Genomic DNA, 115343 nt, shown 5'->3' with positions numbered 1-115343 from the left:
CCACGGCGTTCTTCGGTCAGATTGCCGAATTCGTCGTATTCGTAGTGGCAGTCGCCGTGCATGGTGAGGCGGTTGCCGCGTACATTGGCGGTATTTCCTCTGGCCGGGCTCTGGCTTTGTTCCAGCAGGTTGCCGGCCGGGTCGTGGATCAGCTGTTCGTACAGGTCGCCGCGCACGCCAACCAGCCGGTCCATCGGATCATAGACGTATTCCCGCAGGCCTTTGCGGCTATCCTGGATAGCTTTGAGGTTGCCGTTGGGATCGTACTGGTAATCCCGCTGGGCGGCGATGCCCTTGATGCGGCCCTGATGAATGCGGTGCTGGGTCAGGCGGCCTTCTTCGTCGTAAACGTAGGCGCTCAACAAGTCGCCCTGTTGCCGCTCCATTTCCTCGCCGGTGGCTGCCATACGATGGCGGGTCAGCGGCTGGCCGTTCAGGTCGATGCCAGACAGCAGGCCGGATTTGTCGTGCTGGTAGGCCAGTGCCTGGCCATCGGGCAACACCATACCGCTCAGGCGGTCCATGTCATCGTAGCGATATTGAAGGGTGGCCCAGCCTTGGTGCTCCGTTTTCAACAGCCCAAACTCGTCGTACTTAAAGGCCAGCGGCCAGTGGCCATCGTCCACACCAGTCAGCTTGCCGTCGGCGTTGTAGCCGTACTGGATTTCACGACCGTCTGGCAGCACTTTTTTCAGTAGCTGCCCGAGTTCGTCCCGCTCATAAGCCGTGGTTTGCAGGACATCGCTGGAGGTGCCGTACTCGGCTTTCTCAATCAAATGGCCGTTCAGGTCGTACTGGTAGGCGGTACGATGACCGTCAAAAGCCCTTTCCTGTTTGACCAGGCCATTCGGGTAATAGTCGATGCGGTACTCTTCACCCCGTTCGTTCTCGATATGGGTGAGCAGGAAGCGGTGATGATCATAGCGGTAGCGCAGCTCGCTGCCGTCCGGGTTGATGCGCCGGGTCAGCAGGTGGAGGTTGTTGCCGTATTCGTAACGGGTTTCCCGTCCCTTCTCGTCAACAAAGCGCGTCACCTTGTTGTAGTGGTTGTAGTGATACTGTCGGCGCCGGTTGCCGGAGAGAATCTCCTCGGTCACCCGCCCCAGGCCATCGTACTGGTAACGGGTGATGGCACCCCGGGCGTCTTTCTTGGCCAATAGCTGGCCGAACTCATCGTACCGGTATTGGTAGAAAGCGCCGGTGGGCGTGGTTTCCTCGATCAGTTGGCCGTGGCTGTTCCAGCCCCATTTGTGGGTTCGGCCATCGGGCAGGTTTACCTGGGTCAGCTGTCCCTGCGGGTTGTAGCTGTAGCGGGTTACCCGCCCCTTAGGATCAGTTTCACGTTCAAGGTCGCCCTGGCGGGTGTAATCAAACGCCCAGGTCTGGCCGTTGCGGTGGATTTCCGCGATGCGGCCCTTGCGATAGGTGAACAGAATGGGCTGACCGTCCGGCCCGATTTTGCCCTGGAGGCGGCCATTCTTATCGTACTGATATTCCGTGCGCGCCCCCACGGGATCAACGGTGGCTTGCAGGCGGCCATTATCATCGTATTCGCTGACGTGTTTGGCGCCGTCCGGGTCGATCTTCTCCTGCAGCTGGGCACTACCATCGTAATGCCAGATTTCCTTGCTGCCGTCGACGTAGCTAACGGTGCAGTTGTGATTGTCGTCGTCCCACTCAAACCGGGTATCGACCTGCGCGCTGTCACCCCATTGGTGAACACAACGCCCCTTGGGCGAAGCTTCGTCCCAGGCCAGATAGAAGCTGTAACCGCCTGCCAGTTGGCGACTGGTCAGCATGTGGTTGTCGTAACCGTAACGCTCGGTGCCACCAACCGCATCTTCAGCGGCGATCAGGTCATCGTTGCTATCGTATTCGTAACGGCGCTCGGTTCGCAGTTGTTGCCACTGATAGCCCGTGTCTGTGAGCTTGCGGCGCAACAGGTTGACGACCTTGAGATAGCTCCCATCAAATTCGAATGCCAGGGCGTCGCCAGCGTCACTGACCAGTCGCTCAAGCTGGCCGTGGAGGTCGTATTCAACCTGGAGCTTGTTGCCATACCTATCCGATATCTTCGCCAGCACGCCATGATCACCCTCACGGCGGAAGTGGTAGCGTGGTGCTTTTTCCCCGGCGCAGGCAACGATGTGCTCACCCTCTTTCCAGGCAGCCATGCCGGTCTGGGAGTTGGTGCCAAAGGGGGCGCTGTCGAGTTCCGGCAAGCGGGTGTTCTTGCCCTCGTGGTCGTGCCAGGTAATGCTGTCGCCATCAAAGCTCAGGCTGTGGTTCAGGCTGTGGCGCCAGCCGTATCCCATATCCAGGCGGCGGTCACTGCTGCCTGAGCGATACACCCGCTTGAATTCGAAGGGCAACGGGCCGCTGAGGCGTGCATCGGTGAGCTCAAGCACCTCTTCACCGGTAACCGTGCTTATCGGGTCCTCCACGTTTGCCGTGGATTCGTTGTCCTGGGTAACCCGGCCCTGATCGGTTTGGGAGGGGGACGGTTCATCTCGAACCGCGGCGGTACTGGCTTCACTGGTTGCACCATGATCACGGCCGCCGGCCTGTAGATTCGCCACCTCATCGTTGTCAGCCATTTCCTGGTACACGGCATTGCGGTTACGTACATCCGTCCCGGGCTGGGTGCTGGACGGATTCAGGCGACTGCCCCCTGCAACCTGGATGGCACGGTGATTGGTGCCAATGTCTTCCATGAAATCCTGGAATTCTCTGGCGAACTGCCCGAGGAATTCACCCAGAATGTTTTTGCTGGCACGCGCACTGTCTGCCACATTCATCGCACTGGCAGCAGCTTTACTGCCAATGCGGGCGCCATATTTGGCTGCCAGGCCAGCACCGCCGGTAATGATCAGCCCGACGACGACATCGAACAGGATCTGCCCTACCAACTCACCAGACACTTCAGCAACCTGTGTCGGTGACAGCAAGCGGAAGTACTGGCGAACGGTGTACATCACAAGAAACAGGAAAATCTCATCATTCGCTACCAGACATGCCTTCAGATAGGCATCGTCGGCTTGTTTCAGGGTTTCCATCTGCTCCTGGAGCTCTTCCGGCAGGTTGCTAAAGTCATAATCCAGCAACCCGCAAATCACGTCATAAATACGACGGATATCGTCCAGCACCGCAGTAAATCCATCCGCGATACCTTCCTGAAGGCGCCCGTAGACGGCCAGCGACTGCTCCGTGGAACTCATTGACAGATAACTGTCCCACTCCTGGCGGGCTCCGTTGTTCCAAGTGGTCTCCAGCAGGGAGCAGCACCGGTCTATGAACCCTTCGTAGGTCGCGTAGAGGGCATCCATATCGGCCTGTGAGACGTCGGGAGACATCACCACCCGGTACTCTTTCCCGGGGGTTACCGGCACTTCCGCTATTCCATTTTCATCCGTGGTGCCACTGTGGATGGTGTCCCAACTATCGAACAGCCACCCTGTGTTCTCCTGGATTTCAAAAGGCGTGGAAGGGATCGGGGTCTTGCTCACGTTCTCGTGGAAATGAGCAATCTTGATCTTGCGCGTTTCCTCGCAGGGAGCCACCGTGGAGGAAACCACTTCGTCTTCACCGACGTCCTCACGGTTGGCCTCGCCATTAACCTCCAGGATCTGCTCATGCCCCATGAAGATTGATGAGAACCAACCCTCACGCCAGTCTTCATAGGAATTGGCAAGGGATTCCCGCAGTTCACGGGTAATGGCGTTGATATCCGGAAGGGCGCCAGAAACCTGATCAGAAGTCTGTTCTGAAGCCTGAAGAGCCGTCCTTGACTCGATCATTGATCCATCCTCACTCAGTATGCGCCCTGCGATGCCTCACGCATCAGGGCTTCATGTATGGTTTGCACGTGTTCCGGGGAGAGTTCCGTCACCACCTCTGCGCTGGTCAGCCGCCGTAAATGGCGCTCAACTTTCTGGCGGGCGATGGGCTCCGGATAGCGGCTTAGGGGAGATTGCTTTTTTTTGCCGAGGGCTGAGACGGTGTTGTCCACCAGTTGCCCCCAACAAAGGACTGCGATTTTTTTCAGGGTTTCCGCCGGCAGCGAAAACCACGGGAATTCCGGCTCCGGTTTTGGACCTGCCGGCGTTCCCGGGTGGTTGATAACCTCACCATCGGGCAACACGACAGATGCAACCGGTCCCATCAACTGGGCGAGGTGAGCCTCATCGACACTGCCGAGGATCGGACCAAAAAATCTGGCATCCCAATAGCGAAAAAACACCTCCTGCCCGTCCGGCAGGATAATCTTGGTCAGGCTGCGGATGTGGCCGAACACCTCTTCCAGCGAGGCGTCACTCACCAGTCCCCAGCCCCAATCGGTACTGTCGGTTTCGTCAATCCAGTTCAGGAACGCACTTGTGTCCATCACCTGCGCAAGAAACGGCATCACTTCCTGCCAACTGGCATATTGCGTGCCCTGGAACAGCGGGCGGGCTGTCAGCCCATCGGTCGCGTAGAAGTGGCGCACGGGTTTAGCTGCACTGGTACCGCTGAGCACAAGATAAACAGAACCTTTGTGGTCACGCTGTTCACAGAGGCTGTGAAGTTGGGTACGAAAATCCGACGGTTCAGACACTGCACACCCCATCACGACATTTAACACACTCTTCACAGAATGGTGTATCGGACATCAGGTTCTTAAACTGCGGCGCCGTAAGTGGCACCTCTGGCAGCATGGCTGGTTCAATAACCTGTTGCACCAGTCCCTCGAGGTCCTGCGGCATTCCCGGCATCACCACACCCTGCCCCGACCCACTACCCGGCGCACCACCGGAATTGATCTTGATGCCAGCACCCGCCAGCGTCACACCACTCGGATCCAGCTTCAGCAGACTGCCACCGGCGGATATAGTGAGTTCCGCACCCGCGTCCAGCACCACTTTGGCGCCGGCCTTATGGTGAACTTCGGTGCCGGCTTCGCTGAGGGTGCCCTTGCCGGATTTCTGGTGGAAGGTGCCGCCGATGTTCTGGCTGCAGTCGCCGCCGATGGCCTGGCGCTTTTCGCCATCTACGGTGCAGTGATCGTTGCCCTTGATGTGGGTGAAATCGTTATTCTCGACCGTTCGATGGCTGTCGTTCCTGACAACTTCGGTGCGGTTGTTTTCCGTCAGCAGGTCCAGGTCTTTCTGGGCGTGGGCGTAGATCTGTTGCTGGTCGGCTTCGTCCTCAAATCGCAACTCATTGCTGCCTTCGCCCTTGTGGGTCTGGGTTTTGAGGGTGGTTCTTGTCTTGTGCTCCGGCAGCGCATAGGGCGGTGTGTTGGTGGCATGGTAGGTGCGACCGGTAATGATCGGCTGGTCCGGGTCCCCGTCCAGGAAGGAGACGATGACTTCGTTGCCGATTCTTGGCAGTGCCATGAAGCCGTATTGTCCACCGGCCCAGTCCTGGCTGATTCGCAGCCAGGCGCTGCTGTGTTCGTCATTCTTGCTGTATCTGTCCCATGGGAAGCGGACTTTCACTCGGCCGTGTTCGTCGCAGTGGATCTCTTCGCCTTTCGGGCCGGTGACGATGGCGATCTGGGGGCCGTCCATCCGCGGGCGGTGTTGGATCTGTGGGCGCCAGGTGCGGTCCGCCGGGATGGCATTGAAGGCGTTGTGGTAGGTGGTGGCACCACTACCACCCTCTTCTTCCAGGGCCTGGGGCTGCTCGCCGGTATGGCTGATGCTGGTGAACAGCCATTCCCGGTTCAGAGCCTGGTTGTCGTGTTCGGTGAGTTCGACTTTGGCGCCCACGGTAAAGTCGGGGCGGTTGCTCTGGCCGTTGGCGGTGGCAGCGTCGTTTCTCAGGGCATCCAGGCGGCTTTCGGTGAACGGCTGGCCGCTGGCGTCGGCCTTGAAGCGGCCAGGGTAATCGTAGTGCTGGTAGTCTTCCCGGTGCTGGACATCGCCAGCCGCACTGTCGTGCATCAAGGCATAGGCGGGATTCCTGAAGGTGTAGTCCTTCATGGCCACAGAGGCGGCCTTGACCCTTTCCCGGTAACTGAATTGGAAGATGGCGCTCTGGCGGGTACTGCCACCGGCTTTGCCGTTGTATTCGGCGGACTCGAGCCTGGGGGCGTCGCCGTGGTGATCGGCGATGATCAGGGCCGGCTGTTCTTCGCCGTCTACTGAGCCGTGGTGGTAGCGGTAATGCCAGCCTTCCTCAGCGGCCAGCCGCTCCACAAACCCCAGGTCGCTTTCCCGGTGCTGGACGCAGTATTCCCGTTCTTCCGGGCGGCGTTTGAGGTCGAACACGGTATCGACGATGCCCCGCTCTTCCAGCAGGGTGCGCACGATGGCGTCGGTGGTCTGGGTCTGGAAGATGCGGCTGTTGTGCATCAGGCCCAGACGCCACAGCGGGGGCTGGATGATGAGTTCGTAGCGGGTGCGGCGGTGGCCGGAATCACCGCGGGCGAATTCGTTGACCACACCGGTGAAACGTCGCAAGGGCGCGCCGTCCTGCCAGACCACCAGGTCCACGGCCTGTTCCAGTACATCGACTGCCGCTACCGACGGGTCGGTGCTGGCCAGCTCAAGCTTGCCGTAAAACAGCTCGGAAAGGTTCTCGGTCAGCTCAAAGCCGACAACGGAAAAGTGATCAGAGGAAAATCCGCCAATGGTGGCGGTGAACTGCAGTCCGCTTGCCTGGGGCATGTCTTCGGTCCCTGAAGATAAAGTCGTATGTTCATTACTCGTCCTGAGCCTGCCCGATTATAACGATCAGGCCGAGGAATGTAACCCCGGGGATCCCGAGTTGAGAGGTTGACCTCAAACCCATTCTGCTGCACCCTCATCTGGTTTCATTATGCAACCGGAGGAAGTCAGTGAACGACTACAAGAACCATGCAATCGTGCTCAAACAGCGCCCCCAGGGCGAAATCCAGGATGGCGACCTTGTTATGGAAGAGCGCCCTGTTCGGCCACCCAACGAGGGAGAGGTGGTCGCCCAAGTCCTGTGGCTGTCGCTGGATCCTTACATGCGCCCGCGCATGAACGATGCCAAGGGGTACATGGACCCCATTGCCATTGATGAGGTGATCGTGGGTGAAAGCGTCGCGCGGATCGTGGAGTCCAACTCCGACAAGCTCAAGGTCGGCGACCTGGTCACCTGCTACTCCGGCTGGCAGGAATACGTGACCTTCCCGGCGGATGCGCCGATGGTTTACAAGATCAACCAGAAAGACAATGTGCCCCTGCAGACTTATCTGGGCGTAGCGGGTATGCCCGGTCGTACCGGCTACTGCGGCCTGATGTACGTGGGAAAGCCCAAGGCGGGTGAAACCGTGGTGGTGTCTGCCGCTTCCGGCCCTGTTGGCACCGTGGTTGGACAAACCGCCAAAAAAGAAGGCTGTCGCGTTGTCGGTGTGGCCGGCGGGCCGGACAAATGCGGTTTTGTGGTTGAGGAACTGGGTTTCGATGCCTGTGTCGATTACAAGGCAGGGAACCTTGATGAGGATCTGAAAGCTGCCTGCCCTGACGGCATCGATATCTATTTCGAGAACGTTGGCGGCGCGGTGACCCGCGCGGTCGCACCGTTACTGAACCCGGGGGCTCGCGTGCCTATCTGTGGTTATGTGTCGGCTTACAACGCCAGTGACATGGCGTCGGTCGAGACGCCTTTCCACGTCCTGAAAGCATTGGATCCGGTACCAGAGCACCGCTTTTTCCTGGTCACGGAGTGGCAGGACAAGCATCAGGAGATTACTGGAATTCTCGCTGACCGGATTGCCTCCGGTGAGCTGAAGTATCGGGAGACCATTGCCGAAGGGCTGGATAATGCCGTTGGCGCGTTCAAGGGGATGCTGAAAGGGCAGAACTTTGGAAAGCAGCTGGTTCATGTTTCGGACTGACCTGACGTGCCTGTGTCGGGTTACGCTTCGCTAACCCGACCTACTTTTCATCAGGCGCTGACTCTTAACAGCACTTTGCCGGTATTCCTGTTCTCGGCCACGTAGGCCATGGCTTCGGCGGTCTCTTCAATCGGCCAGTCCCGATCAATAATCGGCACAATCTGCTTCGAGCTCAGCAACGGCCAGACATGACGATAAAGGGCCTGCATGACCGCCCCTTTGACCGCCACTGGGCGTGACCGCAGGGTTGACCCAATCAGGCGATGACGTTTCACCAGCATCAGGCCAAGATCCACTTCGGCGGTCCGGCCACCCATCAGGCCAATCAATACGATTCGACCATCTGCGTTCAGGACTTTCTGGTTATCGCCGATGTAACTGCCGCCCACCGGGTCCAGCACCATGTCGATGCCACCCCATTTACGGACCGCATCCACGAACGAGCCGTTCGTTCGGTTCCAGATACCGGTCGCACCAAGCTTCTGACAGGCGGCCAGCTTTTCATCATCTCCGGCGGTGGCAAACACCGGATTCCCAAACGCGGTGGCCAGCTGTATAACCGCCGTACCCAGACCACTGGCGGCTGCGTGGAGCAAGACTTTTTCGCCGGGTTCCAGTCCCGCCTCCCGGTACAGATTCAACCAGGCCGTTGCGAACACCTCAGGCACCGCCGCAGCCTGCCTGAGTGACAGCCCATCCGGAATCGGCAACACCTGCACTGCCGGCACAATCACCTTGGTGGCGTAGCCGCCGCCGGTCAGCAGGGCACAGACTTCGTCCCCCGGACTAAAGCCGGTCACGCCCTCACCAACGTCAGCAATGGTCCCGCTCACTTCCAGCCCCAGGATGTCCGAGGCGCCGGGAGGCGGCGGATAAACGCCGGCCCTCTGCATCAGGTCAGCACGATTGATAGCGGTCCATGCCACGTCAATGCTGACATGGCCTTCTGGCAGTTCCGTGGGAGCGTCGCAGGCCTCCCAGTTCAGAGCATCGCCGACAACCTTGATCGCCTTCATCATATTCGCCCGCTCCGGTGGTTCATTCTTGATTGGTTGAGCATACCGCGTCACCGCCTATGGTGACATACATGGCATTGCGATAGCTGCGTTTCAATTCGGTAAGGCGCCATTCATGTGGAGGCGCCACATCCGGCTTCTTCTCCAGCAGCGACATCAGGGTGTCGGCCGCACAAACGGCTTCCCGCTGCGGATCATCGACCAGGCTGGTATAACGCTGGGAGGCAGGAACATACTCCGGATACGCCAGACGATCCGGCGCCAGGGCCAGGCAGCCAGAGGCCATGGCTTCCAGCATTGATAGCCCCTGAAAATCGTGCAGTGCCGTGGACACCACTACGTCGGCCTCATGCAACAGTTTGTCGTACGCTTCACGACTTTCCATATATCCCCAGCGCACAAGCCGGCTGCCATGGCGGTTCTGTATCTCGTCAAACACCCGGGGCTGGTTCCTGAACTGCTCTCCCACCACGCTGATGCGAAAATCCTGGCCCAGCTCCACCAGCCGGTCAAGCAGCAGTAACAGCCGGTCCGGCGATTTGTCGTACTCCCAGCGGTGATTCCACAACAAATGTGGGCAGGCGACGTTATGGGGAACGGCGCGTTCCCGGAACAGAGAGTCCTCTATCGGCACGGGAATCACGCTGGACTTGTGCCGTATCTGACGAATCACGCCATCGGGCAGGCCGTCAGGCAGCTTGTCGAGAAAGCCATAGGCTTCGTCCAGAAAGCTGTCCCGGTTCCACTCGCTGTTGAACACCACGCGATCCGCCGCAACCGCGCTGTACAGGTTGACCATCTTGGGCTCGGCACTGGAGTGCTGCCTGCCGGAATCCGGGTAGGCAAACTGGTTCTCATGCATGTAGAGCAAAGCCGGGGTACGGGCGAGATGGGGATGGAAGCCGCGAATGGACGCCAGATCCACCATGGAGGTGACCACCAACAGATCCCAGCTCTCCTGAAGGGATGGCTCCTGCAGCCAGGTCAGTGCGTTTCCGCGAATCCGCCAGCGAAAGAAGCGGGGCGGCAAGGCAAGCACGTGCCAGTCGAATGCCGGCTGGCTGGCGACCAGTTGTTCCCGCCAACGTTTGTGGCTGCCGGCATCGTAGGCGGACAGCAAAAGTACTCTTGGTGTTGACGATGGTAGTGGTTGCTCGGGCATGAGCGCATTCTGCCCTACTCCCGGTTCGACAGCCAGACGCTCTGGTAAGGCTTCAGCGTAAGAGAGCCGCTCAGGTCATCCACCCGCAGCCCGGAAATCAGGTCCACCCACTGGTCGGTGCCAATCAGGTTGATATCACTCAAAGCCACTTCCTGGACTTCATCGCTGATATTGTGGATGCAGAAAATGGACTGATCCCGCCGCATGCTCTGGCGCCAGAACCCAAACAACTGCAGCCCGAGATGGAGCGTGAACTGGGTGGCGTTGGGGTGGAACGCCGGCTGCCGGCGACGAATGGCAATCAGGCGTTTCAGCTCTTTGAATACCTCGCTGTGATGACTTCGCGGATTGGCCAGCTCACTTTCAATCGATTCGAGCTTCCACTGACCCCGATTGATGGAACGCAGGCGGCCCGTGTGCTCAGCCCGCTCGTAATCATTTTCGGTGGCCAGCAAACTGTGAATGTAGAAAGCCGGAATGCCCTCCAGCGCCAACATCACCGTATGGGCGCAGATGAAGCGCTGCAATTGCCAGTGATCGGCCCCACCTTTGACCGTGCCCTTGAGCGCATCGTACAACGCAATGTTGATCTCGTAGGGCTGGTCACGACCATCCTCCGTGCGGCGGTATGAGACCTTGCCGCCGAAGGACTCCATGGCATTGATCAGCCCCTGCTTCTCGTCTTCAGTCAGTAGGCCATCGGTGGGACGCAAACCCACACCGTCATGGGAAGCAATGAAATTCAGGTAGGTAGTGCCCATCTGCGCCGGCGGCATGCTCATCAGCCAGGTTTTCAGGTGCCTGCAATTCCCGGTCACCAGGGTATGGATCAGCAGCGGCGGCAGGGAAAAGTTGTAAATCGCGTGTGCTTCATTGGCGTTACCGAAGTACGTCAGGTTTTCCCGGTTGGGCACGTTGGTTTCGGTGATCACCACCGCCTTCGGACTATGATGCTCAATCAGCAGTCTGAGGATCTTGATCAGTTCGTGGGTCTGCTGGAGGTGGATAGAGGGAGTTCCCGGTTCTTTCCACAGGAATGCCACGGCGTCGAGCCGGAACATGACCACGCCGCGCTCCAGGTATTTGCGGATGATTGATACAAATTCGCTCAACACCCGCGGGTTGGCAAAGTTCAGGTCCACCTGATCCTCACTGAACGTGCACCACACGTAGCGTTCGCCGTCCTCCGTCATCACCGGGTTCAGCAGTGGCGATGTCCGAGGGCGCACCACCGCACTCAGATCGTCACTCAGGCTGGCTTCGAAAAAGTAATCCTTGCCCGGGTCCACGCGCTTGCGGAAATTCTCAAACCAACGGCTGCGGGCGGACATGTGGTTGATCACCAGATCCGCCATCAGCTTGAAATCTCCGGCGATACGCTCGATATCATCCCAGTTGCCATGGGATTCGTTCACCGCCAGGTAATCCATCACCGAAAAACCATCGTCGGAGCTGTACGGGAAAAACGGCAGGATATGGACCGCTGAAACCGTATCCGCCAGGCAATCGTTCAGAAACCCACGGAGCGTCACCAGCGGTTTCTCATCCGCCCTGCGCACCGTGTCTGCATAGGTAATCAGGACGATGTCCGATGCATCCCAGTTGTTCTGGTGCGCCAGCGGGGGCCCCTGGTTCGGCGCCAGCCCCATGGTTTTGAGCAGCTTTTCCGCAAGAAACCCACTGTCGAGATCGGGATAAACGACCTCCAGCATCCCCGCCAGCTTGGATTTCAGTGGTTCTTTCATGGGCGGAACTCCTCGTTATCCAGATCCACCGCCTCCATCAGTTGCTCCTTGATGTCCGGAATCGCACTTGCCACCCGGTTCCAACTGGGAATGAACGGTGTATCCATAGGATTATCGAGGAAATAGGCCCCGGCGCGCATCACATTCTGCGCAAACAGCTCCACGGCCTTTTCTTCCTTATGCCGATCAAAGGTCAGGCCATTGATGATGGCGTCATTCTGATAGGTCTCAACAAAATCCAGCGCGATCCGGAAATAGGTGGCCTTGATGGTGCGGAACTTCTCATTGGAGAAGATCTCGCCATTGGTGGCCAGCTTACGGAACAGCGCCTTGGAGATGTCCGTGCTCATCTTGGACAATCCACGGTTGGCATCTTCCGGCGACAGCTCCTGGTGTTTGTGATCGTAGGTATCGGCAATGTCCACCTGGCACAATCGGTTGGTGGCGTAGTTGCGCTTCATTTCAGACAGCACCCCCACTTCCAGCCCCCAGTCACTGGGAATGCGCAAATCGTTGATCACATCGGTGCGGAAAGAGAATTCGCCCGCCAGCGGGTAGCGGTAGCTGTCCAGGTAGTCCAGAAAATCATTGGGGCCACAGACTTTTTTCAGCGCCCGGATCAGCGGTGTTACCAGTAATCGGCTGACGCGACCGTTCATCTTGCTGTCCGCCACACGGGCGTAATAGCCTTTACAGAACATATAGTTGAACGCAGGATTGGCGACCGGGTAGATCAGGCGCGCCACCAGATCCCGGGAATAGGTCAGAATATCGCAGTCGTGCAGGGCCACGGATTTGCTGAGACCGGAGGCCAGCACATAACCAAAGCAGTACCAGACATTGCGCCCCTTCCCCATTTCCGTCGGCGCCAGATTCTGCTCACGGAGCTTGAGATCAATGGCACGCAGCCTGGGGCCATCGTTCCAGAGCACCTTGAAATTCTGAGGCAGCTCTGAAAAATACTCCATCGCGTAGCGATACTGAGCTTCGGTTGCCTGGTCCAGCCCGATCACAATCTGCTCCAGATAAGGCACCCTGGCCAGCTCGCTGACGATGTTTTTCAGGGCAGGACCTTCCAGTTCCGAAAACAGTGAGGGCAGCACCAGTGACATGGGGCGCTCCTTGCGAAAGTTCATCAGTTCCTGTTCCAGATCCTCCACCGGGCGGCGGGTCAGGTTATGAAGGGTGGTGACGATGCCGTTCTGGTAGAAATCGCCCATGGCTGAGTTCCTCTTGCTCAGTAACCGTACTCAAAAAGGATATTGAGTACGCATTCATTCCAGCCTTCAGGGCCGGGCTTGAGGGAGCGCATGGCGTGGCGATCCGAGGTCAGCTGCACCTGATCAGACAGAGCGCCGCGGATAATGACCGGAAGATTGACCGACTCCAGCATCCTCTGATCGTTGGGGCTGTCCCCCAGCGCGACAGTCAACAGGGATTCCCGACCATAGTGCTCCCGATATTTACTCAGCAAGAAACGGACCCCATCCGCTTTATCGAAGTTTCCCATGGCATGAAAAAAGCGCCCTCCCCGTACCAGGCGCAGGTTTTCCGCGGCCAGCTGTTCAGTAAAACACTCTCGCTCCTCTTCTGTGCCTTCCCATAGCAAAGGCTCTGTTCCCAGCCGGTCCTGGGCCTGCCCGGCGGAAGCCAGAGACAGTCCGGTGCAACGGGCCAGCTCCTCCGCCGACATGTCCGCGAAGCCCCGGAACCTGAAACCCTGTGAGCGCATATGCTGCAAGACCGCCAACACCTGATCCCGCGGTGCTCCAAAATGCACCAACTGCTCGGCCCCTGATCCAAAACAGTTCGCCGGAAGCACCACCGCTGCCCCATTTTCGACAATGAACGGGTCATGGATGTCCAGCGCGGCCCGGATATCGCGAATTTCCGGGGCTGTCTTGCTGGAATTGAGAATCACCGGGATATTTGCCCGCCGCAGCCGCTCCAAAGCGGGCTCCGCGGCCTGCCAACGGTAGGTGTCGTGGTCTAGCAGCGTGCCGTCCAGATCGGTGAATACCAGCAGGCGGGGCTTGGTCATGTCGTATCTCCGTCAGGCTGTTCGTAATCGAGGCAAGCCCAGGTTCTGGTCATCGGTCATGATTCCGAGGGCGCCGGGCATTCGCCCCTTTTTGGTGCATCGCCCAGACGCCGGGCCAGCGACTGAACATGCCTGGCCAGCGGTACAATGGCCTGTTCCCCTGTCCTCACGTAGGATGGTGGTAGGGATTCCCGATCCATCAGGGGCTGCAGTTTTGTCAGACGTTGTTGATCAGGCACGGTCCGGTGTCCCGAGAAAATTGTGTTTACATCATGATTTAGCATGTTTTGTACCAGTTGAGAGTATAAGCGTCCTATGAGCAACAACCGTTTTCGGGTGGAACATCGCTATCTGGAGCTGCCGGACAGCTTCTACACCCGGGTACAGCCCACACCGCTGAAAGACGCTCGCATGGCGTGCTTTAACCATGCGCTGGCGAAACAGATGGGCTTTCACAGCAACCAGCCGGAAGATTGGACCGGCGTGGGCGCCGGTACTGAATTACTGGAAGGCATGGACCCGGTAGCCATGAAATACACCGGCCACCAGTTCGGCATGTACAACCCGGACCTGGGGGATGGCCGCGGCCTGCTGCTATGGGAAACCATCGGTCCGGACGGACGGCGCTGGGACTGGCACCTGAAAGGCTCCGGCATGACCCCCTATTCCCGCTTTGGTGATGGCCGCGCGGTGCTACGCTCCACCATTCGCGAATACCTCTGCAGCGAGGCCATGCATGGCCTGGGCATTCCCACCACACGCGCGCTGTTCATGGTCAGCGCCCGGGACCCGGTCCGCCGCGAATCCATTGAGACCGCTGCCGCCCTGGTTCGCGTGGCCGAAACCCACATACGTTTCGGGCATTTCGAGTTCGCCGCTCACCACGAAGGCAAGGACACCCTGAAAACCCTGATGGACCATGTCATTGCCCTGCACTTTCCCCATTTGATCGGGCTGGCAGACAGCGAGCGCTACGCAAGGTGGTTCGAGGAAGTGGTCGAACGCACCGCGCGGCTGGTCGCCGACTGGCAGGCGGTTGGCTTCTGCCACGGCGTCATGAACAGCGACAACATGTCCATCATCGGCGACACTTTCGATTACGGCCCCTACGCGTTCCTGGATGATTTTGACGCCGGCTACATCGCCAACCACACCGACCAGGGCGGCCGCTACGCCTACAACCGCCAGCCGGAAATCGGCTTTGTAAACTGCCAGTACCTGGCCAATGCCCTGCTGCCCGTCATGGATGAGGACGGTGTCCGCCGAGGGCTGAAGCGATACGAAATCGCCTACAACGAACGCTTCCTGCAGAACATGCGGGACAAGCTCGGGCTGGCGCACGAGGACAGGTCAGACCTGCCGCTGATCATGGACACGTTCAGCATGCTCCACGAACATCACGTGGACTTCACCCGGTTCTTCCGTGGGCTGTCCAGCCTGACCACCAAAGGCACCGCGCCCATCCGCGACTTGTTTGTGGATCGAAGCGTGGCGGATCAATGGCTTGAGCGCTATCAACAACGCCTGGAAATGGAAAGCCGCGCCCACGACGCCCGTGAATACGCCATGCGCCAGGTGAACCCCAAATACATCCTGCGGAACTACCTGGCCCAGCAGGTGATTCAGGAAGCGCAGAACGGCGACTATGAGCCGATGAAGGAATTGCTGAAGGTATTGGAAAAGCCGTTCGACGAACAGCCGGAATTCGAAGGGTATGCGTCGCTTCCCCCGGACTGGGGGAAGCACCTCAACATCAGTTGCTCGTCCTGATCCCGGCCGGGATCAGGAACACGCGATCAGCGATCAGACTGCTTTGGCAGAAATGATCTTGTCGTGCCACTCCGCCGGACCGGTCTGGTGGACGGAGGACCCTGTGGAATCCACTGCCACGGTGACGGGCATGTCTTCCACCTCAAACTCATAGATGGCTTCCATACCCAGCTCTTCAAAGGCCACCACTTCCGCCTTCTTGATGGCTTTCGATACCAGGTAAGCAGAACCGCCCACGGCCATCAGGTACACCGCGCCGAACTCGCGAATGGCGTCAATCGCTACCTGACCACGCTCAGCCTTGCCGATCATGCCGGTGAGGCCGGTTTTCTCCAGCATGGTGCGGGTGAACTTGTCCATACGGGTGGCGGTGGTGGGGCCAGCCGGACCAACCACTTCTTCACGCACCGGATCGACCGGGCCCACGTAATAGATGAAGCGACCTTTCAGATCCACCGGCAGCTCTTCGCCGCGCTCGATCATGTCCACCATCTTCTTGTGGGCAGCGTCACGGCCGGTCAACATCTTGCCGGAGAGCAGCACGGTTTCACCCGGTTTCCAGTCTTTCACGTCGTCCGGAGTGACCGTATCCAGGTTCACGCGGCGAACGCTGTCACCCACTTCCCAAGTGATTTCCGGCCAGTCTTCCAGGCTCGGCGGAGTTTGCAGTGAGGGGCCGGAGCCATCCAGCACAAAGTGCGCGTGGCGGGTGGCGGCGCAGTTCGGAATGATCGCCACCGGCTTGTTGGCCGCGTGGGTGGGATAATCCTTCACCTTTACGTCCAGAACCGTGGTCAGACCGCCAAGCCCCTGGGCGCCAATACCCAGTTCATTAACCTTGTCGAACAGTTCCAGGCGCAGCTCCTCGGAGCGGTTGGACGCACCACGGGCCTGCAGATCATGAATATCGATCGGGTCCAGCAGGGACTCTTTTGCCAGCTCCATCGCCTTCTCGGCGGTGCCGCCAATACCAATACCCAGCATACCCGGCGGACACCAGCCGGCGCCCATCTGCGGCACCATCTTCAGGACCCAGTCCACCACCGAGTCGGACGGGTTGAGCATGGCAAACTTGGACTTGGCCTCGGAACCACCGCCCTTGGCCGCCACGTGGACATCCACGGTATTGCCCGGAACCATCTTGTAGTGGATCACCGCCGGGGTGTTGTCCTTGGTGTTGGCGCGCTTACCGTCCGGATCGGCGAGTACGGAAGCCCGCAGCACGTTATCCGAGTGAGTGTAAGCGCGGCGAACGCCTTCATTAATAATGTCGTCCAGTGGCATGTCGGCATCCCACTGCACATCCATACCGATGGTGACGAACACCGTCACAATGCCCGTATCCTGACAGATCGGCCGCTTGCCCTGGGCGCACATGCGGGAGTTGATCAGGATTTGCGCCATGGCATCCTTCGCCGCCTGGGACTCTTCTCTCTGATAGGCCTCATACACAGCCTGAATAAAATCTTTCGGGTGGTAGTAGGAAATGAACTGCAGCGCGTCCGCTACGCTCTCGATCAGGTCGTCCTGGCGAATTACGGTGGTCATAGGCGTCTCATCAGTTTTGGTTTATCGATGAAAAAATCGGAAGCGGGAGTTTACCAGAAAATGACCAGAGCGCGGCATCGGGCAGTTGATGAAAAACCGTGAAAAAAACCATGGAAAGAAGGTACCATCCTAACGAATAGATCAAGCAAGACAGCAGGAGACACCGTGACCGACCTCGTCCTCACTGAAAAAAACAAACAGGTACTGGTGGTCCGCATCAATCGCCTGGACCGGAAAAACGCACTCACCCACGCCATGTATACAGCCCTGGGTGATGCCCTTGAACAGGCCCACGCCGATGCGGATATCCGCTGCGTGCTGTTTACCGGCAGCGACGACTGTTTTACCGCCGGGAACGACCTGAGCGATTTCGCCCAGGGCCTGCCAGGCTCCTTCGAGGAAACCCCGGTCGGTCGCTTCCTGTTCCTGCTGGCGACGGCCACCAAGCCCGTTGTAGCCGCTGTTAATGGCCCCGCAGTCGGCATCGGCACCACCATGCTGTTGCACTGCGACCTGGTATTCGCTGGTAACAACACCCGTTTCCAGATGCCCTTTGCCAACCTGGGCCTGTGCCCGGAAGGCGGTTCCAGCCTGCTGCTGCCTTCGTGGATTGGCCGCGTCCGCGCAGCGGAATTGCTGATGCTGGGCGGCGCCTTCACTGCTGAGGACGCTGACCGCCTGGGTATCATCAACCGGGTATGCGAGCCGGAAGCCACTGAAGCCACCGCCCTGGAAACCTGCCACCAACTGGCCGCCCAGGCGCCGGCAGCTATCCGCGCCACCAAGGAACTGCTGAACCGCCCCACTCTGGAACAGCTGAAAGACACCATGATTGCAGAGGGAGCGCTGTTCGGCGAACGCCTCAAATCCGGAGAAGCCGCCGAAGCCTTCAAAGCCTTTATGGAGAAGCGGAAGCCGGACTTCACAAAGTTCGACTGACCCCCCTGAGCAAACTCGACAAACGCCTCCCCGCCAACTATTTTTCAAACAGGCCAAACTCCTTCCGTGCGGGGAGGCTCCAAAACGCCAGAATCACACTTTTGGCTGATCAACTGTTGCCATACTGTCGCTATAGTCAAAGTTACAGAAATTGGCACAGAGCGCTGGCTACAATTTCAAATAACCGTATTAGCAACACAGGCCTCTGACACAGGGTTTACCGGAGCAGACCGGCCCCGTCACCGGCCGACAATAACGACACAACAACAGGAAAAGGTTCCACACCCATGTTCAAGAAAACACTAATAAGTCTTGCCGTGGCGTCTTCCCTTGGTCTGACAGGGTGCTTCGATAGCGCCGGCTCCGGGAAGAATGCGAATCCGGATTATAAGATCAATAATCCCGCCATTGACGGGAAAACCTGGCCAGTTTTTAATCCGCTGCTGAGCCAGCTTCCTATTCCGAACGATCTGATTTTTGACTCTGAACAGGGTGACGGCACCTTTGGCGTTGCAGATAGCTCTCCGCCCGTTACGACCGCACTGAACGAACTGAGCGGCGCGTCTACCGTTGCTCCGGCGGTAATCCAGTTTAATGGACAGATTGATCCAGGCACCGTGGTTTACGGTGAGACCGTGTTCCTTCTTGAACTGGATTATGCCAGTGGCGATCCGGTACAAGGCCTGAGCATTGGCGAGCCACCGACCGTGGCTGGCCCAGCTCCCGCTCGTGCCGATGTTGAAACACTGGACGGCACATCAGCCATCCGCATCCTGCCGCTGCAACCGCTGAACCCGCGCAAGCGTTACATAGCAGTTGTGACCAAGGACATCACCGACATCAATGGCGAAGCCATTATTGCTTCACCCAGCTACAGCAACCTGACCGATGAAGAGCAGCCGCTGGGCAACGCTGCCCTGGCTCCGGTCCGGACGCTGATTAATAGCTTGTGGGAGCCGATTGCCGGCGCTGCGCTTGGCATTACTGATGAAGACATCGCAATCAGCTACAGCTTTACAACGTCGAACGATGAGAAGGTGCTGCAGTATATTGCTGAGCCTGCGGCTTGGTTTGCAGATCAACTGCTAACTTTCGTCAAGGTTTCTGCCGCAGAGGCTGCAATCGAAGGTGGTGCCTCTAGTTTCGATCAGGTAGACGCCACTGTTACCGGTGCCGTAACTGCTTTCCCGAGCGCGGAAATAAAAGGCGCTCTCGATCCGGGCGACCAATGCCCAGTCACTGGCGAAGATTTCATAAACTGCGTCGCACCGGGAATTGCTGCCCAATTTAGCCCACTACTCCCTACACCTACGCCTGATAACCGCAGCGCAGACGACTTTGATTTGGGCGCCCCAGAACCGGTTACGCTGGTATCTTCTGTTGCCGCATCAGTATATTCCTCTGTCGCTGAACAGATTGCCGCTGGTGGGGGCACGCCACCGGATGTATTGGCGGTTCAGGGGACCGTTTCTTTGCCCTACTACCTGGGAACGTCCGGATCGGAAATTTTGGCAAACTCCTGGCAAGCAGATGATTCTCTCGCCGGAGCGTTAAATGAAGCGTTTTCGGATCTCGGCTTGGTCATCCCACAGTCTGACACAAGCGTTTCCACCACGGTAAACTACGTTTTCCCGTTCCCCAAGAAAACTGCTGATGTTGATGTCCCAGCACTGATCATTTATCCAGCAACCGGCACAACAAATGGTGTTGTCATGTACCAGCATGGTATCACCACCGATCGCAGTGCCGCCCTAAGCTTCGGTACTGCCCTCGCAACCCTTGGCTACACAGTGGTAGCAATTGATCAACCTCTTCACGGCGTAGGCGCTTTTACCGAGGAAGATCAGGATACGCTGGCGACTCGCCTATTAGAGGCTGGGCAGGACGCAGGTTTGCCAGCATCCCTGGCACCCTCCGAGACCACCAACGCGGCCCTTATTGCAGGTCAACTAAACCTCAACTTCGTTATGCAGGCTCTTAGTCAAGATGAAGCTACCGCCCAAGCTACAATCGATGACGTGCTTACAGGCGGCACATCTGGTGATGCTGGCGTAGACATGGCCATCGGCTTCCTTGCTGGCGCTGAAAACTCCGTTGCCAATGCAGGGAGCACTTTACCTGGCCTTGCACCAATGGAAGGCAATGAACGCCACTTCGGCTTCTACTCACCAACACCAGGAACTGTTGACGCTATTGACTACGCCGCTGGCGAAGGCGACTCAGGAAGTATGTTTATCAACCTCCTGAACTTCACCAATAGCCGTGACAATATCCGCCAGAGTGCAGTGGATCAGATGAACCTGCGCGTCAGCCTGAGCGATCTCGATCTGTCAGGCATTGGAGGTGCAGACCTTAGCACCGCCCAGTTCAACTTCGCCGGCCACTCTCTCGGCACAATTACAGGTGCTCCGTTTGTAGCCAGCGTCAATGAAAACCAGCTGCCGGCAATTCTGGCAGGTGATCCTGCAGCGCCCGTGCCCTCCACCTATAACGATATCGCAGCAGTAAACATGCTGACACCAGGCGGCGGAGTCGTTCGACTGCTGGAGAACTCCCGCACCTTCGCTCCCCAGATCCTTGCCGGTCTTGGCCAGAGCGGTCTCAGCCAGGGCGATGCAAACCTCGAATCATTCCTGAACGTATTCCAGGCCACAATCGATACGGCTGACCCGATCAACTTCGTAGACAATCTGGCTGGCAGCACACCGACTTACCTGATGTCGGAAGTAGAAGCGGATACTGTCATACCGAATGCAGCCGATGAGGCTATCTGGGGCATACCTGCACTCTCCGCCACAATCCCTGCATCCGAAACAGGATTGCAGGTATCAGTGACCGTAGACAGCTTTAACGCGCCATTGGCTGGCTCACGTCCTCTTAGCCTGATGTATGCAGATGGCATCGCTGACGCACTGTACGCCACATATACGCAAGCTGACTTCCCAGCTGGCGAAGGGGAAGACCCACTGAATCACGGTACACCGGTTTCAGCTTCCCCTGCAGCTGCGTTCTCTCAGATGGTTCAGGAGGCTGCCGCAACGTTCACTCCGTAACCTGAAAATTAAAGCTCTAGAACAAAAAAGCCCCCGGATTTCCGGGGGCTTTTTCGTTCATACCGCTTAATATTAGATGTCATACTCTGAAGATCTAACTTTCACAAGCCACCTACTCCATCTGCTCAAACTCATCCTGAGTTAACTGGCCATCACTGTCCCGATCCAGCTCCATCATCATGTCGCGAGTATCCTGACCTGACATGGACTCCTCGTCGGGGTTACCGGCTGCGGTGCTGCCGTAGACGTTCAGTTCGTCCTCGGTGAGGACACCGTCCTGGTTGGCATCAAGCTCCTCAAAGGATTTGGATTGCAGACCGTGCCCTGTGGTTTCGCTTTGTTGCATTTGGTCACCGCTGCCCTCCATTGCATCTTTTTCCATCTCGTCGGAACCGGCAGCGTAAACGGCCGGAATGCAGAGCGCCATGGACATCATGGTGGCAAGGCTCAGGGTTTTAATGCTCATCAGACACCTCCTTGATCATTTTTTGATCTATGGTTGACTGCATTTTCAATTAAGAACCCAATTTCGATAAAACGCCAATGACGCTTTAGTAACCTGCGGGCAACGCTTAGTTCAGGAAAGAATAGCGTCGTTATCCGCTCCCAGCTTCCTGCCTACATACTTTGCGGAACACGGGGTCTGACTGAACTTGATGGGGTAGCCAATCTGCCTTTGTTCACTGCCATCTTCCCGGTCCACACCGATCACCATTCCCCTCTCCTTTAATTGGGGATGCTCCGCCGCCTCGGAGATGGTCAGTACCGGTTCCACACACGCGTCCTCGTCCGCAAAGATCTCCTGCCATTGCGCCAGTGTTTTTTCGGCAATTGTCTCTTTCAGGGCCGCTTTCATTTTTTGCTGGTGTTCCGGGTTCTGGCTGAGGGCAAAGCTCTTTATATCGGGCAGACCCAGGGTGTCGCACAGGCGTGATGAGAACTGGGGCTCCAGGCTGCCGACGGACAGCCAGCGGCCATCGCTGGTCTGGTAGTAATCGTAGAAACTGCCGCCATTAAGAAGGCTGCTTTCCGGTTTCTGTTCCTGCCCCCCGGCCAGGCAGGCGGCGCCGGACATGGCGTTAAGAGCGAAGGCCGCGTCGGTCATGCTGATATCGACAAACTGTCCTTCCCCTGTCTGCTGGCGGTGAACAACCGCCGCAAGAATCCCCATCACCGCATGATGGGAGCCGCCGGCCACATCCGCAATCTGGATGCCCATGGGCGGTGGGCCGCTGTCCGCACGGCCACAATGGCTGGATACACCGGCCAGGGACAGGTAATTGATGTCGTGGCCCGCGCGGTTTTTATAGGGGCCAGTCTGGCCATAGCCGGTGATGGCGCAGTAAATCAGCTTCGGGTTAATGGCCTTGAGGGTGTCGTAGCCAATACCCAGGCGGTCCATCACGCCCGGACGGAATTGCTCAATGACGATGTCGAAGTCCTGCACCAGTTCCTTGATAACGTCGGCACTGCCCTCTTTCTTGAGGTCGATGCCGAGGGACCGCTTACCGCGGTTCAGATACGCATGGGCGGTGCTGGTGCCGCCGTCGTGGGGCGGCATGACCCGGGTCAGCTCCATTCGGTCCGGCGCTTCCACACGCAGCACCTCCGCCCCCATGTCCGCCAGCAGCATGGTGGCGTAGGGTCCGGGCAGCAGGGTGCTGAAGTCGAGCACTTTCAGGGATGTCAGTGGGCCTGGCATGTTGTTCTCCTTGTTGGTGGTTACTTCTATGCTGACGTTTTTTTCCGATGGGGCCAACTGCGGGTTCCGTCATTCCAATTGGCCATTTCTTCCAGCTTTTGAGATGCCTGCAGGTTGCATTGTAGCCGGGGGGTTTTATGATGGGCTTCGTTTTCCAGGAAATAGCGAGTGGCATGTCAAACCTGACGGTTTCCCGGCACTTTGTTGAGGCATCCCTGATTGGCGCGGAGCGCGCCGGCTATGACACCCGAGATATGCTGCGGGAAGCCGGCATCTCGCCGGATCTGCTGAAAATAGAGATGGCCCGGGTCAACAGCGACCAGTTCAGCCGGCTGATGCAGGTCATCTGGAGCCGTATGGACGACGAGTTCATGGGCTTCGGGCCGAGGCAATGCCGTGCCGGCACGTTCGCCACCATGTGCGCCCTGGTGATTGACTGCCCCAACCTGGAGGCGGTCTACCGGCAGGCGTTCCAGTTCTCTCGCCTGTTCGAGCCCATGGTGTCCATGGAACTGGAAGTGGATGACCAGGTGGCCCGTCTGGTAACGGTGATTGAGGGGGACATTAATGATCCCCGGTATTTCATGCGGGAAAGTCTGCTGGTGATCTGGCACCGCCTGGGTAGCTGGCTGGTCGGCCAGCCGGTGGAGTTGCTGAAGGCTGAATTCGACTACCCCCGCCCCGATCATGGCGATGAATACCGCCACATTTTTCGCTGCCCACTGGCATTTGAGGCCGAACGCACCACTCTCACCTTCGATAAGCGGTTTCTGTCAGCGCCGGTGATCCGCGACCGGCCGGAAATGCAGCAGTTCCTCAAGACATCCCCGGCGGATCTGCTGTCACGACCGGATGAAAGCAACACGTTCACTGGCCGGATTCGCGCCCTGATTGGCCGCGACTTCTCCAAACCCCTGCCGGATTTCGAGTGGATTGCCGCCGAACTGCACACCAGCCCGCAAACCCTGCGCCGACGACTGAAGCAGGAAAACACCTCGTTTCAGGAAATAAAGGATCTGCTGCGACGGGACATGGCGATTTACTATCTGGGCCGGCAGGATCTGCCGATCAACGACATTGCCACCAAGGTGGGGTTCACGGAACCATCCACCTTCCACCGCGCCTTCAAGAAGTGGACAGGGGTCACCCCCGGCGCCTATCGCGAGGGTGAACGGAGCAGCGCCGGGGAATAGCGGTGCTGATTAACCCGGGGTCTGGAGCGTCTTGATCAGGCGGCCCAGGGTGCTGGCAATCTCTTCGGCGCGGTCACGGTTTGGCCCAAGCTTCAGCAACCTGGAGCCATCCCTGGGGTCATACACCCAGCAGGTCCCGGCGGAAGGCTGACAGTCCCACTCAACCTGGGGGCTGATGCCGTATACGTTGATGGACTGGGTGTTTTTGGTGATCCGCTCGTCATCTTCCCTGCTGGATTCCTGAACTTCGATCTGGCTGTTGCCGGACGCGATCTGGTAACTCACATCCGCGGGCACGTCGAGCCTGACCACCCGCTGATCGGCCCGCCACCCTGCCACTTCCAGCAGGCTGTTCAGGTGAAGGGTCAGCGCTTCCCGATCGGAATCCACCAGGTACAGCTTGCGCAGGTTCGCCAGCTCCTGCTGACCGGCAGGCTCAATGATAGCGACCGGCTCTCTCTTACTGACCTGGTTCTGGTCTTTACTCGCACGTTCCTTGCGGGACTTCTCAATGGCGGTGATACGCTTAAGCGCATCCCGATAATGGCTGCCTTCGGATCCGGCACGGGAAACGTATGCCTCCAGAGCCGATTGTGCTTCATTAAAGTGAGAGGATTCCTGCATGACGCGGCCGCGGAAATAGTAATAGTCCACGGGCTTCTCTCCCTCCAGACCCTGGAGCCGGTTGAGGTATTCTCCGGCCTCGCCCCAGTTCTTGGCGGCAACGGCTTCCTCGGTGGCCAGCATCAAGCGGCGGACTTCGTGCTCCGGAGCCAGGGATGTGGCCTGGGCGCCGATGCTTGCCAGCAACGAGGCCAGCACCAGACTACGAGCCAAGTTGCGCCCCGTTTGGGATGTTTTTTCCATTACCTCTACTCCTGCTCACTGTCGGCAAATTCACCAGGATCCACTTCGGCCTGATCCATGATGGCCTTTGGTAGTTCTTTTTTAACACGAACCCCAAGCTCCACAAAGCGATTCGCCTGTGAAACCAGGTTTCCCCGCCCCCGGGTCAGGGTATTCATGGCGGCATCGTAACTGCCCTGCGCCGTATGGAGCTGGGCCCCAAGCTTTTCCATCGACTCCACGAAAACCCGAAGCTTGTCGTACACCGCACCGGCCCGCTCGGCTATGCGCTCGGCATTCTGGCTTTGCCGTTCATAACGCCAGATATTCTCGATGGTGCGAAGGGTAGCCAGCAAGGTGGTTGGTGTTACTACAATAATCTTTCGTTCGAAGGCTTCTGCGAAGAGGTTCTCGTCCTGCTGAAACGCCGCCACAAATGCTGGTTCAATGGGCATGAAAAGCAGGACAAAATCCGGGGAGTGAAGACCGTTGAGCTGACTGTAGTCTTTCTCACTCAGGGTGCGGATATGGGTACGAACAGCCTCTACGTGTTGCCTGAGCGCCTCTGCTTTAACGCTGTCATCTTCTTCGTTGATCCACTGTTGGTAGGCCACCAGCGACACTTTGGAGTCCACCACCAGATTGCGGTTATCCGGCAGGTGCACCACCACATCCGGGCGCAGCAGCTGGTTGTCACCATCCCGGTAACTACCCTGAGTCTCGTATTCAATACCCTTGCGCAACCCTGAGCGCTCCAACACCCGCTCCAGTATCAGCTCGCCCCAGTTACCCTGAATCTTCTTGTCGCCTTTCAGAGCGCGGGTAAGACTAGCAGCCTCTTCGGTGATTTGTCGGTTAAGGTCCTGTAAGGATTTGATTTCGCTGCGCAATGCCTGCCGGTCCCTGGTTTCCGAGGTGTAGACATCCTCCACGCGCTTGCGGAAGTCCTGAAGCTGGTCGCGGAATGGGTTAAGCAGGGTATCCAGACTGGTGCGGGTCTGCTGACTGAAGCGCTCGCTTTTCTGCTCGAAAATGCGGTTGGCCAGGTTTTCGAACTCCTGCTTCAAGGCATCCCGGTTGTGCTCCAGCAGCGCCAGTTTCTCCGAGCTGGCACGCCGCTCGCTGGCAAGGTTTACCTCGTACTCACGCAACTGCACCCGGGCATTTGCCAATTCCTCCCCCAGCGATTCCGCCCGCCGCTGTTGCTCGGCTTTCTCTGCCTCAAGCTGACGAATCCTGATGCGGTTGCTGCGGACCATCAGCGTAACCAGAAAACCAACCAACACCACCAGAAACGCAACAATACTGAAAACCACTGGCTGATTCCGGATGATGTCTGCAAAGGCTTCGGGCACATTTTCCTCCTGTTGACTGGAACCTTTTTCGTTCAGGCGCGTCCTGATGAATACCCTGAACGCACAAATCGTGACTGCTTGGCAAAACGGGGGATGACTTTGCATCCACCTATAGACTCGAGTCGTAATATAAACTAAAAGAGTAAAGTGTTCTGTCGAACCGGCGGAATTACCGGTTTTTAACCGGTGATCGGGGTTCCGGAGCGATAAGAGGAGTGGGCATTAATCATGTTGAAAGAGCTCTGGAGAAAACTGGGATCAGAGTTTTCCCGATCCGGCTACGCAGGAGGCCAGGGCTGTGGGGCTGACGATGCTCCGGGCAACAGTTTCCGTCTCCTTCCCCACATCACGCATACCGGTGAGTTCCACCTGGAGCGGCTAACGGCCTTGCTGAAAAGCCGTTACAACAAGTCCTTCAAGCAGTTAGACGAAACTGCTGATGAAGGTATCCGGGACCTCATCCGTTTCGCATCCCGCATTCAGGATCAGGATATCCAGCGGGAATTGCTGCTCTTTTACCTGAACTGTTCCCCGGCGATTCAGGAATACCTGCGCTCCGAAGATGTGTTCGACCACCAGCACTTCCTCAACAAAGCCTGAAAAACAGCACAAACCGTAAAAATTTCCTACCCTTAACCAACTGTAAAGCAACCACACACATCGGTTGTTGTATACTCCCTCTGCGAGTATCTTACTGCGGATATTTGCAGGTCTTCATGGCGAACCCAGGCTGATAAACTATTGGTTCGCAGGTTCAGGGGTTATAGATGTTCTCAAAGCGTTTTCGATGCGGGAAGCCGCTGGCTGGTCTCGCTATTCTGTTTGTATTGTCAGGCTGCTCCGCGGACCGCTATTTAATGGTGCCCAAGGAAAATCTGGACAAGCTCAACGGTTCTGTTCAGTCCCAACGCGCTACGCTGGTTACCATGGAAGGGAATGCGGCGTCCCGCCACGAAAAACTGGTAGACCTCAATAACACCTCTACCAAAAGCATTCTTGAAGCCATTGAACAGAAAATCGAAAAACCCAAGTGCCCGGTGGTCACCGCGCAGGCTTGCCCTCCTGTCAGGGATCAGCGGGACAAAGGTCGTGCGGACCGTTTGAAAGGTAAGGTGATCGTTGGTGAACTTGAAAAGTTCTACCTCGCCGGTCCCGGCCTGGTTTATAACGCCCGCATCGACAGCGGTGCGGAAACATCTTCCATTGACGCCCGCAACGTGACCAAATTCGAACGGGACGGTAACAACTGGGTTCGTTTTGATGTGCCAGTGCCAGACAGTGATCAGTACGTCACCATGGAAAAGGAAGTTTCCCGCCGCGTGAGAATCATCCAATCCAGCGCGGATGAAGCAGATCGCCGTGTGGTTGTCGAACTGCAGTTTGCCATCGGCGACCACCAGCAGGTGGCGGAATTTACACTGACGGACCGTCAGCACCTGTCGCACAATGTTCTGATCGGACGAAACGTTCTCCGCGATGTGATGTTAATCGACGTCGGCAAGGAGTTCTCCACCAAACTGCCAGAATCCCTCACCAAAAAGAACGGGGATGATTCGTGAATACCCGCTCCCGAATTCCATTTTTCTCTGCCATTGCTCTGCTGATCCTGGCGGGGGCCGCCCTTGCCATCTGGCGCCATGTTGAACTGGGCATTCCCTGGTTTACCGGTGAGCAACACCCAGTCTGGATGGTTGAAGCGAGAGTTGACTTCGACGCCGCCGACCAGCCAGTGCTGGCCAGCCTCAACATTCCCGAGCAGTCCCCGGGGTTTCGGATACTTTCCGAACAGGCGGCATCTCCGGGGTATGGCTTCTCGGTAGTCGAGAAAGACGGGAGCCGTCGGGCGGAATGGAGTAAACGGGACGTCACCGGCCCGCAAACGCTCTACTTCAAGACCCAGTTTATTCCCGACCCGAATGCGAACCGGGACCGCCCCCGCCGCGCACCCAAGCCCATGGCCGTATTCTGGGAAGAACCACAGGCTACCGCCGTGCGGGAGATTCTCCAGCAGGCAGAGGAGCGCTCGAGCACCGCCGAGAGCATGACCCGGGAGCTGATCCGCCTGATGCAGCCTGATGCCCAGGCACAGAACACGACATTGCTGGTGTCCGGAACCAATTATCTGGATCTCCTGGTCCGGATGCTGAATCACGCCGGCATACCGGCCAGGACCGCCGATGGCCTCAAACTGGAAGACGCCCGCAGGCGCCAGGGACTGACACCTTTCCTGCAAATCTATAACGGTGACGAATGGCTGACCTTTGACCCCCGCTCCGGCGAGCAAGGGCTCCCGGAGGATATCCTGCTGTGGCGTCAGGGCGCCGAATCACTGCTGGATGTGATGGGTGGCGGCAACTCCACCGTCAGTTTTTCAATTCTGCGCCAGACCATCCCTGCCCTGCAGTTGGCAGCCATGCAATCTGAGGAGAACGGCTTCGGGTTCCTGAGCCTGTACCAGCTTCCAGTCGAAGAACAAAGTATGTTCCGTATGCTGCTACTGCTCCCGCTGGGCGCTCTCATGGTTGCCTTCATGCGTATTGTCATTGGCATTCGTACCTCGGGTACCTTCATGCCAGTGCTGATTGCCGTGGCGTTCGTCCAGACCAATCTGCTACCGGGGCTGATCGCGTTCACATCGGTGGTTTCCATTGGTCTGCTGATGCGCGGGTACCTGTCCAGCCTGAACCTGTTATTGGTTTCAAGGATTTCCGCCCTGATTATCCTGGTGATATTTATCACGGCCGGCCTGAGTATTGTGGGCTACCAGATGGGGTTCAACACCGGCATGACTGTGACCTTCTTCCCGATGGTCATCATCGCCTGGACCATTGAGCGCATGTCCATACTGTGGGAAGAAGAAGGAGCGCACGAGGTATTCGTGCAAGGTGCGGGCAGTCTGTTTGTGGCTGTGTGCGCATTCCTGGTGATGGATGCGCCGCTATCCCGGCACCTGACCTTCAACTTCCCGGAACTGCATTTCGTCGTGCTGGGCCTTATCCTGCTGATGGGTCAGTACACCGGCTACAAGTTGAGTGAACTTCGTCGCTTCACACCGATGAAGGCTTACGATTGATGGATTGGATATCGCCCCGCGCCCTGACCCGGATGGGCATGCTCAACATGAACCGGCGAAATGTCGATTACATTTCCCGGTACAATGAGCGAACCGCCTATCCGCTGGTGGACAACAAGCTGAAAACCAAGCTGGTAGTAGCCGAGTACGGCGTCAAAACCCCCAAGCTGTTGCAGGTGGTACGCCAACAACACGAGATTCCCCATTTCCGCGACATGGCGGACGAGCTGGCGGGCTTCGCCATAAAGCCCGCCAAAGGCTCCGGCGGCAAGGGCATCACAGTCATTACTGGCCGTGACGAGCAGGAGTTCATCAAAGCATCCGGCGCCAGGGTGCCCACAGCTTACCTGGAACGCCACCTGTCCAATATCCTGGCCGGCCTGTATTCCCTGGCAGGGACGCCCGATGTCGCGATTGTCGAGAACCTGGTGCAGTCGGTACCGGAACTGGCCAAATACTCCTTCCAGGGCGTTCCGGACATTCGCATTATCATCTTTCAGGGGTACCCGGTTATGGCCATGCTCCGGCTGGCCACCACCGCCTCTGATGGCAAGGCTAACCTCCACCAGGGCGCAGTAGGCGTAGGCCTGGACATTGGCACGGGAAAAAGCCTGAACTCTGTGCAGTTCAACCGTCCGATCACCCTCCATCCGGACACGGGCCTTGCCCTGGAAAACATCAATATTGACGACTGGGAAGAGATGCTGACCATGGCCTCACGGTGCTATGAAGCAACCGGACTCGGCTACATGGGGGTAGACCTGGTGGTGGATATAAATGAGGGGCCGTTGCTACTGGAATTGAACGCACGCCCGGGGCTGGCCATTCAGATGGCCAATGGCAGAGGCCTGTTGCCGCGACTGCGCACGATTGAAAGCCTCAAGAGACATCATTTCACCCCGGAGGAGCGAGCCCGCTTCGCCATAGAGACTTTCGCCAGTGAGCGATAGCAGACTGGGCAGAGAATGAAGGCCAAAAAAAACCGGAGCCCTTGAGCTCCGGTTTTTTTATTCAACTGCGAGTTATCACAGCTTCCCATCCGCAATCAACAGCTTCCGTTCATGGGTCAGGCCCTTCAACAGCCCCCACGTCATGATCAACAGAATCGCTGTGAACGGCAGACCGGCAGAGATGGCCGTTGCCTGTATCGCGCCCAGGGCATCCTCGCCACCACCAAAGATAAGGGCAGCGGCAATCGCACCTTCCATGATCACCCAGAAGACACGCTGAGCTGTCGGAGCATCGGTTTTACCGCCGGCGGTGATGCTATCGACAACCAACGAGCCGGAGTCCGAAGAGGTCACGAAGAACACCAGCACCAGCACAATCCCGATAAAGGAAATGATGCCGGTCAGCGGCAGGTTGGCAAACATCTGGAACATGGCCAGAGACACGTCAGTCAGACCATTCTCTGCCAGAGCGCCAATGCCCTGCTGGATCTGCTCCAGAGCTGAGCCGCCAAACGCGCTCATCCAGACAACGGTGATCACGGTCGGAATGATCAGCACGGCGGTCACGAATTCACGAACCGTACGCCCTTTGGAAACACGGGCGATAAACATGCCGACGAACGGTGACCAGGAGATCCACCATGCCCAGTAGAAAACAGTCCAGCCATGGAACCAGGCTTCGTCTTCACGGCCAAACGGGTTACTCAACGGAATAATGTTTGTCACGTAGGTGGATGAAGTCACCCACAGAGTTTCAATGATGGTCATGGTGGGACCAGCAAAGATAATGAAGAACAGCAGGATGCCCGCCAGGGCCATGTTGAAGTTACTGAGAACCTTCACACCGCCATCAAGGCCACGGAGAACCGAAATCAGAGCAACTGCGGTAACACCGGTGATAATGGCCATCTGGACATTGATACCGGACGAGATTCCGAACAGATACTCCAGACCTGAGGCCGCCTGTTGGGCACCAAAACCCAGGGATGTCGCAAGGCCAAAGATAGTGGCAAGAACAGCCAGTACATCGATGATGTGGCCGGGCCAGCCCCAAACCTTGTCACGCAGCAGCGGGAAGAATGCCGAGCGGATCGTCAGTGGCATGCCCTTGTTGTAGGCAAAAAACGCCAGGGAAAGAGCGACAATCGCGTAGATGGCCCAAGGATGAAGACCCCAGTGGTACATGGTGGCGCCCATGGCCAGGTCACGCGCTTCGGCGGTATTCGCCTCAACGTTGAAGGGCGTTTCATACCACCCGGTGAAATAGGCTGTTGGCTCTGCAACGGCCCAGAACATCAGGCCGATACCCATACCTGCCGCAAACAGCATTGCGAACCAGGAGATGGTGGAGAATTCAGGCTTGGCATCCATACCGCCAATCCGGATCTTACCAACCGGCATGAAAATGAGCGCTATACACACCACCACGAAGATGTTGGCACTGATCAGGAAAAACCAGTCAAAGGTGCCGATAATATTCCATTTCGCACCGTCAAGGAGCTCCTTTGCCTCGGCCGGAAACATCAGCGTTCCGACGACAAAAAGAACCACCAATATCGCCGTAATCGGGAATACCGGTGCATGAAGGTCGAGGCCGAAAGGACTTATATTGTCCTGGCCCGCGACGTAATCCGTCTGGTACTCGTCTTTTACAACGTCGCCCACGTTTGGAGCCTCCTGTTCAGAATGATTACCAAAAATTAAGGTTCACAGGTTACAAGGGCGCCAGTCTAGTGTTTTGAGCCCGAAACATCAAAGACACAACTTAGAGTCGCCACCTCATTGAGCATAGACCAATTTGTCAGGTGTCGCCGTTGGAAGAGAAAATCGGTTAATGGTTTTATGCCGTAAGCACGTACACTTACCTGCAAATCGCAAACGTAGAAAGAGGACACCATGGAGAAAACCACCACCTTCCCCCTGAGGTATACCGCTTTTGCCCTGAGCATTACGGGCCTGCTGATCACCGTGCCACTCAGCATCTTCCTGGAAGGATGGTACCTGCTCCCGGTTACGTTTGGTGTACTTACTGCCGTTGGCACATGGGACATGATGCAGCGCCGGCGTACCGTGAGCCGCAACTACCCGATTCTCGCCAACTTCCGCTATTTCCTGGAGTCCATTGGTCCGGAGATCCGCCAGTACTTCATTCAGTCCGATACGGAAGAACGTCCCTTCTCCCGGGAACAAAGGACCATCGTTTACCAGCGGGCGAAGAACGTGCTCGACAAACGCCCTTTCGGTTCCCAACTGGGCATGTACGACCAGGGCTACGAATGGATGAACCATTCCCTGAACCCGACACACCTGGACAACAGCGATTTCCGGATTCTTATTGGCAAACAGTGCCAGAAGCCATACAGCGCCAGCGTATTCAACATTTCCGCCATGAGTTTTGGCTCCCTCTCCGCCAATGCCATCCTGAGCCTGAATACTGGCGCGAAGATGGGCAACTTCTACCACGACACCGGGGAGGGATCGATCTCCCGCTACCACCGCGAGCCCGGCGGCGACCTGGTGTGGGAAATCGGCTCCGGCTACTTCGGATGCCGCCACCCGGACGGCACCTTCAACGAAGATATGTTTGTGAAAAATGCCACCCTGGACCAGGTGAAAATGATAGAGCTCAAACTATCTCAAGGGGCAAAACCAGGGCATGGAGGTATTCTCCCCGGTGCCAAAGTGACGCCGGAGATCGCGGAAGCCAGGGGCGTCGCCGTCGGTGAAGACGTCGTATCTCCGGCCAGGCACTCAGCATTTAATACCCCCATTGAAATGCTGGCGTTCATTGAACGCCTGAGGGAGTTGTCCGGCGGCAAGCCCGTGGGCTTCAAGCTCGCCATCGGGCACCCCTGGGAGTGGTTTGCAATCGTCAAGGCCATGCTGGAAACCGGTATGAAACCGGATTTCATCGTAGTGGATGGCGGCGAAGGCGGCACCGGCGCTGCCCCCCTGGAGTTCATCAACCGCCTGGGCATGCCCATGAAGGAAGCGTTGCTGCTGGTACACAACACACTGGTAGGCACCAACCTGCGGGAAGACATCGCCATTGGCGCCGCGGGCAAGATTACGTCGGCGTTCAATATCGCCCGCACCCTGGCCCTTGGCGCGGACTGGTGCAACGCCGCCCGGGGCTATATGTTTTCGCTGGGGTGTATCCAGGCCCTGAACTGTCATACCGGACGCTGTCCCAGCGGTGTAGCCACGCAGGATCCCCGCCGCGGCAACAAGCTGGACGTTGAAAACAAGAGCCAGCGCGTTTACAACTATCACAAAAATACCCTGTGCGCCCTGCAGAACCTGCTTGAAGCGTCTGGCCTGAACCATCCTTCCGAGCTTGGGCCGGAGCACATCATTCAACGGACCTCAAAGACCGAGGTGCAGTCCTACATGGACATGCTCCCCTTCCTCGCCCCGGGCGCCCTACTGGAAGGGAAAACCGGCCTTAGCGTATTCGACAAATACTGGCCGGAAGCTCAGCCGGATACTTTTGGACCACCGGAGTTCATCATTAAGCTGCGGGAAACCAAGCTCCATTAAAATCCTGCCTAAACGCCAAAAGCCTGTTTATTTTTGGTTTGGGCTGGTGTAGACTTCGCTCCCGCTAAGCCACTGAGATTTCTCCCAAGTTTCTCTCTGGCCAATAGCATTTCGGGGCGTAGCGCAGCTTGGTAGCGCATCTGCATGGGGTGCAGAGGGTCGCAGGTTCAAATCCTGCCGTCCCGACCAATTCCTCAAACAAAGCCCGGGCCGAAAGGTCCGGGCTTTGTTTTATCTGAAAACCGGCCCGGCTTTCAGGCATCACCATCTTGTAATTCCTTTCATTTCCGGCAACACTCAGAATCCTTAATAAAAACACCCATGCGTTCTACTTGTTGCTGGCGCTCTCATGTCCATGCTTGACTATGTAGTCCCCTACGACTTCTCTGCACTGACCGTACTGAGCTACCTGCTGGTACTGGCATTCTATGGTTATGGCATTCTCCGGATGCCGGAAAGCGACCGCCCGGGCAGCGGTCGCATCCTGACGTTCGTGCTGGGCGTCATGCTTTGCTACGGCGTTATGCAGACCCGATTTGATTACTACTCCCAGTACATGTTCTTCGTCCACCGGGGCCAACACCTGATCCTTCACCACCTCGGACCTTTCCTGATCGCCCTGTCCAACCCGTTACCGGTGATGCGCTTCTGGTATGACCGAATAAGCCCCGGGTTTAGGAGCATCCTGAAACCTGTAGGGTTTGTGTATCGATGCCTCCAGCAGCCATTGATTGCCTCCGTGCTGTTCGTGGGCCTGATCTATTTCTGGTTATGGCCACCGATCCACTTTGACGCGATGCTGAGCCGCAATCTCTACTGGGTCATGAACTGGAGCATGCTACTTGATGGCCTGCTTTTCTGGTGGCTGATCTTTGATCCTCGATCTCCGGCCCTCAGCTCCGCTCTGGGCTATGGCAAGCGTATGCTGATCCTCGCGCTGGTCGCGATACCCCAGATGATCCTGGGGGCCACCATCGTCTTTTCCCGGGGCATGGTGTACGACGTCTACGAAGTGTGCGGCCGGGCATGGCCCATCGAACCGGCAACCGACCAACTGATTGGAGGGCTGTTGACCTGGATACCACCCGCCATGATGAGCATCCTTGGTATTCTGATTATCCTGCGACGGGCGATGCACGAAGATGGCAAATACCCAACCCGATCCAACCCGCTCAAGGTGACAACTTCATGAGCTTTCACTTTCCCGCAAACCTTCGGTCATGGCTAAACCTGCCCCTGCTTCTGGCCACAACTTTCGTGCTGGGTGGTTGCCTGGGAGAAGACGATTCATGGCACGGCAAGGATATTCAGGGCCTGATGCCAGAGTTGGCGTTTGAACTGACAGACACCTCGGGCGAAACCGTCAGCGCAGGAGAACTGGACGGGCAGATACGATTGCTGTTTTTTGGCTTCACTTCCTGCCCGGATGTCTGCCCGACCACACTCCAGAAGCTCAACCAGGCCATAAAAGCCATGCCGTCGGAAATGCAGTCACAGACGCTGGCCCTGTTTGTCAGTGTCGACCCCAAGAGAGACACCCCGGAGCGTCTGGCCAGTTACGTAGATTTTTTTGGAAAGCGGATCGTGGGCCTGACCGGTGACGAGCCAGAGTTGCGTGAGCTTGCCAAGCGCTATCGCACCACCTTCGGTTATGACGAGCCCGATGCTGACGGTAACTACGCGGTCTCTCACAGCAGCGCTGTGTATGTATTTGACCGGGAGGGCGAAGCCCGCCTGCTGATCAGGCCAGACCTGAGCGCTGACCAGATTCGCCAGGACCTTATTGCACTGGTCAGGGAAAACTCCTGACGCTCCGTTGCAGCCAGGGCCCCCTACCTCTGGGGTAACGGAATAAACTCCACCTCGTCCCCGGGCACCTTATCAAACCGGCCTTCCGTCCAGTCATTTTTGGCCTGTTCGATGCGCTCCTTGCGGCTGGACACGAAATTCCATTCGATAAACCGCTTGCCCAAAGGCTCTCCACCGATCAGTGCAATCCGGGATTCTTCCACTGCGGTGATCGTAATGCCCGGCTGGTTGGCGAAGATCGTCATGGACTGGGCAGGCAGGTCGGTATCCTGGGCTTTCAGGGCGCCACTGGCGACGTAGACCGCTCGCTCCTCGGCTTCTGGCAGGCTCAGGGTTTGTCCAGGCTGTAAATGGGCTTCCACATACAAGGTATCGGAGAAAAGCCGCACCGGGGATGTCATGCCGTAGGCACTCCCCATCATCACTCTCACGGGTACGCCGTCCACTTTTACCGCAGGTATGTCTTCACTCGGGTAATGATGGAACGACGGCTCTACCTCTTCGTCCTGCTCCGGCAGGGCCAGCCAGAGCTGTAACCCGTCGAGCGTGTGGTCCGCCGCGGTCACTTCCGGGCGCTCCCGCTCGGAATGCACCATGCCGCTCCCCGTGACCATCAGATTGATATCCCCCGGACGGATCGGTTGCAGGCTCCCAAGGGAATCACGGTGCAGAATCTCCCCTTCGAACAGGTAAGTGACGGTGGCAATACCAATATGTGGGTGAGGCCGCACATTGATCCCCTGCCCTGCTGGAAAGTGCGCCGGCCCCATGTGATCGAAGAAGATCCAGGGCCCGACCATTTTGCGTTTCGCCGTAGGCAACAACCGCCTGACGGAAAAGCCACCAAGATCGGTCTCTCTCGGCGTGAGAATCAACTCTACCGCACTGCAAGGGGAGGAAACCGCATCACAAGCCTGTTCGGCTTCAGCCATTGTGTTACTCACGACGTCACTCCTTTCATTGATTCAGCGCATGACCTTGAGTGCCTGCGCCCATTTGGCCATCTCTTCCAGCATCGCCTTGCCCGAGCTTTCGTGGTGCTCAGAGGCATTGAAGGTTTTATTCTCGTCTATTTGCTCCCACGGCATCTGCACCATGACACCCTCGACCATCGGCATCATTTTCAGGGTCGTGACCAGTTGCTTTGAAAGCTGTGCCGACCTCAAACCACCAGAGACACCGCCGTAACTCACAAAACCACAGGGTTTGTAGTTCCATTCGCTGTAGACATAATCAAGTGCGTTGACGAACGCAGGGGACGGACAGAAATTGTATTCGGGGACCACAAACGCATAGGCGTCAGCCGCGGCAACACTCCGGGACCAGGCTTTGGTGTGTTCATGCTCGTACTGCTGCATACGCGGATGCCTGGGCTCATCGTAGACCGGCAGGTTGAAGTCCGCCAGGTCCACCAGACTGCTCTCAAACTGCCCCTGACTGTTGGCAAAGTCATGGAACCAGGTAGCGACCGCAGGACCTACCCGGCCCGGGCGGGTACTGCAGATAATAGTGTGAAGTTTCAAGGCCATAATCTTATTTCCTCTGTATGGGCTAAAAGCAAGGCAACACCCATCAGCATAGTCGATGCCAGAACCAGGCATAAAAAAACCGAAGGCGCACCTTCGGTTTTTTTCGTCTGACCCACCGCGATCAACGCAATGGGGCGTTCAGCACTTCCAACACTTCTTCCAGCTCTGTAATCATCTGCCGGATAAGCTGCTTGTACTGGGAGGTATCGTCTTTCACCTCATGACTGCTCAGCTTCTGCTTCGCGCCACCAATGGTGTACCCCTGATCGTACAGCAGGCTGCGGATCTGGCGAATGGTAATAACATCCGCCCTCTGGTAGTAGCGGCGATTCCCGCGGCGCTTGACCGGCGACAACTGCGGGAATTCCTGCTCCCAGTAACGGAGTACGTGTGCTTTTACGGCACACAGCTCGGCTACTTCACCAATCGTGAAGTAGCGCTTACCCGGAATAGCGGGTAACTCGTTGTTATGACTCGGTTCCAGCATACGTTTCTACTTTCTGCTTTAATTTTTGCCCTGGACGAAACGTAACAACCCGCCGTGCACTGATCGGTATTTCCTCACCAGTTTTCGGATTCCGTCCCGGTCGCTGCTTCTTGTCTCGCAGGTCAAAGTTACCGAAACCGGACAACTTCACCTGTTCGTTATGGCTGAGTGCGCCTCTGATTTCATCGAAAAAGGCTTCCACCATTTCCTTGGCTTCGCGTTTGTTCAGGCCCAGTTCCTCGTACAAGCGCTCGGCCATTTCCGCTTTCGTCAAAGCCGCCATCTGTTAACTCCTCAGTGTTGCCCCCAGCTCTTCCTTCAATGCTTCAATCACACCGTTGAAGAGTGAGTGCACCTCTTCTTCGTTAAGCGTGCGATCAGGATGCTGCCAGAAAAGGCTCAGGGCAAGGCTGCGGTTGCCTTCACCCAGGCTTTCGCCTTCATAGACATCAAACGCACGCAACGCCGTCAGGCACTCGCCAGCATGCTTTTTGGCTACACGCTCCACATCGGCAAACGCCACATCGTTTCCGATAATAATAGCCAAATCTCGCCGAACTTCAGGGAATTTTGAAATTTCTTTGAAATTAGGCACATATCCAGAGACGATCGAATTCAAGGATAGCTCAAACATCAGGATCGTGCCATTAAGTTCAAGATTTTTCTGAACTTGTGGGTGTAACGTTCCAATCCAGCCAACATGCTCACCGTCTCGTACCAGCTCCGCCGTTTGCCCCGGATGCAACGCCGGGTGCTGACTGGCCAGGAACTGAATCTCGATTCCCAGGAGACGGAACAGACTTTCCAGTTCCCCTTTGACATCAAAAAAGTCAGCCGCCCTGCGCCCATTAACCCAGTTTTCGGGCTGTTGCGAGCCAACCACGACACCTGCCAGCATCGGTTGCTGATCAATGGCATCACCATCTTTCAGAAAGCGCAGACCAGTTTCGAACAAGCGGATGCGCGGCTGCTGCCGGTTCTGGTTATGGGCTACGGTTTTCAGCAAGCCACTCCACAGACTCGTACGCATCACCGACAGATCCGAGGAAATCGGGTTGGCCAGCTCGATGCCCTCACGATCCGGATCGACCAGTTGCTGAACCTTTGGATCCACAAAGCTGTAGGTAATGGCTTCCTGATAGCCACAAGCCACGAAGTAGTTCTGGATTGCCGATACCGGACGAACCGCCTCTTCCTGGGCGCGCAACCCCAGGGACCCTGTCGGCTCGGTGACAGGCAGGTTGTTGTATCCGTAGATCCGGCCAATCTCTTCAATCAGATCTTCTTCGATGGAGATATCCGGTCGGAAGGTGGGCACATGCACGCGCCAGCCGTCTTTCAACAGCTTATCGATATGCAGACCGAGGCGAGTCAGAATTTCCTCGACCTTCGTGCGGTCAATGGCCAGGCCCAGTACATCGGCGACACGCTGCTCCCGCAGATCAATGGTACGATCCCCAGGCAGATGTTCGTCGCTGGCAACTTCAACGATCTCGCCAGGCTCACCGCCGACGATTTCCATCAACAGCGCCGTGCAACGCTCCATGGCATCGCGGGCGAGCTCATAATCCACACCCCGCTCGAAGCGATGAGAGGCATCGGTATGCAGGCCATAGTGCCGTGCCTTGCCGGCGAGAGAAATAGGATCGAAATAGGCAGATTCGAGCACCAGATCACGGGTCCTTGTGCTCACGCCTGAATGCTCGCCACCCATAACACCCGCAATAGCCACGGGCTTTTCATGATCTGCGATCACCAGGGTATCGGCAGTCAATTCCACTTCCTGGCCGTCCAGCAACACCAGTTTTTCGCCCTGCTCTGCCATCCGCACCACGATGCCTCCCTTGATCTCGTCCCGATCAAAGGCATGCATGGGCTGACCCAGCTCCAGCATGACGTAGTTGGTGACGTCCACCGCCGCATCGATAGAGCGGATACCAGAGCGCCGGAGCTTTTCCTGCATCCACAACGGGGATTCCGCCTGGAGGTTCACATTACGCAAAACCCGCCCCAGGTACCGGGGGCAACCAGACGGAGCTTTCACGGCAATATCCGGCACTTCCGAATGAACCGCTTCAATTGGTTCAATCACCGGCGCTTCGACCACCAGGCTGTTAAGCACACCCACTTCACGAGCAATGCCCTTGATGGACAGGCAATCTGCACGATTGGGGGTGAGGTCGACATCAATGGTCACATCGTTGAGCTTGAGATAATCACTCAGATCCCGGCCCACAGGTGCATCCGCAGGCAACTCCATCAACCCATCACTGTTATCCGACAACCTCAGCTCTGACTCGGCACACAGCATGCCTTCGGAGGGCTGACCCCGCAGCTTGGCTTTCCTGATCCTGAAATCACCCGGGAGCACGGCGCCCACAACGGCAAAAGGAACCTTGAGCCCGTCACGCACGTTCGGCGCACCACAGACCACCTGTACCGTCTCTTTGCCGTTGCTGACCTGGCACACGCGAAGCTTGTCGGCATCGGGATGGGGCTCGACGGAGAGCACTTCCCCGACGATGACACCACTGAATTGCCCTGCAACCGGCTCGAATCCGTCGACTTCCAGCCCCGCCATGGTGATCTGGTCCATCAACGCCTGGGAGTTGAGTGTCGGGTTAACCCATTCGCGCAGCCACTGTTCACTGAATTTCATGGTATTTGCCTTGTCCTGATGCGGTTTTGCCTGTTGATTCGATTACCTGTTGATCACGGTGTTATCGGAACTGGCGCAGGAAGCGCAGATCGTTCTCGAAAAACATGCGCAGATCATTCACGCCGTAGCGAAGCATGGCCAGGCGCTCTACACCCAGACCAAAGGCAAAGCCACGGTACTCTTCGGCATCAATACCGCAATGTTCAAATACTTTCGGGTGCACCATTCCACAGCCCATGACTTCCAGCCACTTGATGCTGCCGTCAGCCTCACGCCCCCACTCGATGTCCACTTCCGCAGACGGCTCGGTGAACGGGAAGTAAGACGGCCGAAACCTTACCTCCAGATCGCGCTCAAAGAACACCCTGAGGAACTCTTCCACCGTGCTCTTAAGGTCGGCAAAGCTGACGTCTTTCTCCACCAGCAACCCTTCCACCTGATGGAACATGGGGGTATGGGTCATGTCGGAGTCACAGCGATAGACCCGCCCCGGGCAGATCATCCGGAACGGAGGCTTGCCCGCCTCCATGGTACGGATCTGCACCGGCGAGGTGTGGGTACGCAGCAAAGTGCCCGGATTAAAATAGAAGGTATCGTGCATGGCACGGGCCGGGTGATGGCCGGGAATGTTGAGGGCTTCGAAGTTATGATAGTCATCTTCGATTTCCGGGCCCTGCTCCACGGTATAGCCCGCACGGGAGAAGAACTGCTCGATGCGCTGCAGGGTGCGCGTTACCGGGTGGAGGCCGCCCAGATCCTGACCGCGGCCTGGCAGTGTCACGTCAATGGATTCGCTGGCCAGCTTCTGCTCAATCGCGGCGCGCTCCAGGTCCGAGCGGCGGGCGTTGATGGCCTGCTCAACCTGCCCCTTGGCCTCGTTGATTTTCTGGCCGGCGGCGGGGCGCTCTTCTGCGGAAAGCTTGCCCAGCGTTTTCGCCTGCTGGGTGATCACACCCTTCTTGCCAAGGTATTCAACACGAATTTGATCAAGTGCCTGCAAGCTGTCGGCGCTTTCTACCGCAGCCAACCCGTCCTGAACCAGTTGCTCCAGGTTTTCCATTGACCCTGCTCCAAACCAGAAATGGGAGTACTAAAACCAGTATCTATAAACAAAACCAGTACTTATAAACAAAAATAGGGAAAGAGCGCGCCCTTCCCCTATTAGAGGACGCCATCATGAACCCATGAGGACGTCCGGATCGATCAATAATCGATGAAAGAGCTTAAGCGATCACAGGGACGCTTTGGCCTTCTCAACTACGGCAGCAAATGCCTGCTGCTCGTTCATGGCCAGATCGGCCAGAACCTTACGATCGATCTCAACGTTAGCCTTCTTCAGACCAGCGATCAGACGGCTGTATGACAGACCGTTGGCGCGGGCACCCGCGTTGATACGGGCAATCCACAGGGCGCGGAATGCGCGCTTACGGTTACGACGGTCACGGTATGCATACTGACCGGCTTTGATAACCGCCTGTTTGGCTACACGATAAACGCGACTACGCGCTCCGTAATAACCCTTGGCCTGACTGAGAATCTTCTTGTGACGACGACGTGCTACCACGCCACGTTTTACACGAGCCATACTTTAATCCTTCTACCTTTAAACCTTTGCAGGAATGGTTAGCGGCTGAATCAGCACGCTGTCATACGCTTGATGGAAGCCACGTCAGACTTGGCAATCAGCTTGGTACCACGAAGCTGACGCTTACGCTTGGGGCTCTTCTTGGTCAAGATATGGCTGGTGAAGGACTGCTTGTGCTTGAAGCCGGTGGCGGTTTTCTTGAACCGCTTGGTAGCTCCGCTTTTGGTTTTCATCTTAGACATTTTTAAAACTCCGCATTCTATTTTTAAATAAAACAAAATGTGCCCCTGAACGACAAATCCCCCGCAGACGCGGGGGATCATCACCCGATCAGGTTCACTTCTTTTTGCGGGGAGCCACAATCATGGTCATCTGCCGGCCTTCCATTTTCGGCCGCATCTCAACCGTTGCAATCTCTTCGATGTCCGTTTCGATCCGACCCATGAGCTTCATACCGATTTCCTGGTGTGCCATCTCACGGCCACGGAAACGAATCGTGATCTTGCCGCGGTCCCCGTTTTCAAGGAAACGTACCAGGTTGCGTAGTTTGACCTGATAATCCCCTTCTTCAGTTCCTGGACGGAACTTAAGCTCTTTGACCTGCGTCTGCTTCTGCTTTTTCTTGGCAGCCGCCTTGGCCTTCTTATCTTCGAAGACCTTCTTGCCGTAATCCATTATCTTACAGACGATCGGATCGGAATCCGTAACCTGTACCAGATCAAGAGTGGCTTCTTCCGCCTGCTTCAAGGCCTCTTCGATCGGAACAATTCCCACCTGGGTGCCTTCGGCATCGATCAGGCGGACTTCAGTTGCGTCAATGTTGTCATTGATCGGCGCCTTTGGTGTGCGCCCACCCCGATTCGCTCGCTGTTTAATAATCAGATCTCCGTTTTGGTTCTGCCCTTGCGTTGAATGTCATCAGCCAGTAGCTGTTCGAACGCTTCAAGCGACATAGTTCCCAGATCTTCGCCTTTGCGGGTTCTCACCGCAACGGCGTTGTTCTCGATTTCTTTGTCACCGACAACAACCAAAAAGGGAACTTTATTAATAGTGTGCTCGCGGATTTTAAAGCCGATCTTCTCGTTTCTCAAGTCAGCATTAACCCTATAGCCCAAAGAATCCCACTTTTTCGCCAGATTCTGACAATAATCACGCTGATTATCGGTGATATTGAGGACCGCGACCTGGGTTGGTGCCAGCCAGGCGGGGAATGCGCCTTCGTATTCCTCGATGAGGATACCAATGAAACGTTCGAACGACCCGAGCACCGCCCGGTGCAGCATTACCGGCGTCTTGCGCTCGGAATTATCTGCCACATACTGGGCGCCAAGGCGGCCCGGCATGGAAAAATCGACCTGAATGGTACCGCATTGCCATACCCGACCGATACAGTCTTTCAGGGAGAATTCAATTTTCGGGCCATAGAATGCACCCTCACCCGGCAACAATTCCCAATCCACGCCTTCGCGGTTCAGTGCTTCTTCCAGGGCCGCTTCCGACTTGTCCCATACCTCATCGGAGCCTACACGCTTCTCCGGACGGGTCGACAGCTTGTAGAGGATCTGGTCAAAACCGAAATCCTTGTACACCTCGTGGAGCAGGTCGATAAAGCGCGACACTTCCTCCTGAATGGCGTCTTCTTCGCAGAAGATGTGGGCATCGTCCTGGGTAAAGCCGCGAACACGCATCAGCCCGTGCAGCGCGCCAGAGGCCTCGTTCCGATGGCAGGAGCCGAATTCAGCGAGGCGCAGCGGCAAGTCCTTGTAACTTTTCAGACCCTGGTTGAACACCTGGATGTGACACGGGCAGTTCATCGGCTTGATGGCAAAGTCGTGCTTTTCGGACTCGGTGGTGAACATGTCATCGTGGAACTTGTCCCAATGACCGGATTTTTCCCACAATGCCCGGGAGACCACCTGGGGCGTCTTGATTTCCTTATAGCCGTGACGGTGCAGGATATCGCGCATGTACTGCTCGATTTCCTGGTACAGGGACCAGCCATCCGGATGCCAGAACACCATACCCGGAGCTTCTTCCTGCATATGGAACAGGTTCAGTTTCTTACCGATCTTGCGATGATCCCGCTTTTCGGCCTCTTCCAGGCGATGCAGGTAGGCCTTCAGGTCTTTCTTGTTGCCCCAGGCTGTACCGTACACGCGCTGGAGCTGCTCATTGCCGGTATCACCCCGCCAGTAGGCGCCTGCCACCTTGGTCAGCTTGAACGCCTTGAGCTTGCCGGTATTGGGCACGTGGGGCCCACGGCAGAGATCAATAAAGTCACCCTGACGGTAGAAAGACAGGTCTTCATCACCGGGAATGTCCTCGATGATACGCACCTTGTATTCCTCGCCCATCTCGTTAAAGAGTTTCACCGCCTCTTCCCGGGACATCACCGAACGCGACACCGGAATGTCCTGCTTGGCCAACTCTTCCATGCGCTTTTCAATGCGCGCCAGATCTTCGTTGGTAAACGGACGGTCAAACTTGAAATCGTAGTAGAAGCCGTTATCGACCACCGGCCCAATGGTGACCTGGGCTGACGGGAACAACTCCTTGACCGCCATGGCCAGCAGGTGGGCAGTGGAATGACGGATAATATCCACGCCATCTTCATCCCGCTCAGTCACAATGGCGAGATCAGCGTCATCTTCAATCTGGAAACTGGTGTCTACCAATTTGCCATTGACGCGTCCGGCAAGGGCGGCCTTTGCAAGACCTGCGCCGATATCAGCGGCGACGTCGTGTACGGTAACGGCTTCGGCAAAGCTGCGGTGGCTGCCGTCCGGCAGGGTTACTACGGGCATGATTCTCTCCTGTGGGTCTCAGCGGTGATCCGTACCAAAGATCACGTGTAGGCGGCCATCCGCGATACAAACCACGGGCCGCATTCGCAGCGGAGTTTAACAGAAAAAAACCCGGCAGGTTAATGCCGGGTTTTGCCAACCGCCGGGTCCGTCAGGCCGTTGCTGCGGCGGCGTCCTCCCTGCTCTTGCGCCGCAACTGGCCGAAGGCCACCAACCCGAGCAGAGTCAGGGCGGGGATGAACATGATTTCCCGGGGGGGACGGTCCAGCTCTACCTGAACGGCGTCTATTGTCCAGCCGAACTGGAAGCCGGCATCCTCCGCCGGACTTCCAAAATCGACGAATTCAACGGTCATACGATCGCCATCGGGCTTCAATTCCAGACCCGCACTCATCAGCCGCTCTTCTGGCGAATCGCCTTCAGGGATTTCGAGCTTGAGGTAAGTGGTTATATCACTGCCGTCCAGCGACATACCCGACGCTTTCAGCACAATAGGCTTATCCGCAGGCACTGTCTCCACATACTCCATGATCTCCACACTGGGACGGTCCTCGGTGGGAGGATAGATCATGTCCCACCAGAAGCCGGGCCGGAACATGGTGAAAGTAATGAGCAGAAGCAACAGCGATTCCCACTTATAGCTCTTGGTAAACCAGAATCCCTGCGTGGCCGCCGAAAACACCAATATCGCCGTCACAGCGCTGGCAATGGTAATCAGCAGATCCAGCCACCCGGTCAGCCCGATCAGCAACAACTGGGTGTTGAAGATAAACATGAACGGCAGGATCGCCGTCCGAATGTCGTAGGTGAAACCCTGGATACCGGTTCGTATGGGATCAGCCCCTGATATGGCGGCAGCCGCGTAGGCTGCCAGCCCCACAGGCGGCGTATCGTCCGCGAGGATGCCAAAGTAGAACACGAACAGGTGAACCGCAATCAGCGGAACAATCAACCCGCTCTGAGCGCCCAGAGTGACGATGACCGGCGCCATCAGGGTAGACACCACAATGTAGTTTGCGGTGGTGGGCAACCCCATCCCCAGAATCAGACTAATGACCGCAGTGAAGATCAGCATCAGCAACAGATTGCCACCGGACAGGAATTCCACGAATTCCGTCATGACCAGACCGATGCCCGTGAGGGTGACGGTACCAACCACAATACCTGCGGTTGCAGTCGCAACACCAATACCCACCATATTGCGTGCGCCGGTGGACAACGAATGGGCCAGGTCCAGCACGCCGGTTTTGAAGTTTTCAAGGAGGGCACCCTGCTTGCGGAAAAACGCCCTCAACGGCCGCTGGGTAATCACGATGAAAACCATGAAAACAGTGGCCCAGAAAGCGGACAACTGAGGAGAAAAACGCTCTACCGTAAGACACCAGACCAGAACAACCACCGGCAGCAGGTAGTACAAACCGGTTTTGACCGTCGGTCCCATCTCCGGAAGCTCGCCCATGTCGGCGTTCGGATCATCGATTTCCAGTTCCGGAAAACGCGTCGCGTAGGCCACGAGCCCCACGTATACAAGCAGGAGCAACGGCCCCAAAACCCAGACAGCCGCTTCGCCAAGCCAGGTTTTCATCCAGCCAATGCCGTAATAGACCGCAAGCGTCAGTACACTGAGGCCGATCAGGAGAACTACCCAGTTCAACATTCTCTGGGCAAGCGTCGGGCGATTCAGGCGCTCAACACCTTTCATGTTCAGCTTGCAGGCTTCCAGGTGCACAATGTAAATCAGCGCAACATAGGAAATCAGCGCTGGCAGGATTGCGTGCTTGATAACCTCAAGATAGGAAATGCCCACATACTCGACCATCAGAAACGCGGCGGCACCCATGATCGGCGGGGTCAACTGACCATTGGTTGAGGCGGCAACCTCGACCGCACCGGCTTTGGTTGCCGGAAATCCCACACGCTTCATCAGCGGAATCGTGAACGTGCCGGTCGTCACCACGTTGGCGATAGAGGAACCTGAAATCACCCCGCTCAAACCACTGGAGACCACCGCAGCCTTGGCCGGCCCGCCACGCATGTGCCCGAGGCCTGCATAGGCGACCTTGATAAAGTAGTTACCGGCCCCCGCCCGCTCAAGGAGGGCGCCAAACAGTACAAACAGGAAAACGAAACTGGTGGACACACCCAGCGCCACCCCGAACACCCCTTCGGTACCGAGCCACTGGTGCGAGGCAAGCTTGCTGAGACTCACGCCCTTGTGGGCAATGACATTCGGCATGTAAGGGCCGGCGATGGAATAGGTGATGAAAACAACGGCAACAATCGTCAGCGGCAGTCCCAGGGAGCGGCGCGTGGCTTCCAGCAACAACACCAGACCGATCATGGAAACCCAGAGGTCCGTAGTCGTCGGAAGTCCGGGGCGACTGGATAGCCCCTCATAAAAAACGTATAGATACGAAGCACAGAAAGCCGCCACCAGGGCCAGAATCCAATCATAGAAAGGCACACTGTGAAGGTTCCGCCCCTTAATCATCGGGAAGGCCGAAAACGCCAGAAAAACGGCAAAGGCCAGATGTATGGAGCGTGCTTCGGTGGAATTGAACAACCCGAAATTGAAGATATACGGCAGTGGTGATGCAATCCAGAGCTGGAACAGAGACCACACCAAAGGAATGACAAAAAGAATGACGGCGGCATTACCGCTGGTTGCCCTACCCCCGGTTTCTGTCTGCAAAATCTGCTCTACATTTTCGCCATCCACACCAGGCCCTTTAGCCGGGTCGCTCGTTGCCATAAAAAATTCCTGTTACGTAAAAGATTGATCCATGAATAGACAACACAGCGGACCCATGGCCCGCTGTGTTGAGATACCGACAGATCAGTCGATCAGGCCGGCTTCCTTGTAGTACTTCTCGGCACCCGGATGCAGGGGGGCACTTAGAGCGTCGGACACCATTTCTTCCTTGTTCAGATTGCCAAAGGCCGGATGCAGACGCTTGAAGCTGTCAAAGTTTTCGAACACAGCTTTAACAACCGCATACACCACGTCATTGGGCACGTCTGTGGAAGACACGAACGTTGCCGCGACACCGAAGGTGGTGACGTCATCATCGCTGCCTCGATACATGCCACCCGGAATGATGGCTTTACGATAGTATGGATTATCGTCGATCAGCTTTTTGGTGGCGTCGTTGTCGACGCTCACAATGACACTGTCGCAGGAGGTGGTCGCTTCCTTGATGGCACCGGATGGATGTCCAACGGTATAGAAGAAAGCGTCGATGTTGCCATCACACAGCGCCTGGGACTGCTCGGCAGCCTTGATTTCCGCTGCCAGGGAGAACTTGTCCTGGGTCCAGCCCATTTCCTTCATCAGCACTTCCGCAGTAGCCCGCTGACCAGAACCGGGGTTACCAATAGAAACGCGCTTGCCTTCCAGGTCCTCAAAGGTTTTGATGCCGGAGCCTTTGCTCGCAACAACGGTGAACGGCTCAGGGTGCAGCGAGAAGACTGCCCGCAGCTTTTCATTCTTGCCGGCGTCTTCAAATTCACTGGTGCCGTTGTAGGCATGGTATTGCCAGTCGGACTGGGCAACCGCCAGATCCAGCTCCCCTTCACGAATGGCGTTCAGGTTGTAGACGGAACCACCGGTACTCTCGACAGAACACCGAATACCGTGCTCCTTCCGGTCCATGTTCACCAGACGGCAGATTGCACCACCGGCCGGATAGTAAACGCCGGTTACCCCGCCAGTGCCAATGGTGACAAACCGCTGTTCCTGCGCGGAAACCGCAGAGGAAGCGGCGCCAAGACTAACGGCGGCAGCAAGGGCGAGAACAGAACTTTTAATTTTTAGCGTCATGGGATCTTCCTTTTTCATCATTATCATATGGAACCCGCATCCGCATGCGGACAAACTACTGGTTCGTCTTGAAACATAGACCACTTCGCACCATAAATAAAGGTTGCATTAGCTGGCTAACCAGTTGACCGGGAAACAAAAAAGCCCGCCAAGCGGGCTTTTTTGCGGGTGCATGCGGCGGTTATTTCTTTGACCGCGCCTTGGCAAGCATATGGTCAGGACGCAGCAAGAAGCGCGCCAGTGCCGGCAGCAGCCAGATGGCCCCGACCATGTTCCACAGGAACATGAAGAACAGCAGGAAGCCCATGTCGGCCTGGAACTTGATCGGAGAGAAGATCCAGGTCACCACACCGAGGCCCAGAGTCACGCCGGTAAAGATAACCGCTTTACCCGTTGAACGCAGAGTCTCGTAATAGGCTTCCTGCAGGGGTTTGCCCTCCAGCAGGTATTTCTCCAGCTTGGTGTAGATATAGATACCGTAATCGACACCGATACCCACACCCAGCGCGATTACCGGCAGGGTCGCCACCTTGATGCCAATACCGGACACCGCCATGATCGCCTCACACAGGATCGAAGTAAGCCCCAGCGGGATCACGACACACGCCACCGCGCGAATGGAGCGGAACGTCAGGAAACACAACAGACTGACCACGCCGTAGACGAAGATCAGCATCATGTTCTTGGCGCTGGAAATCACTTCGTTGGTGGCTGCCTCAACACCGGCATTACCAGCTGCCAGCAGGAAGTTATGCTCCTCGTTGCTGTTGTTCTCCGCGAACTCCTCAACACGGTCTATGACAGTCTTCAGCGTTTCGGCCTTGTGATCCTCAAGGAACACCAGCACCGGCGTCAGGTCGCAGTTGGTATTGATCAGACCCGATGGCGCTCCGCGAATAGACGCGTTAATGATGGTCTGGTTGCGGGAAATCTCGTACCACTTCCAGTTGCCCTCGTTGAGGGCCTTGGTGACGATCTTGGACACGTCCGCCAGCGACGCCGAAGACTGGACGCCCGGAGTGTTCTGAAGCTCCCACTGCAGGCTGTCCATGGCGCGCAGTACATTGTACTGGGTGCACTGCTCCTCTGGCGTTTTCACCATCACCACCAGAACGTCGGCACTGGTGGAGTAGTTGTCGATGATGTAGGCGTTGTCCTTGTTATAGCGGGAGTCCGCGCGCAGTTCCGGAGCCCCCTGGTCGAGGTCCCCTACTTTCAGGTCCTGCTTGTAGTAAAGCCCAAGGCCGAGACCGATTACTGCGACCAGCAATGAAATCGGCGCCACGCCAGGATGGGAGAAGTAGGACATGACCCGCCATTTGCGATCCTGCTTTTCGCCGTGATTCTGCACATGCCGGACACCACCCTTGGTAATGCCGATATAGGACATAATGAGCGGATGCAGGACCAGGTTGGTAATAATCACGATCGCCACACCCAGACCGGCAGCCACTGCCAGATCCTTGATCACGTCAATCTGGATGAACAATAGGGTCAGGAACCCGAAGGCATCCGAAATCAACGCCAGCATGCCCGGGATATAAAGGGCCCGGAAGGCAAGCCGTGCGGCGGTAATCGGATCAAAGCCCTTCGAGGCCTCAATCGCCATGGCGTTGACCACCTGAACACCGTGGCTGATACCAATCGCAAACACCAGAAACGGCACCAGTACCGAGTAAGGGTCCAGGCCATAACCGAGAAGCCTGAGAATACCCAACTGCCAGAATACCGCCACGATGGACGAGAATACCGGCACCAGCGTGCCCGCGATACAACGGGAGTACCAGAACAGCAGCAGCGTTGTCAGCAGAATCGTGATGCCGGCAAAGTAGGCAATGGCGCCAATACCTTCAATCAGGTCGCCGACTTTCTTGGCGAAACCAACAATATGGATTTCAATGTTGGGATTATCCGCGCCGTACTTCTCACGGATCTTTTCTTCCAACTGACGGGAGAAATCACCATAGTCCAGAGGCTCACCGGTCTCCGGGTTATTCTCATACAACGGCGCGTACACGATCGTGGAACGGAAGTTGTCCGAAATCAGGCGGCCAACCTCGTTTGAGCGCAGAACATTCTGGCGTAATGCTTCCAGGCTGTCACGGGAGCCATCGTATCCATCGGGGATCACAGTCCCACCCTGGAAGCCCTGCTCCGTCACTTCAACCCAACGTACATTGGAGGTCCACAGTGACTTCAGCCCCGAACGATCAACACCGCTCAGGTAGAACACCTCATCAGTGATCTCTTTCAGGGTTTCCATGTACTCTTTGGTGAAAATATCGCCCTCTTTCACCTCCACGGCGATACGCACAAAGTTCCCCAGGTTCTCCAGGTCGTCCCTGTGTTCCAGCATGTTCACAATATAGGGATGCTCAAGCGGGATCATCCGCTCGAAACTGGCATCCGGCTGGATCTTGATGGCGTTGTAGCCAAGAAACAGCGTCAGGAAAAAGAATGCAATCAGGATGATGGCCCGATTGTTGAAGATCAGACGTTCCAGGAACGGCTCCGCCTTCGGTGTCGTCAGGTAATGTTCGCCCTTATCGTGCTTCGGGTTCGACATTCAAAAGCCCCTCTATTATCCGTTCTGTTATTGCCGCATCAGGGCGTTATTGAAGGTTCTTGCCACGGGCGTCGGTGAACTTGACGCCACCCTCGCCTACGATGAGAAGGTTGGTTCCTGAAATCGGAACAACCGCCATGACGCCTTCCCGGTCAGTCCGGAAGTACGGGCGGAAGGATTCGCCGCCGTTGGTGCTCATCAGCACTGCGCCGCTGTTTCCTACCAGGGTGATACGTCCATCGTCCGCAACCACGCCGCTGTTCAGAGTGGCACCGGCCTCATTGGGAATCATCTCCCAGGACTTGCCCAGGTCTGTCGAGCGCATCTTGTTGCCACGCAGGCCGAATGCCAGCATTTCATTGGGCTCACCCGTACCGACAGCGCCAAAAAGCGATCCTGAGTATGGGCTCTCGCGACGCTCCCAGGTATCACCGCCATCAACGGACACGTGAATATTGCCAGCCTCACCGACCACCACCAGGGCGCCACCCGTTACCTGGGTGATGCTGTTGAGATGGAAGCTTTGCGGGTTATCAATCTGCGCTGACCAGTCTCGCCAGGTGTCGCCACCATCGGTGGTGCGCAGAATCATGCCATAGGCACCGACCACAAAACCGTGATTCTCGTTCTCAAACCACACGTCCAGCAACGGATTCACCGGCCCAACATCGAGATCGGCTTCCAGGTTGCCCAACGTAAAAAACACATCGTCCAGCGCCCATTCAAGATCGCTCCTCTCCTCTTCCGGCGCTTCTTCGATCTGCTGTTCAAGTTCGGCAATCTGCTCCTGTTTGGTTTCAATCGCCAGTTTTGCCGCTTCGACACCGGTCAACTGAAGCTCCCAGGATTCACCAGCATCGCCTGAGTGCAATATCACCCCGCTGTGACCAACGGCCCAGCCATACTGTTCGGTGCCAAAATCAATTCCAGTCAGGGTGACGGAAACAGGCACTTGCCCCTGCTCCCAGGTCTGCCCTTCGTCATCCGAGTAAATGATATGGCCCCGCTCACCCGCCGCCACGATCCTGTCACCCGCTTTTGTCACATCGTTAAGCAGTGACTGCGGAGCCAGATCGGTTGGCCGTGATGGGGTTTCGATGATATCCGCGAGCGCAAACGCCGAGGGAGCGGACAGTGCCATGGATGCTCCAAGACAAGCCGCACCCAGAGTCTTGCACATCAACCTTGTAGCCATTCAGATTGCCTATTATGTTGTTTTGAACTGTGTCTCTGTTGTGCCGTGTAACGGCCGGTGTCATAAACATACCGGCAACCTTGTGGTTACCGGTATGCAGGTTCGCCGATAACTTCGGGCGAAGACGTCATCCCCGAAGCAGTATAAACCTCAGCGCACACTCCGGCGGCGAAGGGACGCCGGAGAGAAATAACGCTTATTGGGGACATCGTCGGAAAAGGTACGGGTATTCGGCTCTTCCGTATCCAGTCCCAGAACGTGGTAACGCCGGGCCTGCAGATCGTGGTAAACATCCAGTACTGTCCACACGCCCGGAAGCTCATAATAGTTCTTGGGCAGGCCCATAGTGACACGCCAGAGTTCTCCCCGACCGTCGTACTGATCCACCAGAACGGTGTTCCAGCTGTCTTCATCGATATAGAAACGACGTTTGGCGTATATGTGGCGCTCACCGTCTTTCAGATTTGCTTCCACAACATGCACCCGGTGAAGCTCCCAGCGGGTGAGATCCGGATTGACGTGGGACACTCCAAGGATTTCAGAGTAAGGCGTGCCTTTCTCACCAATGCGGTAATTATTGTAGGGAATGTAGATTTCCCGCATGCCTTCGTAATTCCAGTTATACCGGTCCAATGCACCGTTAAAGATGTCGGTATCATCCGCAGTACGAAGGTTGTCAGCAGCGGCAATGGGAGAATCGTAGCCCAGGTTCGGAGCCCTGCGTACACGGCGCTGGCCGGCGTTATACCCCCAGCCATTACGCGGATTGATAATCTGATTCAATGTTTCGTGAATCAGGATGGCACCACCGGCAAGACGGGGCGGTGACTGGGTAAATGAGAGGTAGTAGAAAATCACGTTTTCCAGATCTTCTTCACCACCTTCAGGGTTGTAATAATTGAAGAAAGCTTCCTGCTGGGACGTAACGAGAGAATAATCGCCGTCGGTCTGGACCGCCACTTCACTGGAGCGACGGGTAACGTTGACCCCCCGCCACCGGGTCAGGTGATTCCAGATCGCCTGCCACGCCTTTTCCTCATTATTGCCGTGAAGAATCGGGAACGGGTAACCGCCAAACGCACCGTCAAGGCCCTCACCCTCACCGACGATCTCCGCGTTCACCGCATTTTCTTTGGTGTTTTCGGCAACCCAGTCCGGCACGGCATGGGTACGCCGGCTCTTGTAGACCGGAATCCGGAAGGTGGTGGGGTAGGCTTCCAGCATAGCCCTGACACCGTCGGTAAGATGGTCGCTGTACTGCCCCATGTTCGATGCATTGATAGTGAACAGCACGTCGTCATCCGGGAACGGATTGATATGATGCTGGCCACTGCCTTCATAGCCATCGGGAGGCGTTGTCAGACCGCCATCCCAGGCAGGAATGGTACCTGCGTCATTGCCGGCCTTGATGGAGCCGAAGGGTGTGAGGTCCTGCCCGAGCCGTGCGGCCTCACTGGATGACACGGCGGCCGCGGCGGGGGCAGAAGCCACGGATAGCGCGAGCAGACCGCCCAGGAAAAAGTTCTTGTTATAGATCATTATGAAACCCTAATACTATCTGGAGGCCCTTTCGAGGGCCTTTTTTTGTCGTTTCATGGTTTATCGACTATCCAACAGGTTAGCCGATCGGCCAATATTGTCTATCGACCGAAAGTGCGATTTTGCACCCGCAGCGGCTCCCCTAGCCGACGAGACTCTTGTGAACCACCTCGTAAACATCCCGTGACAGCCCTTTCTTGTCCCGGATCTGCTCAAGGGCGATTTTCATCTGATCACCATGGACCGGTGCAAATTTCTTCCACCGGGTCAGCGGCGTCACCAGGCGCGCCGCGATCTGCGGATTGCTGTCATCAAGACGGCAGACCTGCTCCGCCAGGAAGCGATAGCCGGAACCGTCCGCTGCGTGGAATGCCGACAGGTTCTGTCCGGCGAAGACGCCGATGACCGAACGCACCTTGTTGGGGTTCTTCCAGTCGAACGCTTCGTGGGTCATCAACTGGCGGATCTGCTCCAGGCTGCCGGTGGCCGGGCTGGATGACTGCACCGAGAACCACTGCTCCACCACCTGGGGATCCGCGGAAAACTGCTGATAGAAGCTCTCCAGTGCCTGCTCCCGCTCCTGCACGAATCCGGAGTTGACCAGTGCCCGCAATGCGCCGAGCCGGTCGGTCATGTTATCCGCCTCGCGGAACTGGTCCATGGCCAGGTCGCGACCCTGCTCATCATCAATGTGAAGGAGCCACGCCAACGCGGTATTGCGCAGACTGCGGCCGGCAATCTCTTCAGGGGACAAGCCATAGGACCCGTCCGCTGCGTGGCGCTGATAGCAGGCCAGCAGATCCTGCCGCAGCTCACCGGCCAGATGCGCGAGCACGCGCTCCCGAGCCTGGTGAATGGCGGGCACATCCGGGCTGTCCGCCAGCTCAATCAGGTAGGCCTCCGAGGGCAACTGCATCATTTTGGCCACCAGCGCCTGATCCAGAGACTCATCCGACAGTAACTGGCGGTATGCGGCAACCAGCCTGGGCTCAATGTCGGCATCACCCTCTGCATCAACCAGCGACTGGATCACATCCACGGCCAGTCTCTGGCCGGCATCCCAGCGGTTGAACCCGTCGGTGTCGTGGCTCATCAGAAACAGCAGCTGCTCGCGCGTCCACGGATACGCCACCCGCACTGGCGCGGAGAAGTGTCTCAGTAGCGACGGCACCGGGCGCTCACTGACACCGGTGAATTCGAACGTGTGGCTGGCATCGGTCAACTCCAGCACCCGCTCTGACGGGGAATCGCCGTTCTCACCGGCCAGGGTCAGGGGCATATCCTGACCGTTGCTATCGAGCAGGCCCAGAGCAAAGGGAATGTGCTGGGGCTGCTTGCCCTGCTGCCCGGGTGTATCCGGAATGCTCTGCTTGATGGTGAGGCTGTACGTGCCAGCCGCGTCATCATAATGATCACTGACATTCAGCACTGGCGTCCCCGCCTGTACATACCAGAGCCGGAACTGGGAAAGATCTCGACCGCTGGCATCTTCCATTGCGGAAACAAAATCATCGGTGGTGACCGCCTGGCCATCGTGCCTCTCGAAATACAGGTCACTGCCTTTACGGAACAGCTCCGGCCCCAGCAGGGTATGGATCATCCGTACCACTTCTTCCCCTTTTTCGTAGATCGTCAGGGTGTAGAAGTTGGAAATCTCCATGTAGGAGGCCGGGCGCACCGGATGCGCCATGGGGCCGCCATCCTCGGCAAATTGCGCCGTTCTCAGCAGGGTGACGTCCTCGATACGCTTGACCGTGGGCGAGCCCATGTCGGAGGAAAACTGCGCATCCCGGAAGACCGTGAAGCCTTCCTTCAGGCTCAGCTGGAACCAGTCGCGGCAAGTGACGCGGTTACCGGACCAGTTATGGAAGTACTCATGGGCGACAATCGCTTCGATGCGCTGGAACGCCAGGTCCGTAGCGGTGTCCTGACTGGCAAGCACGCAGGAGGAATTGAAGATGTTCAGCCCCTTGTTCTCCATTGCCCCCATGTTGAAGTCATCCACGGCAACGATCATGAAGATATCAAGATCGTATTCCCGGCCGTAGACTTCTTCATCCCAGCGCATGGAGCGTTTGAGGGAATCCATCGCGTGCTCGCATTTCTCCGAGTTGCGCGGCTCCACATACATCCGCAGGTCGATGTCGCGGCCCGACACAGTGGTGAAGGTATCCCGCTTTTCCACCAGGTCTCCAGCCACCAGCGCGAACAGGTAACAGGGTTTCGGGAACGGGTCTTCCCAGGTGACAAAGTGCCGGCCGTCAGCCAGGTCGCCCCGCTCCACATCGTTACCGTTGGACAACAGGATCGGATAGGCGGCCTTGTCCGCCTCGATCCGGGTACGGAAACGCGCCATCACGTCCGGCCGGTCCGGGAAAAAGGTGATGCAACGGAAACCCTCCGCCTCACACTGGGTGCAAAACATCCCCGATGACTTGTACAGCCCCTCAAGACGGGTGTTGTTCTGGGGTTCAATCCAGGTGACCACCTTAAGCTCGAAGGCATCGGGCACGTTTGTGACTACCAGGGTGTCGCCGAGGTCCTCGTATTGCCCCTCACCCAGGGTAGCGCCATCCAGCGCCACGGACTCCAGTTTCAGGCTGTCACCGTCCAGCTCAAGGGCACCATGGTTGTCACCCGACTCCGGATTCCGGCGCATGGACAACACGCTGTGCACGCGGGCGCCATCTTCAAACAACTCGAAACGGAGGTCGACGTGGTCCACCAGGAAGGCCGGTACACGGTAATCTTTCAGGTAAATGGTTTGTGGCTGACTGGTACGCATTCGCTGTCTCCAGAAATTCGTTGCGGTCGATACGGACTACGCCTACCGACACGGATGTATCACTCGAGCGGACTCAGGGCCTGGGAAATACCCGGAAGCGGACGTCATAACCGGTGTATTTACGAATATTGATCACCCCGGTGTCGAGCATCAGGTACTGCCCCTTGATGCCCTGGAGTGTGCCTTCCGCCGAAGGCTCCTTGTCCAGATTATGGGTTTTGATTTTCTGCGGCCAGACCTGGACCGGATAACTGAGATCCAGACTCGGCTCATCCACTGCCTGCAAGGCATCTGCCCCATGGGCCGCTTTCAGCTGCTCCAGATCGTCGGCAATCAACGCCAACATCCGGTCGCGCTCGGCAACCAGGTCCATCTCGGGCACATCCCCCTTGAGCATGGCACGCCAATTGGTGCGATCGGCAACGTGCTGCTTGCAAGCCACTTCGACAAATCCGGCCAGTTGTCGGGTGGCGACCCGCATCATTGGAATCGCATCCACCGCGCCCTGGTCAATCCACCGGGTCGGCACCTGGGAAGCCCGGGTAATCCCCACTTTCAGTCCGGAGGAGTTTGCCAGATACACAACATGCTCAACCATGCAGTGTGTCTCACCCCATTCCGGCTCCCGGCAGGTGCCTTCGTGGTAATGGCACTTTTCCGGGCTCATGATGCAGGTATCACAGGCCGCCAGTTTGCGGAAACACGGGTAGCAATACCCCTGGCTGAAACTCTTTTTGGTGGTGCGGTTACAGTGTATACAACGAATGACACCGTCATAATCAATCTGTACCGGGTAACCGATCATTTCATTGAGCGGAACCCGGGTATCCCCGACCTGAATCACATAATCGACCGGCTGCCCCGCCTCCACTGGCATCTTTCGCAGCCGGCCACTCACATCCACCAATGCACTCAAGACTTGACCTCAACAAACTGCGACGAATCCACATCGCCAGAACCGGACGCCTGCTTTACCGATGGGTCACAGGCCGTTCCCGCCTTGCTTCCGCGATCCAGAAATCCGACTCGTTCGGTCTCGGGAATGCTGTGCAGGTTCTCGTAGTATATAACCGCTTCCAGGCAGATTTCGCGCTGCTCTGGCGTTAACTTACGGCCATCCGGCCATTTGCCCAGCTCAATGGAGCGTCGCAGGTTCTGGTAAACCGTTGGGTCCAGTCGCTCAATCAGCTCTTCGTATGTCATGGTCTTCTCCTGCAAAACGCTTCTGCTAAAAAAATAGTTGCAACGGGTTGACAGACGCAAATGATAATGATTATTATTAACTCACCAAATGACGAAGGTCGTATTCATTTGGTCTCTCTCATCAGGAGCTATAAGCTCTTTTAATGCCCCGCCTTTTGGCGGGGCTTTTTTATGTCCTTGCCACCCTCACCGGCAGCACGACCGACAATGCCAACCCGGCAATAAAGCCGCCAAGGTGGGCCTCGTTAGCCATACGCCCCAGCCCCAGCATTTCCGGTAACGGTGTAAAACCGATCACCATCCATACCACGGCGAACGTGACCAGAGCCGGCGGGAACTGGAACCTCGGCACACGTCGCTGGCTAAGCCAGCAATACCCCAGAATGCCGTAAACCACGCCGGACAAACCGCCAAATAAAGGCCCGGACACGAAATACTGCAAACCATTGGATACCAGGCTGGTAAAAATGAACAGACTCACCAGTCTGGCTTTACCATCAAACCACTCAATCTGGCTGCCCAGGAACCAGAGCATGACCGAGTTGAAAATAATATGGGTCCAGCTGAAATGCAGGAAATCCGGCGAAATCAGCCGCCAGACCTGGCCACTGGCAAGGGTCTCCCGCAAGGCGTACACCCTTGATGACACGGTGTTCCAATCAAAGCTTTGGGGATCAACCACCATCAACAGTGTGGAAATCTGGTTTCGGCCCATCCCGGTGATCCAGGCAGCCAGCACGGCAAGTACGATAATGCCCAACACCAGCGGCGCATGACGGGGAGACGGCTGCCAGCGCCCCCCGCGGTATACCTGAGAGTTACTGGCGGAATTCACTGCATTCCGCACCTCGGGCTCTTCCAGGAAGCGATCCAGAGCCCGCAGAACAGGCTCGGTGTGATCCGCGTTTTCCAGCCACAGTACCTGAAAACCACCTTCCTCGGTGATGCGGTGCGCCACCCCCTGCTCACGCAGCCAGCGGCTGAACCCCGCCAGGTCGACACTGACATCCATCTGCTTAACGCGATACACGAATTACCTCGCCACACTGTCTTCGCTGGTCGGATAGTCCGGTTGCTCCGGCCGGTCCACGTCCACCCAGACAAACTTGTCTTTCGACAGTGTACGCTCTCCATCCATGCGATAGGCCACCAGTTTGCCGTACTTAACGGCGCTGTAATCAATGCAGGCCACGTTCGCCTTCAACGGCGCGGGGCTGCTATCCATCCAGTAATGCCCAACAAAAACCGGCGGTTCACTCAACGGGTAGGAAATCAACTGACGGCGCTCCCCATCGGACAACGGCATACGGGCTACCTCCGGCGGCAGCGGGTCCGGCTGGAACACCACGTCGGCGTAGGTTTGCGGATTCTCCGCCCAGAACTTGGTGCGGAAGAATTCCCGCACGTAGCCATCCTTGCCGGTGATCTTCACGCCCTCGGGCAACCGCAGATCGGTCCCCCTCAGCAAGGTATCCATCACCTGCCCGGCAAAGGACTCAATGGCGGAAGACGCGTGCAGAAAATCTTCATCAATGCAGGCGCCACCCTGGGCATGCTTGAACTTGTTAATCAGATCACCATCCCAGCAGGCATGAACCACCCGGAACCCTTCCTCTTCAATGAACAGGGGAATGGTATAAAACCATTCGAGGAATTCGTTCCACTCATGGGGGTACGGCTCAAACTGTTGCAGGGTTTCCTGGATCAGCCGGTCATGGCGGGCGTTATGCTCTCGCAGCCATTTTTTCCCGCTGCCCGGCCGCGCCCGGGTGCAATAACCCAGGGCATTGTACTCATGGTTTCCCATCACGATTCGGGCTGAACCGTGCTCGACCATATCCCGCACCAGGTGCAACGCTTCACGGATACGGGGGCCCCGATCAATGATGTCGCCGATGAATATGGCCTGCCGGCGGGGGTGCTGGTAGACGCCGTTGACTTTCCGATACCCCATCTGATCCAGCAGTCGGGTCAATGTGTGGGCACACCCGTGAATATCGCCAATGATATCGTAACCACGACTCGCGGTTTGTATTTGTCCTGACATGCTCAACTCGCTGCAATCTCACTGGCCCAGCCCAGCTTACCGCGGCATGTGGCGTAAAAATTGTGATCCGTAGGATGAATAAGACGGATCTTGAAGGGTTTTTTGGTGATTCGGATGATGTCTCCGGGGGCACAGGCAATGTTCATCTGGCCATCGAAACTGATCTGGGGATAGGTCTCGTTGGTTTCACCGATAACCAGTTTGATCTCGCTCTTGCCATCCACCACGATGGGCCGGCTACTCAGGGTATGGGGGAACATGGGCACCAGCACGATGGCGTCCAGCTTGGGATGCATGATAGGTCCGCCGGCGGATAATGAATACGCGGTCGACCCCGTCGGAGTGGCCACAATAAGGCCATCCGAACGCTGGCTATATACGAAATGTCCGTCAATAAACAGGTCAAACCCGATCATTCGGGTGGACTTGCCGGGATGCAGCACCACGTCATTCAGTGCGGTCCCGAACCCCAGTGGCTGGCCATTGCGTTCCACATTACCATCCAGCAGGAAGCGGGTTTCCTCGATGTATTCGCCCTGCAGCACCTTTCCCAGGCGCTCTTCAAGGTCAGAGGGAGAAATATCGGTGAGGAACCCCAGGCGGCCACGATTGACCCCAAGCAAAGGGATCTTTGATTTGGCCAGCTCCCGCGCAGCTCCGAGAAGGCTGCCATCGCCACCCACCACGATCACCAGGTCACAGATCTCACCCAGCAGCTTTTTGCTGGCCACTTGCAGACCGTGGCCAGGCAGCATGCTGGCCGTGTCTTCCTCGATGATGACGTGGTAGTGATTATTGACCAGGTACTGCTTGAGCTGGCGCAGGGATTCCACCACCTTGACGCTGCCCATACGGCCAATCACGCCGATATTCCTGAATTGATCCATGTAGCTTCCTGTGGTGTCGGGAATGGAGCCGGGCCGGTTTCAGGACGGGACCCGGTGACGATCTTGAGACAGTTTAACGAAAGTCACACCGATACTGAAAAAAGAGTCGCCCCGGGATACAAAATCGGCTCACGCCGTAACCGGCTCCCGGTGCTTCTCACAACGGTCGTCCGTCCCCGCACGAAAGTCCGCAGGCTGGCTCACACGCATGACCGGCTCGCCACAGGCCTTGCCGTCATCCCCCTGATGCAGGCACACCGGGTTTTCGTAATGTTCGAGCCACTCCCGATAAGCGGGCTCGTTGAGACCACACCGTTCTGCGGCGTAGGCCACCGGGTTGTTGAAATAGGTCTCAATGTCATCGTAAGGAAGGGTAAGGTGCCCAACACCGGCGTGGTAGGCCACCAGGAAGACCGACTGGCGTTGCAGGTGCTCCATCACGGAGTTTTCCGGCGGTTCGCGGTGCCGCAGTTCATAGTTCTCCTGCTCAAGAGCCACGAGCTTGTCATCCCGCAGTTCCAGTTCCCGCTGCTTACGCTCAAGCTGTTCGCGGAGCAACACCATCTCGGCGTCGGAGTTGGCGTCCTTGCGAACGTCCTGCTCCGCCCCCTGGGTTATCTGCTCCTGCATGGTGAGGTACTGCTCGTTTCTCTCCGCCAGCCGTTTTTTGAGCTGTTCGTTGCTCAGGCGCTGGCGCTCATACTTCTGCTCCAACGCCGACATCTCGCTGCGTAGCGCCTGCATTTCCAGGCGATGCTCACGCTGAATATCCGACAACGAATCCCGGTGAACACTCTGGAGGGTCTTGATGCGCAGACGCTGTTCCCGGATCAATTGGGCCAGCCGTGCACGATCACCGGAGCCGGACGATGATTCCCCCGCATTCGATTCCGCCGCAAGCACCGGAATGTTTTCTTCCTGGGCAGGTTCAATCTTGCGAAACTTGAGGGAGTTGGCTTCCACCGCCTTGCGAATGGATTGGAAGTGGTTGCTACCCGGCGTCATGTCCGGGTCCCAGAGTTCCTCTGCGAACGACGGATCCGGGCACTGACTACGACACACCAGGCGAATGGGCCCGGCGCCCATATCGGGCCCCTTGGCGCCCTCCAGAGCAAGCTTTTCGATAGGAACATTCCAGTGGCTATCCGCGCGCCCTTCCTCATCAAAATAGATGCGGAAAAACACCAGCGACTGAACCTGGAGGTCCCCGGCGAGATCCACCAGGACTGCCTTTACATCGGTTTCCGCAAGATCGGACAGCCCGACATACCCATCAAGGAAGGCGCCGAATTCGGTCGCGCGCATTTGCCGCGACACATTGCTGCCGTCCATGAAAAACACCGCCGAATAACCATCGCTTGCCTGGTCGGCAGACACCATTGTTGACTCCCCGCTATTCCGAAACCTGACATCAACACGCCCAACACCCCGTAGGTGTTCCATTGTTGTTGAAGTCGGCGCCCTCGCCCCGGGCACTTGGGCCCGGGGCGAAATTTCAAACTGACAGACTTCCGGATAATAGTCTAGCCAGACTGGCGACGGGGAACAGCGAAAAACTGAAACGTTTTGTGATCAGATCTCCGCTGCCAAACGGCTACCCTGGTCGATAGCACGTTTGGCATCCAGCTCGGCCGCAACGTCGGCGCCGCCGATCAGGTGAACCGGAAGCCCGGCGGATTCCAGACCCTGCTGCAGCTCACGCAGTGGCTCCTGGCCAGCGCAGAGGATAATGGTATCTACCGGCAACAGCTTGTCTTCGCCCTGCTCCGCCCCCTTTGGAGTAACGGTGATGTGCAACCCTTCATCATCAATCCTGCGGTAAGTCACCCCCGGCACCATCTGTACCTGACGATTCTTGAGGGAGGTGCGGTGTATCCAGCCGGTGGTCTTGCCCAGATTCTTGCCCACTTTCGAGACCTTGCGCTGAAGCAGATAGACTTCCCGCGCCGGCTCGGGCACCTCTGGGGTTACCCCCTTGATGCCGCCACGGTGCTCAACGCTGAGGTCCACACCCCACTCCCGCATGAAGTGCTCCGGGTCCAGCGCCGCGGACGTACCTTTGTGAACGATGAATTCCGATACGTCGAAGCCAATGCCGCCGGCGCCAATCACCGCTACCTTCTGACCAACCGGCTTACGCTCCAGCAGCGCATCCAGATAGCCAATCACCTTGGGATGATCGACACCTTCGATCTCCGGCGTGCGGGGCTCGACACCCGTGGCCAGGACCACGTCATCAAAACCACCGGCCTTGAGTGCATCCACGTCGACCCGGGTGTTCAGGCGAACATCCACACCGTGCTTATCCAGCATGACACGGAAATAACGCAGGGTTTCGTAGAACTCTTCCTTGCCGGGGATACGCTTGGCCACATTGAACTGGCCACCAACTTCACTCCCCGCATCAAACAGGGTCACCTTGTGCCCGCGCTCCGCAGCCACCGTCGCAAACGCCAGGCCTGCCGGGCCGGCACCGACCACTGCGATGGATTTCGGAGACGCCGTCTTCACATAGCTGAGCTCGGTTTCATGACAGGCTCTCGGATTCACCAGGCAGGAGGTCAGTTTGCCGCCAAAGGTGTGATCCAGACAGGCCTGGTTGCAGCCAATACAGGTATTGATCTCATCCGCGCGGTCCTCCGCTGCCTTTTGCACCAGATCCGCATCGGCAAGGAATGGACGAGCCATTGAAACCATATCCGCATCGCCCTCCGCGAGAATCTTCTCCGCGACATCCGGCATGTTGATACGGTTGGTGGTCACCAGCGGAATCGACACTTCGTCTTTCATGCGTGCAGTGACTTTGGAGAACGCGCCACGGGGCACCGAAGTGGCAATGGTCGGTACACGGGCTTCATGCCAACCGATACCGGTATTGATAATGGTCGCACCGGCTTTCTCGATTTCCTTCGCCAGATGAACCACCTCGTCCCAGGTGCTGCCATCCTCAATCAGGTCAAGCATCGACAGCCGATAGATCAGGATAAATTCGTTACCTACCCGCTCGCGAACGCGGCGCACGATTTCAATTGGCAGGCGGATGCGGTTTTCGTAACTGCCACCCCAGCGATCCGTACGATGGTTGGTGTGGGAAACGATGAACTGGTTAATGAAATATCCCTCGGAACCCATGACCTCTACGCCGTCGTAACCGGCACGCTGTGCCAGTGCAGCGCAATTCACGTAATCCTGGATCTGCTTCTCGATACCGGCCTCATCAAGCTCATTCGGCTTGAACGGGTTGATCGGCGCCTGAATCGCAGAGGGTGCTACCAGCGTCGGGGCATAGGCGTAGCGCCCCGCATGCAGAATCTGCATACAGATTTTGCCGTCCGCCTCGTGGACTGCCCGGGTAATTACCTGGTGCCGGTCCGCTTCTTCCTCGGTGCTCATCTTGGCCGCGTGCTGAAACACACCACCTTCCTCATTGGGCGCGATACCACCGGTAACGATCAGACCAGCCCCGCCCCGGGCACGCTCGGCGTAAAAGGCAGCCAGGCGGTCAAAACCGTGCTTCGCTTCTTCCAGGCCCGTGTGCATGGACCCCATCAGGGTGCGGTTACGCAAACGGGTAAAGCCCAGATCCAGTGGCTCCAGAAGGTTCGGGTATTTCTTCACGCCGGGGGTCGATGCTGCGGTCATAATCTCTCTCCTCAGTATTTATCCGGGCTGATCGAAAACCAATGCCAGCCCTTTTGATGAGGCTAAATTACCGATGCACCTTGCAATGAACAATATCCCCGAATTACATTTTGATATCTTCAAACAACACATCCGGAAGAGCCATCATGGAAGCGACATCAGCCCGACGCCGTAACTCACTGGGAGACATCAGTGTTCTTTACGTTTCAGTCCTGATGAGAGCCGTTGCCGCAGAGGGAAAAAGCCCCACCCCCCTGCTTGAGCGATTCCGCCTCAACGACGAGGCCCTGGCATCTCCGGATGCCCGTATCAGCATTCCCCGCTTCATGCGCCTGGGGCAGGCCGCCATTGAACTGACCGGTCAGCCCGCAATTGGCCTGACCATGGGCACACTGAGCCGCCCGGTGGATGCCGGTATCGCCGGGCTGGCCGGCCAGTGCGACGCCACCATCGGGGAGGCACTGACCACCCTGATCCGCTACAGCCTGCTGACCAGCCACAATAGCCGGGGCGCCTCACATACCAGCCACAGCGGGCAACAGGCACATTTTTACTCCATACGCCCCTACAACGTGTTCAACTTCTTTGTGGTCGACTCAGTGCTGGCTGCCTGGACCCAGTTTGTACGCACCATCAGCGGCCAGCAGGCGGTTCTTGAGCGAGTAACCATCGAGTACCCGTCCATTGGTCTGGATGCGCAGTTTGAAGACTGGTTTGGCTGTCCGGTTTACTTTGGTGCTGACAGCAACAGCATTACCCTTGCCCCGGACATACTCCACCTTCCCTCCAGGGACGCACAAAGCGCCGTTCATGCCGCCCTGGTGCGACAATGTGAAGACGCGTTGCGGAAAATACGCCACGGTTGGACGACGGGAGACAAGGTCAGGGACCTTCTGACACCCTTACTGCGAGGGGAAACGCCCTCCCTGGAAACCATCGCAACCCGTCTTGGAACGGCCCCATGGACTCTGCAACGGCAACTGGCGGAGGAACAGACGGGGTTTCGGGAACTGGTGGATGAAACACGAAAGGAACTGGCGGCTGACTATATCCGGGAAACCAGGACATCTCTGGCGGAAATTGCCTGGCTGCTCGGCTTCGCCAATCCGGCGGCCTTTCACAAAGCCTACAAGCGCTGGTTTGACATCAGCCCGGGTGAGCACCGCAAGCAGTTCCATGAGGAACAGAGAGTCAAAGGCATACGCTGAAAAGCGTATTTCAGGAATATCAGATAACGGATAAAGACGAAGATCAAATCAGGGAAGGAAAAATGGCGGAGCGGACGGGACTCGAACCCGCGACCCCCGGCGTGACAGGCCGGTATTCTAACCAGCTGAACTACCGCTCCGCGTTGGCTATCACCTTCCGAACTGAACATCACTTTCTCGTTTGAGATCAGCTTGTTCCGCTCATCACAGTCAGGGGCCTGACTGCTTGGTGACAACGAGGGCGCATTATAAAGAGGCCCCCGTTTATGTCAACGATTTTTTCCAAAAAACTTTAAAAAGATGGATGCCTTACATGGCATCAATCATCGCATCCTTGCCCTGCGCGGTTTTGCGGTACTCAATCGGCGTCATACCCGACCACCGCTTGAACGCACGGTAAAAGGTACTGGGTTCGGAAAAACCGGTCAGGTAGACGATCTCATCAATGGATTCGTCCGTGGTCGCCAGCAATTGACGCGCCAGCCGGTAGCGGAAATCCGCCAGCACCTGATTAAAGCTGGTCTCGGCTTCGGTCAGCCGGGTACGAAGCGTACGGGGCTTGATACCCAGCCGCTCGGCCACCGCATCCAGAGTGACTTCCCCGCTATCGAGTAGCTCCGCCACGATGCGCTCGACCTGGCCGACGATGTCTTTCTTCTCAAGGCGAGCCACCTGCTCACTGGCAAATCGCTCATGGAGGTCCAGCAGTTCCGGCTCGGCATGGGGTGACGCATGGGACAGCATCGCCGCCGGAAAATACAGTCGATTTTCCTCGGCTCCGAAGACCACATCACATCCCAGCACTTCCGCCACATGATCCTGCCCACGATCACGCTGATGCTCAAATTCAATGCGGGATGGCTGGAATTCCCCTTCGGTAATCGACTGGAAAAAGATGATCATTCCCTGCACGAAACATTCGTTGAAATGCTTGAGGCGACTGATCTCCTCGGACGCGGCGTCCAGCACCATGCAGGCGTTGTCACCTTCAATGAAGAAGTCGGTGTTGGCGGCGTCACTCAGCAGACGCTGATAGTTCTGAGCCCGGCGCAGGCCTTCACCAAAGTTGGGACTGCTCAGAAAGAGATACTCAAGCACCTGTCCCTTGTAGGCGGGAAGTAACTGTCCCAGATGCAAACCGATATCAGGGTCACCGGAAACATCCTCTACTGCCTGCCAGAAGTAAACCTGAGCGCTATGGGGTGTTCTTAGCTGGTCGGTGTATACGTACTTTTCGTCCACACCCAACCGGCTGAATATTGCATCTGTGTCGATACCCTTCCGTTTCATCGCCTCATAGATCAGGCGCAACATCACTCCTGCGTCACGAAGTTCCTGCATAACATCCCGCTTTATAGTTGTGTTTGAAAACCGCCTTGGCCCATGGGACAAACCCCACCGGGAACCAAGTCAATGCCGAATCCGGCCGGGTTTGCCAGACTTTATACCTTGGTCTTATATTAGAGCATATCAGGCCAGATGCGCACAGTTGTACCAGATTGTTTACACATCTCACCTTTTTGGTCACCAATTGGAATCTAACTGTTTCAAAGTGTTGGAGATTTAACGATATGTCCGATGTGTCTGTCTACCAGAGCCGTCCACCTTCACTCTGGACACTGTATGGCAAGGCCATACTGCCCAAAGGCCAGAAAGCCAGCGGTGACCTGGAAATTCCCGGCCTCAGGTCGAGCCTGGTGGGCGTCAGTACGGCCAACGATAACCTGAAACGCTACCAGAAGGTATGTGGCTTTGCGACACAAACCCACGCCCCCATCACCTGGCCCCACATACTGGCGTTTCCGCTTCACCTGAAGTTACTGACCGAGAAAGCCTTTCCCCTGCCCTTGCTGGGCCTGGTCCACCTGCGCAACACCATCACGCAGCACAGACCCATCAGAATTGGCGAAACTCTGGACATCGACGTCCGGCTGGACGGACAGAACCAGGGAGCGAAGGGACTTGAGTTTGACCTGGTCACGGAAGTGAGCTCAGCCGGAAAGCTGGTATGGGAAGAAGTCAGCACCAACCTGTTCCGGCAGCCGCAACAGGGTGAGAAAACAAAACCCGGAAAACCACCGGAGCTGCAGCGTTACCCCAACACCCTGAACATCAATGCGCCGGAATCCATTGGTCGCCAGTACGCCAAGGTATCCGGGGACCGCAACCCCATCCACCTGCATGCACTGACGGCCAGGGCGTTCGGGTTCCCCCGGGCTATCGCCCATGGCATGTGGAGCAAGGCACAGGTTCTGGCACTGCTGGAGCAGCAGGCGGGCTGGAAACATGAAGCCGTATCGGTGGCCTGTCAGTTCAAGAAACCGCTGTTTCTGCCGGGCACGGCCCAGCTTAACTGGCAAACCGGTGACAGTAACTGGGACTACCAGCTACTGAACGCAAAGGGCGATGCACCCCACCTGACCGGGAACATCACCTGGGGCTAAGCGCCCCGCTCGGTGAGTTCATTAACCTCACAGGGATTCCCCTCGGCGCCCGCAACGGGCAACGTGAAGAAAAAGCGGGCGCCACCATCTTCCGGCCTTTCAAACCCGATATCGCCACCCTGGGCCTGAATCAGCGAGCGGCACATGGAAAGGCCAATGCCCATGCCATCGTCTTTTGTTGAGTAGAAAGGCAGGAAAAGCTTCTCCTCGGCACCCTCCGGCAGGCCCGTGCCGTAGTCCCTCACTTCTATTCGCACACAGCTACTGCCTGTCATGGCCGCCGAGACCTCCACCGGAGCCGAGGAACCGGCACTGCCTGTGGCCTCCAGGGCGTTGCGAATCAGGTTCAGGGCCACCTGCTGCACCTGGATCGGGTCCGCCAGAACGTCTGGCACGTCATCCGCCACAGTGACTTCAATTCCACCCTCGTTGTTGCGCATGTCCACCTCAGCGAACTGCCGGGTATCCTCCAGCAACGCCGGTACGGACAGGGTTTCCTTACCGGTCGCCGGCTTCTTCATGAAACGGCGGATACGGCGGATAATTTCGCTGGCACGATGGGATTGAGCCTCAATCTTGTCGAGGGTTTCCTGAAGCAGGTCCCGGTCCAGATCTTCTTTGGCCATCATGCGCTTGGCGACACGGGCATAATTGGTAATGGCGGTCAGCGGCTGGTTGACCTCATGGGCAAAGCCGGCGGCCATTTCGCCCATGGTGGACAGCCTCGACGCGTGCGCCAGCTGATCCCGCTGCTCCTGAACAATCGCCCTGGCGTCTTCCAGCGCCTGCTCGCTTTCCAGCTCGGCAGTGATATCCCGGAACACGACCACAGCACCACGAAGCTCTTCACCATCCAGCTTGGGCGTGGAACGGTACTCGGCGGGAAACGACGTCCCATCGGGCCGGCCCATGACAATATTTCTCTGGTTCTCGGCAACCCCCTGGCGACAGGTTGACTGCACCGGATGCTGCGAGGTACCCGCACCAACGTCGGCGCAATGAAGATCAAAGAAATTACGGCCAATCAACTCTTCCGCCGGGGTACGTACGATCAGCGCGGCGGCGGGGTTGGCAAAAACGATGGTGCCTTCGGCATCCAGGCCGTAAATGCCCTCACTGATGGAGTTCAGAATGCGGGCCTGGTCACTCTCCAGTTGCCGGTTTCGCTCCTGGAGTTCACGTTCGAGGCGGATAACGCGGGCGTGGGTCTTTACCCGTGCGATGACTTCCTGAGCCTGGAACGGTTTGGAAATATAGTCTGCACCACCCAGACCAAACCCCTTCACCTTGGCCTGGACATCATCCAGGGCCGACAGGAATACAACGGCGCAGTCAGAGGTGACCGGATCGGCTTTCAATCGCTCACACACCTGATAGCCGTCTAGCTCCGGCATCATGATATCCAGCAGGATCACTTCTGGCTGGTGGCGGTGTGCCAGGTCCAGTGCCTTTTCGCCGTCATTGGCGATTAGCAGGCGATAGCCTTTGTCTTTCAGGGTCTCATAGAGGACTTTCAGGTTCTGCGGATTATCATCCACGAGCAGAACCGTCGCCTCTGCGGTCTCGCTGACAGCTTCAGTCATATAAACAGGCCGGTTGAAATGTTAACCGTATCATGCCGGCCTATTCAGCGGGCGTCGATAAGGTCCTTTACGGACAGAACCATACGAACCAGGTGCGCCAGGGAGTGAGTCCCCATCTTGTGCATCACCCGCGAGCGGTGGATTTCGACAGTGCGCTGACTGATTTCCAGTTCAATGGCGATCACCTTGTTGGCCTGACCCTCGATCATCCGGTCCATGATCTCATGTTCCCGGGGCGTCAGGCTTTTGATGCGCTTGATGATTTCCTGCTTCTCATCCAGAGATTTCCGCTGCTCAAGATCCTGCTCCAGAGCGGCTTCAATTTTCTCCAGCAACGCCTCTTCGCGGTATGGCTTCTGGATAAAGTCCACCGCGCCCTCTTTCATGGCATCCACCGCCATGGGCACATCACCGTGACCGGTCACAAAAATAATCGGCAGAATGGAGTGTTTTTCATTGAGCTTTTTCTGAAGCTCCATGCCATCCATCCCCGGCATGCGGATATCCAGCACGATACAACCGGCCATTTTCTCGGAGTAATCCCGCAGAAAAGCCGTGGCGTTCTCGTAGGTCTTTACCGGCTTGCCGTCGGACTTGAGCAGCAGCTCCAGTGAGTCACGGACGGCTTCGTCATCTTCTACCACGTAAACGGTTTGCTGGATATCAGTCATGTGATCTTACTCTCCTGTCCTTTATTATCTTGTCCGGTCAGTGGATTGACGGATCTTTGTGATCATCCCGGGCGTGCTCCTGGCGCTCATGCTCGCGCATTTTTTCGAGGCGTTGCTGGATAATGCCAAAAACACTCTGCTTCGGGTACCGGCCCTTGGCATCGGCCTTGCCCGCGGGTTTACCCAGCAGCAATGTGATCGCCTCCTCCGCACGACTGACGGAATAAACCGCGAACTGATCCTTACGTACAGCCTGGACCACTTCGCTGTCCAACATCAGGTTCTGCACATTAGTAGCCGGAAGGACCACCCCCTGGGCACCCGTAAGGCCGCCCTTGAGCTGACAGGTGTGGAAAAAACCTTCAACCTTCTCGTTGACGCCACCAATCGGCTGTACCTCGCCAAACTGGTTCACCGAGCCGGTAATCGCCAGATCCTGGCGAACCGGCAGTCCGGACAAAGCGGACACCAGGGCACACAACTCTGCCAGAGAAGCGCTGTCACCATCCACTTCCCCATAGTTCTGTTCGAACGTCAGGCTGGCAGACAGATGCATGGGATCATTGACGGCAAAATGGGCTGCCAGCCAGGAGCTGAGGATCATCACCCCTTTCGAGTGGATATTCCCCCCCAGTTTGACGTCCCGTTCAATGTCCATCACCGCGCCATCACCATAATAGCAGGTGGCAGTGATCCGGTTTGATAAGCCAAATTCGAAACCACCCGTGGACAGCACCGACAGGGCATTCACCTGCCCGACGCAAGTCCCTGTCGTGGACACCAGTGTCGAACCGTCCCGGATGGAATCATAGAACTGATCGCGGATACGGCTGCTGCGATACTTCGCGCTCTCCAGCGCACGCTCCACATGAACATCCTGAATCAGCCGTGCCCCGGCCTGACGGGCCCAGAAATCCGATTCCCGCAGCAGGTTGGCAATGTCCGCCGCGTGGAGTGAAAGCCGATCCTGATGATCGGCCATACGGGCACTGTATTCGATGATCCGCGCCACCGCCTTGTTGTTGCAGTGCAGCAGCTTCTTCTCGTTGACCAGGCTGGCAATGAACTTGGCGTACAGCAGCTGGCTGTCATCGGTGCGGTACATTTCGTTCTCGAAATCCGCTGTAACCCGGAACAATTCGGCAAACTCGGGATCGTAATCCTGCAGCAGCATCCAGGTTTCGCGGTCACCGAACAGTACAATCTTGACGTCCAGGGGAACGGCTTCCGGTTCGATGGAAATGGTTCCGGACAGGGTCATTTCCCGCTCCAGGGAATTGATCTGAATCGATTTGGAACGCAATGCCCGCTTCAGCCCGTCCCAGACAAATGGCTGCTCCAGCACCTTGATGGCATCCATCAACAGGTAGCCGCCATTGGCCCGGTGCAGGCTCCCCGGCCGAATCAGGGAGAAGTCGGTAAACACCGTGCCCTTGTAGGTTACGTTCTCCACATAACCGAACAGGTTGTGGTAGGTCGGATTGTCTTCCACCACCACCGGAACCTCATCGTTTTTCTGGTGAACCAACACGTTGACCAGATAGCGGCGGGGCATTTTCTTGTCCAGAGAGGCGTAGGCAATGGCGGCCTGCTCCTCATTGTCTTCAAGAAAGATATCCAGGCTTTCAGCCAGATCAGCGCGCACCGCCTCGAAATAAGCCACGACTTCTGGCAAATCCTTGTACTTGGCAATCAGCTCATCAAGCTGGTGCCCGGAAATACCCTCCAGAGTCTCCTGATTGAGAGCCATCTGTTTCTCGGCATACTCCTGTTCCCAGTCCGCCAGTTTACGCAGCGCCTGGCGCAGCTTTTTCTCAAGCTTGTTGATAGAGTCCTCGAACTTGTCGCGCTGCTCATCGGTCAGTTCCTTGAACGATTCAGCAGTATGGGGTTCGTCTCCATTCATTGCCACCAAGCGGTAACCGCCCGGTGTCGAGACCGTCAGGCTGACCTTCTTGCGCCTGGCCTGGCTGGCCACTTTTTCCAGTTCGTCTTCCTGCTTTTTTCCATACTCGTTCTTGAGCTGTTCCGCGCGCTCCAGGAAACTGTCGCTGTCAAACGTCTGGGGGATCATTTTCATCAGCCTCCCCATCAGCCGCTCCATATCCTGTTTCAGGGTATTACCCTTGCCTGCGGGCAAACGGAGCAGCTTTGGTATGCGGGGCTCCTCGAAATTGGCCACGTAACACCAGTCATGGCTACTCTGCTCGGTGTCCACATGATGCTCCAGATACCGGAGCATCATGGTGCGCTTACCCAAGCCGTTACGGCCGACGGCATAGACGTTGTAACCGCTATGGGGCATGGCCAGTGCAAAACGGACGGCTTCCTGGGCCCGGTTCTGGCCAACGATTTCAGCCAACGGCTCCAGTTGCCGGGTGGTCTTGAATGGCAGATCTTTTAGGACACAGGCTTTGTATAGCTGATGCAGGGACAGTGACTTCAAGGTTCGGTCCTGTAACGGTCTGAATGCTTTGGCGATCCCCCCTTCGGGTGTGAAACGCCAAACGGGTTAGTTCCATGGCCGGTCATTGTAGAATCTGCCGCCCGCTATGTCGCGTTCCCACCAAAGATTTCTGCAATCGTTACGCCGGACATGCGTTACAGCAGACCAGCATCAAGGCTGGCTGCCACGTACATTCCCAGTTCCCGGCACTGCTCCTCAAACTCGTGCTTATAGTCGCCACGGCAGATCAGAGGTTCCTGTACGAGTTTCCAGCGCAGGCCGGTGGTGATGCTTTCGATGGCGCGGTTGGTGCCGGTGCCATCGTGGCCGGCGCGAATGTAGTAGGCAAAAGGCAGGCCCTGGGTCAGTTCCAGGCAGGGGTAGTAGCTGCGATCAAAGAAGTCTTTGAGGGCGCCACTCATGTAACCGAGGTTTTCAGTGGTACCGAGGATGATGGCATCGCAGGCGAGGATGTCATCGGGGCCAGCCTCCAGCGGTGCTTTGACCACCACCTCGACGGCCTCGATGTCTTCATGGCAGGCACCGTCTTTAACGGCGTCGCGCAATCGTAGGGTATTCGGGGAAGGCGCGTGAGCGACGATTAATAGTCGTTTCATGGCATCCTCCCCCAAAAGGCTGGAACCTTAAAGCAGCTCACCATTGGCTTCCGCCGGCTCTTCTGCAGCCGCCGCATCTTTCTTGGAAACCGGCTTTGGCATCAGCTTGTCACGCACCTTGGCTTCGATTTCGTGGGCGATTTCCAGGTTTTCTTCAAGGTACTTGCAGGCATTGGCCTTGCCCTGGCCGATCTTGTCACCGTTGTAGGCGTACCAGGCACCGGACTTGTCCACGAAACCTTCCTTCACGCCCATATCAAGCACTTCGGCCATGTGGTAGATGCCCTTGCCGTACATGATCTGGAATTCGGCCTGTTTGAACGGCGGGGATACCTTGTTCTTGACCACTTTGACGCGGGTTTCGTTGCCCACCACTTCGTCGCCGTCTTTAACGGCACCGATGCGACGGATGTCGAGACGTACGGAGGAGTAGAATTTCAGGGCGTTGCCACCGGTGGTGGTTTCCGGAGAGCCGAACATAACGCCGATCTTCATGCGGATCTGGTTGATGAACACCAACAGGCAGCTGGCGTGCTTGACGTTACCGGTCAGTTTACGCAGGGCCTGGGACATCAGACGGGCCTGCAGGCCAACGTGGCTGTCACCCATTTCGCCTTCGATTTCGGCTTTTGGCGTGAGGGCCGCAACGGAGTCGACGATGATGACGTCAACCGCATTGGAGCGAACCAGCATGTCGGCGATTTCCAGGGCCTGTTCGCCGGTGTCCGGCTGGGAAACCAGCAATTCGTCAACGTTGACGCCCAGCTTTTCGGCATACACAGGATCCAGGGCGTGCTCGGCGTCGACGAAGGCGCAGGTTTTGCCCTGCTTCTGGGCTTCGGCAATCACCTGGAGGGTCAGCGTGGTTTTACCGGAGCTTTCCGGGCCGTAGATTTCGACAATCCGACCGTATGGCAGGCCACCAATACCGAGGGCAACATCCAACCCCAGGGAACCGGTGGAAACCGCAGGGATGGCTTCACGGGGCTGATCGCCCATTTTCATCACGGCGCCCTTGCCGAACTGGCGCTCGATCTGGCTCAGTGCTGCGCTTAATGCTTTCTTGCGGTTGTCTTCCATCGGTGCGAAACCCTCATTCCTGTATATTTGAACAGTATTAAAACATAACCCGTCGGCGAGACCAACCCCTGTTTTCAGGCTGCCCCGAGAAACGCTGTAACGCCCTGAAGTACATACAAAACAGCCTGTCTTCGGACCTCATCCCGATCACCCGGGAAGCATTCTACCCTGGCCACGGTATCGTCCGGGCCGGTGCCCCAGGCAAACCAGACCGTGCCCACAGGCTTGTCATCACTGCCGCCACCAGGGCCGGCTACGCCACTGATCGCGACCGCTACGCCAGCACCGGTAGCGGCCAGGGCGCCCGCCACCATTTCCCGCACCACCGGTTCGCTCACGGCACCATGTTCTTCCAGGGACCTTTCGGTGACGCCAAGCAATTTTATTTTTGCCTCATTGCTGTAAGTCACCAACCCCGCTTCTACGTATGCAGAAGATCCGGCGCGGTCAGTCAGCACCTTGGCAACCCAGCCGCCTGTGCAACTCTCAGCCGTGGCAATCGTGCGCTCCTGACGGATCAATTCATCCCCGAGACGATTCCCGGCATCCGCGAGTTGTTCATCGGTCACAGACATAATCCTCTCCCTCGTTTCATCCGGAGCATTAGGAGCTATTCAGAGGCTCCCTATTTTCTTACAATCCCCGACTCTGTAAAAAGCCAATGATCCGGACGTCTTCATGTCAGTAGCCCAGACCGACCTATCCCAGCACACGCCGATGATGAGGCAGTATCTCAAAATCAAGGGCGAACACCCGAATGAAATGGTGTTCTACCGTATGGGAGACTTTTACGAGCTGTTCTACGATGACGCCAAAAAAGCGGCGGAGCTGATGGACATTACGCTCACCGCCCGCGGTCAGTCCGGTGGCAGTCCGATTCCCATGGCCGGGATTCCATACCATTCCGCTGAAGGTTACATTGCACGGCTGGTGCGGGCAGGTCAATCCATCGCCATTTGCGAACAGATTGGTGATCCGGCCACCAGCAAGGGTCCGGTGGAGCGGCAGGTCGTTCGCATTGTCACGCCCGGCACCCTGAGTGACGATGCGTTCCTGGAGGACCGTCGCGACAACCTGCTGGTGGCGATCCACAGCCACCGCGAACAATTCGGCTTTGCTTCTCTGGACATTTCCAGTGGTCGCTTTGCCGTGTCCGAACTGGAAAGCCTCGAGGCCCTTCAGGGCGAACTCCAGCGCCTGCGCCCGGCAGAGATCCTGATCAGCGAGGACTTCCCTTACGAGGAACTGCTGGAAGGCTTCACCGGCATTCGCAGACAAGGCCCCTGGCTGTTTGAGTCCGACACCGCCCGCCGGGTGATTACCCAGCAACTCCAGGTGCGGGACCTGACCGGCTTCGGCTGCGAGGACCTGACCCTGGCGATCTGTGCCGCCGGCTGCCTGCTGCAATACGCCCGGGAAACCCAGCGTACGTCCCTGCCCCACATTCGTAAGCTGACTCGCGAGCGCCGCGAGGAAGCCGTTATCCTGGACGCCACCAGTCGTCGCAATCTGGAAATCGACACCAATCTGATGGGCGGCCATCAACACACCCTGGCCTGGGTGATGGACAAAACCGCTACTTCCATGGGTGGCCGCGAGCTACGTCGCTGGCTCAATCGGCCCCTGCGGGACGTTGACGTGGTACAACAGCGCCAGCAGGCGGTCTCCGCCCTTCTGGACGGCTTCCACTATGAGCCGGTTCACGATCTTCTGAAAACCGTGGGGGATATTGAGCGGGTACTTGCCCGGGTCGCGCTGCGATCAGCACGGCCCCGGGACCTGGCCCGGCTGAGGGATGCGTTTCAGGCCCTGCCGGACCTGCAGGAAGCATTGAAACCGGTCAGTTCCCACCACATCGTCAAACTGGCGTCCATCATCGGGGAATATCCGGAACTGTCTGACCTGCTGGAGCGGTCGATCATCGACAACCCGCCCGTGGTGATCCGCGACGGCGGCGTCATCCGCGAGGGCTTTGACGAAGAGCTGGACGAACTGCGCAACATCAGCGAAAACGCCGGCCAGTACCTGCTGGACGTAGAAACCCGGGAGAAAGAACGTACCGGCATCACCACCCTGAAGGTGGGCTACAACCGGGTTCACGGCTACTACATTGAAATCAGCCGCGCCCAGTCCGACCAGGCGCCGGTGGACTACATCCGCCGCCAGACCCTGAAGAATGCCGAGCGTTTTATCACGCCGGAACTGAAAGAATTCGAGGACAAAGCCCTGAGCGCCAAGAGCCGCGCCCTGGCCCGGGAGAAATCCCTCTACGACGAGGTGCTGGAAACCGTTGCCGCGGAACTGGCGCCGCTGCAGGATGCAGCCCAGGCCCTTGCCGAACTCGACGTACTGAGTAACTTTGCCGAGCGCGCCACCAGTCTGCGCTTCTGTGCGCCCGAGTTCAGTGAGATGCCGGGCTTTGATATCGAGGAAGGCCGTCATCCGGTTGTAGAGCAGTTGCTGAGCGAGCCTTACGTACCCAATGACCTGCTGATGGACACCCAGCGTCGCATGCTGGTGATCACCGGCCCCAACATGGGCGGTAAGTCCACCTACATGCGCCAGGCGGCACTGATTGCCCTGCTGGCCTATACCGGCAGTTTTGTGCCGGCCAACCGCGCGATTATTGGGCCAGTGGACCGCATCTTTACCCGCATGGGTTCCTCCGATGACATCGCCGGCGGCCGCTCCACCTTCATGGTGGAAATGACGGAAACCGCCAACATTCTCCACAACGCCACCGAGTACAGCCTGGTACTGATGGACGAGGTGGGGCGTGGTACCAGTACCTTCGACGGCCTGTCCCTGGCCTGGGCCACCGCCGAGCACCTGGCCAAGGAAACTCGTTGCTACACCCTGTTCGCCACCCATTACTTCGAGCTGACGCAACTGGCCGAAGAGCTGCGGCACGCGGTCAACGTGCACCTGACTGCCACCGAACACGATGACAGCATTGTGTTCCTGCACAACGTCCACGACGGCCCGGCCAGTCAGAGCTACGGCCTGCAGGTGGCCAAGCTCGCCGGGGTTCCCCAGGACGTCATCCGCAATGCCAGGGCCCAGTTGACCCATCTGGAAGGCAACAGCACACCGGTGAATCCGATTGCGCCAGCACAGGCAGGCGGGCAAGAAGAAACCAGGGCCACGCCAGCTGTCAGTGAACCAAGGGTGAATGAGCCGGTATGGCAGGGGGACATGTTCGCCAGCATGGAGCCAAGCGCGGTAGAGGAAGCCCTGAAAACACTCGACGTGGATGACCTGACACCGCGGGAAGCGCTGAACCGGCTGTACGAACTAAAACAATTAATGGCGAAGTAGACGGCAAATCCGGCCGGATTGATCTAAGTAATAAGTTTATAGCGGCCTGACGCTTGCGGGAGCGGGGGTCGCTCCCTACAATATCGCGCACTTCATATTATAAACTGATGAGACTGACCACTGGACCAGGAATCAAACTATGGCCTTTATCGTTACTGATAACTGTATCAAGTGTAAATACACCGACTGCGTAGAGGTGTGTCCGGTTGACTGCTTCTACGAAGGCCCGAACTTTCTGGTGATCGACCCGGACGAGTGTATTGACTGCGCCCTGTGCGAGCCGGAATGCCCTGCCGAAGCGATTTTCTCCGAAGACGAACTGCCCGCCGATCAGGTCGAGTTTGTTGAGATCAACGCTGATCTGGCTGGCAAATGGCCGAACATCACCGAGAAGAAAGACCCGCTCCCGGACGCCGAAGAATGGGATGGTAAGCCCAACAAGCTCCAGTACCTGGAGAAGTAATCCCAGCGCGTCCCGTGACGTGAATCAGAAAAGGGAAGCCTCGGCTTCCCTTTTTCTTTGCCCGGTCGGGAACCTGCATCAGTTCGTCGCCAGCTTTGCCCCCATGGCCACAAAGAACCCGCCCGTCAACGCATTCAGCGCACGCTTGAGCCGGACACTGGCGCCCAGCCCCCGGAACCGGACAACCACCCACGCCAGCCCACATTGCCAGAACATCGCCAACAGGAAATGCACCCCTGCCAGAATCAGTGACTGCTGGAAAGCATTGCCGGACGGATCCACGAACTGCGGCAACAATGCCATGTAGAACAACGCGGTTTTGGGGTTGAGAACGTTGGAAAGCAGACCTTCCCGAAAAGACAGCCAGCGGGAAACAGGGCGCCGGGCCACCGGGGATTCGACAGCGCGGGGCTCATCGCCGCGCTTGATGGCCTGCCGCAGAGAACCGATACCCAGCCACACCAGATAGCAGGCGCCTGCCCACTTGAGCGCGGAGAAGGCCCAGGCCGTCTCCACCAACAAAATGGAAATACCCAGTGCGGACAATGAGGCGTGAATGAAGAGACCGCTACAGATACCCACGCTGGTCACGCAGCCATCCTTCAGCCCACCCCGGCCGGTGTTGCGCATCACCAGCAGGGTATCGACTCCCGGGGTGACGGTCAGCAGCGTGATGGCCACAAGGTAGGCCCAGAACAGTTCCGAAAACAACAGCGCCTCCACTTATACAAGCCGGAGGCGCTCGCTGTCAGGCCTCCTGCTGGAGAATCTTTTTCGCCGCGGCGGATTTGTAGAACGATGACAAGCGGCGGCGGACCAGGGCCTCAACATAACCCTCTTCCCGCAAAACGTCCACAATGGGCAGAATGAAACCATCGATCTCCGACATGATGACCTCTCTGGTAACGCCAACGTCATTCAGCAGGTCGGAAATGGGCCGGTCACCGTATTTGGCAAACAGATGAGACACTACCGCCCTGACGCAGCCTTCAAAGTACGGCGTCTTACGGAACTGCAGCCAGAACTCGTACCCCATGACCACGAATTCCTGCAACTGAATGTCACCCAGCCCTTCGTGCAGGTCTTCAATGGTGCGATCTTCCACCGCCACCCAGGCCGCCATCACGCTGTCTCGCAGCTCACTGTCGGACAGGGCGCGATGCAGGAACTGTTCACTGCGGTTGATCAGCCCGGGCAAGCTGTCGGACAGCCACGCCTTGATCCGCCGTTCGAAGGTCTCGTCCAGGCCTGGCACAGCCCTGTTGGCCATGCGCTTGCCAAACTTCATTACTGAGCCCACCGCCGGAACCGACTTGGTAATCAGGTTGTCTTCATAGAGATAATTGACCAGCCCGTGATACACCACATTGGAGACCAGCTCCTGGTAGACCGGGTGGGCCATGATTTCGCTGATGATCCGTTCCCGCTGCTGCCGTAACTCCAGCGCCTCCTCCAGAAAACCGGTGGCCTGCTCGCGGGTAAGGATCTCGCCCAGGGTTGTCTCGGCCTGTACCGGGGCATTCAGCACCTCCGTGGCCATTTCCGCAGCCATTTCAGGAAGCCCGTCCCCCAACTCCATATCCACAACGATGCGCTGGATCACCCCCATCACCTGCTCTTCCGAGGTTATGCGGCCAAGGGTAATCTCGTCTGCATAACGCAACAGCTCATCGACTTCATGCTCTACAAACTTGCGCAGTTTCGCGCCCTTCAGCGCCGCCATTTCATGCTTGACGTGCTGCTCAAGCAGCTCGTTGGCGAGATCCGTATTGCCTTTTGTCATGGTGTCAGCTGTCCTGTTTCTGGAATGGAATCCGATGGCCAGAGGCTAACACGAAGACCGACGGGAAAGGTTTGCCAAAAATACGGCCAGGCGGGTGCGGCCCGGCCAGTGGCCATCAACTGAAGGGAAGACCAGCCATTACTGGAAATCTTTGAAATCATGGGGCTCAGCCGCCAGCGACAGACAGAGACTGCCTGGCCCCACATAAATACTGCTGGTGATTCCCATCTGGGAGAGCAGTAACTCCACACCGTTACGTTCGCAGGCATCCCGGAGTTGGTTCAGGCCCGGCAGATCCTCGATTTCGGTCCAGGTCAGCCCACAGGAAAGACAGACATAGGGAGTGAGCAAACCCGCGTCAACCCTGGCCGCGGCGTAGTTCATCACTTTCTCGACCGCGACATCGAAACTTCGCGTTTTCGCTACCGGAGTACCAACAGCGCCCTGGCCGAAAATAACCGGAGTAATATTCAGAGCCTTGCCCAGAAATGCCACCAGAGCAGAGACACTCTTGTCGCCACGACGACGGGCACGCTCGCGGATGTAGTGAAGATCCCTGGGAATCACACAGGTATAGATTTTATCCGTGAAGCGGTCCACTTCATTACGCAGAGCATTCTTCGATATTTTCTGCCCGATCAACCGAAGAGTATGAGCAGCGAGCAACCCCTGCCCTGCGAATATCTGCTTACTGTCGATCACCCGCATGGAGAACCGACCTTCCCGCCCAGCGGCTTTCCGTGGCTCCTGGTAGTGTGCCATGACACTGTTCATCGCTTCGGTGGCGTTCTGAAAAATGAGGCTTCGCGTTCTGGTAACCGTTTCACAGATCGCCAGATCGTACTGTGTCACGATTTTTTCCATGAACAGGTCATGGATCTGCTCAGCGGTGAATGCCTGGGTTTCGGCGTGGTGCCCTCGCTGCAAAAGGCCACTTTGATAGAACTCCTGGGTACGAACAGGATCATGTTCATCAATATAGGTCTGGCCGTCGATCACCGCGGTGACGGGAAGTACAAACAGATCGTGCTTGCGACTGAACTCATAGGGCAAATCGCACGCAGAATCCACGATTAAACCAACTCGCATGGGTGCCTCCAGCTGTGGGAACTTCCTGGCACGGAATTCCCTTTTTATTGTCGTTGTTTTTGGCAGCAGCCAGTCTTGCACAAAGTGATCATTATTTCAGCAATCACCTGTTACGAACCCGACGCCACGTTTTCCAGCTCCCGCAGATTGTCCTCCAGAAGTGCTCGGTTATCCTGCTGCCACGGGTGAAAGCCTTTACGGAAATAGGCCATGAAATCCGGCATGCACTTGCGCAGCACCCCGGGCTTACCCCAAAGGAAATTCAGGCCGCCCATCCAGGTCCGCAGGCTCCAGAGTTTGCCGTCGGTTTTCAGCAGGCTGCAGGTATTGATAAAGGTGTACTTGAAGAAGTTCCAGGTCACGAAAAGGAAGACAATACGCCGTAGCCGCTCATTGCCGATGCAGTGACGGTAGACATCAAAGGCGACGGACTTGTGCTCGGTTTCTTCAATGGCGTGCCAGCGCCACAAGGCCCTCATGGTCGGCGTTGCGCCGTCCATCCACTCGGGATGACTGAGGATCGCGTTGGCCAGCACGGCGGTGTAATGCTCCGCGCCACAGGTGCCTGCAAGCTGGCGGCTCGGGGGAAGCCGGCCCACCCACGCCATGTGCTTGCGAAACCTCCGGTCCAGCCCTTCGATGTCATAACCACGGGCTTTCAGGGCTTCGTTATAGCTCTTGTGTTCACGACTGTGCAGCGCTTCCTGACCGATAAAGCCGCGAATCTCCTCTGCCAGCTTGGGGTCATCAACCCTGTCCCGGTACAGACGCACGGCATTGATGAACTGCTGCTCACCGTCGGGGAACTGCAGGGATAAGGCGTTGAAAAACGCGGTACGGAAGGCATCGTTCCCGTGCCACAGGGTTTTAAGGTCGTCGGCGACGTCGAACCGCAGGTGCCGGGGAGCAACGTTCACGCCGTCGGGCGTGGAGCTGATGGTCATGACTGCCTCCGGTTTTTATGGTTATGGAGTGGCGGACGAAAAATAACCAGCCAAATCAGTTTAAACCTGAAAAGCAGAGGGAAGGAAGTCGATGACAGGCAAAACCAGACAATTTGTCACAAAATGACATTCAGTCAAAAAAAGGGGAGGTATGGCATTGCCGATACCTCCCGAAGGACACACAGGGGTTGGGTCGCCTCCGGTGCAGAAGCCGGAGGCGACCGGTTTAGTGCTCTTCCGCGGCTTGCACACCCGGCGCTTCGGGGTCCGCGGTGAAACCAAGCAACTTGGTACGTTCAATCAGGAAATACAGCACCGCGCCGGTGGCCAGCCCCCAGCCAGCGCCGTACACCGCCAGCACCACACCCATGGTGCCGGCGATGCCGCGCTCGGTGTTGTTCTCCAGCTGCTCCAGCCCCACCATCAGGCAGATATAACCGGTCAGCAGCAGGGTCAGTGACAGTGCAATCGGCAGCACCGGCTGGAAGAAGCTCACCAACGGCAATACGAACAGCGCGATGAAACCGGTAATCCAGAAGGTGCCGCCGCCGCTGTAGATGGAGTCCATGGCGTTACGGCCATACTTGTAACGCTCCGCCATGGTGGCGGTAACCGCCGTCCAGATCGGGCCTGCCAGGCCAGGATACGGTGCGAAGAAGGCATGGCCACCGTTGCGAATGGCAGTCACCAGATGAACGCGATCGATGCTGTTGTCGATGTCCTCATCCTTGCGCAGGTGATCCACGCGGTTCATCAGCGACTGGCCGACAACGATGTCGCCAAAGGCAATGACGTACGCAATCACCGCCGTGGGAATGGCGTACATGAACACTTCGACATCCGGGAAGCCAACCGCAAACGGCAGGTAGTTCCAGAGTTCGTCAAACGCCGGTTTGGTAATGCCCCACTCCACGTTCGGAACCGCATACTCACCGGTGGCAAAGCCCACCAGAATGGCAACCACCATCCCCGGTACCATGCCGTAGTTGGCGATCTTGCGGGCAAGGTTGCTGGTATCCACGAAGCCCTTGAACGACACGGAGAACATCAGGTACAGACACACCAGGCCGCCCACAATCAGCGAGATCGGGGTTTCCGCCAACCGTCCGCCAGCTTCGATTTCCCCCATCAGCGCCGCGATACCGGCACCGATGATGATGCCGCCTTTCATCGACCGGGGAATCAGCTCCACCAGTTTGCTGCCCAGGCGGGTTACTCCCAGAACCAGGAAGATGATGAACACCAGGAACTGAAGTGCGAACAGGGCCTGAATGGCTTCGGGACCAGGTTCGTAGTCACCCAGGAACAGCAACACCACCGGAATGCCCGGGGTAATCCAGCCTGGCACCAGCGGTACACCGAGCAGAGCCGGAAGCATGAAGCCGATGCCACAGATAACCACGTAAGCCAGCGCCACGTCATAAGGCACGCCCAGGTATTTCTCCAACAACGGAATCATCGCCAGGCTGACCACGAACATGATCAGCGCCTGGACCATCTCCGCGAATTCCCAGCGGTAATGGACGAACGGCAGTCGAATCTTGAAAGGGCCTGCAGGCCAGTACGGCTGCTCTTCCCCGTTGTTTCGATGAAAAATTTGCATAATAAGGCCTCCGGGTGCACGCCAATGCGTGCACCTGATGTTGTTTTTGTGAGGGTGTTTAAGAGGCGCTGAGCGCCAGGTCAGCGGCGAGCTCGGTTATTCGAGCTCTTTGGCCTGGTCACGCAGCACAAACTTCTGGATCTTGCCGGTGGATGTCTTGGGCAATTCCGAGAAAACCACCGTCTTGGGCACCTTGAAGCGGGCCAGGTGCTCGCGACAGAAACTGATGATGTCTTCCTCGCTGACATCGCCGGCTTCCGGCTTGAGGGTCACGAAAGCACAGGGCGTTTCACCCCATTTCTCGTCCGGGCGGGCAACCACCGCAGCCTCAAGCACAGCAGGATGACGATAGAGGGTGTCCTCCACTTCGATGGTGGAGATGTTCTCGCCGCCGGAAATGATGATGTCTTTCAGGCGGTCCTTGATTTCCATGTAGCCGTCTTCATGCCACACCGCCAGATCCCCGGTGTGGAACCAGCCGCCCCGGAAGGCTTCTTCGGTGGCTTTCGGATTCTTCAGGTAACCCTTCATCACGGTATTGCCGCGCAGGAAGATTTCACCAATGGTTTTGCCATCCTTCGGCACCGGTTCCATGGTGTTGGGATCGCCCACCATGGTGCCCGCCAGAGTGTGATAACGAACGCCCTGACGAGCCTTCTTTCTGGCGCGATCATGCAAGGGCAAGGCATCCCACTCGGATTTCCAGGCACAAACCGTGACCGGGCCATACACCTCGGTGAGGCCGTATACATGGGTCACCGCAATGCCCATTTCCTCAATGGCGCCAATCACCTGCGCAGGGGGTGCGGCACCGGCGGTCATGGACTTCACTTCGTGATCAATACCGGTTTTGGCCGACTCCGGCACGTTCAGCAACGCGTTCAGCACAATCGGCGCACCGCACATGTGGGTGACCTGATGATCACGGATCAGCTGCAGGATCTTTTCCGGGTCCACCCGGCGCAGGCACACATGGGTGCCTGCCATGGCGGTAACGGTCCAGGGGAAGCACCAGCCGTTGCAATGGAACATCGGCAGGGTCCAGAGGTACACCGGGTGCATGTCCATGGACCACACAGCCTGGTTGCCCAGCGAATTCAGGTAGGCGCCACGGTGGTGATACACCACCCCTTTCGGGTTGCCGGTGGTACCGGAGGTGTAGTTCAGGGAGATTGCATCCCACTCGTTTTCCGGGAAACGCCACGCGTAGTTCGGATCCCCTTCCTGCAGGAAGGCTTCATAGTCCAGGTCACTGACCTGGGTGCCTTCGCCGTACTCCGGATCATCCACATCAACCACCAGCGGCTTGGTGTCCAGCCGGCTGACCGCATCGCGGATCACTTCGCCGAATTCCCGATCGGCGATCACCACTTTCGCCTCGCCATGCCCCAGCATGAATGCGATGGCTTCCGCGTCCAAACGGACATTGAGGGTATTAAGCACCGCACCGATCATTGGCACGCCGAAATGGCACTCCACCATGGCGGGAATGTTAGGCAGCATCACCGCTACGGTGTCACCACGACCAATACCGCGACCGGCCAGAGCCGAGGCAAGACGGCGGCTGCGGTCGTATGTCTGCTGCCAGGTATAGCGCAGCGCCCCGTGAATCACGGCCGGGTAGTCCGGGTACACACTGGCGGTGCGCTCAATGAAATCAATGGGAGACTGAACAGCGTAGTTGGCATCAAGGGGCGCGAGACCCTGGTCAAAAATCGAGGTCATGGTTGTGGTCCTCTGTGAGCGGCATTGTTCTTATGGTGTATTCAGGGAGTACGCTATAACAGCTATACTCCAACATAGCCGGAATAGTATTTGATAGGGAATATACTAGAAATTGCACCAACGTATTATAGTATAAACACTATAACAATATCAGATCATGAGACGTTATCCCCTTGACCAAGCTTAGCCCACTTCAGGACCTCGACCCGGAAGCTACCCTTATTCTGGATGGCAACGCACAGGTGAAAGGTAAAAACCTGGCAGCCTCAAAGCTGTGCCAGCACTGTCATCACAATGAAGCAGCGGCCTTGCTCCCGGTAAACACCCGGGCTTTGGTGAAAGCTTGCCTGGACCAGCAGCGGGCCATTGAATCCGTTGAAAGCCGGGTGGCCGACTGCATCTTGCTGTGGACCTTTATACCGGCGCCCGACACCGGTGAGGTGATTGCACGCGGGCGGAATGCCACCGAAGAGATCCAGGCACGGGACGAGGCGGCCCGCGCCAGCCGGTTGTATCGCCTGATCACCGAGAACACCACAGACCTGATCTCCCGCCACGCCCCCGATGGCCAGTTTATTGATGCCACCCCCGCGTCCTGGCGTTTGCTGGGCTACTGGCCCGAGGAACTTCGCGGCAAACCCCTGGAGGACATCTTTCGGGGAACCGGAGTGAGCCAGCAACTGGAGGAGACCCGCCGCCAGCTCCGGGACGATGGCTACGCCACCATGACCCTGAACATCACCCATCGGGACGGCAGCAAGCGCTGGTTCGAGATCGCCAGCCGTGCCATTCGTGAAACCTACACCGGGGCGGTAATTGAGGTTGTCAGCGTATCGCGGGATATTACTGCGAGGGTGGAATCTGAGGAAAATAACCGCAGACTGGCCGATGAACTGGCCCACACCGCGCGCCTGGCCACCCTCGGCGAGCTGGCATCCAGCATTGCCCATGAGATGAACCAGCCCCTGGCCACCATCGTGAACTTTGCCAGCGCCAGCCAGCGATACCTGAAACAGGCGCGGGACAACCCGGATTGCCTGGACCGGGTGGACGATGGCCTGCAGCGCATCACCCACCACGCCAACCGGGCATCGGAAGTGATCAAGCGCCTGCGTGCATTCCTGCGTAAAGGCCAGAAGCGCACCGCCCCCATCGCGGTCAACGACGTCATCACCAACGTGGCACGCCTGTGCCAGTGGGATGCGGAGAAACACGGCATCACCATCCGGGAGCAGCTTGCAGATCCCGGTCCTGTCATTACCGCCGACCCGGTCTTGTTGGAACAGGTGCTGATCAACCTGATTCGAAACGGCATCGACGCCAACATCGAATCAGCCAGTGAGCGCCCATCCCGGATCACCCTTACCACTACCGTCACCGGGGCCCGGGAAACCCTGATCCAGGTCACCGATCAGGGTCCGGGGCTGGACGACGAAGGACTGCGACAGATGTTCACGCCGTTCTATACCAGCAAATCCCAGGGCCTGGGGCTCGGCCTGTCCATGAGCCGCTCCATTATCGAGGGCTTCGGCGGCTTCCTGGACGCTGCCAGGACTGAACAGGGCGGACTGACCCTGACCTGCCGGTTTCCGCCCGCGACATCCTCACGCCATAAACCTGTCCATATAACGGAGACACCCCCACATGACTGACGCTTCCACCACCGTATACGTGGTTGATGACGATGCCGGCATGCTTGAATCCACCCAGTGGCTGTTGGAATCCGTTGGCCTCAACGTCCAGGCGTACGCGGACGGCCGCCAGTTTCTGGAGGCCCTGGCGGACGCCACCAGCGGCTGCGTGATCCTCGACGTAAGAATGCCCGGCCTGGGCGGACTGAATGTGCAGGAAGAATTGCAGAAGCGCGGTTCCCGGCTGCCGATTATCTTTGTGTCCGGGCATGCGGATGTGCCGATTGTCGTGAGAGCCTTCAAGTCAGGCGCCTTCGACTTCATCGAGAAACCGTTCAACGAGCAGTTGTTGCTGGACAGTGTGCAGCAGGCATTACAGGAACATCAGCAAACCAGCCAGCAGCAACGCGGGGACGAGGATACCGAAGCGCTGATCGCCACCCTCACCCGACGGGAACGGGACGTGTTCCTGCCGTTGGCCCAGGGTTACACCAGCCGCGAGATTGCCGACATGCTGGATGTCAGTATCAAGACCATCGACCTGTACCGCTCCCGGGTGATGAAACGCCTGGGCGTGGAGCGCATGCAGGATGTCACCGGCATCGCTATTGCGGCCGGGCTGATGGATCCGCTGGATCTGCGGGACTCAGCCGTTCAGTGATTGCTCCGCCAGCTCCCCTAGCCTGCGTACGGCAACTTCGATACGTTCGCTCCAGGGATTGGCGCTGTTCAGCCTCAGACAATTGCTGTATTTATCCGCGGTCGAGAACATCAGCCCCGGCGCGACATTGATGTTTTCCTCCCGGGCACGCCGGTAGACCTCGGTGCCGGTATTCTTGCCCGGCAGTTGTACCCAAAGCACAAACCCGCCCTGGGGCCGGCTCACCGCTGTGCCCTCCGGGAACCAACGCGCCACGGCGGTTCGCATCCGCTCAGTGGTCTGCCTGTAGTTCTGTCTGGCCGAACGCAGGTAGCGGTCATAGCTGCCCTGCTCCAGAAAGTGCGCCACCGCCAGTTGCGGGATGCTGGAGGTCGCCAGATTGACGAAGTACTTGTGTTGGCGCGCCTCGGCCATGTAGCGCCCGGGCACCATCCAGCCCAGCCGAAGCCCCGGGGAAATGGTTTTCGAGAAGGAACTGCAGTAAATCACATTGCCGGTACGGTCAAAGGCCTTGGCTGGTCGCGGGCGTTCACCGCTGTGGAACAGGTCGCCATAGATGTCGTCCTCTATCAGCGGCACCCGCGCATCTTCCAGCATGGTCACCAGCTGGTGCTTGCGCTCATCGGACATGCGCGCGCCCATCGGGTTACTGTGATTGGTCACCACCACACAGGCTTTGACCGGCCACTGCTCCAACGCCATTTCCAGGCCTTCCAGGCTCAGCCCGTCGGATGGATGGGTAGGCACTTCAATAACCCGCAAGCCCACCACTTCCAACGCGTGAAGAATGCCGGGAAAAGAGGGAGACTCCACCACCACGATATCACCGGGTACGGTCACCGCACGGAGCGCCAGAATGATGGCTTCCTGGGCACCGTTGGTGGCGAGGATATCGTCTGCAGTCACCGGCACCCCGAGAGCGGCCATGCGCTGGGCCAGTTGGCGCCGGAAGGACTCCTTGCCCGGGAAAGCATAATCCTGATATTCCAGCCCGCGCCGGGCGGCCCAGAGGATGGACTGCTGAATCTGCCGTACCGGCAGAAAATCCGGGTGCGGGACCGCAGCAGCGAGAGGCACCATGCGCTTCTGCTCATCGGCACACAGTTCCAGGGCCATGTCCCGTGCACTGACGGGCACCGGCCTTGCGCGGTATCGACGCATGATCGGCTCAGGCGCATCTTTGGCCGGCAACCGTACAAAGTAGCCACTGCGTTCACGGGCTTCCAGGTACCCCCGGCCCTCCAGGGTCTGGTGCGCTTGCAGAACAGTCGAAATACTCACGCCAAACTGCCGGCTTAATACCCGAACTCCGGGCAAACGTTCGCCTTCGCGATAGACGCCATCGCGAATCAGAGCCTGAAGCTGATCTGCCACCTGATTATAGAGAATACCCATAGCGTTATCCTGCCAAACCTGAGGCAACCACGGGCAGTACAGATGGCCCGGATTCACACCGGTACAGATGACTCAACACCTCATCTGTACCGGTTCAAAAACAGATTATCTGAATCTGTTATGGAAGTCAGCCAGGAAAGACAATGGAGTCATCGTCACAGGAAGAAGGAATTTCTCCATGAACGCATTGAACCGGGCCCTGCCCCACAACTTTACCCCGCCCCCGCGCAGCAGCACGAAGGATCTGCTGGCGCTGAACCACGTACCGGCCACGCCTGTTACGCTGAAAGGTATGCGCGCAACCCTGCAATGGCTGGACGATCTTGGCTTCCGGGTGGATCGGAAACAACAGGATCACTGGGTGCTCACCCACACCCGTCCCTTGCCGGAACTGCATTTTTACAGTGAAATCGAGCTTGAACGGTTTGCCACCGGAAAAGCCCACCACTACGCTAAACGAATTCTCAGGGAGACATGCCGATGAGCTATCCAATTTATCAGGTAGACGCGTTCACCAGTAATCTGTTCGGCGGCAACCCCGCAGCCGTCATGCCGCTGGAAAGCTGGCTCGAGGACAAGACACTGCAGGCCCTCGCCCTTGAAAACAAACTGTCGGAAACCGCCTACTTCGTGGCAGAGAAAGACGATCCCGAAGTGGACTTTCACATCCGCTGGTTTACGCCGGGCGCCGAAGTGCCCCTGTGCGGCCATGCCACCCTCGCCAGCGCCTGGATCATTTTCAACAAGCTGGGCTGGGCGAAAGACACCGTTCATTTCCGGTCAAAGAGCGGCATCCTCGGCGTCCGCCAGGGCGATGGTGGCTGGCTGACCCTGGATTTCCCGCGTCTGGACTGGCAGGAACAGCCCACACCGGAGCTCGTCAAACAGGCTCTGCCGAACGCTCCCGATACCGCTCTGTATGTACCGAATGACACCAACTACCTGATCGTCCTGGAGTCAGAACAGGCGGTGCTTGATGCCAAGCCGGACCTCCGGCTGCTGAAGCAACTGGGCAACCAGGGCCTGATCGTCACCGCTCGGGGTGAAGACTGCGATTTCGTCAGTCGCTATTTTGCGCCGGGCGTGGGCGTTGACGAGGACCCGGTCACCGGTTCCATTCACAGTGTACTGGTTCCGTACTGGGCGGAACGCCTGGGAGGCACGACGTTCGAAGCCCGGCAACTCTCAGCCCGCGGTGGCGAGTTACGCTGTGAACTGAAAGGCGACCGGGTCGACATAGCTGGGCAAGCCGCGTTCTACATGGAAGGCCAGGTGTACCTCTGACCGGCTGGTTCAGGGACGCACCGCCGTACCCGGCAGACGTCGCCGACGCCAATCCGTATAATCTCCGCACCTTTTAACGGATTGCGGTTATACCATGGCTTCAGACTACGACGTGATTATCATCGGTGCCGGGGCGGCGGGCCTGATGTGCGCCGCCACCGCGGGTTATCGCGGGCGCCGGGTGCTGGTGCTGGACCATGCCAACAAACCGGGCAAGAAGATCCTGATGTCCGGCGGTGGGCGCTGTAATTTCACCAATCTCAACAGCACCCCCGCCAACTTCCTGTCGGAGAATCCCCACTTCTGTATCTCCGCCCTGAAACGCTACACGCCTCAGCATTTTCTGGAACTGGTGGAGCGCCACGGTATCGAGCACGAAGAAAAAGCGGCCGGGCAGCTATTCTGCCGGGACAGCGCCAAGGATATCCTCAACCTGCTACTGACCGAGTGTGAATGGGCCGGCGCCGAGATTCGCATGAAAACCCAGGCGCGAAATATCGTCGCAACATCCGACGGTTACCAGTTGGATACCGGCTCAGGCACCCTGAGTTGCGAATCCCTCGTCGTCGCCTGCGGCGGACTGTCCATTCCCACCATGGGGGCCACAGGCTTCGGTTATGACATCGCAAAGCAATTCGGACTTGAGGTGCTGCCAACTCGTGCGGGCCTGGTGCCCTTTACACTCCATCCGGAGCTGAAACAGCAACTCGCGCCCCTGTCCGGCATCAGCTGCCCGGTGGACGTCAGCTGCAACAATGAGCACTTCCGGGAACCCATGCTGGTCACCCATCGCGGCCTCAGCGGTCCGGCCATGCTGCAGATTTCCAGCTTCTGGGAGCCGGGTGACAGCCTCGCCGTCAACCTGCTGCCCGCATGCCAGATTCGCGAAGACCTGCTGTCACTGCGCAAAGCCAAACCGCAATCCACCGTAGGCCAGTACCTCGCCCAGCACCTGCCCAAACGGTTTGCCCAGGCTTTCAACGATCTCAATGGCTGGACCGGCCCTCTGCAGGGCTACAAGAATACCGATATCGACCAGGTCGCCAGCACCCTCGGCCAATGGTCCATCAAGCCAGCAGGTACCGAAGGGTATCGTACTGCGGAGGTTACCCTGGGCGGTGTGGACACGCGGCAGCTGTCTTCCAAAACCATGGCAGTACTGGACCAGCCAAACCTGTATTTCATCGGCGAGGTGGTCGATGTAACCGGGCATCTGGGAGGGCATAATTTCCAGTGGGCCTGGGCATCGGGTGTGGCCGCCGGGAATAGCGCCTAGACTCTACAGATATACCCGATTCCGACGAGTCGACCAGTTCAGCAACCGAGTACACGGATGGAAGACGTAGCCAGTCAATTCTTCGACACGAACCAAACCACACTCAATCTGGCCATTGCCTTGCTGCTGGGCGCCATCATTGGCCTCGAAAGAGGCTGGGGAGCTCGGGAAAGGAAAGCGGGGGAGCGTATCGCAGGTATACGCACCTTCGCCCTGATAGGGCTTTTGGGGGGCGTTGCTGCGGTATTGACCGAGGAAGTTACCGAGTGGGCGTTTCCGGTGTTGCTGGCGAGTGTAGTGGCTATGGCGCTGGTGGCGTATAGCGAACGAATGGCACATATTCGCGACTTCAGCATTACCGGCACCGTGGGCATGGTCCTCACATTCTGTTTTGGCGCCATTGCCGTAGCCGTCGACCCTGCCATTGCGGTCGGAGCGGCGGTTATTACCGCCATCATTCTCGACAACAAGCAGTCCATTCACAACGCGCTGAGCAGGCTGAAATCCCACGAACTGGATGCTGCCCTGAAGCTGTTGCTGATTTCCCTGGTCATGTTGCCGCTACTGCCCAACGAAGGCATGGGGCCAGGTGGCGTACTGAACCCCTACGAAATCTGGTGGCTGGTGGTGTTGATCGCGTCCATTTCATTTGTCGGTTATTTCGCCATCCGGCTGGCCGGCATGAGCAAAGGCATTCTGTTTACCAGCCTGTTTGCCGGCCTCAGTTCATCCACGGCGCTGACGCTCCACTTTGCACGTCAGGCTTCAACGGCGCCCAATCTCAGCCCTCAGTTTGCAAGCGGTACGCTGATCGCCTGCGGTACCATGTTTCCACGCATTCTGGCGTACTGTGCACTCATTAACCCGGCACTACTGCCCTCGCTCCTGTGGCCGGTGATCGTGATGTCAGTCCTGCTTTATGGCCCTGCATGGATGATCTGGAAACGCCATGAAAACCGCCTGGACATACCGCAACCGGAACTTACCCAAAACCCACTGGACCTAAAATCCGCCTTCCTGTTCGGGTTGCTGCTGACGATTATCCTGCTGCTCGGGGAATATCTGCAGAACTGGTTCGGGGAAGCCGGCGTACTCGTTCTTGCGGCCACCTCGGGGATTGCCGACGTGGATGCCATCACGCTGTCGCTCACCCGCATGTCCCTTGAGGCGATTTCAATGCCTACCGCCGTCATCGGCATCGTGATAGCCGCCGCAGTGAACAACCTGGTCAAGGCGGGCATGTCCGGCAGCATTGGCGGGAAGGAAATGGGCCTTTTGGTCGGAGCGCCCATGGTGATATCTCTCCTGGCGGGGCTCGCCGTTGCCTGGCTGCTTTAGTATTACCGACACTTCGTTTGTCAGAGGGCACGCCGGAAAGTGAGGTTGTACCTGAGCTCCCCCGTCAGTGGATGCTGTCCCGGTTTGAGCCGAAGAACCCCATGATAGTTCATCCGGGCCGAGCGACCCCACACCACCACATCACCACTGGTCAGCGTGGTATTTACCGGGCGGTCGCGGCGTCTGGCGCCACCCAGTTGAAACGTTGCCGGAACCCCGAGTGATACCGACACGATGGGCTGGGTGAAATCCTTCTCGTCCTTGTCCTGGTGCAGGCCCATTTTAGCGCCGGGCTGGTAACGGTTGATCAGACAGGCATCCGGCTCAAAGCCGGGATAACCCGCCCCAGTTGCCGCCTCCCGCGCCAGATCCCGAAACACCTTCGGCATCGCTGGCCACGGCTGGCCGCTGCCGGGATCGGAATGCTGGTAGCGGTAGCCCGAGGTATCCGTCACCCAGCCCCACTCCCCGCAACAGGTCATCGCCACCGACATGGTATGACCGCCCGGTGTTCGCATGTTCCGGAAAGACGCCTTTTCGGCAATACCGGCAATGGCAGCCAGCAGCGTTTCCTCCCTTTCCAGTGCGAAATGCCGCAGGACAACCGCATCGTCAGCAATGGTATCTATCCAGGGGTCCTGAAACTCCCCGGCAAACAGGTCAGGAGTTATAGAGAGAGACTTTTTCATAACATTCAAAGAAAAAACGCAGTTCAGGGTCTACCTTTCTACTATCGGAATACGTTCTTCCTGTCCTTCAAGGATCATTGATGTCAGCCAAACGCCAGTCGGCCCAGGTTTCCCTGGCTTTCCTGATTGCGTCGGCGATTACCCTGGGCATGCTCATTCTGACCATTGTACTCGTTGGTCAGAGTTTTCGCGGCATGGAATCAGCCAAGGTCACAGCCGCCAGCGCCACCGCAAAACAACTGGCGGTCAGCGTCGATGACCGCATCCGCGCCATCACCGGACCGCCGGCGGCGGCACTCGCGGTACTCAGCCATGACCCACTCGCCGCGACCGACAACCTGGAGCAACGGCTGACCCGTTTACCGGTCATTGCGGACATCCTGACCAGCAGCGATATCGTCAGCGCCGTGTATGCCGGGTACGGCGATGGCGACTTCTTCCTGCTGCGAAAAGTCCGCGAGAGTGAAGTTTCCCACTTCCCCGACGCACCGCCGAATACCCGGTTCCTGCTACAGACCATCACCCGGGGCAGCGAAGGCGATCGCGATCCCCAGTGGAATTTCTACGATCAGGACCGGACCCTGATCTCCCGCCAGTACCCCGAAACCTATGAGTTCGACCCTCGGGTCCGGCCCTGGTATCAACAGGCCAGGCAATCCGGTGTCACTGAGCTAACCGACCCCTATGTGTTCTTCACCACCCGCGAGACCGGGTTGACCCTCTCTCGCCGCGCCACCGGTGACGGCGACAACGGCGCTGTGTTCGGTGTGGATGTCACCGTATCGGATCTCAGCCAGCAACTGGCCGAACTGCGACACACGCCGGGCACCCGGATTGGCATAGTGAATCATGAAGGGGCGGTGCTGGCCTATTCCAACACTGACCAGCCTCTCAGCACCGACACCACCGAGGCAGGGCCGGTTCAGGTCGACAACCTGCCTCATCCAGCGCTGGCAGATGCCATTGCCCATGCCCAAACGGAAGACGGAAATCACGGTGTCAGCCGCTACACCTCCTCAGACCGTGACTGGTATGGCATGACCGAACCATTGGCGTCGCTCGACGGAGAAGGCCTGACCATTGCGGTCGCCATTCCCGCCGACGAACTGCTGGCCGACGTCTGGAGCGCCCTGTCACGACAGACGGTAATGGCTGGAGCCATTGCCCTGCTGTTGCTGATCATCGGCTGGCTGCTGGGCCGCCGCGTCGGAAAGCCCCTGGAGCGACTGACCGACCGGGTCAGTTCGTTGTCCCGTTTCCGCTTTGATACCCCGATCAAGGTGGATTCCCATATCCGTGAAGCCCGGCAACTCAGTGTGGCGCTGGACGACATGGCCAGTGCCATTCACAGTTTCCAGAACATCGCCACTGTCCTGAACCGGGGGCAGGACCTGAATACCCTGCTCCGCGACATCCTCGACCAGATTGTTCACATAGTCGGCCAGAACCGGGGCGCTATCTACCTGTTCAGCCGGCAAAACAGCGAACTGACCCTTGCCGTCGACAGAGATCTCCATCTGCCGACCACCATTACCGCTGTGACCACCGATGCGGATGACAGCGACATCATCAGACACCTGCGCCAGCACCTGCCCGGGCATCCGGTGTTCGCCATTCTCCGCAACCGTCGGAAACAGTTGATCGGCGCCATGGTTATTGAAATGGAGTACGGGGATCACACCCACCTCGGCGACGATCTGATTGTGTTCGTTGATGAGATAGCCGGCTCCGCCGCCGTCGCCATTGAAACCCGGGAGCTGATCGAGAGCCAGCAGGCCCTGCTGGAGGGCATTATCCGCCTGGTGGCCAACGCCATTGACGCCAAGTCACCCTACACCGGTGGCCATTGTGACCGGGTCCCCAAGCTGGCCCAGATGCTGGTTGATGAGGCAGAGAAAAGCACCGAAGCGCCGTTCCGCGATTTTCAGCTCAATGAAGAACAACGCTACGAATTCCACCTTGCCGCCTGGCTGCACGACTGCGGCAAGATCACCAGCCCCGAATACGTGGTGGACAAAGCCGTCAAACTGGAAACCATCCACAATCGCATCCATGACATCCGCACCCGCTTCGAGGTGCTTCACCGGGATACCGAAATCGCCTGCCTGAGCGCCATCCTGAACGGAGAAGACGCAGACCAGGCCCGCCAGCAGCGGGATCAGATGCAGCAGACCCTGCAGGAGGAGTTCGCGTTCATCGCCAAAGCCAACATTGGTGGCGAATTCATGGACGAGGCCGACATTGCCCGTATCCGGAGCATTGCCCTGCGCCCCTGGCAGAGACATTTCAGCGACCGTATCGGCCTTTCCAGTGATGAGCGCCAGGCCCTGAAAGGTGCCCCCGAGGAGAACCTGCCGGCCACCGAAACGCTGCTGGCCGACAAGCCATCACATCTGCGTGAATGGGGCGATCAGGTGCCGCCGGTGCAAAAGGACGATCCCCGCAACCGCTGGGGCTTTGATATGGAATTGCCCGAGTACGCGTTCAACCGGGGGGAAATCCACAACCTGACAATTGCCAAAGGCACCCTGACGGACGAAGAGCGTTTCAAGATCAACGAACACATCGTCCAGACCATCTGCATGCTCGACACTCTGCCCCTGCCCGACCGACTGGCCAATGTGCCCCACCTCGCCGGCACCCATCATGAGCGAATGGATGGTAAGGGCTACCCCTGCAGGCTCACCAGTGAAGAGATGGGGATTCCCGAACGCATTATGGCGGTGGCCGATGTGTTCGAGGCGCTGACGGCCGTTGACCGACCCTACAAGGAAGGCAAAACCCTCACTCAGGCTCTGACCATCATGTCGCGCATGGTGGAGGAGGGCCATATCGACCGGACCGTGTTCGAGCTGTTTGTGCGTTCCGGAACCTACCGGCGCTATGGAGAACAACACCTTAGGCCGGAACAAATTGATGAGGTCGATGAAAGCCAGTTCATGAAAACTGACTGAAAACCCGTATACTTTGCGACTGATCTATCGTTTCTGAAGGGATATCCATGCTGTTTGCAATCATAATTGGTGGTCTGATCGGGTACGCGTTTGACAAATTCCCCGGCTTTCTTATCGGCGCGGCCCTCGGCGCGTTTCTCATGCAGCGCCTGAAAAGCCGCCTGCTGGGCAAGCTCCAGAACATACAATTGGGCTTCGTGGACTCGGTTTTTGCCGTCATGGGCGCCCTGTGTAAAGCCGACGGCGTTGTCAGCCGGGATGAAATCCAGATGGCGGAATCCCTGTTCGTGCGCTTCCGGCTGTCGGAAGAACAAAAAGCCTCCGCCAAGGCCGCCTTCAACCGGGGCAAGGAACCGGACTTCGACCTGGAGGCCGAGTTGAGTCACTTCCTGCGGATCAGTGGCGGGCAGCCGGCATTGCTGCAGATGTTTCTCCAGGTGCAGGTATCCGCAGTCGCGGCCGATGGCGTAGTGCATCCCGCCGAGCATGAAATGCTGGTGCGAATCGCTCGCGGGCTGGGACTGCCGGAAAGCCAGGTGGATCAACTGGAAGCCATGCTTCGCGGTGCCCACGCCGGCCAGGCCGGCGGTGCACGCCCCTCATCGGCACAACAGGTCGACGACGCCTACAAGGCCCTTGGGGTATCCCCCTCCGCCAGCGATGAAGAAATCAAGAAAGCCTACCGCAAGCTGATGAGTGAAAATCACCCGGACAAACTGGCCGGGCGCGGTCTTCCGGAAAGCATGCGGGAAATGGCTGAAGAACGGACACGGGAAATCAGCCACGCCTACGATGTCATCAAGGACGCCAGAAAATGACCATGCGGGAACAGCCGGACAGCATCCATGCCTTTCAGGACGATGCCCTGGGTCATCACGATGCCACCGGCCTGGCAGACCTGATTCGCCGGGGCGAGCTGTCTGTGGCCGACGTTACCGCTGCGGCCATCGCCCGTGCACGCCAGGTTGAACCGTTTATTCAGGGCATCGCGTATGAGGCCTTTGACCAGGCCCGGAAGCGCACGGCAACCGGCGGCTTCTTCCACGGGGTTCCCACCTTTATCAAGGACAACACCGATGTCGCGGGCATGCCGACCCGCCATGGTTCAGAAGCCGTGCCATCCCGGGTGGCGACCAAAACCAGTCCGCTCGCCGAACAGATGTTGGCCCAGGGCTATGTGTGCCTCGGCAAGAGCACACTACCGGAATTCGGTTTCAACGCTTCCACCGAACACGCCAGCGCACCACCGTCACGAAATCCCTGGAACCTCGCCTATTCCACCGGCGCCTCGTCCGGCGGCTCCGCCGCGCTGGTGGCCGCCGGCGTGGTGCCTCTGGCCCACGCTAACGACGGTGGCGGCTCCATCCGGATACCCGCTGCCTGCTGTGGGTTGATCGGCCTGAAACCCAGCCGCGGCCGCCTGGTGGATAATGACGCGGCCAAATCCCTACCCATCAATATCGTCAGTGACGGCGTGGTGACCCGCAGCGTTCGTGATACCGCCCGCTTCTACGCCGAGGCGGAAAAGCACTACCGCAACCACAAGCTGCCGGAAATCGGCATGGTCGAGGGGCCGTCGCAGCGTTCCATGACCATCGGCCTGGTGCTGGATTCCATCAACGATCATGCCACTGACAGGGCAACCCGCGAGACGGTAGAGCATACCGCACGTTTACTGGAAGGCATGGGGCACCGCGTTGTACCGATGGATGTGCCCATCGCGTCTTCGTTCCCGGACGACTTCGCCCGCTACTGGGGCATGCTGGCGTTTGGCGTCCGGGCCAGCGGCCGGAAGCTGATGCATCCGGAATTCGACAAATCCCGGGTAGACAGCCTGACCAGGGGGCTCGACAGAATGTTCCGCCGGCAGCTCCACAAGCTCCCGGCGACCCTGTGGCGGCTCCGCCGCAGTTACCATGACTACGCAAGGGCAGTCGCCGGTTTTGACGCCATTCTGACCCCGGCACTCGGTCACACCACGCCGGAAATAGGTTACCTGAACCCGGAGCAGGATTTTGACACCCTGTTCGAGCGCCTCACCCGCTATGTCAGTTTCACGCCTCTGGCAAACGCCACCGGAGCCCCGGCGATCGTTGTTCCCATGGGGCAAACCGACAATAACCTACCGGTTGCAGCTCACCTGATGGGTCGCCACGGCGGTGAACAAACTCTGCTAGAGTTAGCGTATTCCCTGGAGGAGGAATATTCTCTCTACTATGCATGAACACTCTACCTTTGTGAGCTATCACAAGGCCCTGATGGAGTTAAGCCACAACTCCGGCTTTATCAGGCAACAAAGACACCACAAACTTTCAGCGTTAACGGCCCTTTGTGGACGCCTGCTGGAGGTGGAGAGGGTGAGCGTGTGGTATTTCCCCCCGGAGCGGGACCGGATTACCTGCGAATGCCTGTATGACCAGCGCCATGAGCCAAAATCCCGTCAGCAAAGCGTCGCCTCTTACGAAGAGGACCTGAGTCCGGTCAGCCTCTATCGCTCTGACCATCCAAGCTATTTTCAGGCCATCGTCGAGGAACGGATTCTGGCGGTCAATGACGCGCGCAACGATTCCCGAACCGCCAGCTTCAACTCGGATTACCTGCCATCGGTCGGGATTCACTCCATGCTCGATGCTCCGGTATTCGATGGGTCCCGCCTGAGCGGCGTGGTGTGCCTGGAAGCCTGTCATCCGAGGGAATGGACACTTCCGGAGCTCTCATTTGCCATATCCATTGCCGACACCATCAGTCTTATCAACACCCACGAAGCCTGGATTAACTCAAAAAGAGCGCTGGATTTCATCTCCCGGTTCGACACACTCACCGGGCTCGCCAATATTGATTCCCTGAAAAATCGGGTGATTCACCTGGCGGAAAAAATCCAGCGGCGTAAAACCGGCAGCCTGGCGCTGATCTGGGTCGACGTGGACCGCCTGAAAGCCATAAACGACGGCCTGGGACCGCAGGCCGGAGACAGCGTTATTGCGGAGATTGGTCAGCGTCTCAAGGCACTGCGTCTTGAGGGCAAGGACCTGCTGGCTCGCATCGGCGGCGACGAGTTTGCAATACTGATCCGTCACCACACCCAGGCAGACGTCCTGAACGACACGACAGACCGCATCCTTATGGCCATAGGGCAACCCATACGGGTGGCGGGTCAATCCCTGAACATCAGTGCCAGCCTGGGCATCTGCCATCTCCCGGAAGATTGCCTGGAACCACAGGAACTGCTGCGAGGCGCGGAAGCCGCCATGTACCACGCCAAAAACCTCGGCCGGGCACGGGCCACCGTTTTTGATTCCGCCATCCAGGTCAGCGCCCAGTCGAGATTCGCCCTGGAGCGAGAGTTGCGGGCAGCCATCAGCAGTGACGCCCTGGATGTGTTCTACCAGCCCATTGTGGACCAATCGGGAGAAAAGATGGTCTGCATGGAAGCCCTGGTACGCTGGAATCACCCGCAGCGGGGATGGTTGTCTCCCATAGAGTTCCTGGACATTGCCCGCGGCAGTGACCTGATGTACGCCCTGGGCGAATGCGTACTGCGCAGGGTTTGTGAAGACTGGGCCAAAGCAGACTCAGCGGGCATTAAGCTCCCCATCATCTCGGTCAACCTGTCTGCCGAACAGGTGCTGACCATCGACCTGCCTGACCGCATAAAAGAAATATGCGCCAAGCAACGGATGCCGGTCAGTGCATTGCAGTTTGAAGTCACCGAAGACTCCATTCAGGGGGATTTCAACAATTTAGCGGGCGTGCTGGAAACTCTGGTCAATGACGGCGCAAAGCTCGCCATTGATGACTTTGGTACCGGTTATTCCTCACTGGCACGACTGAAGGGACTGCCGTTCTCTCATATCAAAATCGACCGGTCGTTTATCAATCACCTTCCCGATGACGAAAACGACTGTGCGATCACCCTTTCCATTATCGGCCTGGCCCGCGGGCTGGGGCTGTCAGTGGTGGCCGAGGGCGTAGAGACCGAGGCCCACGAACAATGGCTGATTGAAAAGGGATGCGACTTTCTCCAGGGCTATCTATACAGCAAGCCCCTGCCCTTCCCTGAACTGATGGAACGTTATTTTTCGGCTGAGTTACGCTGAATGTCCTTCCAGGCCACTGAATGCGCTGTCGCGCTGATCACAAAATCCGGGGAACAGCTCAAGCGCCCGGATAAAGCTCTGCTCCAGCGGGCAGCGGATGCTCATCATTGTGCCCGTGGCCGGGTGTGCAAAGGCAATGCCGGTAGCGGCCAGTAACAGCCGGCCCTCACCAAAGCGCTTGGCGAAATATCGATTATGGCGACCGCGCCCATGATTGGCATCACCAATGATGGGATGACTGATGTGCTTCATGTGCCGTCGTAGCTGGTGTTTCCGGCCGGTTTTCGGTTCCAGCTCCACCACGGCGTAACGGCTGGTGGGGTAGGTTTCCACGGCCACAGGAATTTCGGTGGTGGCCAGCCGCCGATAGTAGGTCAACGCGTCTCGAACCGGTTGGTCCTGGCCCTTCAGACGCCGGTCTTCAGGTTCCTCTTTCAGGGGGTGATCAATCACACCTTGCTCCGGGGGCCAGCCACGCACCACGGCCAGATAGGTCTTGGTCACCTCACCCGCCATCATTTGCAGGCCCAGTTGCCTCGCCGCCTCCGGATCACGGGCAAACACCAGCACCCCGGAAGTCGGCCGATCCAGCCGATGCACCGGGTACACATGCTCCCCGCCGTTCAACGCCCGCGCATACTGCAGGGCGAACTCAGTTTCATGCCGGTCGATGGGGCTCCGGTGCACCAGCAGGCCCGCCGGTTTGTGCACCACCAGCAGTTGGGCATCCCGATACAGTTCCGTCAGGGGGTTGTGCTCAAACGTCATCGTCTGATGATCCCCCTGACCCTGTGCCCCACCCGGTCACCCAGAACCAGCAGCGCCGGGGTCAATAGCAAGGTCAGGATGGTCGCAAAGGTCAGGCCGCCGGCAATGGCACTGGACAGCTGGGTCCACCACTGGGTGGATGGCGCCCCGATGCCGAGGGACGGGGTCAGCAAATCCACGTTGACGCCCAGCACCATGGGCATCAGGCCCAGCACCGTGGTGACCGCCGTCAGCAATACCGGCCGCAAACGCAGACAACCGGTTTCCAGTGCTGCTTCGAAGGCCTCAAGGCCGCTCTTTCGCATTTGATTGTAGGTGTCGATCAGGATGATGTTGTTGTTCACCACAATCCCGGCCAGGGCAATGATCCCCATGCCCACCATGACAATGCCAAACGACTGACCATTCAGCAGCAGTCCCAGCAGGACCCCTGCCGTGGAAAGCACAATCGCAGACAGGATCAGGAAAGTCTGGTATAGGGAATTGAACTGGGTCACCAGTATCAACAACATCAGCGCGATGGCTACCAGGAAGGCAGTGGTCAGAAAGTTGGCCGCCTGCTGCTGGTCCTGGTTTTCCCCTGCCACCTGAACGGTCACACCTTCCGGTGGCTCCGGCATGTCCGCCTGCAGGCTGCGCAGCAATTCATCCACTCGGCGACCGGGCTCAATATCCGATTTGATGGTCACCGTGCGCTGACCATCCACCCGGACAATGCTGCCGGTCTTCTGCCCCGGTTCCAGGGACACAAACTCCGACAACGGCGCCTGACCTCGACTGGTGTGGATGGTCTGGCGCTGGAACTGGTCCAGTTCGCGCCAGTTGTTCGGCACCCGCACCGCGATGTCCACTTCGTCCCGCACGTCCTCCGGCCGGTACGTTGCCAGGATCAGGCCGTTGGTGATCAATCGCACGGCGCTGCCGACACTCAGAACATCGGTACCAAAGCGGGCCGCCGATTCACGATCCACCTGCAACTGCCATTCAATGCCCGGCAGGCTTCGGTCGTCTTCAATATCCACAAAACCGCTCATGGCGGACATGCGGTCCTGAATCTGGTCCACGTAGCTGTTGAGCTTTTCACTGTCCATGCTGCTCACTTTCAGCTCCACCGGCTTGCCATCCGCCGGACCGCCCTCCTGCTTGCGGAACTCCAGCTCAATTCCGGGGATGTCCTCGGTACGCGCCCGAAAATCCTCCAGAATCTCGTTTGCGGGCCGCCGGGTGAACCAGTCGGTAAACTGGAACTGCAACACCCCTACCACGTCCGGAGCCATCTGATTGCCCGCACTCACCATCGAACGGGCATAAAGCGCCTTGACCTCCGGCATGCCCTGCAGCCGTTCCTCTACCTCGCGGACGATACTGTCCCGCTCCCATATTGACAGGTCTCCCCGGGCCCGGACCTGCACCTGGGCAGAGTCAGGCTCCACACTGGGGAAAAATTCCACGCCGTAGTTGAACTTCGCATAGCCGGCATAAATCACAATAATCAGCCCCAGCACGCCCAGCAGTGTCAGGCCGGGACGGCCCAGTAAAGTGGCCAGCACCTTGCGGTAGCCGGCCATCATGGCGCCGCCGCCCATGGACTGCCGGGCCCGCTTGCCGCCACTGACAGCCCCCAGTACCGGCAGGAACACCAGCGCCATCAGCAGCGAGGCCGCCAGGCAGATAATCACCGTGGTGGGCAGGAACTTCATGAACTCACCCACCACGCCCGGCCAGAACAGCAACGGCGCAAATACCGCCAGGGTGGTTGCGGTGGACGCAATGATCGGCCAGGCCATACGACTTGCCGCCTCCGCCCAGGCGGACCGGACGCCCAACCCTTCCGACAGGTTTCTGTCCGCCAGTTCCGATACCACGATGGCGCCATCCACCAGCATGCCGGCGACCAGGATCAGGCTGAACAGAACAACGATATTGAGGGTCAGCCCCATGCCCCAGATCACCAGGATGCCAGTCAGGAATGCACCGGGGATGGTCAGACCCACCAGTACCGCCGAACGCGGCCCCATGGCGGCGATGACCACAATGATGACCAGTACGATGGCGGTCAGTACGTTGTTCAGGAGGTCGCTGAGGATGTCGCGGACTTCCGTGGACTGATCCATGATGTAGCGAACATCCAGCTCCTCCGGCAGTTCAGAGTCCGCCGCCTCGATCAGCCCCCGGACCTGGGCAATGGTTTCGATGATGTTGGCGCCTGCCCGTTTGGAGACTTCCAGCACCAGCGCGGGCTCACCATTGATGCGGGCAAATCCGGTCGGGTCCTTGAAGGTGCGCTGCAACATGGCCACGTCGCCAAAGGTGACCACCGTGTTGCCGTCCACCTTGATCGGCATGGACATCACATCTTCAATGTTCTCGATCACCCCGGGTACTTTCATCGCCATCCGCCCGGCGCCAGTATCCAGGCTGCCGGCTGCCACCAGCTGGTTGTTGCGGGAAACCAGGGTGGCCAGCTGGTCGAAATCAACCCCGTAGCTTTCCAGCACCTGGGGGTCCACCACCACCTCCAGCAGGTCTTCCCGGTCGCCGCCGATGTCCACTTCCAGCACTTCCGGAATACCCTCAATGGCATCCTGCAGCCGCCGTGCAATGGTGATCAGCTCCCGCTCCGACAATGGGCCGGAAAGCCCGACCGACAGCACCGGGAACAGGGATACGTTGATTTCATTCACCCGGGGCTCATCCGCTTCCTGGGGGATCTTCGCGCGGGCAGTATCGACTTTCTCCCGCACGTCCTGAAGGGCCTTGTCAGGATCGAAGCCGGCATCAAATTCCAGCATCACCGAGGCGTGCCCTTCCGAGGCCGTCCCTTTCATTTCCTTGACGCCTTCCAGTGAGCGCAGCTCCTGCTCCATCGGCCGCACCAGCAAGCGCTCGCCGTCTTCCGGGCTGATCCCCTCCAGTGTCATGGAGACATAGATCATCGGAATGGTGACATCCGGGTTGGCTTCCTTGGGAATACTATAGAAAGCCGCAATGCCCCCAAGAATGAGGAAGGTCAGGGTCAGAAGACTGGTGCGGCTGCGGTCCATGGCCGCAAGAATCAGTGTGCGCATGCTGTTCAGCCCCGGTTATGCGAGCGGTCAACCGGCTGCACTTCCTGCCCGATGGACACGAAGCCACCACCACGGGTGATCAGGCGGACTTCATCCGGCAGCCCGCTGACCCAGGCGCCGTCGGTGGTCACATTCAGCAAAGTCACGTTGCGGAATACCACCTGGTTGTTGTCATCCACATAGCGCACACCCGGTCGGCCATCGTCCCCAAGGGAAAGGTAAGCCGGCGACAGGAAAGTGGCCCGGGTTTCCGGTAACGCAATCCGCAGTGTGGCGCTGCCGCCGGCAACCCGCCGGAGATCCGGGTTTTCCACCGTCACCTCCACAGCGAAGCTGCGGGTTTCCGGGTTTGCGGCGCTCGCCACGAAGCTCACCTGCCCTTCCAGGGAGCCGCCATTGAGCAAACGAATGGAAACGCTCTGGCCTTCCGCGACCTCGGCAACGGACTGCTGGGGGATTTGCCCGGTCGCTTTCAGGCGTTCGACCTGGACCAGTTCGAGCATCTCCGTGCCCGGCTGAACCAGACTGCCCAGATCCACGTTCCGGCGATTCACGATCCCGTCAAAGGGTGCCCTGGGCGCGAGATCGCTGACGGCCTCCCGGGCCTGCGCCAGTTCCGCGCGGGCGCCGGACAAATCGCTTTCCAGCCCGAGGATTTCCGACTGACTGACCAGGTTACTGGAACCCAGGCGGCGTGCGGCAGCCAGGTCCGCTTCCAGTTTCCGGATGCGTGCCTGCCACCGGTCCACGCCGGACTGGCGACCATCGTCGGACAGGCGCAGCAGGGTCTGGCCCTGCTCCACACGCTGCCCCTGATCCACCAACAGTTCTTCGACCGTGCCGCTGACGCCGGCGCTGATCGCCACCGTCCGCCACGGCTCCAGTTGCCCCTGCAACATCAGGCCTGGCTCATAGAGGCGCGCCTGCAAGGTTTCCACTTCCACACTGGGGAGCTCTCCGACAGCGGACTCTTCCATGTCCGGCGCTTCCTGTTGCGCCACTTTCACCTCACCGCTGGCCATCCACAGCACCAGTGCGATGATCACCAGTAATGACAACCCAAGGGAGCCCCACCTGCTCTTGCTCATGTTCTTCTCGTTTGTTGCGCATGCATTAAGGAGTCAAACGGTAGCACAAAAATGTGGAATCAGGGGTTGCGCTGGCCTCCATTGCTGGGTTAACTTTTCACTATCGTAAACAAAGTTTGAGCAAGCGCACTTATCTCATGAACTTCAACGCTGTAATCGTCCTTGTGAAGCTAGTCCTGGTGGTCGTGGTACCGTCCGGGGGCTTTTGCGTGGACAAGCGGGTGAGATAGCGACAAACCTGACAAGACACCAAGAGCCCCCGGCACCGAAAGGTCCCGGGGGCTTTTTTTTGCGGAAGAAAAAGGGAAAAACGACCATGAACGGCGCACAGCACATTCTTGAAGCGTTCCACCGCCACACCATCAGCACGGTTTTCGGTTATCCGGGCGGCTGCATCATGCCGCTATACGACGCGCTGGTGGACGATGTGGGTGTGGAACACGTGCTGTGCCGCCATGAGCAGGGCTGCGCCCTGGCCGCCGACGGCTATGCCCGGGCCAGCGGCAAGCTGGGCGTTTGCATCGCCACTTCCGGCCCCGGCGCCACCAACCTCATTACCGGCGTGGCCAACGCTCACCGGGATTCCATCCCCATGCTGGTGATCACCGGGCAGGTGCCCTCCGGCCTGATTGGCACAGATGCCTTCCAGGAAACCGACGTATTGGGCATGACCCTGGGTATCGTCAAACACAGCTATCTGGTGGATGACGCCGACACCCTGCCCGCCATCATGGAAGAAGCCATTGAACTGGCCCAGAGCGGCCGGCCAGGACCGGTATGGATTGATATTCCCAAGGACCTGTTACTCACTGACGTTGCCGATACTTCCTGCTCCCGGTCAGAGCCACAGCCCACCACCAGCCCGGATCTGGCCGAAGCACTGGCCATGCTGCGCACCGCCCGCAAGCCCCTGCTCTACAGTGGCGGCGGCATCAGTCTGGCCCATGCCGAGGACAACTTCCGCGCCTTTGCCGAATCATCGGCCATGCCGGCGGTAGTGACCCTCAAGGGCATTGGCAACGCCGGCAAGCACAATCCCTACAATCTCGGCATGCTTGGAATGCACGGCTCCCGCGCCGCCAACAAGGCGGTGGACGAATGTGATCTGTTGCTGGTGATCGGCGCCCGCCTGGATGACCGCGCCACCGGCAAACTGGACGGTTTCGCCCCCAACGCAAAGATGATCCACATCGACGCCGACGCTGCCGAAATCAACAAGCTGCGTCCGGCGGACCTGGCTATCCGGGGGGATCTCAACAGCATCCTGAAGGCACTGACAAAGGCATTGAAGGACAAACCACTGGCCATCGGAGACTGGCGAAAACAGTGCCGTACCTGGCACACCACGGCCGGCTTCCACGCCGCCGACAATGAAGAAGCCCTGGCGCCCATCACCGGCCCGGCGTTTATCCGCCAGCTCTCGCGCGTCGCGCCAGACGACACCGTCATTGCCTGCGATGTCGGCCAACACCAGATGTGGGTGGCCCAGCACTACGAGTTCGACCATCCTCGCCATCACCTCACCAGCGGAGGCCTCGGCACCATGGGCTTCGGGCTGCCGGCTGCCATAGGCGCCCAGTTCGCTGACCGCAACAGCACGGTAATCAACGTGACGGGCGATGGCTCGTTCATGATGAACGCCCAGGAGCTGGCCACCATCCGCCGCTACAACCTGCCGGTAAAGATGATCGTAATGGACAACCAGTGCCTGGGCATGGTCCGCCAGCAGCAGGAGCTGTTCTACAACAACCGGGAAAGCCAGATCAATCTGGACGACAACCCCGACTTCGTGGCCATGGCCCGGGCGTTCGACATCCCGGCATTGCACATTGAGCGCACCGACCAGATTCGGCGGGGCATCGAAACCATCCTGGCTTTCAACGGCCCGATGTTGCTGCATGTGGCTATCAGCCGGGAAGAAAACGTCTGGCCCATCGTCAAACCCGGCGCCAGCAACCGAGAAATGATCGACGAAACCCAGCGCACAGCCAAAACCAACAAGGAGCAAGTTGCATGAACCCTCAGAGCCAGCCCTCAATACCAAGCTATACACTTAACTGCCGAATGACCCAGGAAGCGGCAGCTCTGGAGCGCCTTTGTCAGGTGGTGCGTATTCGCGGGTTCCGCATTGCGAGAATGGCTGTGGAAAGCGCAGAGGAACACTTCAACATTGCCCTGACGCTCGAAGGCGCACGACCGATTGCCATGCTTCAGTCACAGTTGGAGAAATTGCATACCGTCGCTGAGGTCGCTCTGGAGAAGCCGGCGACAACTCAGTCCCGGACGGCCTGATTCTACATCAGTCCGGAGGAACACCAAGCTGGCTAAGGGCATAGGTCACCACCACCCAGAGCACCACCAACAGCGGCAGGTAGCGGCCTATCAGATAGATCCGCCATTCCCACCAGCGGGTCTCTGTGCCCAGAACCGTCCGTATGCGCTGGGGTGGGATGAACCAGCAAAACAGTGCCGCGCCCAGCACACCGGAGAAAATAATCACGTTACCGCCGGCGACCCGGTCAATCACATCAAGAACAGGTTCGCCGGCAATCGTCCACTCCAGGGGAGTGAAGCTCAGGGCGGAAGCAGTGCCCAGTACCAGCATAACCACCGTAACAATGCTGACCGCCTTCACGTTGCTCAGCCGGAACTCTTCGGCGATGGCCGCAATCATCACTTTCAGGCCGGCCAGGCTTGAACTGAAGGCAGCCATGAAGAACAGCGCAAAAAACAATGTACCGACCCAATAGCCGCCGGCCATATCGTCAAACACCTGGGGCATGGTCACGAACGCCAGCTGGCTGCCCTCGGCAGGCTCCATGCCCAGGCTGAAGACAAACGGGAAGATCATCCAGCCCGCGAGCAGGGCCACACTGGTTTCAGTACCGGCTACAATCAGACAGGCCCGGGGCACATGGGTTTTCCTCGGGATAAAGCTGCCGTAGGTGACCAGATAACCCTGGCCGATCGCCAGGGTGTAGAACGCCTGACCAAAGGCGAACGCCCAGAGCGTGCCATCGGTCATTCGGCGCCAGTCTACCTGGAAGAAGAAATCCTTCGTTTGCTCCCACCCCGGCGTCCGGCTGGCGAATACCACCAGCCCGATCATCACCACCAGCAGAACCGGCATCAGGATCTTGGATAACAACTCAATGGCGGTGACATCCCGGGCGAGGATAACCGCCCCCAGCAGGGTAACGGCGATGAAATACCAGAGCGAGTTATAACCGGCGCTGAACTCCCCGAACACCCGCAGGTTATTTGTGGCGGCGTCTACGGCATAACCCAGTGTCCAGCCGGTTATCACCAGATAGTAACTGGTGATGGCCACAGTAATCAGCACCACAAACCAGCCGTAAACCACCCCGAAGCGGTTAACCTGGCGATAGGTCTGCACCGCACTGCCTTTGGAAAGCCGCCCGGCGGCAACCTCCAGAATCATGATAGGCAGCACAACCACAATCAGTGCCAGCAGGTACGCCACCACAAAGGCGCCACCGCCGTTCTCCCCCACTATGTAGGGGAAACGCCACAGGTTCCCGAGCCCTACGGCCGCAGCCGCCATGGAGGCCACAAAGGCGGGCTCTGAACTCCATTGCTTGCGTGACTCTTCGATGAATTCGTGGCGTTTTCTCACAGACCTCCAGACTACTTCCAATGTTGTATGTGAGAATTAAGGCTAGCAAATCAATGGAGCACCCGCATGACCGGCATCAAGGATCACGTGTAATGAACCATCTGACGTTCTCATCCCATTACGCCAGAGCCATTCTCCATGGGCTTGAGCAGAAGGGATTACCCACGGCCGAACTGCTGCACAGGAACGGTATCGATCCGGACTTCATCTACCCGCCACGGGCGCGGCTGCCCACCGAGCAGTTCATTCGCCTGTTCCGCATGACGTGGAAAGTGCTGGACGATGAATTCATGGGGCGCACCACCCACCCGTGCCGGGTCGGGCATTTCCATCTGATGGGATCATTGGTGGTGCACAGCGACACCCTGGAAGACGTGATCCGTCAGAGCATTCGCTGCTACCGGCTGTTCAACCACGACATAGAGATCGAACTGAACACCGAGGGGGAAGAAGCAGAGCTGACCATGACCCATCGCCATCCGGAGCTGGACCCGGATCAGTTCCTGATTGAATGGCTGTTGATGGTGTGGCACCGGCTGGTGGGATGGCTGATCGGGCGCAAGATCGTGCTCAGCCACGCCACTTTTCAACATGGGCTGCCCGGCCATTTCGATGAATACCGTTTTGTCTTCCCGTGCCAGTGTTACTTCGACCGGGAACGCAACAGCCTGTTCTTCAGCAAGGCGTATCTGGCCATGCCGGTCACACGAACGCCCGCGGAACTGGACGAATTCATCCTGAGTTCACCCCGCAACCTGCTGGTCTGGACCGACGATGATGACAGCCTGACAACGCAGGTAAGAAGACTATTGGAAGGGATGGAGCAGGATCGCTTACCGACCCTGGAGACAATGGCGGATCACCTCAACATGACCAGCAACACCCTGAGCCGCAAGCTCAAATCCGAAGGCAGTGCCTATCAGAAGATCAAGGACAACCTGCGGCGGGATCAGGCGGTCACGCTGTTGCTGCGACCTAACCTGACCATCACCGAGATTTCATCCCAGTTGGGGTTCACCGAGCCCGGCGCCTTCTCCCGTGCCTTCAAGCACTGGACCGGGCTCAGCCCCCTGGCCTACCGCAAGCAGGACTATTAGACCCGCTTACAGCAACTCAATGGCAACGGCTGTACCTTCGCCACCACCGATGCACAGTGAAGCAACACCACGCTTGAGGCCTCGCTGTTTCAGGGCATTCATCAGGGTGATGATGATGCGCGAACCGGACGACCCGATCGGGTGACCGAGGGCGCAGGCACCGCCGTACACGTTGACCTTCTCGGCAGGCAGATTCAGCTCGTTGATGGCTGCCAGGGTTACCACCGCGAAGGCCTCGTTGATCTCGAACAGATCCACATCGTCCACCGACCAGCCGGCTTTCTTCAATACCTTCTCGATGGAGCCGATGGGCGCCAGGGTGAATTCAGACGGCAAACGGGCATGGGTTGCGTGGGCCACGATGCGCGCCTGGGGTGTCAGCCCCCGGGACTCGGCTTCCGCTGCGGACGCCAGAACCAGCGCCGAGGCACCATCACTGATGGAGCTGGCATTGGCCGCTGTCACCGTGCCGTCTTTGGCAAACGCCGGCTTGAGCGTCGGAATCTTTTCCGGGCGCGCCTTGCCCGGCTGCTCGTCGGTGTCCACCACCGTGTCACCACCACGGCCAGGCACACTCACCGGCACGATTTCCGGTTTGAACCAGCCGCTCTCGATGGCCGCCAGGGATTTGTTCAGGGAGCCGATGGCGAATTCATCCATAGCTTCCCGGGTAATGTTGAACTTGTCTGCCGTGCGCTGGGCAAACACACCCATCAGACCGCCTTCGTAGGCGTCTTCCAGACCGTCCAGGAACATGCTGTCCATCACCTGGCCGTGGCCCATGCGCATGCCGCCACGGGCCTTGGGCAGCAGGTACGGCGCCTGGCTCATGTTTTCCATGCCACCGGCAATCATGAAGTTATTGGTCCCGGCCTTGATCTGGTCGTGGGCCATGATGACTGCCTGCATGCCGGAGCCGCACATCTTGTTGATGGTGGTGCAACCGGAGCTGTCGGGGATGCCGGAGGCGCGTGAAGCCTGGCGCGCCGGCGCCTGACCCAGCCCGGCCGGCAATACGCAGCCCATAATCACTTCCTGGATGTCCGCCGGCTGCAGACCGGAACGCTCAATGGCCGCCTTGATGGACACCGCACCCAGTTCCGGGGAGCGGACCGAACTCAGGGCGCCCATCATGCCGCCCATGGGGGTGCGGGCAGAACCGGCAATAACTACACTGTTGTCACTCATACTCTATTCCTCACTTAATCAATCAGGCCTTGCCCAGTACCGAACGGGCAATGATCTCTTTCATCACTTCCGACGTGCCGCCATAGATCCGCTGCACGCGGGCGTCTATAAACGCTCGGGAAATGGGGTATTCCGTGGTGTAGCCGTAGCCGCCGAACAGCTGCAGGCAGCCATCCGCCACCCGGCACTGCATTTCCGTGGCGCTGTACTTGGCCATGGAGGCTGTCGGGGCATCCAGTTCGCCACGGTCGTACTGATCGATGCACTGGTCCACGAAGGCCCTGTTGACCCGATAATCGGTTTCCATTCGCGCGATTTCGAATCGGGTGTTCTGTAGCTGAGCCAGTTTCTGGCCGAACAGCTCACGTTCCTGGGCGTAAGCGATGGTCAGATCCAGCGAACCGCGAGCAGCGGCCACACCGAGAGCGCCAATCACCAGGCGTTCGCGAGGCAGTTCCCGCATCAGGTACATAAAGCCCTGGCCTTCTTCACCGAGCAACGCGGAGGCGGGTATGCGCATGTCGGAGAAAAACAGTTCCGAGGTGTCACCGGAATGCTGGCCGATCTTGTCCAGATTCCGACCCTTGCTGTAACCCGGCAGGGACGTGTCCACCAGGAACAGGCTGATGCCCCGGGCACCGGCGTTGGGGTCGGTCTTGGCTGCGACGATCACCATGTCCGCATGCTGGCCATTGGTGATAAAGGTCTTGGAACCGTTGAGGATGTAGTCATCCCCGTCTTTCACGGCGCTGGTGCGGATCGCCTGCAGGTCACTGCCGGCACCGGGTTCGGTCATGGCAATCGCACCCACGGCCTCACCGGAGACCATCTTCGGCAGCCACTGCTGCTTTTGTTCCTCGTTACCGATGTGGCTCAGGTACGGGGCAACAATGTCCGAGTGCACCATCACATTGGTGGACAGGGCGCCGAACCCCAGCCGCGCCAGCTCTTCGCCAACCACCACGGAATACTGGAAAGGCGCGCCGCAACCGCCGCACTCTTCCGGCACATCCACACACAACATGCCGGCGTTGCCCAAGGTGTTCCAGAGCTCACGGGGCACAATCCCGGATTTTTCCCAGGCCTCGTAGTGAGGCTTCACTTCGGTTTCCAGGGCCTTGATAACGGACTCCCGGAACATCTCGAGCTCTTCTTTATCGATTGGACTGCTCATAACGTTCTCCCGTTTGGTCGTACTCACTTGGGCGCCATACGCAGCGCGCAATCCAGACGAACCACTTCACCGTTGAGGATGGGATTACGAACCATCTGATCCACCATCATGCCAAACTCTTCCGGCTTGCCGAGGCGCTTGGGGAACGGCAAGGTAGCGGCCAGGCTGTCCTGCACTTCCTCGGGCATGCCGGCCATCATCGGCGTCATGAACAGACCCGGTGCAATGGTGTTCACACGGATACCCTCGCGGGCCAGTTCGCGGGCGGCCTGCAGCGTCAGCGCTACAACACCGCCTTTCGATGCACTGTAAGCCGCCTGACCGATCTGGCCTTCATAGGCAGCAACAGACGCCGTGGAAATAATCACACCGCGCTCACCATCGGCGTTGGGTTCACGCTGAGCCATATCCGCCGCAGCCAGACGCAGGATGTTAAAGGTGCCTATCAGGTTGACCTGAATGACCTTGCTAAAGTTCTCCAGCGGCATCACCCCGTCACGGCCCAGAATCTTCGCCGCCGGCGCGATGCCGGCACAGTTCACGGCCACACCACACGGACCATGGGCTTCGCGGGCCGTAGCCAGGGCAGCCTCGGCGCTGTCCGATGAAGTGACGTCGCAGTGCACGAACAGCCCGCCAATATCCCGGGCCACGGCTTCACCCTGCTCTTTCTGCACATCGAAAATAGCGACCTTACAGCCCGCTGCCGCCAGGGCACGCGCGGCCCCCTCGCCCAAACCGGATGCACCACCGGTAACAATCGCCGGTACGTTCTGAAATTCCATAGCGTTCTCCTTGTTGTCAGAAACTGTTTACTGGTTGTTGTAAAGTGTGTTCCAGGCCCGGCACCTATGCCATGACATATTCCGCCACAATATTTGTTAAAAAATTCAATTCTGAAAATCGTCCCTTTTACGCCCAAAATTTACTTTACGTTTACGTAAACTTTATCTAACCTTAGTCTAAAAAGGAAATCGCCATGGCAGACAAAAGCACCTACAGCATCAGTGAACTCGCCAAGGAGTTCGACGTCACAACACGAAGCGTCCGCTTTTATGAGGATCAGGGCTTGCTGAAGCCCTCCCGCAGGGGGCAGACACGGATATTCAGTTCAAAGGATCGGGTGCGCCTGAAACTCATCCTGCGGGGCAAACGCATGGGCTTCTCCCTGGCGGAGACCAAAGAGCTGTTCGATTTGTGGGATGAAACCCTCAGCGGCAACGAAAAGCAGCTGCTGAAAATGCTGGAAATTCTGGAAGCCCGGCGGGCACAACTGGAACAACAGAAAAACGACATTGCCCAGGCGGAAATGGAAATGGACACGGCAGAAGCCCGTTGCCGCGAAGCACTGGCGGACCTACAGAAGAGAAAACGCCAGCAGGCAACGGCTGAACAGGAAGAACCTGACCCGGTAGAACAGAAATAACGCGAACGACATAGGTAGCCAACAATGAAATCACAATACACAGAGTTCAACTTCGGCCTCGGCGAAACCCTCGACATGCTCCGCGAGCAGATCAACGGCTTCGCCGCCGCGGAAATCGCTCCCCGCGCAGAAGAGATCGACCGGAACAACGAATTCCCCATGGACCTGTGGCGAAAAATGGGCGACATGGGCCTGCTGGGGATTACCGTAAAAGAAGAATACGGCGGCTCCGACATGGGCTACCTGGCGCACGTCATCGCCATGGAAGAAATCAGCCGTGCTTCGGCCTCCGTTGGCCTCTCCTACGGCGCCCATTCCAACCTCTGTGTAAACCAGATTCATCGCAACGGCACCGAAGAGCAAAAACAGACATACCTGCCGAAACTGATCAGCGGCGAACACGTGGGCGCACTAGCCATGTCCGAGCCCAACGCCGGCTCCGACGTGATCTCCATGAAACTCACCGCCCGTGACGAAGGCGACCACTTCGTCCTGAACGGCACCAAGATGTGGATCACCAACGGCCCGGACGCCCACACCTACGTCATCTACGCCAAAACCGACACCCAGGCCGGTTCCCGGGGCGTCACCGCCTTCATCGTCGAACGCGACTACCCGGGCTTCAGCCGCCACCAGAAACTCGACAAACTCGGCATGCGCGGCTCCAACACCTGCGAACTGGTGTTCGAAGACTGCAAAGTACCCCGGGAAAACATCCTCGGCGGCGAAGGCAACGGCGCCAAAGTCCTCATGAGCGGCCTCGACTACGAACGTCTCGTCCTCTCCGGCGGCCCGCTGGGCATCATGCAGGCAGCACTGGACGTCACCGTTCCCTACATCCGCGAGCGCAAACAGTTCGGCCAGGCCATCGGCGAATTCGAACTGGTCCAGGGCAAAGTGGCGGATATGTACACCTGGATGAACACCGCCAAGTCCTACGTCTACATGGTGGCCATGTCCGCCGACCGCGGCGAAACCACCCGCAAAGACGCCGCCGGCGCGATCCTCTACTCCGCAGAAATGGCCACCAAAATAGCCCTGGACGCCATCCAGCTGCTGGGCGGCAACGGTTACATCAACGAATACCCGACAGGCCGTTTACTGCGCGACGCCAAGCTCTATGAAATCGGTGCTGGCACGTCCGAAATCCGCCGCATGCTGATCGGCAGAGAGCTGTTCCTGAACAAGTAAACCGGTAGGTTCAAGCCAGTGGCTCCAGGAAGCCAGCACCCAATGTATGACGAGGGGCTGGCGGGGTGTCT

90 protein-coding genes and 2 tRNA genes (1 of these 92 running past the window's edge) are annotated in these 115343 nt (G+C 57.9%); 32 read left to right on the top strand and 60 right to left on the bottom strand.

Translation table 11 applies throughout. The features are described 5' to 3' along the window. The 3 genes in view from ACJO3M_RS15595 to ACJO3M_RS15585 are tightly spaced (at most 14 nt apart) and all read right to left on the bottom strand, a layout consistent with a single transcriptional unit that may run on beyond the window. Nucleotides 1–3797, bottom strand: partial view of an RHS repeat-associated core domain-containing protein gene (locus ACJO3M_RS15595; RefSeq protein ID WP_407002308.1) — the 5' portion only. 1111 nt of this gene lie to the left of the window's left edge; 3797 of the gene's 4908 nt are visible here — the first part of the coding sequence; it begins with the start codon at nucleotides 3795–3797; its stop codon lies off the left edge, out of view. Between the two features lie 14 nt (nucleotides 3798–3811). After that, nucleotides 3812–4594 (bottom strand): DUF4123 domain-containing protein, encoded by a 783-nt coding sequence (locus tag ACJO3M_RS15590; RefSeq protein ID WP_407002307.1) that lies wholly within the window; start codon nucleotides 4592–4594, stop codon nucleotides 3812–3814. After that, entirely contained in the window at nucleotides 4587–6650 is a 2064-nt protein-coding gene (locus tag ACJO3M_RS15585; protein ID WP_407002306.1) for a type VI secretion system Vgr family protein, read from the bottom strand. The genes ACJO3M_RS15590 and ACJO3M_RS15585 overlap by 8 nt, the downstream gene beginning before the upstream one ends. Nucleotides 6651–6820: 170 nt before the next feature. Here ACJO3M_RS15585 and ACJO3M_RS15580 point away from each other — a divergent pair, with 170 nt between their 5' ends. Then, nucleotides 6821–7846: an NADP-dependent oxidoreductase gene (locus tag ACJO3M_RS15580; RefSeq protein ID WP_407002305.1), complete on the top strand. Its 1026-nt coding sequence runs from the start codon at nucleotides 6821–6823 to the stop codon at nucleotides 7844–7846. A 50-nt stretch (nucleotides 7847–7896) separates the two neighbouring features. On the opposite strand, the gene ACJO3M_RS15575 is transcribed toward ACJO3M_RS15580, so the two are convergent. Genes ACJO3M_RS15575 through ACJO3M_RS15555 form a run of 5 tightly spaced genes read right to left on the bottom strand, consistent with a single transcriptional unit; the run spans nucleotide 7897 to nucleotide 13810 of the window. After that, nucleotides 7897–8862 carry an NAD(P)H-quinone oxidoreductase gene (locus ACJO3M_RS15575; protein ID WP_407002395.1) on the bottom strand — a complete coding sequence of 322 codons (966 nt, stop codon included), beginning with the start codon at nucleotides 8860–8862 and terminating at the stop codon, nucleotides 7897–7899. Nucleotides 8863–8884: 22 nt separating this feature from the next. Beyond that, complete coding sequence (locus ACJO3M_RS15570) at nucleotides 8885–10024, bottom strand: tRNA-queuosine alpha-mannosyltransferase domain-containing protein (RefSeq protein WP_407002304.1); 1140 nt, start codon at nucleotides 10022–10024, stop codon at nucleotides 8885–8887. A 14-nt stretch (nucleotides 10025–10038) separates the two neighbouring features. Further along, nucleotides 10039–11769, bottom strand: a complete 1731-nt coding sequence (locus ACJO3M_RS15565) for an alpha-amylase family glycosyl hydrolase (protein ID WP_407002303.1) — start codon at nucleotides 11767–11769, stop codon at nucleotides 10039–10041. Beyond that, on the bottom strand, nucleotides 11766–12989 hold the full coding sequence (locus ACJO3M_RS15560; protein ID WP_407002302.1) for a glycosyltransferase family protein: 1224 nt from the start codon (nucleotides 12987–12989) through the stop codon (nucleotides 11766–11768). Before ACJO3M_RS15560 ends, ACJO3M_RS15565 begins: the two co-directional genes overlap by 4 nt. 17 nt (nucleotides 12990–13006) lie before the next feature. Next, nucleotides 13007–13810, bottom strand: a complete 804-nt coding sequence (locus ACJO3M_RS15555; RefSeq protein ID WP_407002301.1) for an HAD-IIB family hydrolase — start codon at nucleotides 13808–13810, stop codon at nucleotides 13007–13009. Nucleotides 13811–14125: 315 nt separating this feature from the next. On the opposite strand from ACJO3M_RS15555, the gene ACJO3M_RS15550 reads away from it, so the two are divergent. Continuing rightward, entirely contained in the window at nucleotides 14126–15580 is a 1455-nt protein-coding gene (locus ACJO3M_RS15550; RefSeq protein WP_407002300.1) for a protein adenylyltransferase SelO, read from the top strand. A 33-nt stretch (nucleotides 15581–15613) separates the two neighbouring features. On the opposite strand, the gene ACJO3M_RS15545 is transcribed toward ACJO3M_RS15550, so the two are convergent. Further along, nucleotides 15614–17128 (bottom strand): fumarate hydratase, encoded by a 1515-nt coding sequence (locus tag ACJO3M_RS15545; protein WP_407002299.1) that lies wholly within the window; start codon nucleotides 17126–17128, stop codon nucleotides 15614–15616. Between the two features lie 165 nt (nucleotides 17129–17293). On the opposite strand from ACJO3M_RS15545, the gene ACJO3M_RS15540 reads away from it, so the two are divergent. After that, nucleotides 17294–18067, top strand: a complete 774-nt coding sequence (locus tag ACJO3M_RS15540; protein ID WP_407002298.1) for an enoyl-CoA hydratase — start codon at nucleotides 17294–17296, stop codon at nucleotides 18065–18067. A 287-nt stretch (nucleotides 18068–18354) separates the two neighbouring features. Further along, on the top strand, nucleotides 18355–21120 hold the full coding sequence (locus ACJO3M_RS15535) for a hypothetical protein (protein ID WP_407002297.1): 2766 nt from the start codon (nucleotides 18355–18357) through the stop codon (nucleotides 21118–21120). Between the two features lie 112 nt (nucleotides 21121–21232). On the opposite strand, the gene ACJO3M_RS15530 is transcribed toward ACJO3M_RS15535, so the two are convergent. Both ACJO3M_RS15530 and ACJO3M_RS15525 read right to left on the bottom strand, forming a co-directional pair. After that, nucleotides 21233–21586, bottom strand: a complete 354-nt coding sequence (locus ACJO3M_RS15530) for an EF-hand domain-containing protein (protein WP_407002296.1) — start codon at nucleotides 21584–21586, stop codon at nucleotides 21233–21235. 111 nt (nucleotides 21587–21697) lie between these two features. Next, entirely contained in the window at nucleotides 21698–22822 is a 1125-nt protein-coding gene (locus ACJO3M_RS15525) for a CaiB/BaiF CoA transferase family protein (protein WP_407002295.1), read from the bottom strand. Between the two features lie 173 nt (nucleotides 22823–22995). Between ACJO3M_RS15525 and ACJO3M_RS15520 the strand changes: the two genes are divergently transcribed. Next, nucleotides 22996–24015, top strand: coding sequence for an AraC family transcriptional regulator (locus ACJO3M_RS15520; RefSeq protein ID WP_407002294.1), 1020 nt, complete (start codon nucleotides 22996–22998; stop codon nucleotides 24013–24015). Between the two features lie 9 nt (nucleotides 24016–24024). Here the strand turns inward: ACJO3M_RS15520 and ACJO3M_RS15515 are convergent, their stop codons facing one another. Both ACJO3M_RS15515 and ACJO3M_RS15510 read right to left on the bottom strand, forming a co-directional pair. Further along, the gene (locus ACJO3M_RS15515; RefSeq protein WP_407002293.1) at nucleotides 24025–24882 is read right to left on the bottom strand and encodes a hypothetical protein; all 858 of its coding nucleotides are present in this window, start codon (nucleotides 24880–24882) and stop codon (nucleotides 24025–24027) included. 5 nt (nucleotides 24883–24887) lie between these two features. Continuing rightward, nucleotides 24888–26120 carry a DNA recombination protein RmuC gene (locus ACJO3M_RS15510; RefSeq protein WP_407002394.1) on the bottom strand — a complete coding sequence of 411 codons (1233 nt, stop codon included), beginning with the start codon at nucleotides 26118–26120 and terminating at the stop codon, nucleotides 24888–24890. Nucleotides 26121–26444: 324 nt separating this feature from the next. Here ACJO3M_RS15510 and ACJO3M_RS15505 point away from each other — a divergent pair, with 324 nt between their 5' ends. The 4 genes from ACJO3M_RS15505 to ACJO3M_RS15490 all read left to right on the top strand — a co-directional run bounded on the left by ACJO3M_RS15505 (nucleotide 26445) and on the right by ACJO3M_RS15490 (nucleotide 30239). Next, nucleotides 26445–26816, top strand: a complete 372-nt coding sequence (locus ACJO3M_RS15505; protein WP_407002291.1) for a hypothetical protein — start codon at nucleotides 26445–26447, stop codon at nucleotides 26814–26816. Nucleotides 26817–26983: 167 nt separating this feature from the next. Then, nucleotides 26984–27775, top strand: a complete 792-nt coding sequence (locus ACJO3M_RS15500; RefSeq protein WP_407002290.1) for an ATP-dependent zinc protease family protein — start codon at nucleotides 26984–26986, stop codon at nucleotides 27773–27775. Then, complete coding sequence (locus ACJO3M_RS15495; protein WP_407002289.1) at nucleotides 27772–29289, top strand: inactive transglutaminase family protein; 1518 nt, start codon at nucleotides 27772–27774, stop codon at nucleotides 29287–29289. Before ACJO3M_RS15500 ends, ACJO3M_RS15495 begins: the two co-directional genes overlap by 4 nt. After that, nucleotides 29289–30239 carry an alpha-L-glutamate ligase-like protein gene (locus ACJO3M_RS15490; RefSeq protein WP_407002288.1) on the top strand — a complete coding sequence of 317 codons (951 nt, stop codon included), beginning with the start codon at nucleotides 29289–29291 and terminating at the stop codon, nucleotides 30237–30239. Before ACJO3M_RS15495 ends, ACJO3M_RS15490 begins: the two co-directional genes overlap by 1 nt. Nucleotides 30240–30314: 75 nt before the next feature. On the opposite strand, the gene ACJO3M_RS15485 is transcribed toward ACJO3M_RS15490, so the two are convergent. Further along, a complete protein-coding gene (locus ACJO3M_RS15485) occupies nucleotides 30315–31904 on the bottom strand; it encodes a BCCT family transporter (protein ID WP_407002287.1) in 1590 nt (529 codons plus the stop codon). 231 nt (nucleotides 31905–32135) lie between these two features. Here ACJO3M_RS15485 and ACJO3M_RS15480 point away from each other — a divergent pair, with 231 nt between their 5' ends. From ACJO3M_RS15480 to ACJO3M_RS15465, 4 genes are all read left to right on the top strand, one after another. After that, a complete protein-coding gene (locus ACJO3M_RS15480; RefSeq protein ID WP_407002286.1) occupies nucleotides 32136–33779 on the top strand; it encodes an FMN-binding glutamate synthase family protein in 1644 nt (547 codons plus the stop codon). A gap of 112 nt (nucleotides 33780–33891) precedes the next feature. Beyond that, nucleotides 33892–33968 (top strand) — tRNA-Pro (locus ACJO3M_RS15475). 160 nt (nucleotides 33969–34128) lie between these two features. Continuing rightward, nucleotides 34129–34971 (top strand): cytochrome c oxidase assembly protein, encoded by an 843-nt coding sequence (locus tag ACJO3M_RS15470; RefSeq protein ID WP_407002285.1) that lies wholly within the window; start codon nucleotides 34129–34131, stop codon nucleotides 34969–34971. Further along, the gene (locus ACJO3M_RS15465) at nucleotides 34968–35588 is read left to right on the top strand and encodes an SCO family protein (RefSeq protein ID WP_407002284.1); all 621 of its coding nucleotides are present in this window, start codon (nucleotides 34968–34970) and stop codon (nucleotides 35586–35588) included. Before ACJO3M_RS15470 ends, ACJO3M_RS15465 begins: the two co-directional genes overlap by 4 nt. Before the next feature lie 23 nt (nucleotides 35589–35611). Here the strand turns inward: ACJO3M_RS15465 and ACJO3M_RS15460 are convergent, their stop codons facing one another. From ACJO3M_RS15460 to ACJO3M_RS15350, 23 genes are all read right to left on the bottom strand, one after another. Further along, complete coding sequence (locus ACJO3M_RS15460) at nucleotides 35612–36532, bottom strand: pirin family protein (protein ID WP_407002283.1); 921 nt, start codon at nucleotides 36530–36532, stop codon at nucleotides 35612–35614. Nucleotides 36533–36553: 21 nt separating this feature from the next. Beyond that, nucleotides 36554–37117, bottom strand: coding sequence for an NADPH-dependent FMN reductase (locus tag ACJO3M_RS15455; protein ID WP_407002282.1), 564 nt, complete (start codon nucleotides 37115–37117; stop codon nucleotides 36554–36556). 121 nt (nucleotides 37118–37238) lie between these two features. Beyond that, nucleotides 37239–37604, bottom strand: a complete 366-nt coding sequence (locus ACJO3M_RS15450) for a MerR family transcriptional regulator (RefSeq protein ID WP_407002281.1) — start codon at nucleotides 37602–37604, stop codon at nucleotides 37239–37241. Continuing rightward, nucleotides 37585–37887: an integration host factor subunit alpha gene (gene ihfA / locus ACJO3M_RS15445; RefSeq protein ID WP_127331513.1), complete on the bottom strand. Its 303-nt coding sequence runs from the start codon at nucleotides 37885–37887 to the stop codon at nucleotides 37585–37587. The genes ACJO3M_RS15450 and ihfA overlap by 20 nt, the downstream gene beginning before the upstream one ends. Before the next feature lie 3 nt (nucleotides 37888–37890). Continuing rightward, nucleotides 37891–40263, bottom strand: coding sequence for a phenylalanine--tRNA ligase subunit beta (pheT, locus tag ACJO3M_RS15440; RefSeq protein ID WP_407002280.1), 2373 nt, complete (start codon nucleotides 40261–40263; stop codon nucleotides 37891–37893). A 61-nt stretch (nucleotides 40264–40324) separates the two neighbouring features. Continuing rightward, complete coding sequence (gene pheS / locus ACJO3M_RS15435) at nucleotides 40325–41323, bottom strand: phenylalanine--tRNA ligase subunit alpha (RefSeq protein ID WP_297796664.1); 999 nt, start codon at nucleotides 41321–41323, stop codon at nucleotides 40325–40327. A gap of 171 nt (nucleotides 41324–41494) precedes the next feature. Beyond that, a complete protein-coding gene (rplT, locus tag ACJO3M_RS15430) occupies nucleotides 41495–41848 on the bottom strand; it encodes a 50S ribosomal protein L20 (RefSeq protein ID WP_012138471.1) in 354 nt (117 codons plus the stop codon). A 50-nt stretch (nucleotides 41849–41898) separates the two neighbouring features. Further along, a complete protein-coding gene (gene rpmI, locus ACJO3M_RS15425) occupies nucleotides 41899–42090 on the bottom strand; it encodes a 50S ribosomal protein L35 (RefSeq protein WP_250090481.1) in 192 nt (63 codons plus the stop codon). A gap of 94 nt (nucleotides 42091–42184) precedes the next feature. Further along, nucleotides 42185–42730, bottom strand: a complete 546-nt coding sequence (infC, locus tag ACJO3M_RS15420) for a translation initiation factor IF-3 (protein WP_406988020.1) — start codon at nucleotides 42728–42730, stop codon at nucleotides 42185–42187. After that, nucleotides 42727–44652, bottom strand: coding sequence for a threonine--tRNA ligase (gene thrS, locus ACJO3M_RS15415; protein ID WP_407002279.1), 1926 nt, complete (start codon nucleotides 44650–44652; stop codon nucleotides 42727–42729). Before thrS ends, infC begins: the two co-directional genes overlap by 4 nt. A 151-nt stretch (nucleotides 44653–44803) precedes the next feature. After that, nucleotides 44804–47404 (bottom strand): TRAP transporter permease, encoded by a 2601-nt coding sequence (locus ACJO3M_RS15410; RefSeq protein ID WP_407002277.1) that lies wholly within the window; start codon nucleotides 47402–47404, stop codon nucleotides 44804–44806. An 84-nt stretch (nucleotides 47405–47488) separates the two neighbouring features. Continuing rightward, nucleotides 47489–48472: a TAXI family TRAP transporter solute-binding subunit gene (locus ACJO3M_RS15405; RefSeq protein WP_407002276.1), complete on the bottom strand. Its 984-nt coding sequence runs from the start codon at nucleotides 48470–48472 to the stop codon at nucleotides 47489–47491. Between the two features lie 181 nt (nucleotides 48473–48653). Further along, on the bottom strand, nucleotides 48654–51038 hold the full coding sequence (locus ACJO3M_RS15400; protein WP_407002275.1) for an efflux RND transporter permease subunit: 2385 nt from the start codon (nucleotides 51036–51038) through the stop codon (nucleotides 48654–48656). A 46-nt stretch (nucleotides 51039–51084) separates the two neighbouring features. After that, the gene (locus tag ACJO3M_RS15395; RefSeq protein ID WP_407002274.1) at nucleotides 51085–52179 is read right to left on the bottom strand and encodes a WD40/YVTN/BNR-like repeat-containing protein; all 1095 of its coding nucleotides are present in this window, start codon (nucleotides 52177–52179) and stop codon (nucleotides 51085–51087) included. Between the two features lie 204 nt (nucleotides 52180–52383). After that, nucleotides 52384–53772: a DUF1329 domain-containing protein gene (locus ACJO3M_RS15390; RefSeq protein ID WP_407002273.1), complete on the bottom strand. Its 1389-nt coding sequence runs from the start codon at nucleotides 53770–53772 to the stop codon at nucleotides 52384–52386. A 142-nt stretch (nucleotides 53773–53914) separates the two neighbouring features. Continuing rightward, nucleotides 53915–56557 carry an aminopeptidase N gene (gene pepN, locus ACJO3M_RS15385; protein WP_407002272.1) on the bottom strand — a complete coding sequence of 881 codons (2643 nt, stop codon included), beginning with the start codon at nucleotides 56555–56557 and terminating at the stop codon, nucleotides 53915–53917. Nucleotides 56558–56630: 73 nt separating this feature from the next. Next, entirely contained in the window at nucleotides 56631–57473 is an 843-nt protein-coding gene (locus ACJO3M_RS15380) for a DUF2797 domain-containing protein (protein ID WP_407002271.1), read from the bottom strand. Beyond that, nucleotides 57470–57760 carry a YeaC family protein gene (locus tag ACJO3M_RS15375; RefSeq protein WP_407002270.1) on the bottom strand — a complete coding sequence of 97 codons (291 nt, stop codon included), beginning with the start codon at nucleotides 57758–57760 and terminating at the stop codon, nucleotides 57470–57472. Before ACJO3M_RS15375 ends, ACJO3M_RS15380 begins: the two co-directional genes overlap by 4 nt. Nucleotides 57761–57929: 169 nt before the next feature. Then, nucleotides 57930–58790 (bottom strand): rhomboid family intramembrane serine protease, encoded by an 861-nt coding sequence (locus ACJO3M_RS15370; protein WP_407002269.1) that lies wholly within the window; start codon nucleotides 58788–58790, stop codon nucleotides 57930–57932. 3 nt (nucleotides 58791–58793) lie between these two features. After that, nucleotides 58794–59807, bottom strand: a complete 1014-nt coding sequence (locus tag ACJO3M_RS15365) for a metallophosphoesterase (protein ID WP_407002268.1) — start codon at nucleotides 59805–59807, stop codon at nucleotides 58794–58796. A gap of 2 nt (nucleotides 59808–59809) precedes the next feature. Further along, nucleotides 59810–60694, bottom strand: coding sequence for an NAD(+) kinase (locus ACJO3M_RS15360; protein WP_127331485.1), 885 nt, complete (start codon nucleotides 60692–60694; stop codon nucleotides 59810–59812). Between the two features lie 129 nt (nucleotides 60695–60823). Next, the gene (locus ACJO3M_RS15355; RefSeq protein ID WP_407002267.1) at nucleotides 60824–62074 is read right to left on the bottom strand and encodes a DNA repair protein; all 1251 of its coding nucleotides are present in this window, start codon (nucleotides 62072–62074) and stop codon (nucleotides 60824–60826) included. Between the two features lie 192 nt (nucleotides 62075–62266). Then, nucleotides 62267–64336, bottom strand: coding sequence for an oxidoreductase (locus ACJO3M_RS15350; protein WP_407002266.1), 2070 nt, complete (start codon nucleotides 64334–64336; stop codon nucleotides 62267–62269). 146 nt (nucleotides 64337–64482) lie between these two features. On the opposite strand from ACJO3M_RS15350, the gene ACJO3M_RS15345 reads away from it, so the two are divergent. Next, nucleotides 64483–65544, top strand: a complete 1062-nt coding sequence (locus ACJO3M_RS15345; protein ID WP_407002265.1) for an AraC family transcriptional regulator — start codon at nucleotides 64483–64485, stop codon at nucleotides 65542–65544. A gap of 63 nt (nucleotides 65545–65607) precedes the next feature. On the opposite strand, the gene ACJO3M_RS15340 is transcribed toward ACJO3M_RS15345, so the two are convergent. After that, nucleotides 65608–65684, bottom strand: a tRNA-Asp gene (locus ACJO3M_RS15340). A 169-nt stretch (nucleotides 65685–65853) separates the two neighbouring features. Continuing rightward, a complete protein-coding gene (locus ACJO3M_RS15335; protein WP_407002264.1) occupies nucleotides 65854–66885 on the bottom strand; it encodes an AraC family transcriptional regulator in 1032 nt (343 codons plus the stop codon). Nucleotides 66886–67115: 230 nt separating this feature from the next. Between ACJO3M_RS15335 and ACJO3M_RS15330 the strand changes: the two genes are divergently transcribed. Beyond that, on the top strand, nucleotides 67116–67988 hold the full coding sequence (locus tag ACJO3M_RS15330; protein ID WP_407002263.1) for a MaoC/PaaZ C-terminal domain-containing protein: 873 nt from the start codon (nucleotides 67116–67118) through the stop codon (nucleotides 67986–67988). On the opposite strand, the gene ACJO3M_RS15325 is transcribed toward ACJO3M_RS15330, so the two are convergent. The 6 genes from ACJO3M_RS15325 to pncC all read right to left on the bottom strand — a co-directional run bounded on the left by ACJO3M_RS15325 (nucleotide 67985) and on the right by pncC (nucleotide 74960). Continuing rightward, entirely contained in the window at nucleotides 67985–69571 is a 1587-nt protein-coding gene (locus ACJO3M_RS15325; protein ID WP_407002262.1) for an ATP-binding response regulator, read from the bottom strand. The genes ACJO3M_RS15330 and ACJO3M_RS15325 overlap by 4 nt on opposite strands. Nucleotides 69572–69615: 44 nt before the next feature. Further along, the gene (gene fixJ, locus ACJO3M_RS15320) at nucleotides 69616–70242 is read right to left on the bottom strand and encodes a response regulator FixJ (RefSeq protein WP_407002261.1); all 627 of its coding nucleotides are present in this window, start codon (nucleotides 70240–70242) and stop codon (nucleotides 69616–69618) included. 37 nt (nucleotides 70243–70279) lie between these two features. Continuing rightward, nucleotides 70280–72688, bottom strand: a complete 2409-nt coding sequence (locus ACJO3M_RS15315; protein WP_407002260.1) for a Lon protease family protein — start codon at nucleotides 72686–72688, stop codon at nucleotides 70280–70282. Between the two features lie 155 nt (nucleotides 72689–72843). Further along, nucleotides 72844–73305: a flavodoxin family protein gene (locus tag ACJO3M_RS15310; protein WP_407002259.1), complete on the bottom strand. Its 462-nt coding sequence runs from the start codon at nucleotides 73303–73305 to the stop codon at nucleotides 72844–72846. 27 nt (nucleotides 73306–73332) lie between these two features. After that, entirely contained in the window at nucleotides 73333–74385 is a 1053-nt protein-coding gene (gene recA, locus ACJO3M_RS15305; RefSeq protein ID WP_407002258.1) for a recombinase RecA, read from the bottom strand. 74 nt (nucleotides 74386–74459) lie between these two features. Continuing rightward, nucleotides 74460–74960: a nicotinamide-nucleotide amidase gene (gene pncC / locus ACJO3M_RS15300; protein ID WP_407002257.1), complete on the bottom strand. Its 501-nt coding sequence runs from the start codon at nucleotides 74958–74960 to the stop codon at nucleotides 74460–74462. Nucleotides 74961–75063: 103 nt separating this feature from the next. Here pncC and mutS point away from each other — a divergent pair, with 103 nt between their 5' ends. Beyond that, entirely contained in the window at nucleotides 75064–77703 is a 2640-nt protein-coding gene (mutS, locus tag ACJO3M_RS15295; protein ID WP_407002255.1) for a DNA mismatch repair protein MutS, read from the top strand. A 139-nt stretch (nucleotides 77704–77842) separates the two neighbouring features. After that, entirely contained in the window at nucleotides 77843–78166 is a 324-nt protein-coding gene (gene fdxA / locus ACJO3M_RS15290; RefSeq protein WP_200364774.1) for a ferredoxin FdxA, read from the top strand. 78 nt (nucleotides 78167–78244) lie between these two features. On the opposite strand, the gene ACJO3M_RS15285 is transcribed toward fdxA, so the two are convergent. The 6 genes from ACJO3M_RS15285 to ACJO3M_RS15260 all read right to left on the bottom strand — a co-directional run bounded on the left by ACJO3M_RS15285 (nucleotide 78245) and on the right by ACJO3M_RS15260 (nucleotide 85310). Then, nucleotides 78245–78877: a LysE family translocator gene (locus tag ACJO3M_RS15285; RefSeq protein ID WP_407002254.1), complete on the bottom strand. Its 633-nt coding sequence runs from the start codon at nucleotides 78875–78877 to the stop codon at nucleotides 78245–78247. 37 nt (nucleotides 78878–78914) lie between these two features. After that, the gene (locus tag ACJO3M_RS15280; RefSeq protein ID WP_407002253.1) at nucleotides 78915–79949 is read right to left on the bottom strand and encodes a hypothetical protein; all 1035 of its coding nucleotides are present in this window, start codon (nucleotides 79947–79949) and stop codon (nucleotides 78915–78917) included. Nucleotides 79950–80087: 138 nt separating this feature from the next. Continuing rightward, entirely contained in the window at nucleotides 80088–81038 is a 951-nt protein-coding gene (locus tag ACJO3M_RS15275; RefSeq protein WP_407002252.1) for a DegV family protein, read from the bottom strand. Between the two features lie 110 nt (nucleotides 81039–81148). After that, nucleotides 81149–81982: a metal-dependent hydrolase gene (locus tag ACJO3M_RS15270; protein ID WP_407002251.1), complete on the bottom strand. Its 834-nt coding sequence runs from the start codon at nucleotides 81980–81982 to the stop codon at nucleotides 81149–81151. 226 nt (nucleotides 81983–82208) lie between these two features. Continuing rightward, nucleotides 82209–83585: a solute carrier family 23 protein gene (locus ACJO3M_RS15265; protein ID WP_407002250.1), complete on the bottom strand. Its 1377-nt coding sequence runs from the start codon at nucleotides 83583–83585 to the stop codon at nucleotides 82209–82211. Between the two features lie 96 nt (nucleotides 83586–83681). Next, nucleotides 83682–85310, bottom strand: coding sequence for an acyl-CoA synthetase (locus ACJO3M_RS15260; protein WP_407002249.1), 1629 nt, complete (start codon nucleotides 85308–85310; stop codon nucleotides 83682–83684). A gap of 173 nt (nucleotides 85311–85483) precedes the next feature. On the opposite strand from ACJO3M_RS15260, the gene ACJO3M_RS15255 reads away from it, so the two are divergent. Next, the gene (locus tag ACJO3M_RS15255; RefSeq protein WP_407002248.1) at nucleotides 85484–86962 is read left to right on the top strand and encodes a sensor histidine kinase; all 1479 of its coding nucleotides are present in this window, start codon (nucleotides 85484–85486) and stop codon (nucleotides 86960–86962) included. Further along, nucleotides 86955–87602, top strand: a complete 648-nt coding sequence (locus ACJO3M_RS15250) for a response regulator transcription factor (RefSeq protein ID WP_407002247.1) — start codon at nucleotides 86955–86957, stop codon at nucleotides 87600–87602. Before ACJO3M_RS15255 ends, ACJO3M_RS15250 begins: the two co-directional genes overlap by 8 nt. Here the strand turns inward: ACJO3M_RS15250 and ACJO3M_RS15245 are convergent. After that, nucleotides 87588–88997 (bottom strand): aminotransferase-like domain-containing protein, encoded by a 1410-nt coding sequence (locus ACJO3M_RS15245; protein WP_407002246.1) that lies wholly within the window; start codon nucleotides 88995–88997, stop codon nucleotides 87588–87590. The genes ACJO3M_RS15250 and ACJO3M_RS15245 overlap by 15 nt on opposite strands. Before the next feature lie 178 nt (nucleotides 88998–89175). On the opposite strand from ACJO3M_RS15245, the gene ACJO3M_RS15240 reads away from it, so the two are divergent. From ACJO3M_RS15240 to ACJO3M_RS15225, 4 genes are all read left to right on the top strand, one after another. Continuing rightward, nucleotides 89176–89481: a hypothetical protein gene (locus ACJO3M_RS15240; protein WP_407002245.1), complete on the top strand. Its 306-nt coding sequence runs from the start codon at nucleotides 89176–89178 to the stop codon at nucleotides 89479–89481. Further along, complete coding sequence (locus ACJO3M_RS15235; RefSeq protein WP_407002244.1) at nucleotides 89478–90281, top strand: PhzF family phenazine biosynthesis protein; 804 nt, start codon at nucleotides 89478–89480, stop codon at nucleotides 90279–90281. The genes ACJO3M_RS15240 and ACJO3M_RS15235 overlap by 4 nt, the downstream gene beginning before the upstream one ends. Nucleotides 90282–90375: 94 nt before the next feature. After that, nucleotides 90376–91557: a BaiN/RdsA family NAD(P)/FAD-dependent oxidoreductase gene (locus tag ACJO3M_RS15230; protein ID WP_407002243.1), complete on the top strand. Its 1182-nt coding sequence runs from the start codon at nucleotides 90376–90378 to the stop codon at nucleotides 91555–91557. 57 nt (nucleotides 91558–91614) lie between these two features. Next, a complete protein-coding gene (locus ACJO3M_RS15225; RefSeq protein ID WP_407002242.1) occupies nucleotides 91615–92895 on the top strand; it encodes an MgtC/SapB family protein in 1281 nt (426 codons plus the stop codon). A 20-nt stretch (nucleotides 92896–92915) separates the two neighbouring features. Here the strand turns inward: ACJO3M_RS15225 and alkB are convergent, their stop codons facing one another. Then, nucleotides 92916–93584, bottom strand: coding sequence for a DNA oxidative demethylase AlkB (gene alkB / locus ACJO3M_RS15220; protein WP_407002241.1), 669 nt, complete (start codon nucleotides 93582–93584; stop codon nucleotides 92916–92918). An 80-nt stretch (nucleotides 93585–93664) separates the two neighbouring features. Between alkB and ACJO3M_RS15215 the strand changes: the two genes are divergently transcribed. From ACJO3M_RS15215 to ACJO3M_RS15200, 4 genes are read left to right on the top strand one after another with little or no spacing between them, the layout of a single operon-like run. Next, on the top strand, nucleotides 93665–96538 hold the full coding sequence (locus ACJO3M_RS15215; RefSeq protein ID WP_407002239.1) for an HD domain-containing phosphohydrolase: 2874 nt from the start codon (nucleotides 93665–93667) through the stop codon (nucleotides 96536–96538). Nucleotides 96539–96585: 47 nt separating this feature from the next. After that, nucleotides 96586–97356, top strand: a complete 771-nt coding sequence (gene djlA / locus ACJO3M_RS15210) for a co-chaperone DjlA (protein WP_407002238.1) — start codon at nucleotides 96586–96588, stop codon at nucleotides 97354–97356. Continuing rightward, nucleotides 97353–98762: an amidase gene (locus ACJO3M_RS15205; protein WP_407002236.1), complete on the top strand. Its 1410-nt coding sequence runs from the start codon at nucleotides 97353–97355 to the stop codon at nucleotides 98760–98762. The genes djlA and ACJO3M_RS15205 overlap by 4 nt, the downstream gene beginning before the upstream one ends. Further along, nucleotides 98755–100635: a sensor domain-containing phosphodiesterase gene (locus tag ACJO3M_RS15200; RefSeq protein WP_407002235.1), complete on the top strand. Its 1881-nt coding sequence runs from the start codon at nucleotides 98755–98757 to the stop codon at nucleotides 100633–100635. The genes ACJO3M_RS15205 and ACJO3M_RS15200 overlap by 8 nt, the downstream gene beginning before the upstream one ends. Here ACJO3M_RS15200 and ACJO3M_RS15195 read toward each other — a convergent pair. From ACJO3M_RS15195 to ACJO3M_RS15185, 3 genes are read right to left on the bottom strand one after another with little or no spacing between them, the layout of a single operon-like run. Further along, nucleotides 100627–101403 (bottom strand): pseudouridine synthase, encoded by a 777-nt coding sequence (locus ACJO3M_RS15195; RefSeq protein ID WP_407002234.1) that lies wholly within the window; start codon nucleotides 101401–101403, stop codon nucleotides 100627–100629. The two genes, ACJO3M_RS15200 and ACJO3M_RS15195, sit on opposite strands and share 9 nt — an antisense overlap. Further along, nucleotides 101400–104471, bottom strand: coding sequence for an efflux RND transporter permease subunit (locus ACJO3M_RS15190; protein WP_407002233.1), 3072 nt, complete (start codon nucleotides 104469–104471; stop codon nucleotides 101400–101402). The genes ACJO3M_RS15195 and ACJO3M_RS15190 overlap by 4 nt, the downstream gene beginning before the upstream one ends. Before the next feature lie 5 nt (nucleotides 104472–104476). Next, entirely contained in the window at nucleotides 104477–105559 is a 1083-nt protein-coding gene (locus ACJO3M_RS15185; RefSeq protein WP_407002232.1) for an efflux RND transporter periplasmic adaptor subunit, read from the bottom strand. A gap of 316 nt (nucleotides 105560–105875) precedes the next feature. Here ACJO3M_RS15185 and ilvG point away from each other — a divergent pair, with 316 nt between their 5' ends. Next, the gene (gene ilvG / locus ACJO3M_RS15180; RefSeq protein ID WP_407002231.1) at nucleotides 105876–107576 is read left to right on the top strand and encodes an acetolactate synthase 2 catalytic subunit; all 1701 of its coding nucleotides are present in this window, start codon (nucleotides 105876–105878) and stop codon (nucleotides 107574–107576) included. Next, entirely contained in the window at nucleotides 107573–107851 is a 279-nt protein-coding gene (locus ACJO3M_RS15175) for an ACT domain-containing protein (protein WP_407002230.1), read from the top strand. Before ilvG ends, ACJO3M_RS15175 begins: the two co-directional genes overlap by 4 nt. Nucleotides 107852–107858: 7 nt before the next feature. On the opposite strand, the gene ACJO3M_RS15170 is transcribed toward ACJO3M_RS15175, so the two are convergent. Further along, the gene (locus ACJO3M_RS15170; RefSeq protein WP_407002229.1) at nucleotides 107859–109196 is read right to left on the bottom strand and encodes a sodium-dependent transporter; all 1338 of its coding nucleotides are present in this window, start codon (nucleotides 109194–109196) and stop codon (nucleotides 107859–107861) included. Between the two features lie 92 nt (nucleotides 109197–109288). Between ACJO3M_RS15170 and ACJO3M_RS15165 the strand changes: the two genes are divergently transcribed. Then, nucleotides 109289–110293 (top strand): AraC family transcriptional regulator, encoded by a 1005-nt coding sequence (locus ACJO3M_RS15165; protein ID WP_407002228.1) that lies wholly within the window; start codon nucleotides 109289–109291, stop codon nucleotides 110291–110293. 6 nt (nucleotides 110294–110299) lie between these two features. Here the strand turns inward: ACJO3M_RS15165 and ACJO3M_RS15160 are convergent, their stop codons facing one another. Genes ACJO3M_RS15160 through ACJO3M_RS15150 form a run of 3 tightly spaced genes read right to left on the bottom strand, consistent with a single transcriptional unit; the run spans nucleotide 110300 to nucleotide 113440 of the window. Next, nucleotides 110300–111481, bottom strand: a complete 1182-nt coding sequence (locus ACJO3M_RS15160; protein ID WP_407002227.1) for a thiolase family protein — start codon at nucleotides 111479–111481, stop codon at nucleotides 110300–110302. Between the two features lie 22 nt (nucleotides 111482–111503). After that, complete coding sequence (locus tag ACJO3M_RS15155) at nucleotides 111504–112655, bottom strand: acyl-CoA dehydrogenase family protein (protein WP_407002226.1); 1152 nt, start codon at nucleotides 112653–112655, stop codon at nucleotides 111504–111506. A gap of 23 nt (nucleotides 112656–112678) precedes the next feature. Then, entirely contained in the window at nucleotides 112679–113440 is a 762-nt protein-coding gene (locus ACJO3M_RS15150) for an SDR family NAD(P)-dependent oxidoreductase (RefSeq protein ID WP_407002225.1), read from the bottom strand. A gap of 194 nt (nucleotides 113441–113634) precedes the next feature. Here ACJO3M_RS15150 and ACJO3M_RS15145 point away from each other — a divergent pair, with 194 nt between their 5' ends. Both ACJO3M_RS15145 and ACJO3M_RS15140 read left to right on the top strand, forming a co-directional pair. Then, complete coding sequence (locus tag ACJO3M_RS15145; protein WP_406988029.1) at nucleotides 113635–114081, top strand: MerR family transcriptional regulator; 447 nt, start codon at nucleotides 113635–113637, stop codon at nucleotides 114079–114081. A gap of 24 nt (nucleotides 114082–114105) precedes the next feature. Further along, nucleotides 114106–115272 carry an isovaleryl-CoA dehydrogenase gene (locus ACJO3M_RS15140; RefSeq protein ID WP_407002224.1) on the top strand — a complete coding sequence of 389 codons (1167 nt, stop codon included), beginning with the start codon at nucleotides 114106–114108 and terminating at the stop codon, nucleotides 115270–115272. Nucleotides 115273–115343 lie beyond the last annotated feature (71 nt).

It is taken from the genome of Marinobacter alkalisoli (assembly GCF_045449795.1).
Taxonomy (GTDB): domain Bacteria; phylum Pseudomonadota; class Gammaproteobacteria; order Pseudomonadales; family Oleiphilaceae; genus Marinobacter.
This window is presented reverse-complemented; position numbering and strand designations above follow the sequence as displayed.

Coding starts and splice junctions, on each gene's coding strand:
- ACJO3M_RS15310 (WP_407002259.1), bottom strand. CDS start 73,305: ATGAAACGACTATTAATCGTCGCTCACGCGCCTTCCCCGAATACCCTA.
- ACJO3M_RS15235 (WP_407002244.1), top strand. CDS start 89,478: ATGAGCTATCCAATTTATCAGGTAGACGCGTTCACCAGTAATCTGTTC.
- ACJO3M_RS15525 (WP_407002295.1), bottom strand. CDS start 22,822: ATGCCAGGCCCACTGACATCCCTGAAAGTGCTCGACTTCAGCACCCTG.
- ACJO3M_RS15555 (WP_407002301.1), bottom strand. CDS start 13,810: ATGACCAAGCCCCGCCTGCTGGTATTCACCGATCTGGACGGCACGCTG.
- ACJO3M_RS15550 (WP_407002300.1), top strand. CDS start 14,126: ATGAGCAACAACCGTTTTCGGGTGGAACATCGCTATCTGGAGCTGCCG.
- ACJO3M_RS15450 (WP_407002281.1), bottom strand. CDS start 37,604: ATGCTGGAACCGAGTCATAACAACGAGTTACCCGCTATTCCGGGTAAG.
- ACJO3M_RS15390 (WP_407002273.1), bottom strand. CDS start 53,772: ATGATCTATAACAAGAACTTTTTCCTGGGCGGTCTGCTCGCGCTATCC.
- ACJO3M_RS15195 (WP_407002234.1), bottom strand. CDS start 101,403: ATGACGTTTGAGCACAACCCCCTGACGGAACTGTATCGGGATGCCCAA.
- ACJO3M_RS15465 (WP_407002284.1), top strand. CDS start 34,968: ATGAGCTTTCACTTTCCCGCAAACCTTCGGTCATGGCTAAACCTGCCC.
- ACJO3M_RS15375 (WP_407002270.1), bottom strand. CDS start 57,760: ATGACATACGAAGAGCTGATTGAGCGACTGGACCCAACGGTTTACCAG.
- pncC (WP_407002257.1), bottom strand. CDS start 74,960: ATGTCTGTGACCGATGAACAACTCGCGGATGCCGGGAATCGTCTCGGG.
- ACJO3M_RS15165 (WP_407002228.1), top strand. CDS start 109,289: ATGAACCATCTGACGTTCTCATCCCATTACGCCAGAGCCATTCTCCAT.
- ACJO3M_RS15150 (WP_407002225.1), bottom strand. CDS start 113,440: ATGGAATTTCAGAACGTACCGGCGATTGTTACCGGTGGTGCATCCGGT.
- ACJO3M_RS15335 (WP_407002264.1), bottom strand. CDS start 66,885: ATGCAGGAACTTCGTGACGCAGGAGTGATGTTGCGCCTGATCTATGAG.
- ilvG (WP_407002231.1), top strand. CDS start 105,876: ATGAACGGCGCACAGCACATTCTTGAAGCGTTCCACCGCCACACCATC.
- ihfA (WP_127331513.1), bottom strand. CDS start 37,887: ATGGCGGCTTTGACGAAAGCGGAAATGGCCGAGCGCTTGTACGAGGAA.
- ACJO3M_RS15570 (WP_407002304.1), bottom strand. CDS start 10,024: ATGCCCGAGCAACCACTACCATCGTCAACACCAAGAGTACTTTTGCTG.
- ACJO3M_RS15175 (WP_407002230.1), top strand. CDS start 107,573: ATGAACCCTCAGAGCCAGCCCTCAATACCAAGCTATACACTTAACTGC.
- ACJO3M_RS15260 (WP_407002249.1), bottom strand. CDS start 85,310: ATGACCTCGATTTTTGACCAGGGTCTCGCGCCCCTTGATGCCAACTAC.
- ACJO3M_RS15325 (WP_407002262.1), bottom strand. CDS start 69,571: ATGACTGAAGCTGTCAGCGAGACCGCAGAGGCGACGGTTCTGCTCGTG.
- pepN (WP_407002272.1), bottom strand. CDS start 56,557: ATGCGTACCAGTCAGCCACAAACCATTTACCTGAAAGATTACCGTGTA.
- ACJO3M_RS15355 (WP_407002267.1), bottom strand. CDS start 62,074: ATGGTGTCTGCCGACCAGGCAAGCGATGGTTATTCGGCGGTGTTTTTC.
- ACJO3M_RS15215 (WP_407002239.1), top strand. CDS start 93,665: ATGTCAGCCAAACGCCAGTCGGCCCAGGTTTCCCTGGCTTTCCTGATT.
- ACJO3M_RS15185 (WP_407002232.1), bottom strand. CDS start 105,559: ATGAGCAAGAGCAGGTGGGGCTCCCTTGGGTTGTCATTACTGGTGATC.
- ACJO3M_RS15410 (WP_407002277.1), bottom strand. CDS start 47,404: ATGGCAACGAGCGACCCGGCTAAAGGGCCTGGTGTGGATGGCGAAAAT.
- ACJO3M_RS15530 (WP_407002296.1), bottom strand. CDS start 21,586: ATGAGCATTAAAACCCTGAGCCTTGCCACCATGATGTCCATGGCGCTC.
- ACJO3M_RS15490 (WP_407002288.1), top strand. CDS start 29,289: ATGGATTGGATATCGCCCCGCGCCCTGACCCGGATGGGCATGCTCAAC.
- ACJO3M_RS15360 (WP_127331485.1), bottom strand. CDS start 60,694: ATGGATCAATTCAGGAATATCGGCGTGATTGGCCGTATGGGCAGCGTC.
- alkB (WP_407002241.1), bottom strand. CDS start 93,584: ATGAAAAAGTCTCTCTCTATAACTCCTGACCTGTTTGCCGGGGAGTTT.
- ACJO3M_RS15470 (WP_407002285.1), top strand. CDS start 34,129: ATGTCCATGCTTGACTATGTAGTCCCCTACGACTTCTCTGCACTGACC.
- ACJO3M_RS15330 (WP_407002263.1), top strand. CDS start 67,116: ATGTCCGATGTGTCTGTCTACCAGAGCCGTCCACCTTCACTCTGGACA.
- ACJO3M_RS15265 (WP_407002250.1), bottom strand. CDS start 83,585: ATGCAAATTTTTCATCGAAACAACGGGGAAGAGCAGCCGTACTGGCCT.
- mutS (WP_407002255.1), top strand. CDS start 75,064: ATGTCAGTAGCCCAGACCGACCTATCCCAGCACACGCCGATGATGAGG.
- rplT (WP_012138471.1), bottom strand. CDS start 41,848: ATGGCTCGTGTAAAACGTGGCGTGGTAGCACGTCGTCGTCACAAGAAG.
- ACJO3M_RS15270 (WP_407002251.1), bottom strand. CDS start 81,982: ATGACCATCAGCTCCACGCCCGACGGCGTGAACGTTGCTCCCCGGCAC.
- ACJO3M_RS15250 (WP_407002247.1), top strand. CDS start 86,955: ATGACTGACGCTTCCACCACCGTATACGTGGTTGATGACGATGCCGGC.
- djlA (WP_407002238.1), top strand. CDS start 96,586: ATGCTGTTTGCAATCATAATTGGTGGTCTGATCGGGTACGCGTTTGAC.
- fdxA (WP_200364774.1), top strand. CDS start 77,843: ATGGCCTTTATCGTTACTGATAACTGTATCAAGTGTAAATACACCGAC.
- ACJO3M_RS15275 (WP_407002252.1), bottom strand. CDS start 81,038: ATGCGAGTTGGTTTAATCGTGGATTCTGCGTGCGATTTGCCCTATGAG.
- ACJO3M_RS15145 (WP_406988029.1), top strand. CDS start 113,635: ATGGCAGACAAAAGCACCTACAGCATCAGTGAACTCGCCAAGGAGTTC.
- ACJO3M_RS15225 (WP_407002242.1), top strand. CDS start 91,615: ATGGAAGACGTAGCCAGTCAATTCTTCGACACGAACCAAACCACACTC.
- ACJO3M_RS15400 (WP_407002275.1), bottom strand. CDS start 51,038: ATGTCGAACCCGAAGCACGATAAGGGCGAACATTACCTGACGACACCG.
- ACJO3M_RS15200 (WP_407002235.1), top strand. CDS start 98,755: ATGCATGAACACTCTACCTTTGTGAGCTATCACAAGGCCCTGATGGAG.
- ACJO3M_RS15240 (WP_407002245.1), top strand. CDS start 89,176: ATGAACGCATTGAACCGGGCCCTGCCCCACAACTTTACCCCGCCCCCG.
- ACJO3M_RS15190 (WP_407002233.1), bottom strand. CDS start 104,471: ATGCGCACACTGATTCTTGCGGCCATGGACCGCAGCCGCACCAGTCTT.
- ACJO3M_RS15500 (WP_407002290.1), top strand. CDS start 26,984: ATGTTCTCAAAGCGTTTTCGATGCGGGAAGCCGCTGGCTGGTCTCGCT.
- ACJO3M_RS15205 (WP_407002236.1), top strand. CDS start 97,353: ATGACCATGCGGGAACAGCCGGACAGCATCCATGCCTTTCAGGACGAT.
- ACJO3M_RS15350 (WP_407002266.1), bottom strand. CDS start 64,336: ATGACCGCAGCATCGACCCCCGGCGTGAAGAAATACCCGAACCTTCTG.
- ACJO3M_RS15535 (WP_407002297.1), top strand. CDS start 18,355: ATGTTCAAGAAAACACTAATAAGTCTTGCCGTGGCGTCTTCCCTTGGT.
- ACJO3M_RS15575 (WP_407002395.1), bottom strand. CDS start 8,862: ATGAAGGCGATCAAGGTTGTCGGCGATGCTCTGAACTGGGAGGCCTGC.
- ACJO3M_RS15455 (WP_407002282.1), bottom strand. CDS start 37,117: ATGGCCTTGAAACTTCACACTATTATCTGCAGTACCCGCCCGGGCCGG.
- ACJO3M_RS15405 (WP_407002276.1), bottom strand. CDS start 48,472: ATGACGCTAAAAATTAAAAGTTCTGTTCTCGCCCTTGCTGCCGCCGTT.
- ACJO3M_RS15545 (WP_407002299.1), bottom strand. CDS start 17,128: ATGACCACCGTAATTCGCCAGGACGACCTGATCGAGAGCGTAGCGGAC.
- ACJO3M_RS15245 (WP_407002246.1), bottom strand. CDS start 88,997: ATGGGTATTCTCTATAATCAGGTGGCAGATCAGCTTCAGGCTCTGATT.
- ACJO3M_RS15585 (WP_407002306.1), bottom strand. CDS start 6,650: ATGCCCCAGGCAAGCGGACTGCAGTTCACCGCCACCATTGGCGGATTT.
- ACJO3M_RS15160 (WP_407002227.1), bottom strand. CDS start 111,481: ATGAGTGACAACAGTGTAGTTATTGCCGGTTCTGCCCGCACCCCCATG.
- pheS (WP_297796664.1), bottom strand. CDS start 41,323: ATGGAAAACCTGGAGCAACTGGTTCAGGACGGGTTGGCTGCGGTAGAA.
- ACJO3M_RS15155 (WP_407002226.1), bottom strand. CDS start 112,655: ATGAGCAGTCCAATCGATAAAGAAGAGCTCGAGATGTTCCGGGAGTCC.
- rpmI (WP_250090481.1), bottom strand. CDS start 42,090: ATGTCTAAGATGAAAACCAAAAGCGGAGCTACCAAGCGGTTCAAGAAA.
- ACJO3M_RS15515 (WP_407002293.1), bottom strand. CDS start 24,882: ATGGAAAAAACATCCCAAACGGGGCGCAACTTGGCTCGTAGTCTGGTG.
- recA (WP_407002258.1), bottom strand. CDS start 74,385: ATGGAAGACAACCGCAAGAAAGCATTAAGCGCAGCACTGAGCCAGATC.
- ACJO3M_RS15480 (WP_407002286.1), top strand. CDS start 32,136: ATGGAGAAAACCACCACCTTCCCCCTGAGGTATACCGCTTTTGCCCTG.
- ACJO3M_RS15230 (WP_407002243.1), top strand. CDS start 90,376: ATGGCTTCAGACTACGACGTGATTATCATCGGTGCCGGGGCGGCGGGC.
- ACJO3M_RS15505 (WP_407002291.1), top strand. CDS start 26,445: ATGTTGAAAGAGCTCTGGAGAAAACTGGGATCAGAGTTTTCCCGATCC.
- ACJO3M_RS15565 (WP_407002303.1), bottom strand. CDS start 11,769: ATGAAAGAACCACTGAAATCCAAGCTGGCGGGGATGCTGGAGGTCGTT.
- ACJO3M_RS15560 (WP_407002302.1), bottom strand. CDS start 12,989: ATGGGCGATTTCTACCAGAACGGCATCGTCACCACCCTTCATAACCTG.
- ACJO3M_RS15395 (WP_407002274.1), bottom strand. CDS start 52,179: ATGGCACTGTCCGCTCCCTCGGCGTTTGCGCTCGCGGATATCATCGAA.
- thrS (WP_407002279.1), bottom strand. CDS start 44,652: ATGCCCGTAGTAACCCTGCCGGACGGCAGCCACCGCAGCTTTGCCGAA.
- ACJO3M_RS15365 (WP_407002268.1), bottom strand. CDS start 59,807: ATGTCAGGACAAATACAAACCGCGAGTCGTGGTTACGATATCATTGGC.
- ACJO3M_RS15520 (WP_407002294.1), top strand. CDS start 22,996: ATGTCAAACCTGACGGTTTCCCGGCACTTTGTTGAGGCATCCCTGATT.
- ACJO3M_RS15280 (WP_407002253.1), bottom strand. CDS start 79,949: ATGACAAAAGGCAATACGGATCTCGCCAACGAGCTGCTTGAGCAGCAC.
- ACJO3M_RS15510 (WP_407002394.1), bottom strand. CDS start 26,120: ATGGTCCGCAGCAACCGCATCAGGATTCGTCAGCTTGAGGCAGAGAAA.
- fixJ (WP_407002261.1), bottom strand. CDS start 70,242: ATGACTGATATCCAGCAAACCGTTTACGTGGTAGAAGATGACGAAGCC.
- ACJO3M_RS15345 (WP_407002265.1), top strand. CDS start 64,483: ATGGAAGCGACATCAGCCCGACGCCGTAACTCACTGGGAGACATCAGT.
- ACJO3M_RS15140 (WP_407002224.1), top strand. CDS start 114,106: ATGAAATCACAATACACAGAGTTCAACTTCGGCCTCGGCGAAACCCTC.
- pheT (WP_407002280.1), bottom strand. CDS start 40,263: ATGAAATTCAGTGAACAGTGGCTGCGCGAATGGGTTAACCCGACACTC.